The organism is Bradyrhizobium sp. A11, assembly GCF_042077125.1.
GTDB classification, from domain to species: Bacteria; Pseudomonadota; Alphaproteobacteria; order Rhizobiales; family Xanthobacteraceae; genus Bradyrhizobium; species Bradyrhizobium japonicum_B.
The window spans coordinates 3,360,497-3,475,839 of sequence record NZ_CP149509.1 but is presented as its reverse complement, the minus strand read 5'-3'; the positions used below and the strand labels follow the sequence as shown (position 1 = coordinate 3,475,839).

The 115,343-nt window shown below is 65.2% G+C and carries 95 protein-coding genes, 2 tRNA genes and 1 pseudogene (2 of these 98 running past the window's edge); 55 read left to right on the top strand and 43 right to left on the bottom strand.

Annotated elements, in window-relative coordinates:
- From WI560_RS16030 to WI560_RS16005, 6 genes are all read left to right on the top strand, one after another.
- Nucleotides 1-566 carry the 3' portion of an amino acid ABC transporter substrate-binding protein gene (locus WI560_RS16030; RefSeq protein ID WP_257179654.1) on the top strand. Its footprint begins 451 nt before the window's first position, so the window shows 566 of its 1,017 coding nt (coding positions 452-1,017); the start codon falls outside the window, past its left edge; it ends in the stop codon at nt 564-566.
- A gap of 25 nt (nt 567-591) precedes the next feature.
- Nucleotides 592-1,797, top strand: a complete 1,206-nt coding sequence (locus WI560_RS16025) for an amino acid ABC transporter permease (RefSeq protein ID WP_375303989.1) — start codon at nt 592-594, stop codon at nt 1,795-1,797.
- The gene (locus tag WI560_RS16020) at nt 1,794-3,314 is read left to right on the top strand and encodes an amino acid ABC transporter permease (RefSeq protein ID WP_375303988.1); all 1,521 of its coding nucleotides are present in this window, start codon (nt 1,794-1,796) and stop codon (nt 3,312-3,314) included. The genes WI560_RS16025 and WI560_RS16020 overlap by 4 nt, the downstream gene beginning before the upstream one ends.
- 11 nt (nt 3,315-3,325) lie before the next feature.
- Nucleotides 3,326-4,063 carry an amino acid ABC transporter ATP-binding protein gene (locus WI560_RS16015; RefSeq protein WP_028136531.1) on the top strand — a complete coding sequence of 246 codons (738 nt, stop codon included), beginning with the start codon at nt 3,326-3,328 and terminating at the stop codon, nt 4,061-4,063.
- Between the two features lie 99 nt (nt 4,064-4,162).
- A complete protein-coding gene (locus WI560_RS16010) occupies nt 4,163-6,436 on the top strand; it encodes a tetratricopeptide repeat protein (protein ID WP_375303987.1) in 2,274 nt (757 codons plus the stop codon).
- A 72-nt stretch (nt 6,437-6,508) separates the two neighbouring features.
- The gene (locus WI560_RS16005) at nt 6,509-8,746 is read left to right on the top strand and encodes a tetratricopeptide repeat protein (protein ID WP_375303986.1); all 2,238 of its coding nucleotides are present in this window, start codon (nt 6,509-6,511) and stop codon (nt 8,744-8,746) included.
- A 62-nt stretch (nt 8,747-8,808) separates the two neighbouring features.
- Here WI560_RS16005 and WI560_RS16000 read toward each other — a convergent pair whose 3' ends face one another.
- The gene (locus tag WI560_RS16000; RefSeq protein WP_375303985.1) at nt 8,809-9,843 is read right to left on the bottom strand and encodes a cysteine synthase A; all 1,035 of its coding nucleotides are present in this window, start codon (nt 9,841-9,843) and stop codon (nt 8,809-8,811) included.
- Between the two features lie 695 nt (nt 9,844-10,538).
- Between WI560_RS16000 and WI560_RS15995 the strand changes: the two genes are divergently transcribed.
- The 7 genes from WI560_RS15995 to WI560_RS15965 all read left to right on the top strand — a co-directional run bounded on the left by WI560_RS15995 (nt 10,539) and on the right by WI560_RS15965 (nt 21,010).
- A complete protein-coding gene (locus WI560_RS15995; protein ID WP_257179660.1) occupies nt 10,539-11,990 on the top strand; it encodes an efflux transporter outer membrane subunit in 1,452 nt (483 codons plus the stop codon).
- Complete coding sequence (locus WI560_RS15990) at nt 11,980-13,374, top strand: efflux RND transporter periplasmic adaptor subunit (protein ID WP_375303984.1); 1,395 nt, start codon at nt 11,980-11,982, stop codon at nt 13,372-13,374. Before WI560_RS15995 ends, WI560_RS15990 begins: the two co-directional genes overlap by 11 nt.
- Nucleotides 13,375-13,411: 37 nt before the next feature.
- Entirely contained in the window at nt 13,412-16,561 is a 3,150-nt protein-coding gene (locus tag WI560_RS15985; protein ID WP_375303983.1) for an efflux RND transporter permease subunit, read from the top strand.
- Nucleotides 16,561-19,665 carry an efflux RND transporter permease subunit gene (locus WI560_RS15980; RefSeq protein WP_375303982.1) on the top strand — a complete coding sequence of 1,035 codons (3,105 nt, stop codon included), beginning with the start codon at nt 16,561-16,563 and terminating at the stop codon, nt 19,663-19,665. The genes WI560_RS15985 and WI560_RS15980 overlap by 1 nt, the downstream gene beginning before the upstream one ends.
- Before the next feature lie 37 nt (nt 19,666-19,702).
- Complete coding sequence (locus WI560_RS15975; RefSeq protein ID WP_375303981.1) at nt 19,703-20,434, top strand: tRNA-uridine aminocarboxypropyltransferase; 732 nt, start codon at nt 19,703-19,705, stop codon at nt 20,432-20,434.
- A 168-nt stretch (nt 20,435-20,602) separates the two neighbouring features.
- Nucleotides 20,603-20,676: transfer RNA gene (locus WI560_RS15970), tRNA-Cys, on the top strand.
- Nucleotides 20,677-20,863: 187 nt separating this feature from the next.
- Nucleotides 20,864-21,010 carry a hypothetical protein gene (locus tag WI560_RS15965; protein ID WP_257194620.1) on the top strand — a complete coding sequence of 49 codons (147 nt, stop codon included), beginning with the start codon at nt 20,864-20,866 and terminating at the stop codon, nt 21,008-21,010.
- An 85-nt stretch (nt 21,011-21,095) separates the two neighbouring features.
- On the opposite strand, the gene WI560_RS15960 is transcribed toward WI560_RS15965, so the two are convergent.
- Nucleotides 21,096-21,293 carry a hypothetical protein gene (locus tag WI560_RS15960; RefSeq protein ID WP_028136522.1) on the bottom strand — a complete coding sequence of 66 codons (198 nt, stop codon included), beginning with the start codon at nt 21,291-21,293 and terminating at the stop codon, nt 21,096-21,098.
- A 260-nt stretch (nt 21,294-21,553) separates the two neighbouring features.
- Here WI560_RS15960 and WI560_RS15955 point away from each other — a divergent pair, with 260 nt between their 5' ends.
- From WI560_RS15955 to WI560_RS15880, 16 genes are all read left to right on the top strand, one after another.
- Nucleotides 21,554-21,814 carry a hypothetical protein gene (locus WI560_RS15955; RefSeq protein ID WP_375303980.1) on the top strand — a complete coding sequence of 87 codons (261 nt, stop codon included), beginning with the start codon at nt 21,554-21,556 and terminating at the stop codon, nt 21,812-21,814.
- 347 nt (nt 21,815-22,161) lie between these two features.
- A complete protein-coding gene (locus tag WI560_RS15950) occupies nt 22,162-23,082 on the top strand; it encodes an ABC transporter substrate-binding protein (RefSeq protein WP_375303979.1) in 921 nt (306 codons plus the stop codon).
- Complete coding sequence (locus tag WI560_RS15945) at nt 23,082-24,704, top strand: amino acid ABC transporter permease/ATP-binding protein (RefSeq protein ID WP_375308749.1); 1,623 nt, start codon at nt 23,082-23,084, stop codon at nt 24,702-24,704. The genes WI560_RS15950 and WI560_RS15945 overlap by 1 nt, the downstream gene beginning before the upstream one ends.
- Nucleotides 24,705-24,751: 47 nt before the next feature.
- Nucleotides 24,752-25,993: an acetamidase/formamidase family protein gene (locus WI560_RS15940; protein WP_375308748.1), complete on the top strand. Its 1,242-nt coding sequence runs from the start codon at nt 24,752-24,754 to the stop codon at nt 25,991-25,993.
- 134 nt (nt 25,994-26,127) lie between these two features.
- Nucleotides 26,128-28,458: an acetamidase/formamidase family protein gene (locus tag WI560_RS15935; RefSeq protein ID WP_375308852.1), complete on the top strand. Its 2,331-nt coding sequence runs from the start codon at nt 26,128-26,130 to the stop codon at nt 28,456-28,458.
- 14 nt (nt 28,459-28,472) lie between these two features.
- A complete protein-coding gene (locus WI560_RS15930; protein WP_375308747.1) occupies nt 28,473-28,856 on the top strand; it encodes a RidA family protein in 384 nt (127 codons plus the stop codon).
- 200 nt (nt 28,857-29,056) lie between these two features.
- Nucleotides 29,057-30,220 carry a PspA/IM30 family protein gene (locus WI560_RS15925; RefSeq protein ID WP_375308746.1) on the top strand — a complete coding sequence of 388 codons (1,164 nt, stop codon included), beginning with the start codon at nt 29,057-29,059 and terminating at the stop codon, nt 30,218-30,220.
- A gap of 10 nt (nt 30,221-30,230) precedes the next feature.
- Nucleotides 30,231-30,893, top strand: coding sequence for an OB-fold-containig protein (locus tag WI560_RS15920; RefSeq protein WP_375308745.1), 663 nt, complete (start codon nt 30,231-30,233; stop codon nt 30,891-30,893).
- Between the two features lie 19 nt (nt 30,894-30,912).
- The gene (locus WI560_RS15915) at nt 30,913-32,613 is read left to right on the top strand and encodes a flotillin family protein (protein WP_257179673.1); all 1,701 of its coding nucleotides are present in this window, start codon (nt 30,913-30,915) and stop codon (nt 32,611-32,613) included.
- A gap of 206 nt (nt 32,614-32,819) precedes the next feature.
- Entirely contained in the window at nt 32,820-33,188 is a 369-nt protein-coding gene (locus WI560_RS15910) for a hypothetical protein (RefSeq protein WP_375308744.1), read from the top strand.
- 136 nt (nt 33,189-33,324) lie between these two features.
- Nucleotides 33,325-33,399: transfer RNA gene (locus WI560_RS15905), tRNA-Asn, on the top strand.
- 216 nt (nt 33,400-33,615) lie between these two features.
- Nucleotides 33,616-33,795 (top strand): hypothetical protein, encoded by a 180-nt coding sequence (locus tag WI560_RS15900; protein ID WP_375308743.1) that lies wholly within the window; start codon nt 33,616-33,618, stop codon nt 33,793-33,795.
- Between the two features lie 138 nt (nt 33,796-33,933).
- Complete coding sequence (locus tag WI560_RS15895; protein ID WP_375308742.1) at nt 33,934-34,596, top strand: protein-L-isoaspartate O-methyltransferase; 663 nt, start codon at nt 33,934-33,936, stop codon at nt 34,594-34,596.
- 207 nt (nt 34,597-34,803) lie between these two features.
- Entirely contained in the window at nt 34,804-36,189 is a 1,386-nt protein-coding gene (locus WI560_RS15890) for a TolC family outer membrane protein (RefSeq protein ID WP_375308851.1), read from the top strand.
- Nucleotides 36,190-36,493: 304 nt separating this feature from the next.
- Nucleotides 36,494-37,264 carry a PopZ family protein gene (locus WI560_RS15885; RefSeq protein WP_375308741.1) on the top strand — a complete coding sequence of 257 codons (771 nt, stop codon included), beginning with the start codon at nt 36,494-36,496 and terminating at the stop codon, nt 37,262-37,264.
- A gap of 129 nt (nt 37,265-37,393) precedes the next feature.
- Nucleotides 37,394-40,270: a valine--tRNA ligase gene (locus tag WI560_RS15880; RefSeq protein WP_375308740.1), complete on the top strand. Its 2,877-nt coding sequence runs from the start codon at nt 37,394-37,396 to the stop codon at nt 40,268-40,270.
- Between the two features lie 132 nt (nt 40,271-40,402).
- Here the strand turns inward: WI560_RS15880 and WI560_RS15875 are convergent, their stop codons facing one another.
- The gene (locus WI560_RS15875; protein ID WP_375308739.1) at nt 40,403-41,005 is read right to left on the bottom strand and encodes a DNA-3-methyladenine glycosylase; all 603 of its coding nucleotides are present in this window, start codon (nt 41,003-41,005) and stop codon (nt 40,403-40,405) included.
- A gap of 130 nt (nt 41,006-41,135) precedes the next feature.
- On the opposite strand from WI560_RS15875, the gene lipA reads away from it, so the two are divergent.
- From lipA to WI560_RS15860, 3 genes are all read left to right on the top strand, one after another.
- Complete coding sequence (gene lipA, locus WI560_RS15870; protein ID WP_375160297.1) at nt 41,136-42,092, top strand: lipoyl synthase; 957 nt, start codon at nt 41,136-41,138, stop codon at nt 42,090-42,092.
- Nucleotides 42,093-42,098: 6 nt separating this feature from the next.
- Entirely contained in the window at nt 42,099-42,569 is a 471-nt protein-coding gene (locus tag WI560_RS15865) for a type II toxin-antitoxin system RatA family toxin (protein WP_028136504.1), read from the top strand.
- Between the two features lie 937 nt (nt 42,570-43,506).
- Nucleotides 43,507-44,286: a mechanosensitive ion channel family protein gene (locus WI560_RS15860; RefSeq protein WP_375308738.1), complete on the top strand. Its 780-nt coding sequence runs from the start codon at nt 43,507-43,509 to the stop codon at nt 44,284-44,286.
- Between the two features lie 6 nt (nt 44,287-44,292).
- Here WI560_RS15860 and WI560_RS15855 read toward each other — a convergent pair whose 3' ends face one another.
- Genes WI560_RS15855 through WI560_RS15845 form a run of 3 tightly spaced genes read right to left on the bottom strand, consistent with a single transcriptional unit; the run spans nt 44,293 to nt 46,398 of the window.
- A complete protein-coding gene (locus WI560_RS15855) occupies nt 44,293-44,904 on the bottom strand; it encodes a CinA family protein (RefSeq protein WP_375308737.1) in 612 nt (203 codons plus the stop codon).
- Between the two features lie 3 nt (nt 44,905-44,907).
- Nucleotides 44,908-46,089 carry a bifunctional 2-C-methyl-D-erythritol 4-phosphate cytidylyltransferase/2-C-methyl-D-erythritol 2,4-cyclodiphosphate synthase gene (locus WI560_RS15850; protein ID WP_375308736.1) on the bottom strand — a complete coding sequence of 394 codons (1,182 nt, stop codon included), beginning with the start codon at nt 46,087-46,089 and terminating at the stop codon, nt 44,908-44,910.
- 60 nt (nt 46,090-46,149) lie between these two features.
- The gene (locus WI560_RS15845; RefSeq protein ID WP_375308982.1) at nt 46,150-46,398 is read right to left on the bottom strand and encodes a hypothetical protein; all 249 of its coding nucleotides are present in this window, start codon (nt 46,396-46,398) and stop codon (nt 46,150-46,152) included.
- On the opposite strand from WI560_RS15845, the gene dusB reads away from it, so the two are divergent.
- From dusB to ntrC, 3 genes are read left to right on the top strand one after another with little or no spacing between them, the layout of a single operon-like run.
- Complete coding sequence (gene dusB, locus WI560_RS15840) at nt 46,370-47,371, top strand: tRNA dihydrouridine synthase DusB (RefSeq protein WP_375308850.1); 1,002 nt, start codon at nt 46,370-46,372, stop codon at nt 47,369-47,371. The genes WI560_RS15845 and dusB overlap by 29 nt on opposite strands.
- Complete coding sequence (locus WI560_RS15835) at nt 47,368-48,537, top strand: nitrogen regulation protein NR(II) (RefSeq protein WP_375308735.1); 1,170 nt, start codon at nt 47,368-47,370, stop codon at nt 48,535-48,537. The genes dusB and WI560_RS15835 overlap by 4 nt, the downstream gene beginning before the upstream one ends.
- Before the next feature lie 9 nt (nt 48,538-48,546).
- Nucleotides 48,547-49,989 carry a nitrogen regulation protein NR(I) gene (gene ntrC, locus WI560_RS15830; RefSeq protein WP_128921811.1) on the top strand — a complete coding sequence of 481 codons (1,443 nt, stop codon included), beginning with the start codon at nt 48,547-48,549 and terminating at the stop codon, nt 49,987-49,989.
- A 167-nt stretch (nt 49,990-50,156) separates the two neighbouring features.
- On the opposite strand, the gene WI560_RS15825 is transcribed toward ntrC, so the two are convergent.
- The gene (locus WI560_RS15825) at nt 50,157-50,303 is read right to left on the bottom strand and encodes a hypothetical protein (protein WP_257194643.1); all 147 of its coding nucleotides are present in this window, start codon (nt 50,301-50,303) and stop codon (nt 50,157-50,159) included.
- 179 nt (nt 50,304-50,482) lie between these two features.
- On the opposite strand from WI560_RS15825, the gene WI560_RS15820 reads away from it, so the two are divergent.
- The 4 genes from WI560_RS15820 to hflX all read left to right on the top strand — a co-directional run bounded on the left by WI560_RS15820 (nt 50,483) and on the right by hflX (nt 56,218).
- The gene (locus WI560_RS15820; RefSeq protein WP_375308734.1) at nt 50,483-52,873 is read left to right on the top strand and encodes an ATP-binding protein; all 2,391 of its coding nucleotides are present in this window, start codon (nt 50,483-50,485) and stop codon (nt 52,871-52,873) included.
- A 17-nt stretch (nt 52,874-52,890) separates the two neighbouring features.
- On the top strand, nt 52,891-54,261 hold the full coding sequence (locus tag WI560_RS15815) for a sigma-54-dependent transcriptional regulator (RefSeq protein ID WP_375160302.1): 1,371 nt from the start codon (nt 52,891-52,893) through the stop codon (nt 54,259-54,261).
- 314 nt (nt 54,262-54,575) lie between these two features.
- Nucleotides 54,576-54,824, top strand: coding sequence for an RNA chaperone Hfq (hfq, locus tag WI560_RS15810; protein ID WP_007591126.1), 249 nt, complete (start codon nt 54,576-54,578; stop codon nt 54,822-54,824).
- Nucleotides 54,825-54,835: 11 nt separating this feature from the next.
- Nucleotides 54,836-56,218 (top strand): GTPase HflX, encoded by a 1,383-nt coding sequence (gene hflX / locus WI560_RS15805; RefSeq protein ID WP_375308733.1) that lies wholly within the window; start codon nt 54,836-54,838, stop codon nt 56,216-56,218.
- A 171-nt stretch (nt 56,219-56,389) separates the two neighbouring features.
- On the opposite strand, the gene mazG is transcribed toward hflX, so the two are convergent.
- Both mazG and WI560_RS15795 read right to left on the bottom strand, forming a co-directional pair.
- Nucleotides 56,390-57,244 carry a nucleoside triphosphate pyrophosphohydrolase gene (gene mazG / locus WI560_RS15800; protein ID WP_375308732.1) on the bottom strand — a complete coding sequence of 285 codons (855 nt, stop codon included), beginning with the start codon at nt 57,242-57,244 and terminating at the stop codon, nt 56,390-56,392.
- Between the two features lie 104 nt (nt 57,245-57,348).
- Nucleotides 57,349-57,864 (bottom strand): hypothetical protein, encoded by a 516-nt coding sequence (locus WI560_RS15795; RefSeq protein WP_375308731.1) that lies wholly within the window; start codon nt 57,862-57,864, stop codon nt 57,349-57,351.
- A gap of 146 nt (nt 57,865-58,010) precedes the next feature.
- Here WI560_RS15795 and queC point away from each other — a divergent pair, with 146 nt between their 5' ends.
- Entirely contained in the window at nt 58,011-58,724 is a 714-nt protein-coding gene (gene queC / locus WI560_RS15790; RefSeq protein ID WP_375308730.1) for a 7-cyano-7-deazaguanine synthase QueC, read from the top strand.
- A gap of 99 nt (nt 58,725-58,823) precedes the next feature.
- Here queC and WI560_RS15785 read toward each other — a convergent pair whose 3' ends face one another.
- Nucleotides 58,824-61,157 carry a TonB-dependent receptor gene (locus WI560_RS15785; protein WP_375308729.1) on the bottom strand — a complete coding sequence of 778 codons (2,334 nt, stop codon included), beginning with the start codon at nt 61,155-61,157 and terminating at the stop codon, nt 58,824-58,826.
- A gap of 387 nt (nt 61,158-61,544) precedes the next feature.
- Between WI560_RS15785 and WI560_RS15780 the strand changes: the two genes are divergently transcribed.
- From WI560_RS15780 to WI560_RS15770, 3 genes are all read left to right on the top strand, one after another.
- Nucleotides 61,545-62,612 carry an ABC transporter substrate-binding protein gene (locus WI560_RS15780; protein WP_375308728.1) on the top strand — a complete coding sequence of 356 codons (1,068 nt, stop codon included), beginning with the start codon at nt 61,545-61,547 and terminating at the stop codon, nt 62,610-62,612.
- Nucleotides 62,613-62,704: 92 nt separating this feature from the next.
- Nucleotides 62,705-63,661 carry a FecCD family ABC transporter permease gene (locus tag WI560_RS15775; RefSeq protein ID WP_375308727.1) on the top strand — a complete coding sequence of 319 codons (957 nt, stop codon included), beginning with the start codon at nt 62,705-62,707 and terminating at the stop codon, nt 63,659-63,661.
- Nucleotides 63,658-64,434 carry an ABC transporter ATP-binding protein gene (locus tag WI560_RS15770; protein WP_375308726.1) on the top strand — a complete coding sequence of 259 codons (777 nt, stop codon included), beginning with the start codon at nt 63,658-63,660 and terminating at the stop codon, nt 64,432-64,434. The genes WI560_RS15775 and WI560_RS15770 overlap by 4 nt, the downstream gene beginning before the upstream one ends.
- Nucleotides 64,435-64,436: 2 nt before the next feature.
- On the opposite strand, the gene WI560_RS15765 is transcribed toward WI560_RS15770, so the two are convergent.
- The 6 genes from WI560_RS15765 to nthA form a co-directional block, all read right to left on the bottom strand.
- Nucleotides 64,437-65,087 (bottom strand): hypothetical protein, encoded by a 651-nt coding sequence (locus WI560_RS15765; RefSeq protein WP_375308725.1) that lies wholly within the window; start codon nt 65,085-65,087, stop codon nt 64,437-64,439.
- Nucleotides 65,084-65,686, bottom strand: a complete 603-nt coding sequence (locus WI560_RS15760; RefSeq protein ID WP_375308724.1) for a hypothetical protein — start codon at nt 65,684-65,686, stop codon at nt 65,084-65,086. Before WI560_RS15760 ends, WI560_RS15765 begins: the two co-directional genes overlap by 4 nt.
- A gap of 3 nt (nt 65,687-65,689) precedes the next feature.
- A complete protein-coding gene (locus WI560_RS15755) occupies nt 65,690-66,181 on the bottom strand; it encodes a hypothetical protein (protein ID WP_375308723.1) in 492 nt (163 codons plus the stop codon).
- Nucleotides 66,182-66,405: 224 nt separating this feature from the next.
- Nucleotides 66,406-66,783 (bottom strand): nitrile hydratase accessory protein, encoded by a 378-nt coding sequence (locus tag WI560_RS15750; protein WP_375308722.1) that lies wholly within the window; start codon nt 66,781-66,783, stop codon nt 66,406-66,408.
- Nucleotides 66,783-67,442 carry a nitrile hydratase subunit beta gene (gene nthB, locus WI560_RS15745; RefSeq protein ID WP_375308721.1) on the bottom strand — a complete coding sequence of 220 codons (660 nt, stop codon included), beginning with the start codon at nt 67,440-67,442 and terminating at the stop codon, nt 66,783-66,785. Before nthB ends, WI560_RS15750 begins: the two co-directional genes overlap by 1 nt.
- Nucleotides 67,439-68,068 (bottom strand): nitrile hydratase subunit alpha, encoded by a 630-nt coding sequence (nthA, locus tag WI560_RS15740; protein WP_375308720.1) that lies wholly within the window; start codon nt 68,066-68,068, stop codon nt 67,439-67,441. Before nthA ends, nthB begins: the two co-directional genes overlap by 4 nt.
- Before the next feature lie 121 nt (nt 68,069-68,189).
- Here nthA and WI560_RS15735 point away from each other — a divergent pair, with 121 nt between their 5' ends.
- From WI560_RS15735 to WI560_RS15725, 3 genes are all read left to right on the top strand, one after another.
- Nucleotides 68,190-68,996 carry an enoyl-CoA hydratase/isomerase family protein gene (locus WI560_RS15735; RefSeq protein ID WP_028136488.1) on the top strand — a complete coding sequence of 269 codons (807 nt, stop codon included), beginning with the start codon at nt 68,190-68,192 and terminating at the stop codon, nt 68,994-68,996.
- A gap of 201 nt (nt 68,997-69,197) precedes the next feature.
- On the top strand, nt 69,198-70,262 hold the full coding sequence (locus WI560_RS15730; protein ID WP_375308719.1) for a hypothetical protein: 1,065 nt from the start codon (nt 69,198-69,200) through the stop codon (nt 70,260-70,262).
- 382 nt (nt 70,263-70,644) lie between these two features.
- Nucleotides 70,645-72,939: a TonB-dependent siderophore receptor gene (locus WI560_RS15725; protein ID WP_375308718.1), complete on the top strand. Its 2,295-nt coding sequence runs from the start codon at nt 70,645-70,647 to the stop codon at nt 72,937-72,939.
- Nucleotides 72,940-73,042: 103 nt separating this feature from the next.
- Here the strand turns inward: WI560_RS15725 and WI560_RS15720 are convergent, their stop codons facing one another.
- From WI560_RS15720 to WI560_RS15700, 5 genes are all read right to left on the bottom strand, one after another.
- Nucleotides 73,043-74,494, bottom strand: coding sequence for an aldehyde dehydrogenase (locus WI560_RS15720; RefSeq protein WP_375308717.1), 1,452 nt, complete (start codon nt 74,492-74,494; stop codon nt 73,043-73,045).
- A gap of 37 nt (nt 74,495-74,531) precedes the next feature.
- Nucleotides 74,532-75,263 (bottom strand): ABC transporter ATP-binding protein, encoded by a 732-nt coding sequence (locus WI560_RS15715; protein ID WP_375308716.1) that lies wholly within the window; start codon nt 75,261-75,263, stop codon nt 74,532-74,534.
- Entirely contained in the window at nt 75,256-76,935 is a 1,680-nt protein-coding gene (locus WI560_RS15710; RefSeq protein WP_375308715.1) for an ATP-binding cassette domain-containing protein, read from the bottom strand. Before WI560_RS15710 ends, WI560_RS15715 begins: the two co-directional genes overlap by 8 nt.
- On the bottom strand, nt 76,932-77,807 hold the full coding sequence (locus tag WI560_RS15705; RefSeq protein ID WP_375308714.1) for a branched-chain amino acid ABC transporter permease: 876 nt from the start codon (nt 77,805-77,807) through the stop codon (nt 76,932-76,934). The genes WI560_RS15710 and WI560_RS15705 overlap by 4 nt, the downstream gene beginning before the upstream one ends.
- 63 nt (nt 77,808-77,870) lie before the next feature.
- Nucleotides 77,871-79,091, bottom strand: a complete 1,221-nt coding sequence (locus tag WI560_RS15700) for an amino acid ABC transporter substrate-binding protein (protein ID WP_375308713.1) — start codon at nt 79,089-79,091, stop codon at nt 77,871-77,873.
- A 311-nt stretch (nt 79,092-79,402) separates the two neighbouring features.
- Between WI560_RS15700 and WI560_RS15695 the strand changes: the two genes are divergently transcribed.
- The 3 genes from WI560_RS15695 to WI560_RS15685 all read left to right on the top strand — a co-directional run bounded on the left by WI560_RS15695 (nt 79,403) and on the right by WI560_RS15685 (nt 82,645).
- A complete protein-coding gene (locus WI560_RS15695; RefSeq protein WP_375308712.1) occupies nt 79,403-80,221 on the top strand; it encodes a helix-turn-helix domain-containing protein in 819 nt (272 codons plus the stop codon).
- A 218-nt stretch (nt 80,222-80,439) separates the two neighbouring features.
- Nucleotides 80,440-81,729, top strand: a complete 1,290-nt coding sequence (gene fsrB, locus WI560_RS15690) for a siderophore utilization protein FsrB (protein WP_257179715.1) — start codon at nt 80,440-80,442, stop codon at nt 81,727-81,729.
- An 88-nt stretch (nt 81,730-81,817) separates the two neighbouring features.
- Entirely contained in the window at nt 81,818-82,645 is an 828-nt protein-coding gene (locus tag WI560_RS15685; RefSeq protein ID WP_375308711.1) for a hypothetical protein, read from the top strand.
- A 34-nt stretch (nt 82,646-82,679) separates the two neighbouring features.
- On the opposite strand, the gene WI560_RS15680 is transcribed toward WI560_RS15685, so the two are convergent.
- Genes WI560_RS15680 through WI560_RS15650 form a run of 7 tightly spaced genes read right to left on the bottom strand, consistent with a single transcriptional unit; the run spans nt 82,680 to nt 91,628 of the window.
- Nucleotides 82,680-83,675 carry an FAD:protein FMN transferase gene (locus WI560_RS15680; protein WP_375308710.1) on the bottom strand — a complete coding sequence of 332 codons (996 nt, stop codon included), beginning with the start codon at nt 83,673-83,675 and terminating at the stop codon, nt 82,680-82,682.
- Entirely contained in the window at nt 83,672-84,244 is a 573-nt protein-coding gene (locus WI560_RS15675) for a nitrous oxide reductase accessory protein NosL (protein ID WP_375308709.1), read from the bottom strand. Before WI560_RS15675 ends, WI560_RS15680 begins: the two co-directional genes overlap by 4 nt.
- Nucleotides 84,241-85,068, bottom strand: a complete 828-nt coding sequence (locus WI560_RS15670) for an ABC transporter permease (RefSeq protein ID WP_257194662.1) — start codon at nt 85,066-85,068, stop codon at nt 84,241-84,243. The genes WI560_RS15675 and WI560_RS15670 overlap by 4 nt, the downstream gene beginning before the upstream one ends.
- Nucleotides 85,065-85,985, bottom strand: coding sequence for an ABC transporter ATP-binding protein (locus tag WI560_RS15665; RefSeq protein WP_375308708.1), 921 nt, complete (start codon nt 85,983-85,985; stop codon nt 85,065-85,067). Before WI560_RS15665 ends, WI560_RS15670 begins: the two co-directional genes overlap by 4 nt.
- Nucleotides 85,982-87,322, bottom strand: a complete 1,341-nt coding sequence (locus tag WI560_RS15660) for a nitrous oxide reductase family maturation protein NosD (protein ID WP_375308849.1) — start codon at nt 87,320-87,322, stop codon at nt 85,982-85,984. The genes WI560_RS15665 and WI560_RS15660 overlap by 4 nt, the downstream gene beginning before the upstream one ends.
- A 42-nt stretch (nt 87,323-87,364) precedes the next feature.
- Nucleotides 87,365-89,311 carry a TAT-dependent nitrous-oxide reductase gene (gene nosZ / locus WI560_RS15655; protein ID WP_375308707.1) on the bottom strand — a complete coding sequence of 649 codons (1,947 nt, stop codon included), beginning with the start codon at nt 89,309-89,311 and terminating at the stop codon, nt 87,365-87,367.
- 22 nt (nt 89,312-89,333) lie between these two features.
- A complete protein-coding gene (locus tag WI560_RS15650; RefSeq protein ID WP_375308706.1) occupies nt 89,334-91,628 on the bottom strand; it encodes a 4Fe-4S binding protein in 2,295 nt (764 codons plus the stop codon).
- Between the two features lie 177 nt (nt 91,629-91,805).
- On the opposite strand from WI560_RS15650, the gene WI560_RS15645 reads away from it, so the two are divergent.
- The 5 genes from WI560_RS15645 to WI560_RS15625 all read left to right on the top strand — a co-directional run bounded on the left by WI560_RS15645 (nt 91,806) and on the right by WI560_RS15625 (nt 98,888).
- The gene (locus WI560_RS15645; RefSeq protein ID WP_375308705.1) at nt 91,806-92,672 is read left to right on the top strand and encodes a ferritin family protein; all 867 of its coding nucleotides are present in this window, start codon (nt 91,806-91,808) and stop codon (nt 92,670-92,672) included.
- A 53-nt stretch (nt 92,673-92,725) separates the two neighbouring features.
- A complete protein-coding gene (locus WI560_RS15640; RefSeq protein WP_375308704.1) occupies nt 92,726-93,421 on the top strand; it encodes a VIT family protein in 696 nt (231 codons plus the stop codon).
- Nucleotides 93,422-94,296: 875 nt separating this feature from the next.
- Nucleotides 94,297-95,316 carry a TRAP transporter substrate-binding protein gene (locus WI560_RS15635; protein ID WP_028136417.1) on the top strand — a complete coding sequence of 340 codons (1,020 nt, stop codon included), beginning with the start codon at nt 94,297-94,299 and terminating at the stop codon, nt 95,314-95,316.
- Between the two features lie 15 nt (nt 95,317-95,331).
- Nucleotides 95,332-97,215: a TRAP transporter large permease subunit gene (locus tag WI560_RS15630; RefSeq protein WP_375308703.1), complete on the top strand. Its 1,884-nt coding sequence runs from the start codon at nt 95,332-95,334 to the stop codon at nt 97,213-97,215.
- A 23-nt stretch (nt 97,216-97,238) separates the two neighbouring features.
- Nucleotides 97,239-98,888 carry an acyl-CoA synthetase gene (locus WI560_RS15625; RefSeq protein WP_375308702.1) on the top strand — a complete coding sequence of 550 codons (1,650 nt, stop codon included), beginning with the start codon at nt 97,239-97,241 and terminating at the stop codon, nt 98,886-98,888.
- 60 nt (nt 98,889-98,948) lie between these two features.
- Here the strand turns inward: WI560_RS15625 and WI560_RS15620 are convergent, their stop codons facing one another.
- The 9 genes and pseudogenes from WI560_RS15620 to WI560_RS15580 form a co-directional block, all read right to left on the bottom strand.
- Nucleotides 98,949-99,926 carry a TRAP transporter substrate-binding protein gene (locus WI560_RS15620; RefSeq protein WP_375308701.1) on the bottom strand — a complete coding sequence of 326 codons (978 nt, stop codon included), beginning with the start codon at nt 99,924-99,926 and terminating at the stop codon, nt 98,949-98,951.
- A gap of 39 nt (nt 99,927-99,965) precedes the next feature.
- Entirely contained in the window at nt 99,966-101,279 is a 1,314-nt protein-coding gene (locus WI560_RS15615; RefSeq protein ID WP_375308700.1) for a TRAP transporter large permease, read from the bottom strand.
- A 2-nt stretch (nt 101,280-101,281) separates the two neighbouring features.
- Nucleotides 101,282-101,872 (bottom strand): TRAP transporter small permease, encoded by a 591-nt coding sequence (locus WI560_RS15610; RefSeq protein WP_257179781.1) that lies wholly within the window; start codon nt 101,870-101,872, stop codon nt 101,282-101,284.
- Nucleotides 101,873-102,041: 169 nt separating this feature from the next.
- Nucleotides 102,042-102,835 (bottom strand): annotated as a pseudogene (locus tag WI560_RS15605) (MBL fold metallo-hydrolase).
- Nucleotides 102,836-102,848: 13 nt separating this feature from the next.
- On the bottom strand, nt 102,849-103,625 hold the full coding sequence (locus tag WI560_RS15600; RefSeq protein WP_375308699.1) for a TatD family hydrolase: 777 nt from the start codon (nt 103,623-103,625) through the stop codon (nt 102,849-102,851).
- 12 nt (nt 103,626-103,637) lie between these two features.
- Complete coding sequence (gene metG / locus WI560_RS15595; protein ID WP_375308698.1) at nt 103,638-105,617, bottom strand: methionine--tRNA ligase; 1,980 nt, start codon at nt 105,615-105,617, stop codon at nt 103,638-103,640.
- 109 nt (nt 105,618-105,726) lie between these two features.
- A complete protein-coding gene (locus WI560_RS15590; RefSeq protein ID WP_375308697.1) occupies nt 105,727-106,773 on the bottom strand; it encodes a DNA polymerase III subunit delta' in 1,047 nt (348 codons plus the stop codon).
- Entirely contained in the window at nt 106,770-107,456 is a 687-nt protein-coding gene (tmk, locus tag WI560_RS15585) for a dTMP kinase (protein ID WP_257179786.1), read from the bottom strand. The genes WI560_RS15590 and tmk overlap by 4 nt, the downstream gene beginning before the upstream one ends.
- A 2-nt stretch (nt 107,457-107,458) precedes the next feature.
- The gene (locus WI560_RS15580; protein WP_375308696.1) at nt 107,459-108,721 is read right to left on the bottom strand and encodes a D-alanyl-D-alanine carboxypeptidase family protein; all 1,263 of its coding nucleotides are present in this window, start codon (nt 108,719-108,721) and stop codon (nt 107,459-107,461) included.
- A gap of 152 nt (nt 108,722-108,873) precedes the next feature.
- On the opposite strand from WI560_RS15580, the gene WI560_RS15575 reads away from it, so the two are divergent.
- Nucleotides 108,874-109,827, top strand: a complete 954-nt coding sequence (locus tag WI560_RS15575; RefSeq protein WP_375308695.1) for an alpha/beta fold hydrolase — start codon at nt 108,874-108,876, stop codon at nt 109,825-109,827.
- Here the strand turns inward: WI560_RS15575 and WI560_RS15570 are convergent.
- The 6 genes from WI560_RS15570 to WI560_RS15545 all read right to left on the bottom strand — a co-directional run.
- Entirely contained in the window at nt 109,824-110,741 is a 918-nt protein-coding gene (locus tag WI560_RS15570; RefSeq protein ID WP_375308694.1) for a septal ring lytic transglycosylase RlpA family protein, read from the bottom strand. The genes WI560_RS15575 and WI560_RS15570 overlap by 4 nt on opposite strands.
- Nucleotides 110,742-111,418: 677 nt before the next feature.
- On the bottom strand, nt 111,419-111,709 hold the full coding sequence (locus WI560_RS15565) for a hypothetical protein (RefSeq protein ID WP_375308693.1): 291 nt from the start codon (nt 111,707-111,709) through the stop codon (nt 111,419-111,421).
- Between the two features lie 101 nt (nt 111,710-111,810).
- Nucleotides 111,811-112,131 carry a DUF1476 domain-containing protein gene (locus WI560_RS15560; RefSeq protein WP_375308692.1) on the bottom strand — a complete coding sequence of 107 codons (321 nt, stop codon included), beginning with the start codon at nt 112,129-112,131 and terminating at the stop codon, nt 111,811-111,813.
- A gap of 230 nt (nt 112,132-112,361) precedes the next feature.
- Nucleotides 112,362-112,553 (bottom strand): hypothetical protein, encoded by a 192-nt coding sequence (locus WI560_RS15555; RefSeq protein WP_375160337.1) that lies wholly within the window; start codon nt 112,551-112,553, stop codon nt 112,362-112,364.
- A gap of 133 nt (nt 112,554-112,686) precedes the next feature.
- A complete protein-coding gene (locus WI560_RS15550; RefSeq protein WP_375160338.1) occupies nt 112,687-113,352 on the bottom strand; it encodes an endonuclease/exonuclease/phosphatase family protein in 666 nt (221 codons plus the stop codon).
- Nucleotides 113,352-115,343, bottom strand: partial view of a VTT domain-containing protein gene (locus WI560_RS15545; RefSeq protein ID WP_375308691.1) — the 3' portion only. 42 nt of this gene lie beyond the right edge of the window; 1,992 of the gene's 2,034 nt are visible here — the last part of the coding sequence; its start codon lies off the right edge, out of view; the stop codon is at nt 113,352-113,354. The genes WI560_RS15550 and WI560_RS15545 overlap by 1 nt, the downstream gene beginning before the upstream one ends.

Here is a 115,343-nt window from a genome sequence, read left to right as displayed (position 1 = left end):
CCGGCACGACCACCGAGCAAAATCTCGCCGACTACTTCAAGGCGAACAACATGAAGTACGAGGTGATCGCGTTCGCCACCAACGACGAAACGGTCAAGGCCTATGAAGCCGGGCGCTGCGACGTCTTCACCACGGACCAGTCGGGCCTCTACGCCAACCGCCTCAAGCTCGCCAGTCCCAACGACCACATGGTGCTCCCCGAGATCATCTCCAAGGAGCCGCTCGGCCCGATGGTGCGCCACGGCGACGACCAGTGGTTCGACATCGTGAAGTGGACGTTGTTCGCGATGATCACCGCCGAGGAGCTCGGGGTGACCTCGAAGAACGTCGACGAGAAGGCGAAGCTGGATAATCCGGAGATGAAGCGGGTTGTCGGCAGCGACGGCAATTTCGGCGAACAGCTCGGCCTGACCAAGGATTGGGTGGTGCGGATCGTGAAGACGGTCGGCAATTACGGCGAGGTGTTCGATCGCAACGTCGGCGCGGGCTCGCCGCTGGCCATCAACCGCGGCCTCAACAATCTCTGGAACAAGGGCGGTCTTCAGTACGCGCCGCCGATCCGCTGACCGCTCCTGACCCGCTGACAGCGGCATGAGCACCGAGGCCCGAAAACCGCCGCCCCAGATCGCGCTGAAGATCAGGCGCCTTCTGGGCGGCAAGGCAGGCTGGAACGGCGTTGCCGTCCAGTTTGCCTTCGCGGCGGTCCTGGGCTGGATCGGCTACGAGATCGTCTCCAATGCTCGCGCCAACCTGGAGAACCAGCACATTGCCGCCGGCTTCGGCTTCCTGCGCAACAACGCCGGTTTCGACGTCAACCAGACCCTGATCTCCTATACCGGCTCGGATACGTTCCTGCGCGTGTTCGTGGTCGGTCTCCTGAACACGCTCGTGGTCTCGGTGGTGGGCATCGTCTTCGCCACCGTGTTCGGCTTCGTCGTCGCGCTGTGCCGGCTGTCGCCGAACTGGCTGCTGTCGCGCATCGGCGAGATCTATGTCGAGGTCATCCGCAACCTGCCACTCCTGTTCCAGATCCTGTTCTGGTATCTGGCGGTGCTGGCGGCCTTGCCCAATCCGCGGCAGAGCATCTCGCTGTTCGGCATCGCCTTCATCAGCAATCGCGGCCTCGTCATCCCCAGTCCGATCGGCCAGAGCGGTCTCGAGCCGTTCCTGGTGGTGCTGGCGCTCGGCATCGTCTCCTCGCTGGCCCTGCGCTTCTACGCAAGGCGAGCGCTGTTTCAGCGCGGCCACGTGATCCGCATCTGGCCTTACGTGCTGGCCCTGCTGTTCGGGTTTCCGCTGGCCACGACGCTGGCATTCGGTTTGCCCTTCTCGTTCGAGCTGCCGCAGCTGAGGGGATTCAATTTCGCAGGCGGCTCGCGCGTCATCCCGGAATTCGTGGCGCTGGTGGTGGCGCTGTCGACCTACACGGCCGCGTTCATCGCCGAGATCGTGCGCGCCGGTATCCTGTCCGTTCACAAGGGGCAGATGGAGGCGGGGTCCTCGCTGGGCCTCAGCCGCGGTGCCACGCTCCGCCTGATCGTCGTGCCGCAGGCCATGCGTGTCATCGTGCCGCCGCTGACCAACCAATATCTCAATCTTACCAAGAACTCGTCGCTGGCGGTCGCGATCGGCTATCCGGACCTCGTCTCGGTATTTGCCGGCACATCGCTGAGCCAGACCGGGCAGGCGATCGAGATCATCGCCATGACGATGGGCATCTACCTTCTGATCTCGCTCGTCACCAGCGCCATCATGAGCCTCTATGGTTGGCGGGTCAGCCGGAGTCTGGGCGCATGAGCGATATCGTCTCGCCCAGCTTTGTTCGCCGTGACCTGCTCGCCGAGCGACCCGCGCCAGTGAAGACCACCGGCTTCATCGGCCTGATGCGCACGCGCCTGTTCAACTCGCCGACCAACATCCTGCTGACGATCCTGGGCGCCTTGTTGCTCTGGTACACGATCGTTCCCTCCGTCAAGTTCCTGGTCGTCGATGCGGTCTGGAGCGGCAAGGACCGCACCGCCTGCCTCGCCGAGAACGCCGGTTTTGCCGTCGGCGCCTGCTGGCCCTACATCCAGGCGAAGCTTCCGCAGCTGATCTACGGATTCTATCCCGAGGCCGAACGCTGGCGGGTCGATCTCACATTCATCCTGGCCGCGGCCCTGTTGGTGCCGCTGCTCGTACCGCGGCTGCCGGCGAAGAGCCTGAACGCCGGCATGTTCTTCGTCGCGTTTCCGGTGGTCGCCTTCTTCCTGCTGCACGGAGGCGGCATCAAGGGCTTCGGCCTGAGCTGGACGGCTGGTCTCCTGGAGCTGTTCGACGAGAGCATCATTGGTGCCGGACAGGCGCTGCTCGGTCTCAGCAAGACCTCGGCGATCGGACCGCTGCTGTGGGGCGTCGGAAGCCTCATCGTGCTATTCGGTACAGCGGTCCATTGGCTGATCTTTCCGCTCACCTGGTTGCGCGACTATATCCAGGGGACAGGCCAGCCGGTCTGGGCCGATTTCGCGGCGACGGCCGCGATCGCGTGCCTGGTCGCCTTCGTTCTCGGCGGCGGCGTTCGCACCGGCGGGCGGGCTCTGGCATCGAGCATCGCCACCTTCATTGCCATCGCCATCGTCATCAGGCTCATGGATCTCGATCACGGCGGATTGCCGGTCGTCTCGACCAATCTTTGGGGCGGCCTGCTGGTGACGCTGGTGGTGTCCGTCACGGGCATCGTCACCTCGCTACCGATCGGCATCGCGCTCGCGCTGGGCCGCCGCTCGACCATTCCCTTGATCCGGATCTTCTCGATCGCCTTCATCGAGTTCTGGCGCGGCGTACCGCTGATCACCGTGCTGTTCTTCGCCACCTACATGCTGCCGTTGTTCCTGCCCGGCAATTTCACCGTCGACGGCCTCGTCCGCGCGCTGATCGGCATCGCGCTGTTCACCGGCGCCTATCAGGCCGAGAACGTCCGCGGCGGGCTCGCCGCGATCCCGCGCGGGCAAACCGAGGCGGCGGCCGCCCTCGGGCTCTCCTGGTGGAAGACGACCTCATTGATCGTGCTGCCGCAGGGGTTACGCCACGTCATCCCGAACCTCGTCAACAGCTTCATCTCGCTGTTCAAGGACACCTCGCTGGTCTCGATCGTCGCGCTGTTCGATCTGTTGGGCTCGCTGCGCGCCTCGTTCTCGGATCCGAAATGGTCGACGCCGTCGACCGCGTTCACCGGCTTCGCCTTCGCCGGCATCATCTACTTCATCTTCTGCTTTGGAATGTCGCGCTATTCGCTGTTCGTCGAGCATCGTCTCAACGCCCACCGCCGCAGCTGATCGAGGTCCCCATGTCAGACCCCATCGTCAAGATTTCCGGCCTCAACAAATGGTACGGCGACTTTCACGTGCTGCGCGACATCGACCTCGACGTCCGCAAGGGCGAGCGCATCGTGATCTGCGGGCCCTCCGGCTCCGGTAAGTCGACGTTGATCCGCTGCATCAACGCGCTCGAGGAATTCCAGGAGGGCGAGATCGTCGTCGACGGCATCGAGCTCGGGCCCAACCTCAAGCATGTCGATGCCGTGCGCCGCGAAGTCGGCATGGTGTTTCAGAGCTTCAATCTGTTCCCGCACCTCACGGTGCTCGACAATTGCACGCTGGCGCCGATCTGGGTCCGCAACATCCCGAAGAAGGACGCGGAGGCGACCGCGATGAAGTTCCTGGAGCGGGTCAAGATCCCGCATCAGGCCAACAAGTTTCCGGGCCAGATGTCCGGCGGCCAGCAGCAGCGCGTCGCCATCGCCCGGGCCTTGACCATGAACCCGAAAGTCATGCTGTTCGACGAGCCGACCTCGGCGCTCGACCCGGAGATGGTCAAGGAGGTGCTGGACACCATGGTGGACCTCGCCGGGGAGGGCATGACCATGATGGTCGTCACCCACGAGATGGGTTTTGCCCGCGAGGTCGCCAACCGCGTGGTGTTCATGGACGCCGGCCAGATCATCGAGGCCAACACCCCGAACGAGTTCTTCGCGGCGCCTCAGCACGCCCGCACGAAGCTGTTCCTGAGCCAGATCTTGCGCTGATCCCCGGGAAATCCCGGGGGCGATGCTGGTCCGGCGACCGGGCGGTCATCGCTCGCGAATCAGTTAGACTCGGCTTCGGGCATTCTCCGGAGAGACACCTTGCAGAACAGCGGCGGCGGCGCGCGCGCATTCCAGAACGCGCGATTGCAGAAGAAATTGATGAAGCAGGCCGACGCCGTCATTGCCGCTGCGGCGAACGCCTATGGCCAGGGCCGGTATGCCGAGACCGAGGCGCTGTGCCGCGAGATCCTGAAAGCCCTTCCGGATCATGTCGACGCCATGCATCTGCTCGGCATGTGCGCCCATGACGGCCGGCGCCTCGAGGAGGCGAAAGAGCTAATCGAGCGCGTGATTGCGCTCGATCCGCGCCTGCACGATGCCCACAACAACCTCGCGACCGTGCATTTCGACCTCGGCAATTACGAGGAGGCGCGGAAGTGCCAGGAGAGGGCGATCGCGCTGAAGCCGAATTTCGCGGTCGCGATCACCAATCTCGGCAACACGCTGATGCATATGGGACAGTACGAGCAGGCGCTCGAGATGCACGAGCGCGCCATCAAGCTGAAGCCGGATTACGCCGATGCGCTCTGCAACCGTGGCATGGTCCAGATCGTGCTCGGGCAGGTGATGCGCGCCAAGGAGAGTTTCGAGCGCGCCTTGCTGTTTCAGCCGCGTCACGCCGAAGCCATCGTCGGCAGCGGCATGGTGAGCATGGAGCTCCGGCACCACGACGAGGCGGCCGCCAAGTTTGCCGCGGCGCTGGCGATCAAGCCGGGCGCGCCGAGGATCCTGGCCCAGCGCGGGCGGCTCAGTTACGAACTGCAGCGCCTGGAGCCCGCGCTTGCGGATTTCGAGGCGGCGCTTGCGATTTCGCCCAAGCTCGAACTGGCGCTCCGGGGCAAGGCCCAGGCCTGCCTTGTCATGGGAAAGACCGCGCAGGCGATGGCGGCCGCGACGACCTTGATCGAGCGAAACCCGCGTTCCGAGATGGGAATGGCGCTGATGGGATTCGCTTATTCGAACCAGGGCGACATGGACACCGCGATCGAATATCTCGACCGCGCACTGGCGCTCCGACCGGACTATGGGGACGCGATCCGGGGAAAGATCTTCCTGCAGGATTACCGTGCCGAGGCCGATTTCGTGGTGCAGCAGGCGGTGCGGAAATCCTGGTGGGATGCGATCGGCTCCAGGATACCGCAAAGGACGCTGCCGAAGCGGCCGCTCGATCCGGACAAGCGGATCGTGGTCGGCTATGTCGCTGCCGAGTTCCGCCAGCATTCGGCGGGGCTCACCTTGCTGCCGGTGCTGCGCCATCATGATCACACCAGGTTCAAGATCATCTGCTACTATTCCTGGCCGGGGGCGGACGAGTACACCGCCAAGTTCAAATCATTGGCGGACGTCTGGGTCGATGCCTGGGGGCTTTCGGACGACGAACTCGCCGATCGCATTCAGGCCGACAATGTCGACATCCTGATCGACGTGTCGGGCCACACCACCGGAAACCGGCTGCAATGCTTCGCGCGGAAGCCGGCTCCGATCCAGGCGACCGGGTTCGGACACGCGACGGGCACGGGCATGCCGACCATGGACTATGTGCTCGCCGATCCCATCTTCATTCCGCCGTCGGTCCGGCACCTGTTTCCCGAGAAGATCCACGATCTGCCGTGCCTGATCACGATGGAGCCGGTCACCAATCTGCAGCCCTCCGAGCTGCCGATGCTCCGCAACGGCTACGTCACTTTCGGCGTGTTCAACCGCATCTACAAGATCTCGGACGATGCGATCCGCGTGTGGTCGCGCATCATGCGGGAGGTGCCGGGATCGAAGATCATCCTGAAGCATGGTCTGCTCGACGATGCACTGCTGCGCGACAGCCTGATCGCGCGCTTCGTCGCGCAGGGCATTGCGGAGGAGAACATCACGTGCCTCGGCACCACCTCGCGCGACGACCACCTGATGGCCTTCGACAAGGTCGACATCTCGCTCGACACGTTCCCGCAAAATGGCGGCATCAGCACCTGGGAATCGCTCTACAAGGGCGTTCCCGTCGTCGCCAAGCTCGGTATCGGCGCCTCCTCGCGTGCCGGCGCCTCCATCGTGGCCGCGGTCGGGCTCGGTGACTGGGTCGCCGAGGACGACGATGGCTATGTCGAGATCGCCCGCAAGTTTGCCGCGCAGCCCGAGCATCTGGCGAAGTTGCGCGCAGGGCTACCGGCTCAGATCGCAGCCTCGCCCGCCGGCAATGTCGAGATCTACACCCGCGAGCTCGAAGCGGGCTACCGCAAGTTCTGGCGCGACTATTGTGCCGCGGCTTCGGAACGCGGTGACACCGCGCAGGGCGAGGCGGGCACGCTGGGCGGTTCCTGAGCCACACAGGTCTCGCCGGCTGGCCGTGCGAATCAGTTAGACTCACCTCGGGCCCTTTTCCGGAGAAACACCTTGCAGAGCAGCGCCGGCGCGCGCGCATTCCAGAATGCGCGGTTGCAGAAGAAGTTGAAGAAGCAGGCCGATGCCATCATCTCTGCCGCGGCGAGCGCCTATGGCCAGAGCAGGTATGCCGAGAGCGAGGCACTCTGCCGCCAGATCGTGCAGGCCGTTCCGGATCATTTCGACGCCATGCATGTCCTCGGCCTGAGCGTGCAACAGCTCGGGCGTCTCGATGAGGCGCAACAATTGCTCGAGCGCGCGGTCGCGATCGAGCCGCGTTCGCACGAGGCGCAGAACAATCTCGGCTCCGTGTATCTCGCCCTCCAGAAATTTGAGGCCGCGCGCGCATGTCTGGAGAAGGCGATCGCGTTGAAGCCGAATTTTCCGCCGGCGCTGGCCGGCCTCGGCAACACCCTGCTTCAGATGAGCCTGCCCGAGCGGGCCATCGAAGTGTACGAGCGCGCGATCAAGCTGAAGCCCGACTATGCCGACGCGCTCTGCAATCGTGGCGTCGCGGAGCTGGCGCTGTTTCGGTTTGACCGCGCCCGCGAGAGCTTTGATCGCGCGCTGTTGTTTCAGCCGCGCCACGTCGAGGCGCTGATCGGCAAAGGCATGGTCAGTATCGAGCTCAGGCGCTACGACGAGGCGGAAGTGGCGCTCGCAGCGGCGCTCGCCATCAAGCCGGATTCGGCGAAGATTCTGGCGCAACGCGGGCGACTTAACACGGCACTGTCGCGGCCGGAACAGGCCGCTGCGGATTTCGATGCGGCACTTGCACTTTCGCCGCGGTTTGAAGTGGCCTTGCGCGGAAAGGCAGAGGCCTCGCTCAGCATCGGAAACACCGCACAGGCGATCGCGGCCTGCACGACCTTGCTCGAGCAGAATCCGCACTCCACGATCGCATTGGCGTTGCTGAGCTCCTGTTTTGCAAACCAGGGAGAAATCGCATCCGCGATCGAACATCTCGACAGGGCGCTGGCGATCGCGCCGGACCCGGATTTGATGGCGCGGAAGATCTACTTCCTGGACTTTCTCCCGGACGCCGATTTCACGGTCCAGCAGGCGGCGCGCAAGTCCTGGGGGGAAGCAATCGGGGCCAGAGTGCCGCAAAGGAAGCTCGCGCCCCGGCAGCTCGACCCCGACAGGCGGATCGTGATTGGCTATGTCTCTTCCGAATTCTGGTACCACTCGGCGGCGTTCGGGCTATTGCCCGTGCTGCGCCATCACGACCATGCGAACTTCGAGATCGTCTGTTATTCGTGTTCGCCGACACGTGACGCGGTGACGGCCCAATTCAGGTCGGCGGCCGACGTCTGGGTCGACGCCTGGCAGATGTTCGACGATCAGCTGGCGGATCGCATTCAGGCCGACAAGGTCGACATCCTCATCGACGTGTCCGGACATTCGTCGGGCAACAGGCTCCAGGTGTTCGCCCGCAAGCCGGCTCCCATCCAGGTCACTGGCTTCGGACACGCGACCGGTACGGGCCTTCAGGCCATGGACTACGTGCTTGCGGACCCGGTCTTTATTCCGCAATCGGCCCGGCACCTGCTGACCGAAAAGGTCTTTGATCTGCCGTGCCTGATCACGATCGATCCGATCCTGGATGTGCCACCTTCCGAGCTTCCCATGCTCCGCAACGGCTACGTCACCTTCGGGGTGTTCAACCGCGTCAACAAGATCTCGGACGAGGCCATCCGCGTATGGTCGAAAGTGATGCGCGAGGTGGCCGGGTCGAAGATCATCATCAAGCACACGCTGCTTGACGATCGGCTGGTGCGCGACGGCCTCCTTGCGCGATTTGTGGCGCAGGGAATTGCGGAAGAAGCTATCACCTGCCTCGGCTCGTCCGATCGTGCCGAGCATCTGCGCGCCTTTGCGCAGGTCGATATCTCGCTCGATCCATTCCCGCAAAACGGTGGCGTTAGTACCTGGGAATCCCTCTATGCGGGCGTTCCGGTCGTGGCCAAGCTCGGCCACGGCGCGTCCTCGCGCGCCGGCGGTTCCATCGTTTCGGCTGTCGGCCTCGATGACTGGGTCGCGGAGGACGACGAGGGCTATGCCGCGATCGCTTGCAAGTTTGCCTCGCAGCCCGAGCATCTGGCGAAGCTGCGGGCGGACTTGCCGGCGAGGATCGCAGCCTCGGCCGCGGGCAATGTCGAGGTCTATACCCGCAGGGTCGAGGACGGATACCGCCAGTTCTGGCGCGATTATTGCGCCGCGGCCTCGGAACGCGGCGAGCCCGCGTAGCCGCCGATCACCCTGCGCAGAGCTTGTGACGCGCGCCCCGGCTCAAAGGGGGCGCGCAACGATCACACGAACGGCGGCTTGATGTTGCTGCGCTTCTCCAGCCACTCGGGCACGGGCAGGTTCTTGGCGCGCATGAAATCGGCGTTGAACAGTTTCGACTGATACCGGCTGCCGGAATCGCACAGCACGGTCACGACCGTCTTGCCGGGCCCGAGCTGCTTTGCGAGCCGCATCGCCCCGACGACGTTGATGCCGGTCGAGCCGCCAAGGCACAGGCCTTCGTGCTGAAGCAATTCGTAGATCGCCGTGACGGCTTCAGCGTCGGGAACGAGATAGGCATCATCCACCTTCGCGGTCTCGACGATCGCGGTCGCCCGGTTGAGGCCGATGCCTTCGGTGATCGAGCCGCCCGGCGTCGCCTTGGCCTCGCCGGTCCTGAAATATTCGTACATGCCGGCGCCGTGCGGATCGGCGCAGGCGATGCGGATGGTCTTGCTCTTCTCTTTCAGATAACGGCTGACGCCGGACAGCGTGCCGCCGCTGCCGACTGAGCAGACGAAGCCGTCGACTTTGCCGCCGGTCTGCTCCCAGATCTCGGGTCCGGTGGATTCATAATGCGCCTTGGCGTTGTCGAGGTTGTTCCACTGGTCTGCGAACAGCACGCCGTTCGGCTCGGTCTTGCGCAACTCGTCCGCGAGCCGCCGGCCGACGTGTTGATAATTGTTGGGGTTGGCATAGGGCAGGGCGGGCACCTCGATCAGCTCGGCGCCGCACAGCTTCAGGAAGTCCTTCTTCTCCTGGCTCTGCGTCTCCGGGATCACGATCAAGGTGCGATAGCCGCGCGCGCTGGCGACGACGGCAAGCCCGATGCCGGTATTGCCGGCGGTCGCTTCCACCACGAGACCACCGGGCTTGAGCTCGCCGCGCTTCTCGGCCTCCAGGATCATCCATTTGCCGGCGCGGTCCTTGACCGACTGGCCGGGATTCATGAATTCGGCCTTGCCCAGAATGGTGCAGCCGGTCAGTTCAGAGGCGCGCTTCAGCTTGATCAGCGGGGTGTTGCCGATGGCTTCGACAACGTCGTTTCGAATGCTCATGTCAGGAAAATCGCCACCAAGAGGGGTTGATCTGGTTGGCCAGAACCTAGTGCTTGGGGGGCCAAAGGGGAAGGCTTTTGCGTTGCGGCGAAACCCGTCGAAACGCCTGTCCCGACTACAATATTCTCGCGCGGCAATGTGCGCGGCCGCGAGGCGGGACATCAGGAGGAGGAAATGTCCGAACATCGCCGGAGGATGGAAGATGACCGTCGTCCGGGACCAATCCGCGAACGCTTCTTTCCAACGACCGGACGGTCCGGCATTGAGCGCCGTTGACGGCTTTGTGAGATGGCGCCGACGAGAGAGCGGCTTGATGCGAGCCGCAGAAGGCTCTTGCGGCTGGGTGGAGCGCTGCGAACGCAGGTGTGGCAGCAATATCACATGAAATCTTGGTAAGCTTGATCGCGCCTGCCGGTGTTTTCAGAATAAGAGAAATCGCTGCCAGACAGGCACCTTTGGCATTTTCATCGATTCGTTTCAGGCGCGTCGGCAGGACCGTCCCGTGACTGCGGCCCTGTCCCCGAGTTCAGCGGCCGGCTAGTATCGCCTCGAGGTTCCGCAGAAAGCATCGCCGCTGTGAACGAGTTGTCCAAGGCCCCGCGATCGTCCCGCCGCGAATCGGTTAATCCGGTTGCGCGGCGGCTTGATCTGCCCGGCGGGGGGTGGATGTGACACAGGGTGTTCCGGGGATCGCCATGCGGCGGTCCGAAGGCTCAGCGGCCCGGACGCTGCGCGCGGCGCGCTGGCTTGCGGTGGTGTGCCTCGCCGCCACCTCGGGCGCGTGCGTGCTGACCCAGGATCTTCCTGATCCCGCCCTCGACGTTCCCACGCAGTACAAATATGCCGGCAAGGGCGATGCGCCGCCGTCATTGGATTGGTGGCGCGGCTTCCGCTCTGCGGAGCTGACGCAGCTGATGGAAGAGGCGCAGACCGTCAATCTCGACATCGCCGCCGCCGTCTCCCGCATCGTCCAGGCCGACGCCCAGGCACGGCAGGCGGGCGCGGCGCTGCTGCCGAGCTTATCGACCGGCGGATCGGAAACCTATTCGCGCACCTCGGGCGCAAGCTCCTCAGGCCTGTCCATCGGCGGGCGCGAAGTCGTCAACTATTCGGCTTCGCTCAGCGCCAGCTATCAGCTCGACTTCTGGGGCCAGAACCGCGCTGCGCTGCAGACCGCGGAGGAAACCGCCAACGCCAACCGCTTCGATCGCGACACCGTCGCGCTGACGACGCTCGCTGCCGTCGCCAACGCCTATTTCCAGGTGCTGGCCTCGCAGGACCGCATCCGCACCTCCCAGCGCAACATCGCGAGCGCGCAGCGCATCCTCGATGCGGTCAGAGAGCGGCGCAGGGCCGGCACCGGCACGGATCTCGATGTCGCCCAGCAGGAGAGCGTGCTCGCCAACCAGAAGGCCCTGGTGCCGCCGCTGCGCCAGACGCTGGACCAGAACGTCAACGCGCTCGCCGTGCTGGTTTCGCGCCCGCCCGAGAGCGTGCGCGTGCATGGCGGCTCGCTCGACCGGATCGCGATCCCGCGCGTGACGCCCGGCCTGCCGTCGGAGCTTCTGACACAGCGGCCTGACATCCGCCGCCAGGAGGCGCAGCTTGCCTCCGCGACCGCCAACATCGGCAATGCCCGCGCCCAGTTCTTTCCGACCATCCAGCTCACCGGCAATGGCGGTTATCAGAGCGCGGCGTTGGTCTCGCTGTTCCAGCCGCATGCGGCGTTCTTCCAGCTCGTCGGCAGCGCCACGCAGCCGATCTTCGACGGCGGCAGAATTCTCGGCAATTTCGAACTCGCCAAGGCGCGGCAGGACGAGCTGCTCCAGACCTACCGCAAGACCATCGTGCAGGCCTTTGCCGACGTCGACAACGCGCTGTTCTCGATCAAGCAGACCACGATCCGGCTGCAATTGCAGCGCGATGTCGTTGCCGCCTCGCGCCGTGCCTTCGATCTGTCGGAGCAGCAATTGCGCGCCGGTACCGCCGACATCGTGACCGTGCTCAACACCCAACTGACCCTGTTCCAGGCGGAAGACGCGCTGTGGCAGGCCCAACTCGCGCGGCTCCTCGCCATCGTCAGCCTGTACCAGGCGCTCGGCGGCGGCTGGGAGCCGAGGATGGAGAAACCGGTCAATGCTCTTTAAGCCGGACGGCAAGCCAGGCGTAGAGGAGGGGACGGCGAGGAGATCGCGCGGCCGCGGCTTCGTCGTGACCCTGATCACGCTGGCGATCCTCGGAGGGCTCGGTTATCTCGGCTGGATCGCCATGCATCAGCAGCAGGCCAACAACCGCAACAACCAGCGGCCGGATCTGCCGGTGCCCGTGCTGGCGGCAACCCCGAGGGTGCAGGACGTTCCGGTCTATCTCGACGGCGTCGGCGCGATCCGCGCGCTCAACACCGTGACGGTGCGCTCGCAGGTCGACGGCAAGCTGATCGCGGTGAACTTCACCGAAGGCCAGGACGTCAAGAAGGGCGACGTGCTCGGCGAGATCGATCCGGCGATCTACCAGGCGCAGTACGACCAGGCCGTCGCCAAGAAGGCGCAGGATGAGGCCCAGCTCGCCAACCAGCGCATCGACCTGACCCGATACGAGCAGCTCGCCGCCTCCAATGCCGGCTCCAAGCAGCAGGCCGACACCCAGCGCGCGCTGGTCGCGCAGACCGAGGCGCTGGTCAAGGCCGACCAGGCCGCGATCGACAATGCGGCGGCAACGCTCAGCTACACCAAGATCGTGGCCCCGATCTCCGGCCGTGCCGGCCTGCGCCAGGTCGACCAGGGCAACATCATCCATGCCTCCGACACCACGGGTCTCGTGGTGATCGCGCAATTGCAGCCGATCGCGGTGTGGTTCAGCCTGCCGCAGCAACAGATCATGCGCGTCAATGCGGCCGCCGCGAAAGGCACGCTCACGGTCGACGTGTTCGGCAATGACGGCACCACCGTGATCGACACCGGCAAGCTGACCGGCATCGACAATCAGGTCGACCAGACCACCGGCACGCTCAAGCTCAAGGCGGAGTTTCCCAACGCCAATTACCAGCTCTGGCCGGGCCAGTTCGTCAATGTCCGCCTCAAGGTCGAGACCTTGACGCAGGCACTGGTGGTGCCGACATCGGCCGTGCAGCGCGGCCCGATCGGGACGTTCGGCTATGTCATCGGCGAGGACAATGTGGCCTCGGCCAAGCCCGTGACGGTGACGCAGCAGAACGAGCACGATGCCGTTATCGCCAGCGGCCTGTCGCCGAACGATCGCGTCGTGACCACCGGCTTTGCCAACCTGTCCGACGGCTCCAAGGTGATCGTCGGCCGCGACGACCAGACCCCGTCGGCCGATCTCGCCCCGCGCAAGCGCTCGCGCGGGCCTGACGGTCAGAAGAAGGATGGTGCCAAGGACGGTCAGAAGGACGTGCAAGGCAAGGACGGCGAGTTCCGGGCCAAGCGCAAGAGCAGCGAAGGCGACCAGAAGGGACAGACCGGGCCGGCTCCGGGCCCGGGGGCAGCGGGAAGTGGAGCCAAGCAGCCATGATCCCGACAACAGCCGCCTGACGCGGCAGGCAGATCCCATGGGTGTCTCCGAACCTTTCATCCGCCGGCCGATCGCGACGTCGCTGCTCGGCATCGCGCTCATGATCGGAGGACTGCTGGGCTATTTCGCGCTGCCGGTCTCGGCGCTGCCGCAGGTCGATTTCCCGACCGTGCAGGTGACGACGCAGCTGCCGGGCGCGAGCCCGGACGTGATCGCCTCGCTGATCACGGCGCCGCTGGAGCGGCAGCTCGGCCAGATCCCGTCGCTGTCGGCGATGAATTCGACGAGCTCGTTCGGCGTCAGCCAGATCTCGCTGCAGTTCGATCTCAACCGCGACATCGATGGCGCGACCCAGGACGTGCAGGCGGCAATCAACGCCGCGGCGGGCGTGCTGCCGAAGACGCTGCCTTATCCGCCGACCTACGCCAAGGTGAACCCGGCGGACGCGCCCGTCATGACGCTGGCGCTGCGCTCGGACACGATCTCGCTGCGGGCGATGAGCGACATCGCCGACACCATTCTGGCTCAGCGGCTGAGCCAGATTTCCGGCGTCGGACGAGTCTCGGTGCTCGGCGGGCTGAAACCGGCCGTGCGCATCCAGGCCGATCTGGCGCGGCTCGCCGCCTACGGCATCGCCATGGAGGATCTGCGCACCGCGATCGCCAGTGCCAATGTCTCGGGGCCGAAAGGCTCGCTCGACGGCGCGCAGCAATCCTACATCATCGCGGCCAACGACCAGATCGCCGCGGCTGACGCCTACAAGCCAGTGATCATCGCCTATCGCAACGGCTCGCCGGTCACCATCGCCGACGTCGCGCAGATCGTCGACGGCCTCGAGAACGACCGCACCGGCGGCTGGTACCAGGGCACGCCGGCCGTCATCATCGACATCCAGCGCCAGCCCGGCGCCAACGTGATCGACGTCGTCAGCCAGATCCGCGCCGAAATCCCCAAGGTGCAGCGCGCGATTCCGGCCGGGGTGAACCTCACTATCGTGTCCGATCGCACCGTCACCATCCGCGCCTCGGTACGCGACGTGCAGTTCACCCTGGTCCTTGCCGTCGTGCTGGTGACCCTGGTGGTGCTGCTGTTCCTGCGTTCGCTGCGGGCAACGTTGATCGCAGGCGTCGCGCTGCCGCTGTCGCTGATCACGAGCTTCGGCATCATGTATTTCGCCGGGTTCAGCCTCGACAATCTGTCGCTGATGGCGCTTACGATCGGCACCGGCTTCGTCGTCGACGACGCCATCGTCATGATCGAGAACATCGTGCGCCACATGGAGAACGGCGACGGCGCGATGGAGGCGTCGCTGAAAGGCGCCAGCGAGATCGGCTTCACCGTGATCTCGCTGACGGTATCGCTGATCGCGGTGTTCATCCCGCTGCTGTTCATGTCGGGCCTCGTCGGACGCATGTTCCGCGAATTCGCGCTGACCCTGACGATCGCGGTGGTGACCTCGGCCGTGGTCTCGTTGACGCTGACGCCGATGATGTGCTCGCGCCTGCTCAAGCACACCCATGAGGAGCTGGCGGTGCCGGGATTGGCCGCGATCAGCCGCTTCATCGATCGCACCGTCGAATTCTACCATTGGACGCTGCTTTGGGTGCTGGAACGCCAGCGCGCCACCCTGATCGTGACCTTCGCCACGCTGATCGCGACCCTGGTGCTCTATGTCGTCGCGCCGAAGGGCTTCCTGCCGCTGCAGGATACCGCCGCGATCACGGCGGTGACAGAGGCCGGACCCGACGTGTCGTTCGCGGAGATGCAGAAGCGGCAGGCCGAGGCGGCCGACGCCATCAGGGCGGATCCCGACGTGGTCGGCGTGGTCTCGGTGATCGGGGCGGGCTCGGTCAACCCGACCACAAATGTCGGCCGGCTCGTCATGAGCCTGAGGCCGCGTGGCGAGCGGCGTGACGACGTCGCGGCCGTCATCACCCGGCTGAAGCAGCGGGTTTCTGGTATCCCCGGCATGACTGTGTACTTCCAGCCGGTGCAGGACGTGCAGATCTCGACCCAGTCGAGCCGCTCGCAATACCAGTACACGCTGACCGGCACCGATGCGGCGCTGGTGTCGGAATGGGCGCGCAAGCTGGTGACGGAGATGCGGCGCGATCCCTTGTTTCGCGATGTTTCTTCCGAGGCGCAGGAGGGCGGCCTGCGGGCGCAGCTCGACGTCGATCGTACCCGCGCCGGCCAGCTCGGCGTCAGCCTCCAGGCCATCACGGATACGCTGAATGATGCGTTCGCGCAGCGGCAGATCTCGACCATCTACGGCCAGGCCAACCAGTACCGCGTGGTGCTGGAGGCGCTGCCGATGTACCAGCGCGATCCCTCGATCCTGTCGAAGCTCTATCTGCCGGGCGCCGCGAGCGCCACCGCCGGCGCGCCGAACGCGCAGGTGCCGCTGTCGGCCGTGGCGACGCTGAAGCGCACCACCGCGCCGCTCGCGATCTCGCACCAGGCCCAGTTCCCGTCGGTGTCGCTCAGCTTCAACCTCGCGCCGGGCGCAGCGCTCGGCGACGCGGTCGACGCCGTGAAGACGATCGAGACGCGGATCGGCATGCCCAACAGCATCGTCGGCGTCTATGCCGGCGATGCCGCCGAATTCGCCAAGGCGCTCGCCGGCCAGCCCTGGCTGCTGCTCGCCGCCGTGATCACGATCTACATCGTGCTGGGAGTGCTCTACGAGAGCTACATCCACCCGATCACGATCCTGTCGACGCTGCCCTCGGCCGGCGTCGGCGCGATCCTGGCGCTGGTGCTGTGCGGGCAGGACCTGTCGGTGATCGGCCTGATCGGCATCATTCTCCTGATGGGCATCGTCAAGAAAAACGCGATCATGATGATCGACTTCGCGCTCGATGCCGAGCGCGTGCAGGGCATGTCGCCGAACGAGGCGATCGTGCAGGCCTGCCTGTTGCGTTTCCGCCCGATCATGATGACAACGCTGGCGGCGCTGTTCGGCGCGCTGCCGCTGGCGATCGAGAGCGGCACCGGCGCCGAGCTGCGTTTCCCGCTCGGCATCTCCATCATCGGCGGCCTGCTGCTGAGCCAGCTGCTGACGCTTTACACGACGCCTGTGATCTACCTCGCGCTCGACCGCATCAACCGCCGCCTCGAGCAGGCGCTGCCGCCGGCCGAATCCGGCGGCCCGCCGGTCGCGGGGGCGACCGAGGGGATGCAGTGATGGCATCGATCTCGGAGCCCTTCATCCGCCGCCCGGTCGGGACCACGCTGCTGTCGATCGGGCTGTTCCTGCTGGGTGTGGTCGCCTACCATTTCCTTCCCGTCGCCTCGGTTCCGAACGTCGACTTCCCCGCCATCTTCGTCTCGGCCAGCCGGCCGGGAGCCGACCCCTCCGTGATGGCGGCGACGGTTGCTTCTCCGTTGGAGCGGCGGCTGGGTGAGATCGCCGGCATCAACCAGATCACCTCGACCTCGACGCTCGGCACCACCACCATCCAGCTCCAGTTCGACATCGGCCGCAGCATCGACAAGGCCGCCCGCGACGTGCAGGCGGCGATCAACGCCTCGATGGTCGACCTGCCCAGCGACCTGCCGACGCTGCCGCGCTTCCGCAAGGCCAACACGGCCGGCGCGCCCGTCTTCGTGCTGGCGCTGACCTCGAAGACGCTGTCGCCCAGCGCAATTTACGATGTCGCCGACACGGTCCTGGCGCAGCGCATCTCTCAGGTCCCGGGCGTCGGCGATGTCAGCGTGTCCGGCGCCGACCAGCCGGCGGTGCGGGTCCAGCTCAACCCGGTCGCGCTGTCGAACGCCGGCATCGCCACCGACGACGTGCGGACCGCGATCGTCAACGCCAACCCGCTCGGTCCCGTCGGCATCTTCAACGGCGAACGCCAGAGCGAGACGCTGGCGCTCAACCGGCAGATGCGAACCGCCAAGGAATCCCGCGACATCGTCATCAAGAGCGCCAACGGCAACTTCGTGCGGCTCTCCGATGTCGCCGACATCGAGGATTCCGTCCGCAATGCCCGCTCCATCGCCTGGTTCAACAAGCAGCCGGCGGTGCTGATCCAGATCACCAAGCAAGCCGATGCCAACGTCATCGACACCGTCGACCGGGTGAAGGCGCTGGTCCCACAGCTGAAGCAATGGATTCCGGCCGGTGTCGAGATTTCGACCCTGGTCGATCGCACCGGCACCATCCGCGCCAGCGTGCTCGACATGCAATGGACATTGCTGGCCACCGCGATCCTGGTGATGGTCGTGGTGTTCGTGTTCCTGCGGCGGCTGACGCCGACGATCGCCGCCGGCATCTCGGTGCCGCTGGCGCTGGCCGGCACATGCGCCGGCATGTGGATCGCGGGCTTCTCGATCGACAATCTGTCGCTGATGGCGCTCGCGATCTCCGTCGGCTTCGTGGTCGATGACGCCATCGTCATGATCGAGAACATGTATCGCAATCTCGAACACGGCATGACCCCGTTTCGGGCGGCGCAGGAGGGTGCGAGGCAGATCGGCTTCACGGTGGTCTCGATCAGCCTGTCGCTGATCGCAGCGTTCACGCCGCTGATCTTCATGGACGGCATCGTCGGCCGCCTCTTGCGCGAATTCTCGCTGACGCTGACCTTCGCCATCCTGGTCTCGACGCTGGTCTCGCTCACGGTGACGCCGATGATCTGCGCCCATTACATCCGGCAGCCCCCGTCGGGCACCGCGACCCTGTTCGACCGCATTATCGAGGGCTCGCTGTCGCGCATCGTCGCCTTCTATGCCCGGACCCTGCGCACCGTGCTGGACTACCCGCTGGCGACGCTGCTGGTGTTCTTCGCCACCATCGGCCTCACCGTGACGCTCTACATCAAGGTCCCCAAGGGCTATTTCCCGACCGACGATTCCGGTTTCGTCATCGGGGCGACGCGCGCCTCCGCCGACATCTCGTTTCAGTCGATGCTCGGTCTCCAGCAGCGGCTCGCCGACATCGTGATGAAGGATCCGGCCGTGGCCGGCGTCGGCTCGACGGTCGGTGCGGGAGGCGGGCCCGGGGGAGCGACCTCGAACCGTGGCATCATGTACATCAGCCTGAAGCCGCCCGAGGAGCGCGGCCACATCTCGACGGAGGCCGTGATCGACCGGCTGAGACGCGCGCTGTACCCGGTGCCCGGCATCCGCCTCTTCATGTTCGCCGCCCAGGATGTCCGTGCCGGCGGGCGGCGGAGCGATTCCGACTACCAGTACACGCTGACCAGCACCGACCTCGGTCTTTTGCAGAAGTGGGCGCCGATCGTGGCCAAGCGCATGGAGAGCGTCGAGGGCATCACCGACATCTCCAGCGACCGCGACCCCGGCGGCCTTCAGCTCACGCTCTCGATCGATCGCCAGAAGGCCTCGGCGCTCGGCGTCAGGGTTCAGGACATCGACAACGCGCTGAACAACGCCTTCTCGCAGCGGCAGATCTCGATCATCTACACCCAGCGCAACCAGTACATGACCGTGCTGGAGATCGATCCGAAATTCCAGGTCGATCCCTCCAACCTCGATCGCATCTACGTCGCCGGCGCGGGCGACGCGCAGGTGCCGCTGTCGGCCGTGGTGCACGCCACGCGCAGCCTCGCCGCGCTCGCGGTCTATCACTCGCAGTCGTTCCCCTCGACCACGGTGTCGTTCAACCTGCTGCCGGACGTGCAGCTCCAGACGGCGACACAGAGCATCCAGCGAGCGGTGGAAGAGCTGCACATGCCCGAAGGCATCCGCGGCAGCTTCGACGGCAATGCCGGCGACTTCGCCAAGACCAGCGGCCGCCAGCCGCTTCTGATCCTCGGCGCGCTGGTGGCGATGTACATCGTGCTCGGGGTGCTCTACGAGAGCCTCGCCCATCCGCTCACGATCATCTCGACGCTGCCCTCGGCCGGGCTCGGCGCGCTGCTCGCCTTGCAGCTCACCAACACGCCGCTCACGGTGATCGCCTTCGTCGGCATCATCCTCCTGATCGGCATCGTCAAGAAGAACGGCATCATGATGGTGGATTTCGCGCTCGACGCCGAACGCCAGCGCGGCCTGTCCTCAGCTGAGGCGATCTTCGAGGCCTGCCAGGCGCGCTTCCGCCCGATCGTGATGACGACCATGGCGGCGCTGTTTGCCGGCATCCCGCTCGTGGTGGCGACCGGCCCCGGCACGGAGCTGCGTCGTCCGCTCGGCATCACCATTATCGGCGGCCTGTTCGTCTCGCAGATCCTGACGCTCTACACCACGCCCGTGATCTACCTGCTGATCGACCGCCTGCGGCGACGATCCGCGCCGCGCCCGCTGCCTGCGCCCGCGGAATAGGTTGTTGAAGCCCCGCATGGAGCGTATAGCGGCGCCCATGTCGAACCCACCAGATACGGCCATCGCCGAGCCGATCCCCGAATGCCCGCATTGCCAGAAGCCGATGCCGCTGTGCATCTGCGACAGCGTCACGCCGGTTGAAAATCGACTGGCGCTGCTGATCCTGCAACATCCGCAGGAGCAGGACAGGGCGCTCGGCACCGCGCGTCTGCTTGCGCGGCATTTCGCCGACGCGACGTTGCGGGTCGGCCTGTCCTGGCCGAGCCTGTCCAAGGCGCTGGGTCGGCCGGTCGAGAACGCCGCGCGCTGGGGCGTGCTTTATCTCGGCTCGGCACGCGCCGCTGATCTCGAGGCGGAAGGCGAGATCGTCGCGCTCGACCGCAAGGGGGGGATCGCGGAGAACCAGCGCGCGATCCTCGGCAAGCTCGAGGGAATCGTGTTGCTCGACGGCACCTGGAGCCAGGCCAAGGCGCTGTGGTGGCGCAATCCCTGGATGCTCAAATGCCAGCGCGTGATCCTCAACCCGGCGCATCCCTCGCGCTATGGACGTCTGCGCAAGGAGCCGCGCCGCGACGGGCTGTCGACCATCGAGGCCGCGGCAACGATTTTGGCCGGCCTCGAGCGGCGTCCTGATATCGCCGAGACGCTGCATGCGAGCTTCGAACGATTGTTGACCCGCTACCGCGAGGTCCAGGCCGAGATGCCGGAATTGGCACCCAAGCCCGCGCCGAAGGGGCGGCGCGACTTCCGGCGGCGTAAACGCGGCTGACTTCGGCCCGCATCATCTCAACGGTTTGATTGCAGCGCCAAGCGTGCGCGTCGAGGTTGGCCTCGGCATCCGCGCCGGCGACCCGCCATCAAGCTCCTGTACGTGAGGGAAACTGGGACGAAGCGGTTGCCTAATCCCTTCATCCCCTATATTGCTCCGCCCTTACGGGGCCACGTGGCGGAGTGGTTACGCAACGGTCTGCAAAACCGTGTACACCAGTTCAATTCTGGTCGTGGCCTCCATCACAACTCCCTGATTTATCTGGTATAATTAGAAGCCAGGCGCGGGTTCCGCCGCGCGCGTCGGCTGGAGGCGGCCGTGATCACCGGGTTTGCCCGGGGCCCGCCAGAAACTCTCGATTCAGGCCGCTGGCATAGAGTTCGCATCTGCGAAGTGATTCATCTCGCTACCCGAGCACTGGAGCCCACAATGGGCGACATCGTCCGATTTGTCCCGAAATCCGAGCTGGAGCGGGCCCGCCTCATCCGCGAGGCCCGCGCAATCTATGACAGCATCTTTCCGTCGGCCACGCCTGACCGGGCGCCGCAGGATGGCGAGGATCGCATCAAGACCTGATCGTTGCCCGGGTCGGATTTCCTGCGCCAACGCCATAGCAAAGCGCCCGCGAGGCGGGCGGTTCGGTTCACGCTGAACGCGGCTCTCAGCAGGCCGCGTACCAGTCCTCGGGGAACGGCAGGAGCGGCCAGGCGCCCTCATTGTCATTGGCGGCTTTGGGTGTCGCGTCGAAGCTCCACGAGCGCGGCACGAATTCCTCCTCCGGCGCGAGAGCGAAATCTTCAATGACCATGGCGTCCCGGACAGCATCCAGCAGCAAGTTGAATTCGGCTTCGCTTCTCATCGCACCCTCGCAGAACGCGGATGGCGCAATGTCGCAAAGCCGGTTTGTCACCCCATTGAGCCGATCGTTCGCATTTTAACGATCCGGCGATTGAGGTTTGATTGGTTAGCGATTTCTTAAAGTCCCGGCGGAAATCTACGTTCCGCTCCAACGCGCGCAGTGTGAAGGAAATCACATCCTGCGCGATTTTTTTCTCCTACCCCTTCGCAGAATACCGGCCAGGAAAGGCCGGGAGGCGGCAGGGCGACAGGAGACTGGTCATGAAGGCGAGGTTCTTGCGGTTTGCGGGTGTGAAGAGCCGGGCGTGCGGCGCGTCCACGGTCGGGCTGTTCCTGACGCTGTTCGCCTCCGCTGCCCACGCGCAAGGGACGGCGGAGCAGCGCCGGGCCTGCACCCCCGATGTCTACCGGCTCTGCGCCGGCGAAATTCCCAATGTCCGCGCCATCACGGCCTGCCTGCGCCGTAACCGCTCCAGCCTGAGCGAGGCTTGCCGCAGCGTGTTCGACCAGGCCGGCGGGTGAGCCCGCCTGTGGATTGTTGCGCAGCAAGTGGCTACGCGGACGCCCCAATTCCCAGCACGCGCCCTGTGGATATGCTGCGGATAGGTTGTTGAAGGGCGGTGAGTTGCGGCATCGCCGCTGCACCGAGCAAGACCTATCGCCGCTTGCGAATTTGGAAGCTCGAGCCGGGCGCCCTGGCATGCGACCAGTTTTTGTGCAGCGCCTTGCCCAAACCGCGGGCCTCCTCGATCCAATTTTTTGTACGCCCGCGGACAAGCTTTTCGAGCGGGATCCCACCTAGCTTCGCCGTCGACCTGGAAGTCGACCTGGAACATGGCAGGCGCCATGACAACGCGAAGGAGCTGGAGATGGAGAGACGGGTTTTGCCGCAGGCGCGGCGGGGATTGGCGCGCGCATCATTGCCACCGCGCAAGCTCATGCTCGGCGCCGCCGCAGCTTTTGGACTCTTCGTTGCAGCACCGCTGAGCGCGCAGGCGGCAGCGCCCGCCGCCTGCGCCGCGCTCCAGGAAAAATACCCGGACTGGAAGGGCAAGACGCTGGTCAACGCCATCAATCCGCATACGCCGGGCTATGAGACCATCGATCCCAAGGATCCCAGCAAGTATATCGGCTTCGACATCGATCTCGGCGAAGCCATCGGCGAATGCCTCGGTTTCAAGCTGACCTACAAGGCGGTGACGTTCGCGGCGCTCCTGACCACGCTCGCCGCGGGACAAGCCGACATCGTGATCTCCGACATCTACGCCACCAAGGAGCGCGCCAAGGCCGCCGACTTCATCACCTACTCGAAGGTGTTCGACGGCGTCCTCGTCGCCAAGGGCAATCCGAAGGGCATCAATGGCATCAACTTGTCGCTGTGCGGCGCTGCTGCGGCCGAAAACACCGGCTATGTCGAGGTGCCCTTGATCCAGGCGCTGATCCCGGAATGCAAGAAGGCCGGCAAGCCCGAGCCGACCATCCAGCTCTACGACAACAACGCCAACTGCATCCAGGCGATCCTCGCCGGCCGCGCCGACACCTACATCAACGACGTCAACACCGTCGACAGCGCCGTCAAGGCCTATCCGGACAAGCTGGAGAAGGCGATCGCGGTGACGATCCCGTATTCCGTCGGCATCGCCGTGCCCAAGAACAAGCCGAAATTCCGCGACGCCGTGCTCGCCGCGTTGATCGAGGTGCAGAAGGCCGGAACCCACATGGAGCTTCTGAAGAAGCACGGGCTCGATGTGAACAACTTCATGGAGCCGGAAATTCTCACGGCCGACTGATGTCGCTGTTCCTCCACTACCTGAGCATGCCATATCTGCTCGCGGGCATCGAGGTCACCCTCGAGGTGACTGCCCTCGGGCTCGGCGGTGGATTGATCCTCGGATTGATCCTCGCCGGCATGCAGCTCTCCCGCTTCTGGCTCCTGGCGGCGATCGCCAGGGCCTACACCGTGATCTTCCGCGGCACCCCGCTGATCCTGCAGATGGTGTTCGCCTACGACGCGCTGCCGCATATCGGCATCAAGCTGCCGGCGGTGCTGGCGGCCGGACTCGCACTGGCCTGCAACGAAGCGCCGTTCATCGCGGAGATGCTGCGTGCCGGCGTGCTCGGTGTCGACCGCGGGCAGCTGACGGCGGGGCAGGCGCTGGGCATGACGCCGTCGGTGCTGATGCGCAGGATCATCGCGCCGCAGGCGATCCGCACCATGATCCCGGCCTTCGGCAACGAAGCGGTGAGCGCGCTGAAGAATTCCTCGCTCGCCTCGGTGATCGCGGTGCAGGAGCTGACCTTGCGCTCGACCCAGCTTGCGTCCTCGACCTTCGATTTCTTCTCGATCTTCTTTGCCTCGGGCCTGCTCTATCTCGTGCTGACCGCCAGCATCAGCGCGATCCAGCTCTTCGTCGAATGGCTGCTGGACCTCGACCGCACCACCCGCCGCGAGCGCAGGCTCGCCGATTATCTGCCCTGGCGTCGCGTCGATCTGGCTGCCAAGCTGGAACTGGCCGATGCGACCGCCGCCGATCCCGAGTCCGCGCCGGCAGAGCTCGCCGTCACGCCGCCGCTGGCCCTGACCCGCGAGGAGCGGGCCCGCCGCGCCGCGACGATCGCGCGGAATAATATCGCGGTGGAAGTGAAGGGCCTGACCAAGAGCTACGGGCCACAGACGGTGCTCGGGGGTCTCGACCTCACGGTGCGCATCGGCGAAGTGGTCGCGCTGCTCGGCCCGAGCGGCTCCGGCAAGAGCACGCTGCTTCGCTGCATCAACCACCTCGAAAACTGGGATGCCGGCACCGTGCGCGTCGGCGGCCGGCGCCTCGGCTTCGGCGAGAACGGCAAGCCGTTGTCGCCTCGGGCGATCGCCAATGAGCGCGCCAGTGTCGGCGTCGGCATGGTGTTCCAGCAGTTCAATCTGTTCGCGCATCTTTCGGCCAAGGAGAACATCGCCGGCCCCTTGCGCTGGGTTCACGGCATGACCCGCATCGATGCCGATCGCCGCGCCGCCGAGCTGCTCGATCGTGTCGGGCTTTCGCATCGCGCCCATGCGCTGCCGCGGCATCTCTCCGGCGGCCAGCAGCAACGCGTTGCCATCGCCCGTGCGCTGGCGCCGAACCCGAGCGTGCTGCTGCTGGACGAGCCGACTTCGGCACTCGATCCGGAGCTGGTCAACGAGGTGCTGGAGGTGATCCGGCGCCTGGCCATCGACGACGGCCTCACCATGATCATCTCGACGCACCAGATCCGCTTCGCTGACGAGGTCGCTGATCGCGTCGCCTTCCTGAGCGGCGGCGCGATCATCGAGGAGGGGCCTGCGCACGATGTGCTCTCCAATCCCCGCAATCCGCTGACGGCACGATTCCTCAGCGTGATGGAAGCCGACAAGACCCCGGAGACGGTGCGATGACCATCGTCACGACACTCCAAGACCGCGTTCCCTGAAGAGGCCACCTCATGAAGCATGTCACGTTGCCGGTTTCGCCGAAGACCGTCCACTGGGGCTATTTTTCCAAGACAGTGGCACCGGCCCTGACGTTGCGCTCCGGAGACCGCGCCACGATCGAGACGCTGACCCACCACGCCAATGACGATTACGAGCGAATGATCCAGGGTGATCCGGGCGCCGAAAGCGTGTTCCAGTGGACGCGCGAGTACAAGGCCGTCGCGCGCCGCGGCTCAGGTCCGACGGAAGGCCCGTTCATCCGCGGTGCAGGCGAGGGCATCGGCGTGCATCTGCTCACCGGTCCGGTCGCGATCGAAGGTGCCGAGCCCGGCGACATTCTGGAGGTACGCATCCTCGATGTTCGGCCGCGGCCGAGCTGCAGCGCCTGCCATGCCGGCCGCTGCTTCGGCTCCAACGTCGCTGCGAACTGGGGCTTTCACTATCACGACCTGATCGAGGAGCCGAAGCCGCGCGAGGTCATCACCATCTTCGAACTCGATACCGCCGGCGAGCCCTACGCGAAGGCGCTCTACAATTACGTCTGGACGCCGCAGACCGATCCCGACGGCATCGTGCATCCGACCATCGACTATCCCGGCGTCCGCGTCGATCACGCCACCATCAGGAAGCGCGAGAACATTCTGTCCAGCGTCAAGGTGCCGGCGCGGCTGCATTTCGGCACGATGGGCCTTGCGCCGTCGGAAGCCGATTTCGTCAGCTCGATTCCGCCCGGCTATACCGGCGGCAACATCGACGACTGGCGCATCGGCAAGGGCGCGCGGATGTTCTATCCAGTCGCCGTCCCCGGCGCCTATTTCTCGGTCGGCGATCCTCACGCCGCGCAAGGTGACAGCGAGCTCGGCGGCACCGCGATCGAGACCTCGCTGACCGGCGATTTCGAATTTATCCTGCACAAGAAGGCCGACCTTGCCGGCACCAGCCTCGAAGGCCTCGACCACCCCATGCTCGAGACCGACCAGGCCTGGTCGTTCTACGGTTTCACCTATCCGAACTATCTCGCCACGCTCGGCTCCGATGCACAAACCGAGATTGCCAATCACTCGAGTCTCGACCGTGCGATGCGCGACGCGTTCCGAAAACTTCGCCGTTTCCTGATGACGGTGCATCGTCTTAGCGAGGACGAGGCGATTTCGCTGCTGTCGGTCGCGGCGGATTTCGGCGTGACCCAGGTCGTCGATGCCAATTGGGGCGTCCATGGCACGATTCGCAAGAACGTCTTCCGATGCGACTAATACATTGAGACCAAGTCTGTTTTTGGGATGAGCACGTGACAGGCAGAGACCATTTGCGGCCTGTTGCGGCGACGGACGACCGCGTGCGTCTGGCACAGAGGTTGCTTCGATCGACGGCAACCTGGGTCGATCCGATGAGCTTCCGTCCGTTCACGAGCGAATCCTACGCGCAAGACGACCGTCCGGAAGCCTGGCGGGACGTGCTGGCTGCTGTCGGCCTTCAGCCTTCGGCTGGTCACAGCAGCTTCGACGGACACGCAAGTGCGTCGCACCGGCACGCTGCAGGCGTCGCGCTGACACGCGTGGCCGCGGGCACGCAAAGCGTCGGGCCGCTGCCGCGCGCAAACGAGGACCTTCCCATCGCACTCATGCCGGTGGAGGACGGCATGGTGCTGGAATGCGCCGGCGGCCACCGCATCGTCCCCGTCGGGCACCTTGTACTGCTGCCGCGAAGCGGCGACTGGCGGATTGTGTTCCAGCGCGACATGCGGGCGATCGTGCTCTCGGTGACGTCGGAGGCTTTGCATGGGCGCCTCTCGGGCAGGCCCCGGTTCGGCGAGCCCCGGGTCGTTCCGCCGAGCGGCTTCGCCGACTTGTTCTCGCGCATGCTTGATTCCACCGCGCGCACGCTCGACACGCTGAGCGACATTGAATGGAATCTGGTCGCGCGTTCGTTGGTGGACCTGCTGCTGACGCTCGCGCATCAGCAGGCATCCTCGGCCGCGGATGCGGGATCGAGCGCGACGCAATCCGCGCTTCTGCACAGGATCTGCCAGACGATCGAGCATCGCCTCGACGATCCCGATCTCGGGCCCGCGCGTGTCGCCGAGGCCGAGGGAATATCCGAGCGTTACTTGCAGAAGCTTTTCGAGACGGTCGGGGACAATTTCACCCACTATGTTCGCGAGCGCCGGCTTCAGCGCGCTTGGGCCGACCTGTCCAATCCGGCCGAGGCGCACCGCTCGATTTCGGAGATCGCCTACGCCTATGGCTTCGGCGATTCCGCGCATTTCAGCCGAGCCTTCCGCCATCGCTTCGGCCTGCCGCCGCGCGAGTTTCGCCAGCAGGAGGCGGAGCGCGCGACTGCCCAGCACGGCGTCGCCGGCCAGCGCGGCTGGCCGCAGGAGGCACTGGCGCAGCTTCGCGCGCATCAGAGCGTTGAGGCGCGCAGCAGCGTCGCCTGCGCCGGTGCCGAGGCGCGCACGACCGCCGAACGCCGTCATCACCATCTCCCGGTCGAGGCCAGCCGCGTCCATTGGGGTTATTTCAGCCGTTCGCTGCCGCCGCAGATCGAGATCGCCTCGGGCGATACCATCACCATCGAGACGCTGACGCAGCACGCCTCCGACGATCCCGAGTTGATGATCGCGGGCGATGCCGCCGCCGAAAGTGTGTTCGGCTGGACGCGGGACAGGAAGAACGTCGACCGCCGCGGCGCAGGGCCGATGGATGCCAGCGTGTTCGGCCGCGGCGCCGGCGAGGGGTTCGGCGTGCACATCTGCACCGGACCCGTCGCTGTGAAGGACGCCCAGCCAGGTGATGTGCTGGAGGTGCGCATCCTCGACATCGTGCCGCGGGCGAGCCGTCATCCCGATCATGCGGGGCGCGTGTTCGGTTCCTCGGTCGCGGCGTGGTGGGGCTATCATTACAACGAGTTTCTCGGCGGTCTTAAGCCACGCGAAGCCGTCACCATCTACGAGATATTCGACAACGCCGACGAGGCCCACGCCCGCGCCCTTTATTCCTATCGCTGGGAGCCGCAGACCGATCCTTTCGGCGTGGTTCACACGACCTACGACTATCCCGGCGTTCCCGTCGCATCCGCCACGATCAAGCGTCGCCATGCCGTGCTCGATGGCATCAAGATTCCCCTGCGTCCCCATTTCGGCGTGATCGCTGTGGCGCCGCGCGAGATCGATTTCGTCGATTCCGTGCCGCCGTCCTATTTCGGCGGCAACCTGGACAATTGGCGGCTGGGGAAGGGGACAGCCGTTTATCTGCCGGTTTCCGTGCCCGGCGCGCTTCTGTCGGTCGGCGATCCCCACGCCGCCCAGGGCGATGGCGAGCTCAGCGGCACGGCGATCGAATGCTCGATGACCGGCACCTTCGAGGTGATCCTGCACAAGAAGGCGGATCTTGCCGGCCGGCCTTTCGCCGATCTCTCTTATCCCCTGATCGAGACCGCCACCGATTGGGTGCTGACCGGATTCAGCCACCCGAACTATCTCGCGGAGTTCGGCGCCCAAGGGCAGAGCGAGGTGTACGCCAAGTCCTCGCTCGACCTCGCCATGAAGGATGCGTTCCGCAAGATGCGGCGCTTCCTGATGAACGTCAAAGGCCTCAGCGAGGACGAGGCCATCGCGCTGATGTCGGCCGCCGTCGATTTCGGCGTCACCCAGGTCGTCGACGGCAATTGGGGCGTGCACGCCATCCTCAGCAAGCGCCTGTTCAAGGACATACACTAGCAAGGACACTCGAGTTGAAATTCCACATGATCAGCGACGGGCCGAAGCCGGTCGCGCCCTTCAGCCATGCGGTGGAAACCGATGGCTTCGTCTTCGTCACGGGCCAGATGCCGGACACGCCGCAGGCGCCGGGCGTGCTGCCCGAGGGCATCGTCGCGCAGACCCGCGCGGTGATGGCGAATTTGAAGATCGTCTTGGCCGGTCTCGATCTCGGCCTCGAGCATGTCGTGATGACGCGCGTTTATCTCACGCGCTTCAGGGAGGACTACACGGCCATGAACGAGACCTACCGCACGTTCTTTCCGCCGGACCGGCTCCCCGCGCGCACCTGTGTCGGGGTCACCGGGCTCGCCTATGACGCGTTGATCGAGATCGATCTGGTGTGCCGTCGGCCGTGACGGTCGGGAGGGTGGGCCGAGAGCGTGCTCATTTGTCTCAAATTGCAATCTGTGCGGGTAGAAGATCTTGATCGGTTGTGAGTAGAGGTATCGGGGGCTTGAACGTGGGCGGCGACCGGCGCGACTAACCGGCAGAGTGCCGAGGGATCAGAGGAATGTGAACAGGCCGCCTCTTCCTAAAGTACTAAAATGGTGCTTTAGTGCTTTTCATGAGCCAGTCCTCTCGAAACGCTCCATCCGCGCTGCGTTACAGGCTCGCCCCTGACCCGGCTGCCAAGGCCGCACTGGAGGCGACGTTCCAGGCCTATGACCGCATGATGGAGATCCTCGACGAGGTGGCGCGGACGCATAATGTCGGCTCCAACGTCGTGCTGCTGCATGCCCACGCCTATGATCCGATCCGCAAGGCAACCGCATTGCCGTCGCGTCTCGTGACGCTCGGCCTGCGCGACCGCAGCGACTATCGCGCGGCGCAGGGCCGCCGCCTGCCGCTCGACGACAAGCTCGCCAAGATCAAAGGCCCGGCCACCATCTCGATTGCGACCGTGCACGGCCGCTTCAGCGTGCCGTTCGACTATGCCGGCTATGCCGAGGGCTGGGGGCAAAGCGTGCCCGCGTGCCTGGTTCGCACCGAGGACGGTTTCGAAGTCCACTACGGCGTCACGCCGAACATTCTGCCAGAGGAGGAGAACGCTATGGATAACATCGCTGCCGCTCCCGACAATTTCCTGTCCCGGGTCGGGCGCCTGATCGCCGGGATCGCTTACGACGCGATCGAGCAGGCGGAAGGCAAGAACAAGGTTGGAGTGGTCGGACAGGCCATCCGCGAGATCGAGCGCGCCGAGACCGAAGCGCGCGACGCGCTCGCTGCCGCGCGTGCCGAGGAATACCGCCTCAACGCGCGCCGGACCGAAATCGAGCGCGAGATGGCCAATCTCGCCCCCAAGATCGAAACCGCGATCGCCGATGGCCGCGACGACCTCGCGCGCGCCGGCATCGCGCGGCAGATGGATCTGGAGGCCCAGTTCGACGTGCTCTCCCGCGCCATCGACGAGAACAACGAGAAGATCGAGCAATCTGTCACCTCGCTGCGTGCGGTGCTGTCGGCCCTCCAGGACGCCGAGCAGCGCCGCGCCGAGCTCGAAAAGAGCGAGGCGGCCGCAACCCAGCAGGGCTCGACGTCGTCCCGCAAGCAGGGTGGCACTTCCGCCGCAGCCAAGGCCTTGCGTGCGGGCAGGGCGGTGGCCCGCGCCACCGGCGTGCCCCAGGCCATCCCGTATTCGAGCGACATCGACGAACTCAGCACGCTCCATCGCGACAAGGAAATTGCGGCGAGGCTGGCGCGTCTGAAGTCACGCACCTGAGTGCCGTGTCATGAGCGCTCTGCTCGAACACGTCATGTCGCCGGAGGTGAGGCCGTTCGCGATTGCGGCGGCCATGATTGTCATCGTCGGCTCGATCGAGGTGGTCTCGATGCTGGTCGGGGCCTCCCTGAGCGAGATGCTTGGCGCCCACTTCGATTTCGGTCATCCCAGCGACAACGGCGTGATCAACGCCATCTCCTGGATCAACGTCGGCGGCGTGCCGCTCCTCATCTTCCTGCTGCTCCTGCTCGGCGCCTTCTCCATCACCGGCTTCCTGATCCAGGACGTCGCGCGGATGGTGGCCGGCCCCTTGCCGGCGACGGTCGCCTCGGTCGGGGCGGTCGTGGTCTCGGTTCCACTGGTCCGCGCCGCCAGCCGTGCCATCGCGCGGGTCATTCCCAAGGATGAAAGCTACGCCGTCGGCCTCGGCGACCTCGTCGGACGCATCGGTGAGGTCGTCATCGGCCCGCTGGACCAGGGACCGCCCGGCCGCGTCAGCGTCACCGATGTCCATGGCAACCGCCATTTCGTCTCGGCGGTCGCGGCGCCGTCATCGGCACCTTTGCCGCAGGGAACCGCGGTCCTGCTCGTCGATCGGGCCGGCACGCGCTTCGTGGCGGTCAAGGCCGACGATGAACTCAAACCTTCCAAGCCCAGTCTAAGCAGCAGCTAGGTCATTATCGGAGAAAGTCATGTTCGACATCGCAGTCCCGGCCTTGATCGGCGTCGCGCTGATCGTCGTCCTGGGTATCGTCTTCACCATCCTCTACAAGCGTGCCACCCGCGACGAAGCCTTCGTGCGCACCGGCCTTGGCGGTAAGAAGGTCGTGCTCGACGGCGGCGCCATGATCCTGCCGATCTTCCACTCCTATGCCAGCGTCAACCTGAAGACGCTGCGGCTTACCGTGGAACGCAAGGAGCGGGAATCCCTGATCACCAAGGACCGCTTGCGTGTCGACATCGTCGCAGAGTTCTACGTCCGCGTCCGCCCGGACGAAGAGAGTATCGCGCTGGCAAGCCAGACGCTGGGCGCGCTGACCAACGACGCCGAGGCGCTGCGCAACCAGGTCGAGGCGAAATTCGTCGACGGCCTGCGCTCGGTGGCCGCGACCATGACCATCCTGGAGCTTCAGGAGAAGCGCTCAGATTTCGTCAAGCACGTGCAGTCCACGGTCGAATCCGACGTGAAATCGAACGGGCTCGAGCTTGAATCGGTATCGCTGACCAAGCTGGACCAGACCGACGTCAAGTTCTTCAATCCCGAGAACTTCTTCGACGCCGAAGGCCTCACCCAGCTCAAGACCGTCACCGAAACCCGCCGCCGCGACCGCAACGCCATCGTGCGGGACAACGAGGTGGCGATCGCGCAAAAGGACCTCGAGGCGCGGCAGCAGACCCTCGGCATCGAGCGGACCAAGAAGGAAGCCGAGCTTTCGCAGGAGCGCGACATCGCCAACAAGACCGCGAGCACCCGCGCCGAGGTCGCAACCGCAACCCAGACCGCGCGCCTGACCGAGGAGAACGCCCGGATCGATACCGACAGGGCGGTCGCCGAGAAGGAGGCCGGTGCCAAGCAGGTCAAGGAAACCGCGGTGATTGAATCGGATCTGGCGATCAACAAGCGCAAGACCGACGCCCAGCGCGAGATCCAGATCGCCACACAGGAGAACGAGATCCAGATCGCCGCCAAGAGCAAGGAGACTTCGGAAGCCGTCGCCGAAGCCAAGACCGCCGAAGCGCTCGCCGTCTCCGCGGAGGAGAAGGTCGTGACGGCGCGTGCGGTCGAGGTGGCCGATCGCGCCCGTCTCACCCAGGTGCTGGCCGCGCGAACCGAGGCCGAACGCAAGTCGACCGAGCTGATCGTCGCGGCCGAGGCGGAGAAGAAGGCCTCGCTCGATCGCGCCGAGGCCGTGAAGACGCTGGCCACCGCCGAAGCCGAGTCCAACAAGATCAAGGCCGTCGGCGTCCGCGACATCGGTGAGGCCGAGGCCGCCGTCATCACCATGAAGAACGAGGCGCAGAACAAGCTCGGCAGCAACATCATCGACTTCGAGATCGCCAAGAGGCGGATCGAGACGATGCCGTCGGCGCTGGCCGAGATGGTCAAGCCGATCGCCAACCTCAAGGACGTCCGCATCCTGCACACCGGCGGCGCGTTCGGCGGCAACGGCGCCGGCGGAGGCAATGTCGGCTTCGGCGAAGGTCTCGCAGGCGAGCTGCTCAAGGTGCACGCGCTGCGTCCGATGATCGACGAGATCCTGCGCCAGGGCGGCTTTGCGCCCGGCGACGATCCCGTGCAGGCGCTGGTCGGCGCCGTGACCGGGAAGAGCAACGGAGCAGCCGTGCCGGTCGCTGCGCCGGCACCGGCGAAGACAAACTCCGCCGATCTATGAATGCCCGTTCATTGCTGCTGAGAATTCGAAACGATAGAAACAGTCCCGCGCGTCTCGCGTCGCGCAACGGTCCGGAGCGCAGCTCGACGGCGCATTGAACCCTTCGATCGCGCTCCGGACGTCTCGTCAGGCAACGCTTTTTGTTGCCGCGGCGCCTGTGCCGAGCGACGCCAGGTGCCGAGACCTGTTTCGATCGGAGGATTTTCATGAAGTACTTTCTGTCTGGATTGATCGCGATCGGTCTGTCGATCGCGGCCATGCCGTCGCTGGCGGCCGACGCCCGCAACGTCACCGTCGTCAACGAGACCGGCTACGCCATCAAATTCCTGGGCTTCAACGCGCCCGACGATGGCCTGGACGAGTGGGACAACGAGCTCGAGAAGGTGTTGCAGAACCAGGCCAGCACCTATGTCGAGTTCGACGAGGACGACGATGGCTGCATCTGGAACATCCGCGTCGACTGGCAGAGCTACGACGAGGCAGTGCTGTGGAAGAACGTCAACCTCTGCAAGATGACCGCGCTTCGGCTGCGCTACGATTCCGGCACCAGGACCACCTCGTTTCTCGCGGAATAGCGGCCGCCGCTGACGTCCGGAGGAGGGGCCGTTCCGACCCTTCCTCAAGGACGTTTCGGACGACGACGAATTCGTCCTTTGCAAGCGCAAGCGGCTTTGTTATACGCAGCCGCGCGCGAGCCACTGGTTCGCCTTTTCCTCGGTAGCTCAGCGGTAGAGCATCCGACTGTTAATCGGATGGTCGCTGGTTCGAATCCAGCCCGGGGAGCCAAATTTTTCCGCAAGTTCAATGAGTTGCCGTCGCGTCCTCGCGCGTTGCGCGATTTCGTTGCATTGATCTCTGAACCCTGGGCCCCCACGATTCCTGCCTGGAATTCGCGTTCAAGCAGATGTGTGGACGGGCGTCGTCGCGCCATGCGGACGGCGCCAAATCGACTCAATTGAAATCGAGCTTCGACAGTGCCGGATTTTGACGGAGCTGATTCCCATGCAAGACATCCAGGTCGACCGTTCCCGAATGGCTCCCTCGATCCTGCCGGCCGAGATCCCGGCGCTCAGCGACGACGAATGCCTCGCCTGCCTGGCGCGTGCGGTCGAGACGCCCGATTCGGCGCGGCTGGATGAGGTCGCAGCTCTGATCGGCCGCCTCGCGGTGGCGATCGAATAATCCGTTCCGGCGGCCGATGCGGTAGGATGCGGAAGCCTTGGTCCCGCGGGCGAACGGCCGTGTTGCGTTTTGGCCGTGCATGCTCCAAAGATGCCGCGAATTTCGTCCGCGGCATCGTCCGCATTGCAGGGTCCGCAAATGTCCGGTTTCTCGACCGCGCGCCTTAAAATGGTCGATGGCCAGGTGCGCACCAATGACGTCACCGACCGTCGTGTTCTCGATGCCATGCTCACGGTTCCGCGCGAGGCCTTCGTGCCGGCCGCCCGGCAGGCCCTGGCCTATCTCGATCTCGACCTCGACGTCAGCGAGGGCACAGCCAAGCGCTTCCTCATCAAGCCGCAGCTGACCGGCAAGCTGCTTCAGGCCGCCGAGATCGGCGAGGGCGACAGCGTGCTGGTGGTCGGCTGCGCCACCGGATACCTCGCGGCGCTGGCTGCCAAGCTGGCCCGCCAGGTCACCGCAACGGAATGCGATTCGGCGCTCTCCGCGAAGGCCAAGGATGCCTTTACGTCGCTGGGGCTTGCCAATGTCACCTGCAAGGCCGCAGCCTGCACCGAAGGCGATCCGTCCGCCGCGCCCTATGACGTGATCATCCTCAATGGCGCTGCCGAGGTCATGCCGGAGGCGTTGCTCGGGCAGCTGAAGGAGGGCGGGCGCCTGGTAGGGGTGTCCGCCGAATCCAGGCCGCCGCGGGCCATGATCATGACCCGGACTCACGGTGAATTCGGCCATCGAACCCTGTTTGACGCCACCGCGCCGGTCCTCCCCGGACTCGAACGGGCGGCCGCTTTCGTCTTCTGACGACCCAAAGCCCGTTAAAATCCCGTTCTGAATCAGAAGTGTGGCCGGGATGCTGCACGTGAAGAGTTTCCACCAAGAACTACCTTGAGGTGGTTCCGTCACGCCAATCCGCGTCCTATGTTGCGGCGGGGCAACGACTCCACTCGGTAGACGGTAACCCAGCTCGCGGGCACGAGCCGGGCGTTTAGAATGAACGGAATTTCAGGGATGCATGGGGTGAAGCTCTTCACCGGAGCTGCGGTTTCGGTCCTGCTGCTGGCGCTTGCCGGGCCGGTGCCTGCCTTGGCGGACACGATCGAGGCGGCACTGGTGCGCGCCTATCAGAACAATCCGCAGCTCAACGCACAGCGTGCCCAGGTGCGCTCGACTGACGAAAACGTGCCGCAGGCCTTGTCCGGCTATCGCCCCAGGGTCTCGCTGACGGCGAGCGGCGGCTATCAGTACTCGGACTTCCAAAGCCAGCGCGGCGGTGCGCCAACCAGCGGGCCCGGCATTCCGCGAAGCGTCGGACTGACTGCTTCCCAGACCTTGTACAACGGCAACCAGACCGCCAACCGGACGCGCGCCGCGGAGAGCCAGGTGTCCGGCTCCCGCGAAGCGCTGCGCAGTCTCGATCAGACCGTGCTGCTCCAGGCTGCCACGACCTACATGGACTATCTGCGCGATGCCGCGACGCTCGAAGTCCAGCGCAGCAACGTGCGGGTGCTCGAGCAGACGCTGAAGCAGACCCGTGACCGCTTCAATGTCGGCGAGGTGACCCGCACCGACGTTGCGCAATCGGAAGCACAGCTGGCGGCCGGCAGAACGCAGGCTCTGACCGCCGAATCGAATCTCAACACGACCCGTGCGAACTTCCGCCGCATCATCGGCAACGAGCCGACGAACCTGGCGCCCGGCTCGCCGGTCGACCGTTTCCTGCCCGCAACGCTCGCTGCCGCAGTCGAGCTCGGCCTCGTCGAGCATCCGAATGTCACGGCCGCGATGTTCGGCATCGACGTCAATTTCCTGCAGGTCAAAGTTGCCGAGGGCGCTCTGCTGCCGACGGTCACCTTGCAGACCAGCGTGACCCAGGCCTACGAACAATCCCTGATCCAGTACCGCGCGTTCAACGCGTCCGCGCTCGCGCAGATCTCGGTGCCGATCTATCAGGGCGGCAGCGAGTATTCGCTGATCCGTCAATCCAAGGAAAATCTGGCGCAGCAGCGTCTCAACCTCGAGAACACGCGGGACCAGACCCGCGCGACCATCGTGCAATGGTGGGGGTCGTTGCAGGCCGGCAAGGCGCAGGTGCAGTCGGCGCAGGCGCAGGTGACGGCGTCCGAGATCGCACTAAACGGCGTGCGCGAGGAAGCCAAGGCCGGTCAGCGCACCACCCTCGACGTGCTCAACGCGCAGCAGGCGCTGGTCAATGCGCGCGTCGCACTCGTGACCGCGCAGCACGACCGGGTCGTCGCATCCTACAACGTCCTCGCCGCCGTCGGCCGTCTGGCGCCGCAGGTGCTTGGCCTTGCGACCAATGTCTACGATCCCAGCGTTCACTACCATCAGGTCCGCGACAGCTGGGCCGGCGTGCGCACGCCTGACGGGCGCTGATCCCCGTAATCGTCCGGTCGGCCTCGCGAACAGCCGAGGCCGACCGGCACTTTGCTTGCAATCATCAAAATCCCTGACATAGCCTTGCCGAGACAATGCGGGTCGATTCGCCTCGTATTGATGCCGTATGCGTAAAGCTTGAGTGCCGGGGGCAGGGGCGCACCGCCGCACGTTGAGCCGTGATCTGGGGACAAGTCGGGCTGCCGCGACGAAAATGGCAGGCCGCACGCCCGGAACCGGGCCAATCCTGCCTTGCTTGGTGTAAAACAACGCATGCGAGGGCGTTGATGATGTGGAGTCGGAGATGACGCAGCCTGCAAAGGTCACAGAACCCTCGATGGAGGAGATTCTGGCCTCGATCCGGCGCATCATTGCCGACGACGAGGCCAAGCCGCCGACGGCCGAGGCCGCCAAGCCTGAGAAAGCCGCGGCCCCCGCAGCGCCGCCGAAGCCGCAGGCGATGAACGACATTCCGCCCTCCAAGGTCGCACCGGCCAAACCGGCCGCCGAGAAGCCCGCTCCACCTCCGGCCCCAGCCCCGGCTCCCGCGCCTGCCGCCGATGCATCGCCAAACAGCCAGGATGATATCGACGCGCTGCTGGCGGGGCTCGACGCGGCCACGCCGGCGCCCGAGGTTCGCGCGCCCGAACCGGAGCCTGAGCCCGAGCCTGAACCCGACGTGCTCGAATTGACCGACGAGATGGCGATGGATCCGACGCCGGCTCCGCCGCCGCCGAGCTTCCGCAAGGTCGAGCCACGGGACGATCTCGAATTCGCCGAATCGCCGCCGCCGCGCCCGACGCCGCCGCCGCCGTCCTACGCGCCGGTGGACTTCGATGCCCCGCCGCTGCCGCCGCAGCAGCCCATGCTGGCGCAATCGACGGTCTCGGCGGTGGAATCCGCCTTCAACTCCCTGGCCCATACGGTGCTCAGCAGCAATGCACGGACGCTGGAGGATCTGGTCAAGGAGATGCTGCGGCCGATGCTGAAATCCTGGCTCGACGACAATTTGCCGGGCCTCGTCGAACGCATCGTGAAGGCCGAAATCGAGCGGGTCTCGCGCGGCGGCCGCTGAGAGGGGCGCTGCGGCCCCGATAAAGCCCTGCTCCCAGGGCATGTTCGGCCTGCGGACTGGGCTGGAAGGCCCTTTTGCCGCTGAGCTTTCCGTTGACTTGACCCGCGCACGCGGCTTTCTAGCAGCCCCATGATCGAGAAAAATTACCAGCCCGCCGATATCGAAGCCCGCATGTCCGTGGTGTGGGAGGACAGCCTTGCCTTCAAGGCGGGTCGTCCCGACCGTCGCGACGCCGTGCCCTTTACCATCGTGATCCCGCCGCCGAACGTGACGGGCTCGCTGCACATGGGCCACGCCCTCAACAACACGCTCCAGGACATCCTGTGCCGGTTCGAGCGCATGCGCGGCCGTGACGTGCTGTGGCAGCCCGGCACCGACCATGCCGGCATCGCCACCCAGATGGTGGTCGAGCGCCAGCTGATGGAGCGTCAGCAGCCCGGCCGCCGCGAGATGGGCCGCGCGAAATTTCTCGAGCGGGTCTGGCAGTGGAAGGCCGAGAGCGGCGACACCATCATCAACCAGCTCAAGCGCCTCGGCGCGTCCTGCGACTGGTCGCGCGAACGCTTCACCATGGACGAGGGCCTGTCGAAGGCTGTCGTCAAGGTGTTCGTCGAGTTGCATCGCGAAGGGCTGATCTACAAGGACAAGCGGCTGGTGAACTGGGACACCAAGCTGCTCACCGCGATCTCGGATCTCGAGGTGCAGCAGACCGAGGTCAAGGGTCACCTCTGGTATCTGCGCTATCCGATCGAGGGCAGGACGTTCAGCCCCGAGGATCCCTCGAGCTTCATCGTCGTCGCCACCACGCGCCCCGAGACCATGCTCGGCGATACCGGCGTCGCCGTGCATCCCGAGGATGAGCGCTATCAGAAGCTGGTCGGCCACAACGTGATCCTGCCGCTGGTCGGCCGCAAGATCAAAATCGTCGCCGACGATTATTCCGATCCGGAGAAGGGCTCGGGCGCGGTCAAGATCACGCCGGCGCACGACTTCAACGATTTCGAGGTCGGCAATCGCCACGGCCTCGCCCGCATCAGCGTGATCGACAGGGAAGGTTGTCTCGATCTCGTCGACAACGAGGACTATCTGCGCGACCTGCCTGAAGGCGCCGGGCAGTTCGCCGAGGAATTCCACAAGGTCGACCGCTTCGCCGCGCGCAAGCGCATCGTCGAGCGGCTGGAGAGCTTCGGCTTCGTCGAGCGGATCGAGCCGCACACCCACATGGTGCCGCATGGCGACCGGTCCGGCACCGTGATCGAGCCGTACCTGACCGACCAGTGGTATGTCGACGCCAAGACGCTGGCGAGGCCTGCGATCGCGGCGGTGCGTTCGGGCGAGACGACGTTCGTGCCGAAAAACTGGGAGAAAACCTATTTCGACTGGATGGAGAACATCCAGCCCTGGTGCATCTCGCGCCAGCTCTGGTGGGGCCACCAGATCCCGGCCTGGTACGGGCCTGACGGCAAGGTGTTCGTCGCCGAGACCGAGGAGGAGGCGATCAGCCACGCCCTCGGCTACTACGTCGAGCAGGAGGTCATCACGGCCGAGCAGGGCCGCGAGATGGCGCTCGACCGCAACAAGCGCGAGGGCTTCATCACGCGCGACGAGGACGTGCTCGACACCTGGTTCTCCTCGGCGCTGTGGCCGTTCTCGACGCTGGGTTGGCCGGATGACACGCCGGAGGTGCAGCGCTACTACCCGACCAATGCGCTGGTGACCGGCTTCGACATCATCTTCTTCTGGGTCGCCCGCATGATGATGATGGGCCTGCACTTCATGAAGGAAGTGCCGTTCTCGACCATCTACATCCACGCCCTCGTCCGCGACGAGAAGGGCGCCAAGATGTCGAAGTCGAAGGGCAACGTCATCGATCCGCTCAACCTGATCGACGAATACGGCGCGGACGCGCTGCGCTTCACGCTGGCGGCGATGGCGGCGCAGGGGCGCGACATCAAGCTCGCCACCAGCCGCGTCGAAGGCTACCGCAATTTCGCGACCAAGCTCTGGAACGCCTGCCGCTTCGCCGAAATGAACCAGTGCGCCGTGCCTGAAGGCTTCCAGCCGGCGAAGGCGAAGGAGACGCTGAACCGCTGGATCGCGCATGAGAGCGCGCACACCACGCGCGAGGTGACCGAGGCGATCGAAGCCTATCGCTTCAACGATGCGGCCGGCAGCATCTACCGCTTCGTCTGGAACGTCTATTGCGACTGGTATGTCGAGCTCGCCAAGCCCGTGCTGCTCGGGCCTGACAGCCCCGCCAAGGACGAGACCCGCGCCATGGTCGCCTGGGCGCGCGACGAGATCCTGAAGCTGCTGCATCCCTTCATGCCCTTCATCACCGAGGAGCTGTGGGAGGTGACGGCCAAGCGCGACGGCCTGCTCGCGCTGGCGCCATGGCCGCTGCAGCGGACCGAGCCGACGCCCGAGCAGATCGCGATGCTCGCTGCGACGACGGCGACGATTGATCCGCTGGTCTCGCCGGCCTGGGTGCTGCCGATCTTCGATCATGCCGACTTCACCGACCCTGCGGCCGAGGCCGAGATCGGCTGGGTGATCGACCTCATCACGCAGATCCGTTCGGTGCGCGCCGAGATGAACATTCCGCCGGCGACGCTGACGGCTTTGGTGCTGGCGGGCGCCTCGGCCGAGACGAGGGAGCGCGCGCCGCGCTGGACCGACGTCATCAAGCGCATGGCGCGGCTGTCGGACATCTCCTTCGCCGACCGCGCGCCCGACGGCGCCGTCCAGCTGCTCGTGCGCGGCGAGGTGGCTGCGCTGCCGCTGAAGGGCGTGATCGACGTCGCTGCCGAGCGCGCGCGTCTCGACAAGGAGATGGCCAAGGCCGACGCCGACATCAAGCGGGCCGAGTCGAAGCTGGCGAACGAGAAATTCGTCGCCAACGCGGCCGAGGAGGTCGTCGAGGAGGAGCGCGAAAAGCGCGAGGCCGCGCTGGCCCGCAAGGCCAAGCTGCTCGAGGCGCTGGAGCGGCTGAAGCAGGCGTCGTAGCCGCGTCGTCATTCCGGGGCGGCTTGAAGAGCCGAACTCAGGTGCGCAATTGCGCACCTGAGAATCTCGAGATTCCCCGGTGCGCAATTGCGCACCTGAGGTCTGGTCCTTCGGACCATCCCGGAACGACGATCACTTCGGAAACGGCTTGCTCAAGAATTTCGAGCCCCTGATGCCATAGCGCCAGGGCAGTTCGACCGCCTTGGTGATGCCGATCCGGATGCCGGTTGCGACCTCGACATCCTCGGTCCGCGCATGCAGTGCGATCGGCGGCCGGTCCAGCGGCAGGGCATTGTGCGCGATGGTGATCCCGAGCGCCTCGGTCAGCTTGCCCGGACCCGAGCACAGCGCATGCAGCTCCTGAAGATGACGGCGGCGGCGCATGGTGGCGATACCATGCGTCGGCTCGATCGCACGGATCAGCACGGCGCTGGCCGAGCCTTCTTCCTCGCAGACGAAGTTCACGCACCAGTGGATGCCGTAGGAGCGATAGACGTAGGCATAACCGGGCGGGCCGAACATCACCTGGTTCCGCGGCGTCGGCCCGTTGTAGGAGTGCGCCGCCGGGTCGGTATGATGATAGGCCTCGACCTCGACGATGATGCCCCCAATTCCGTCGACCAGCATCGTCGTGCCGATCAGGTCCGGCGCGACCTCGTGGACGCTGCGGCCGAAAAAGGCACGCTTCAGCGGCTTGCCGAGCCGCGGGGATGAGGCGTTCGATCTTGGAGCCATTCGAAATGAGAATCGCCAGAGGACAGAGCAGGATATTGCCCATATCTGCCATGTTCCCTGAAGCGGGGCGAGCCGGGTTGCGATGCCCCGCCAGACCGACTAGGTAGGACCTGAACAGACCGGACACCCCATGGTCGTAATCGTCGATACCATCTCGAACCCGCTGCGCCCGCGCCACCCCGAAAAGGTGAACCGGCCCGATTCCGCTTCGCCGCCGAAGCCGGACTGGATCCGCGTGCGCGCGCCCAATACCCGCGGCTATGCCGACACCCGCAACATCGTGCGGTCGAACGGCCTGCACACGGTGTGCGAGGAGGCGGGCTGCCCGAACATCGGCGAGTGCTGGGACAAGAAGCACGCGACCTTCATGATCATGGGCGACACCTGCACCCGCGCCTGCGCCTTCTGCAACGTCAAGACCGGCCTGCCGAATGCGCTGGATGCGGCCGAGCCCGAGAATGTCGCCGAGGCGGTCGCCAAGCTGGGCCTTGCCCACGTCGTCATCACCTCGGTCGACCGCGATGACCTCACTGATGGCGGCGCCGAGCATTTTGCCCAGACCATCCGCGCCATCCGCGCCGCGTGTCCCTCGACCACGATCGAGATCCTGACGCCGGACTTCCTGCGCAAGGAGGGGGCGCTCGAAATCGTCGTCGCCGCCAAGCCCGACGTCTTCAACCACAATCTCGAGACCGTGCCCTCGCGCTACCTCACGGTGCGGCCGGGCGCGCGCTATTTCCACTCGATCCGGCTGCTGCAGCGGGTCAAGGAGCTCGATCCCACCATCTTCACCAAGTCCGGCATCATGGTCGGCCTCGGCGAGGAGCGCCACGAGGTGCAGCAGGTGATGGACGATCTGCGCTCCGCCGACGTCGATTTCCTGACCATCGGCCAGTACCTGCAGCCGACCCGCAAGCACCATGCGGTGATGCGCTACGTGCCGCCGGACGAGTTCGCCTCCTACGAGAAGGTGGCCTACACCAAGGGCTTCCTGATGGTGTCCGCGAGCCCGCTCACCCGCTCGTCGCATCATGCCGGCGAGGATTTTGCGAGACTGAAGGCCGCGCGGGCAGCTCACGCCCGCTGAATCGCCATGCCCAAGTTTTCGAGCAAGCGCCGTGTCAATCACAGCGCATCCGAGATGTTCGACCTGGTCGCCGACGTCGAGCGCTACCCGGAATTCGTGCCGCTCTGCAGCGCGCTGAAGGTGCGCCAGCGGATGGCGAAGCCCGACGGCACCGAGGTGCTGGTCGCCGACATGACGGTGTCGTTCAAGCTGGTCAGGGAATCCTTCACCAGCCGCGTGACGCTCGACCGCGCCAATCTGAAGATTCTCGTCGAATATCTGCAAGGCCCCTTCAGCAATCTGGAGAACCGCTGGACGTTCGAGCCCAAAGGTGAGGGCGTCTGCGACGTCGGCTTCTTCCTGTCCTACGAATTCAGGAGCCGCATGCTGGCGTTGCTGATGGGCTCGATGTTCGATGCCGCCTTCGCGCGCTTCTCCACCGCGTTCGAGAAGCGGGCGGACGCGATCTATGGCCGGCCGAAGCTGGCGTCGACGTAGGGTGCTTGTAGGTCTCGTATCCCGGACGCGGTGCAGCGCGTAGCGCTGCTCCGCTGCGTCCGGGGCACGAGCATCCTGGTTCGATTCGTCGCCTCACGACCTCCGGCGACTGCGCGGCATACTACGCTGCGACGCTGGCCGCGCGCTCGGATGACCCTGAACGTGGACATGATACGACGGCCTCGCGACAATTCCTGCCCGAGCTTTGCTTCATCTCGTCGCCCTCTGTCAGAGGGCGCAGGGAAGGCCGGATGCCGGCTGGGCACCCGCGGTCCACTGTGCGAAACCTGCGTGTCAGGAAACTGCACAGCGGCATACAGGTGAAGCCGAACAGCCGGCCTTCCCTGCGCAGTGGTTTGACGGCTTATGCCGAGTTCTCCCCGGGGAGCGTTGCACTATTGCCCCCGTCGCCTTGCAGATCGCTGATGCGCGCACCCGGTTGGGCCGCCGCATCACCGCAAGACTTGACGCACAGACCCCGGGCGTCAGGACCACACGGTTTTGCCGTACGTATGTCACACCGGTCGTGTGCGCGCCGGCTGTCGCTCACGGTCGCCCGCCCTGCGATGCCTCTCGCGCCGATGTGACTTGCGTCCACCGCAGCTCACCCCACGTTTCGTGACGATCGCGATACGCCCCTTTGACCGGGATGAGGTGGCGGGACGATGCGATAAATCCGAATTTCTGTAAAGGCGAATATTTTCGCGGGCGCGGGTTGACCCGTCCATTGGGTGTTTTGCCCGTCGGGCAACGCAAGGTCTTGTAGGGTTGGCCGAAGGCATGACCCACGGCTTCCGCCCGACGGCAAGAGTAGAGCTGGATAACGCTGCGCTCATCCACCCTCCGCGTGTTTCGTGCCGTGTTCCAGCCTCGGCCAAAGCCGGGATCATTTCCCATCGCAGCGCGTTCTCAACCGATTGTCCGGGTCGGAGCCGCCATGACCATCAATTTCGACACGCTGAAAGCCTCGCTTGTCCTCTATGGCCTCAACGCGATCTACGCGATCCTGCTGCTCGCTATCGGCTGGTATCTGTCCGGCGCGATGCAGCGCTTCGTCACGCGCCTGCTGAGCGTCACGCACCGGGTCGACCCGCTGGTCACGCTGTTCGTCGGCAGTGTGGCGCGCTATGGCGTGCTCGCCGTGGTCGGCATCGCCGTGCTTCAGCTGTTCGGCATCCAGACCGCGAGCCTCGTTGCCGTGCTGGGCGCCACATCGCTCGCCATCGGTCTCGCGCTCCAGGGCACGCTGTCCAATCTCGCCGCCGGCGTGATGCTGCTGCTGTTCCGGCCCTTTCACATCGGCGACGACGTCGAGGTGGCCGGCAAGGCCGGGAAGGTGCAGTCGCTGTCGCTGTTCATGACCGAGCTGGTCGCGTCCGACAATACGCAGATCCTGCTGCCGAACGGACAGGTGTGGGGCGCGGCCATCATCAACCACAGCGCCTATCCCGGCACCGGCGAGATCAAGGTGGTGTTTCCGGTTCCGGCGGGCGCGGCCAATACGCTGGCCGATCGCATCCTCGAGGAATTGCGCAACGACTCGCGCATCGACAATCATTCGCAACCTGCCGTTTCCGTCACGAAGGTGCTGGATGTCGCCAATCCCGCGGCACCGATCCTGGAATTGACGGTCAGCGCAAAGGCAAAACCGTCGCAGGCTGACGCGGTCAAGCAGTGCGTGCTCGATCGGGCGAGCGCATTGCTCGCGGCGGCATGAGCTGCCTCACCCCCGCGGCGAGCGCGGCGGCCTGCGCTTCACCGCATGCCGGCGCGGCGAGCGGGTCACGCGCGGGCGCAGGCGGGTTGCCGCGGCGGCACGCCGCGGCTTGGCCTGGGCCTGTGGTCCGCGTGCCAGCTCCATCAGCATGCGCAACGCCTCGACCACGGAGCGGGCGCGCACCGTGCTGCGACCGATCGCGCCGAAGCGGTGCTCGCGGTGGATGATGCGGCCATCGCGCGCGGCGGCGGCGAAGTGCACGAGACCGACCGGCTTGCCGGGCGTGGCGCCGCCCGGGCCGGCGATACCGGTGATGGCGACTGCAAGGTCGACATCGGCGCGCTCCAGCGCGCCGATCGCCATGGCGGTTGCGGTCTCTTTGCTGACCGCGCCGAAAGTGGCGAGCGTGCCGGCTTCGACGCCGAGCATGGCGCGCTTGGCCTCGTTGGAATAGGTGACGAAGCCGCGATCGATCACGTCGGACGAGCCGGGGATGTCGGTCAGCGCGGCGGCGACGAGGCCGCCGGTGCAGGATTCGGCGGTCGCGACCGTCAGCTTGCGCATCCGGCACAGATCGAGCAGCGAGCGGGAGAGGGCGCGTGCGTCGCTGCCGCCCATGGCCTACACGCTCCAGGGTAGACGAATGGTGGCGCTCGCGGTGGCGGCGATGCCTTCCTCGCGGCCGGTGAAGCCGAGCCGCTCGCTGGTCGTCGCCTTCACCGCGACGCGCGAGATGTCGACGCCGGAGATCTCGGCGATGCTCGCGCGCATGGTGTCGCGCAAGGGGCCGATCTTCGGCCGCTCGCAGATCATGGTGACCTCGAGATTGGCGATGCGCCCGCCGCGCGCCGTGACGCGCTCGATGGCGTATTTCAGGAACTGGTCGGAGGAGGCGCCCTTCCACTTCGCATCGCTCGGCGGGAAGTGCGAGCCGATGTCGCCATCGGCGAGCGCGCCGAGGATGGCATCGACCAGCGCATGGAGGCCGACATCGCCGTCGGAATGAGCGAGAAAACCCTTGGTGTGCGGCACGCGCACGCCGCAGAGCATGACGTGGTCGCCTTCGCCGAAGGCGTGCACGTCGTAGCCGGTGCCGGTCCTGATATCGCCGAGCTGGGCCGCCAGGCGGGCTTCCTCGCGCACGAAATCCTCGGGTGTGGTGAGCTTCATGTTGGCAACATCGCCTTCAAAGGTTGCAACCGTCAATCCCGCCCATTCGGCAATCGCGGCATCGTCGGTGAAATCGCTGCGGCCGTCCTTCGCCGCGCGACGATGCGCTTCGAGGATGACGTCGAAACGAAAGGATTGCGGCGTCTGCGCGATCCGCAAGGAGGCGCGGTCCGGCGTGCCCTCGACATTGCCGCTCGCGCCGGTGACCTTGATCGTATCGGTGACGGGGACGACGGGAATCGCGGCGCCGGTCCGGCCCGCTGCCTCGATCGCGCGCGAGATCAGTCCTTCCGAGACGAAGGGCCGCGCGGCGTCGTGAATCAGCACGATGTCGGGCTTGTGCTGTGCGAGCGCTTCGAGGCCTGCAAGCACCGAGGCCTGCCGCGTCGCGCCGCCCTTGGTCGGCGGCTCGTGCTCGAGCCCCGCGACCGCAGCCGTGAACATGGCGCTGTCGTCGGGGTTGACCACCGGCTGCACCGCAAACACGTCGGCGTGGCGGCTGAAGGCTTCCATGGCGCGATAGATCACGGGCACGCCGCCGATCTCGCGATATTGCTTCGGCCCGCCGGCGCCCGCACGCAGTCCACGCCCGGCTGCGACGAGGACGACCGCGGTGCGCTGTGATTTCGCCATAGGACTCAAATACTCAGTTGATGATGGGGAGTGGGGGAGTGGGGTGATTGCCGCATGCCTCTAGCACGGCAGGCCCGCAAAAAAAGGGGGTTTCCCCGGATTGTTCGCAACGGCATTTTGCTGCACTGCACTTGAAAGATCTGCAGAATTGTCTAAACTGTAGGCATGGCGCTTGACTGCACAAGAATTGTGCGCAAGATAGATCATGGCAGGCGCGATGAGGCCCTGCCCAGTCCATGAGACCTCTGTGACCGGTTCGGCAATATCCGGCTCTAAGCCGTTGAAAATAGGCGATATTGATGTCGCCATTCCGGTCTTCCTGGCGCCGATGTCGGGGGTGACCGACTCGCCCGTCCGCCGGCTGGCCGCGGAGCTTGGGGCCGGTCTCGTCGTGTCCGAAATGACCGCCAGCGACGAACTCGCCAACGGCCATTGGATGTCCCGGTTGCGTTGCGAAGCCGCCGGAATCGGCCCGCACGTGGTCCAGCTCGCCGGCTGCGAGACCCGTTGGATGGCCGAGGGCGCCCGGATCGCCGAGGCCGAAGGCGCCAACATCATCGACATCAACATGGGCTGTCCGGCCCGCCACGTCACCGGCGGCCAGTCCGGCTCGGCCCTGATGCGCGACCTCGACCATGCCGTCAGCCTGATCGATGCCACCATCGCAGCGGTGAAGGTGCCAGTGACGCTGAAGATGCGGCTCGGCTGGGACGACCGCAGCCGCAACGCGCCGGAGCTGGCGCGGCGCGCGGAGGCCGCCGGGGTCAAGCTCGTCACGGTCCACGGCCGCACTCGCAGCCAGTTCTACAAGGGCGAGGCCGATTGGGATGCAATCCGCGCCGTGCGCGAGGCCATCGCCATTCCGCTCGTCGTCAACGGCGACATCACCTCCTATGAGCGGGCGCGCGCGGCGCTCGAGGCCTCCGGCGCCGACGCCGTGATGATCGGCCGCGGCGCGCAGGGCCAGCCCTGGCTGCCCGGCCAGATCGGCCGCCGCCTGAAGGGCGGGGCCGAGGAAGCTGTGCCCTCGCTCGAAACCCAGCTGCATTACGTCCGCACGCTCTATGAGGGCGTTTGCACGCTCTATGGTCTCCGCGTCGGACTGAGACATGCCCGCAAGCATCTGGGCTGGGCACTCGACGTGGCGGCCGCGGCGAGCGGCGCGTCCGTCGAGAAGCTGAAGTCGTGGCGCCAGACGATCCTCACCTCGGAGGATCCGCGCCTCGTCCACCAGTCGCTGCAGGATGCGTTCGACGACTTCGCATGGAGCGCTGCTGCATGAGCTCAGCCGCTGACCATCGCCAACCCGCCGACAGTGACGCGATCCTGGATGCGCTTCCCAATCCCGTGCTGATGATCGGGCCCGACGGCAAGATCGTCGCCGCCAACATCGCCACCGAAGCCTTCTTCGAGATCTCGACGCAGTTCCTGAAGCGGCAGTCGCTCAAGGAGCTGGTGCCGTTCGGCAGCCCCTTGCTGGCACTGATCGACCAGGTGCGCGCGTCGAACTCGCCGGTGAACGAATACAAGGTCGATCTCGGCACGCCGCGCATGGGCGGCGATCGCCAGGTCGACCTGCACGTCGCCCCGCTCACCGAGCGGCCCGGCCATATCGTGGTGATGCTGCAGGAGCGCTCCATCGCCGACAAGATGGACCGCCAGCTCACCCATCGCAGCGCGGCGCGCTCGGTGATCGCGCTGGCTGCGATGCTGGCGCACGAGATCAAGAACCCGCTGTCCGGCATCCGCGGCGCGGCGCAGCTCCTGGAGCAGCAGGCCTCGTCCGAGGACCGCATGTTGACGCGCCTGATCTGCGACGAGGCCGACCGCATCGTGACGCTGGTCGACCGCATGGAGGTGTTCGGCGACGAGCGTCCCGTGGTGCGCGGTCCCGTCAACATCCATTCGGTGCTCGACCACGTGAAGCGGCTGGCGCAGTCGGGCTTTGCCCGCAACATCCGCTTCATCGAGGACTACGACCCCTCGCTACCGCCGGTGCTGGCGAACCAGGACCAATTGATCCAGGTGTTCCTCAATCTCGTGAAGAACGCCGCCGAGGCGCTGATCGACGTGCCCGACGCCGAGATCCAGCTCACCACTGCGTTCCGTCCCGGCGTGCGCCTGTCAGTCCCCGGTCAAAAATCCCGGGTATCGTTGCCGCTCGAATTCTGCGTGAAAGACAACGGACCGGGCGTGCCGGACGATCTTCTGCCCAACCTGTTCGACCCCTTCGTGACCACCAAGCAGACCGGCTCGGGCCTGGGTCTTGCATTGGTCGCCAAGATCGTCGGCGATCACGGGGGCATCATCGAATGCGAATCTCAGCCGCGCAGGACCACCTTCCGCGTGCTGATGCCGATGTATTCCACATCGGCGAAACATGCCGATCAAAGCAGTCGCGCCGACTCTGCCGGGAAGTCGTCGCCTGTGTCACAGGGGGCGAAATGAGGATTAACGATGCCCGCAGGTAGCATTCTCGTAGCCGATGACGATACCGCCATCCGCACCGTTCTCAACCAGGCGCTGTCCCGGGCCGGCTATGAGGTCAGGCTCACCGGCAATGCCGCAACGCTGTGGCGCTGGGTCAGCCAGGGCGAGGGCGATCTCGTCATCACCGACGTGGTGATGCCGGACGAAAACGCCTTCGACCTGCTGCCGCGGATCAAGAAGATGCGGCCGAATCTGCCCGTCATCGTCATGAGCGCGCAGAACACCTTCATGACGGCGATCCGCGCCTCCGAGCGCGGAGCCTACGAATATCTGCCGAAACCCTTCGACCTCAAGGAGCTGATCGCGATCGTCGGCCGCGCGCTGGCCGAGCCGAAGGAGCGCGTCTCGACGCCGGACGAGGACGCCGAGATGGAGGCGATCCCGCTGGTCGGTCGCTCGCCGGCGATGCAGGAAATCTACCGCGTGCTGGCGCGCCTGATGCAGACCGACCTCACCGTGATGATCACGGGCGAATCCGGCACCGGCAAGGAGCTGGTGGCGCGCGCGCTGCACGATTACGGTAAGCGCCGCAACGGCCCGTTCGTCGCCGTCAACATGGCCGCGATCCCGCGCGACCTCATCGAATCCGAGCTGTTCGGCCATGAGCGCGGCGCCTTCACCGGCGCCAACACCCGTGCCTCCGGCCGGTTCGAGCAGGCAGAAGGCGGCACGCTGTTCCTGGACGAGATCGGCGACATGCCGATGGAGGCGCAGACGCGATTGCTGCGCGTCTTGCAGCAGGGCGAATACACCACCGTCGGCGGCCGCACCCCGATCAAGACCGACGTGCGCATCGTTGCGGCCTCCAACAAGGATCTGCGCGTCCTGATCCAGCAGGGCCTGTTCCGGGAAGATCTGTTCTTCCGCCTCAACGTCGTGCCGCTGCGGCTGCCGCCGCTGCGCGAGCGCATCGAGGACCTGCCGGATCTGGTGCGGCACTTCTTTGCGCTGGCCGAGAAGGACGGCCTGCCTCCGAAGAAGCTCGACGCGCTGGCGCTGGAGCGGCTGAAGCAGCACCGCTGGCCCGGCAACGTGCGCGAGCTGGAGAATCTCGCCCGGCGTCTTGCCGCGCTTTATCCGCAGGACGTCATCACGGCGTCCGTCATCGACGGCGAGCTCGCGCCGCCCTCGGTCAGCCCGGGCGCCGCGGTCCAGCAGGGCGTCGACAATCTCGGCGGCGCCGTGGAGGCCTATCTGTCCTCGCACTTCCAGGGCTTTCCGAACGGCGTGCCGCCGCCCGGCCTCTATCACCGCATCCTCAAGGAGATCGAGGTCCCGCTGCTCACGGCAGCCCTGGCGGCCACCCGGGGCAACCAGATCCGCGCCGCCGACCTGCTCGGCCTCAACCGCAACACGCTGCGGAAGAAGATCCGGGATCTGGATATCCAGGTCTATCGGAGCGGGGGCTAGTCATCGCGGAACCGACGGTGGCTCAGCTCCCCCTACCAAGGCAGAGCTGAGCCTGTCCGGATCGCGCTGGCCGTTGTGGCTGACGCGGTGAGCAGAAGTCGGGACGGGCCGAAATGTTCCGCCGGTCCGATTCCAATTGGTCGTCCGGCCGGTGACGCAGCGTCGCACTATCTGACGAGTCGGGCCGACGCCGGCGTGACGCTGGCGACATTCAGCAGCGGCTGCTGGACGCCCAGGCCGTTGACCAAGAGGTCGGCGGCCACGATCAGCAGCAGAACGGCCGACACCATCGTTGCGAGAAAATACCTATCCATGCCGGGTCAAGCCGGGATGGCGGGAATCCGTTCCCCTCAAGGCGTCATGTGGTTGTGGATGGCGGGGGTGGGTCGCTGAGCAAGCGCCGCGGAATTGTCGCAATTCGGCAACAATGTGGTACGAATACATCAGTATCCGCGCGCCCGCGGACCCCTTTTTCAGCATCGCCATTGCCGGAATGACCAGCGCAGAGACCTCGGCCGCACACTTTGACACGGCCCCAGCGGAAGAGCCCCGGCGTTGGTCGGCGCGACGCTGGCTGGCTCCGTTTGCCGTGGCGCTGGCGCTGCTGTCGGCCTTCCTGACCTTCCTGGTCCTGACCGGCCTCACCAGGATCGAGCCGACGCCCGAGGTAGTCCGCTCGATCTACCTGATCAACGCGGCCACGATCCTGCTGCTGGTCGGCATCATCGTCCGCGAGCTCTGGCAGCTGATCCTGGCGCGGCGGCGGGGCCGGGCGGCGGCGCGCCTCCATGTCCAGATCGTCAGCCTGTTCTCGATCGTGGCGGTGCTGCCGGCGGTGCTGGTCGCCATCGTCGCCAACGTCACCATCGAGCGTGGCCTCGACCGGCTGTTCTCCGGGCCGACCAAGCAGGTGATCCAGAACTCGCTGACGATCGCGCGGGCCTACATGCAGGACCATGCCCAGCTGATCCGCGGCGACATTCTCGGCATGGCCAACGACATCGCGCATGCCCGGCCGCTCTACGACCAGGATCGCCGCTCGTTCCGCGAGATGCTGACCGCCAGCGCCGGCTCGCGCAATCTGCCGGGCGCGATGATCATCGACAAGAACACCAACATCCTGGAATCCGCCGACACCGGCATGCGGCTGGCTTATTCGCCGCCGGCGCCCGACTTCCTCAGCAACGTCAACGAGAACGAGCCCGAGATCGCGGTGCTCCCCGATGCGAGCTTCGTCGCCGCGGTGATCCGGTTGCGCGCGTTCAACGACACCTTCCTCTATGTCGCTCGCCCGCTTGATCCCAACGTCGTCAATCAGCTCAAGCAGACCGAGGTCAGCGTCGCCGAATATGCCCAGATCGAATCGCGCCGGCTCGGTATCCAGGTCGCCTTCGCGCTGATGTTCGCCGTGATCGCGCTCACCATCCTGATGGCTTCGGTGCTGATCGGCCTCAACTTCGCCAACTCGCTGGTCTCGCCGATCCGGCGGCTGATGAACGCGGCCCACACGGTCTCGACCGGCGATCTCCATGTCCAGGTGCCGGTGCACCAGTCCGAAGGCGATCTGGCCCAGCTTGGCGAGACCTTCAACAAGATGACGCAGGAATTGCGCAGCCAGCGCGACGAGCTCGTCAACGCCAGCGACCTCATCGACAGCCGCCGCCGCTTCATCGAGGCGGTGCTGTCCTCGGCGAGCGCCGGCATCATCGGGGTCGACGCCTCCGGCAGCGTCGGCATTCTGAACCGCTCGGCCGAGAAGCTGATCGGGCACGCCGAATCCGAGACGCTCGGCCATCCGCTCTCCGACGTGCTGCCCGAGCTCGACGAGATGATGAAGGCGGCGCGGGAAGGGACCCAGCGCCTGGTGCAGGGCCAGATCACGATCACGCGCGACGGGCAGGAACGCAATCTGTCGGTCCGGGTCAGCGCCGAGAAGAATCAGCCGCACGACAGCTACATCATCACGCTCGACGACATCACCGAGCTGGTCTCGGCGCAGCGCACCTCGGCCTGGGGCGACGTGGCGCGCCGCATCGCCCACGAGATCAAGAACCCGCTGACGCCGATCCAGCTCTCGGCCGAACGCATCCGCCGCAAGTTCGGCAAGGACATCACTGAGGCCAAGGACAAGCAGATCTTTGACCAGTGCACCGACACCATCGTGCGCCAGGTCGACGACATCCGCCGCATGGTCGACGAGTTCTCGCGCTTTGCCCGGATGCCGAAGCCGGTGATGGAGGGCGAGGACGTCGCCGACGCCGTGCGGCAGGCCGTGTTCCTGATGAAGGTCGCCCATCCCGAGATCGACATCGAGGCCGAGTTCAAGCAGGATCCGCTCCGGGCCCAGTTCGATCGCCGGCTGATCTCCCAGGCGGTCACCAACATCGTCAAGAACGCCACCGAGGCGATCGAGCAGGTCCCGCCGGAAGAGCTCGGCAAAGGCCGGATCGACGTCGTCGTCTCCCGCGAGGGCGATGACGTGTTGATCGACGTGATCGACAACGGCATCGGCCTGCCCAAGGTCGCGCGCTCGCGGCTGCTCGAACCCTACGTCACGACCCGGGCCAAGGGCACTGGCCTTGGCCTTGCGATCGTCGGCCGCGTGCTGGAAGACCATGGCGGCCGCATCGAGCTGAAAGATGCCTCCGACTTCCGCGAGGGCCAGCGCGGTGCCTGGATGCGGATGCGCTTTGCCATCTCCGGGCAACCCGCCAAGGCCGAGGGAGCCGAGCAGGCGTCGGCGGCCAAGGACATCACCAAGGACACCGTGACGGGGCCGGCCAAAGAGGCGGCGCCGGAAACAAAAGAGCCGGCGGCCGAAACCAAAGGGCCCGCTGAAAAGACCAATGAATCAACGAAAATCGAAGCCTCAACAGGCAGCTGACATGACAGGCGCGATCCATGGCAAGTGAAATTCTGATTGTCGATGATGAGGCCGATATTCGCGATCTCGTTGCGGGCATTCTCGAGGACGAGGGCTTCGTGACCCGAACCGCACGCGACAGCGATACGGCGCTCGCCGAGATCGCCAACCGCAGGCCGCACCTGGTGTTCCTCGACATTTGGCTGCAAGGCTCCAAGCTCGACGGCTTGCAGCTGCTGGAGCAGGTCAAGAAAGACAACGCCGACCTGCCGGTCGTGATGATCTCCGGCCACGGCAACATCGAGACCGCTGTCGCCGCGATCAAGCGCGGCGCCTACGACTTCATCGAGAAGCCGTTCAAGGCCGACCGCTTGATCCTGGTCGCGACCCGGGCGCTGGAGAACTCGCGGCTGAAGCGCGAGGTCAAGGAGCTGAAGCAGCTTGCGCCGAGCGCGAGCCAGCTCGTCGGCCGGTCGCCCAGCATGAACCAGCTGCGCCAGACCATCGAGCGCGCCGCCAAGGCCAACAGCCGCATCCTGATCGTCGGCCCCGCCGGCGCCGGCAAGGAATTGACCGCACGCACGCTGCACACGGCCTCGGGCCGTGCCGACGGTCCCTTCGTCGTCATCAACGCGGCCGCGATCACCCCCGATCGCATGGAGCACGAGCTGTTCGGCATCGAGCAGTCCAACGGCGAGCAGCCGCGCAAGCCAGGCGCGCTCGAGGAAGCCCATGGCGGCACGCTGTTCATCGACGAGATCGCGGACATGCCGCGCGAGACCCAGAACAAGATCCTGCGCGTGCTGGTGGAGCAGTCGTTCCAGCGCGTCGGCGGCACCGCCAAGGTGCAGGTCGACGTGCGCATCATCTCCTCGACCGCGCGCAACCTCGAAGAGGAGATCGCGGCCGGCCGTTTCCGCGAGGACCTCTACCACCGGCTCTCGGTGGTGCCGATCCGCGTGCCCGCGCTCTCGGAACGGCGCGAGGACATCCCGGAGCTGATCGACTATTTTATGGAGCAGATCTCGGCCGGCAGCGGCCTGCCCAAGCGGCAGATCGGGCAGGACGCGATGGCCGTGCTGCAATCGCATGTCTGGCCAGGCAATGTCCGCCAGCTCCGCAACAACGTCGAGAGGGTGATGATTCTCGCGGCAGGCGGGCCGGAGGTCATCATCACGGCGGACATGTTGCCACAGGACGTCGGCTCTATGGTGCCGGCGATGCCGACCAGCAACAATGGCGAGCACATCATGGGCCTGCCGCTGCGTGAGGCGCGCGAAGTGTTCGAGCGCGACTATTTGATTGCACAGATCAGCCGTTTCTCAGGAAATATTTCTCGTACGGCCGAGTTCGTTGGTATGGAACGGTCGGCGCTGCATCGAAAGTTGAAGGCGCTCGGTGTCGGCTAGCGCCTCTTCGCGCGAAGCGGCCGCCGGCTCGCATGCGGAAAGAGACGTGAAAACAAGAATCTAGCGCGGCGACATGGCCGCGGCAGCTCAGGGATAAAGCAGGAAAATCATCGATTTCCGTATTTTTTCGGGACAATCAGCCGGGGGCTGCCACGTGAAGCGGCTTGCCTAATAGGCCCACCTGTCCTCTAATCGCACAGCTGTTCCGTCCGAGGGGGATCTCATGATGGAACGGCAACCGGGAGAGGCCCCGAACCTCACAAAGAGGGCCGCGACCGGCGCAATAAAAAGAAACTCAAAGCGAGAAAAAAACAATGGCGGCAGACCGCGCACAAAACCTACAGGACACCTTCCTCAATCACGTTCGCAAAACCAAGACGCCACTGACGATCTTTCTGGTCAACGGAGTGAAGCTCCAGGGCATCGTGACCTGGTTCGACAATTTCTGTTTGCTGCTTCGGCGCGACGGTCATTCGCAGCTGGTCTACAAGCATGCGATCTCGACCATCATGCCTGGCGCTCCGATCCAGCTGTTCGAAGGCGGCGAGGATCAGCCGGCTTGAGAGTGATCTGATTGGAACCCCGGAATTTCGACGGGGATGCCGACCGTCCGCGGTCGGCAGGGGCTAAGCAAACGGGGCGGGTGCTTGTCGTCGGCCCCTATTTGCGAGTGCGCGCAGGCAGTGCCGACGCGCAATCGGAAGCTCATGTCCTGCGTGACGTCGAGGCCCGGCTCGACGAAGCCGCCGGCCTTGCACGCGCGATCGATCTCATCGTCGCCGACGCCATCGTCGCGCCGATCAGCCAGATCCGCCCGGCCACCTATATCGGCAAGGGCAAGGTCGAGGAGATCGCCGGCCTGATCAAGACCCTCGACGTCGAGCTCGTGGTGATGGATTGCGCGCTGGCGCCGATCCAGCAGCGCAATCTCGAGAAAGAGCTGCACGCCAAGGTGCTGGACCGCACCGGCCTCATTCTGGAAATCTTCGGCCGCCGCGCCAAGACGCGGGAAGGTTCGCTCCAGGTCGAGCTCGCGCATCTCAACTACCAGCGCTCGCGCCTGGTGCGCTCATGGACCCATCTGGAGCGCCAGCGCGGCGGCTTCGGCTTCATGGGTGGTCCCGGCGAGACCCAGATCGAAGCGGACCGCCGCCTCATCCAGGAGCGCATCTCCAAGCTCGAGGGCGAGCTGAAGAAAGTGCAGGCGACGCGGCGGCTGCATCGTGCGGGACGCCAGCGCGTGCCGTATCGCGTCGTCGCGCTGGTCGGCTACACCAATGCCGGCAAGTCGACGCTGTTCAACCGCCTGACCCGCGCCGACGTGCAGGCCGCCGACATGCTGTTTGCGACGCTCGATCCGACCTTGCGCGCACTCAACCTGCCGCATGGCGGCAAGGCCATGCTGTCGGACACGGTCGGCTTCATCTCCAACCTGCCGACCCAGCTGGTCGCCGCCTTTCGCGCCACGCTGGAAGAGGTGCTCGAGGCCGACGTCATTCTCCATGTGCGCGACATCTCGCATGAGGATGCCGAGGCCCAGCAGAGCGACGTCGACGCAGTGCTGCGCCAGCTCGGCATCAACCCCGATGATTCAGGCCGCATCATCGAGGTCTGGAACAAGATCGACCGTTATGATTCCGAGCAGCGCGAGGAGCTTCTGAACATCGCGGCGCGCCGGCCTGCGGACCATCCGGCCATGCTGGTCTCCGCCGTCACGGGCGAGGGCGTCGATGCATTGCTCGCCGCGATCGAGGAACGCCTTGCCGCCAAGCGCACCACGCTCGACCTCTCCATCGACGCCGCCGACGGCGCCGGCATCAGCTGGCTGCACCGCAATGCCGAGGTGCTGTCCAAGGAGCTGCACAACGGCCGCTTCGACATGACGGTGCGGGTGGACGAGACCAAGCGGGACATCGTGGTGTCGAGGTTCGATGCGGTGCCGCATCTTGCGACATAGGCGGTGTCGTCCCGGACAAGCGTAGCGGAGCGCAGATCCGGGATTCATAGCCACAGGAAGACGTAACTGCGAGGACTCGGAGTTACTGCCTCGTCTCACAGCCGGAGCCGATGGCTATGGATCCCGGATCCGCGCGCGCTTGAGGCGCGCTTGTCCGGGACGACGGCGGAGTTAGCGGCTGGCTTCCTTGCGTTCTTCCGACGTTGGCTTCGTCTCGCCCTTCGCCTCGTTCCACAGCGCGTCCATCTCCGCGAGCGAAGCCTGCTCCAGCGTGCGGCCCTGCGCCTCCAGCGCCCGTTCGATATAGGCAAAGCGGCGCTCGAATTTTGCGTTGGTCGCACGCAATGCGGCTTCCGGATCGGCATCGACGTGGCGGGCGAGGTTGACGAGGGCGAACATCAGGTCGCCGGTCTCCTCCGCCAGCTCCTGCTTGTCGCCACGGTCGAGCGCGGCCTCGATCTCGTCGGCCTCCTCGCGGATCTTTGCCAGCACGGCGCGCGGGTCGTTCCAGTCGAAACCGACGGTCGAGGCCTTGCGCTGCAGCTCCATGGCGCGGGTCAGCGCGGGCTGGCCGGCCTTCACGCCTGACAGCAGCGATTTGTGCGCCGGCATCTCCTCGGGCGGCCGGCGCGCGGCGCGCTCGGCTTTTTCCTCGGCCTTGATGCGGTCCCAGACTTCCTTGACGTGGGAGGAGGCGAGGTTGCCGTCCTTGTCGGCGAAGACGTGGGGATGGCGCCGGATCATCTTTCTCGTGATGGCTTCGACGACGTCGCCGAACGCGAAAGCGTTCTGCTCCGAGGCCATCTGGGCGTGGAACACGACCTGCAACAGCAGGTCGCCGAGCTCCTCGCGCAAATCGTCGAGATCGCCGCGCGTGATGGCGTCCACCACCTCATAGGCTTCCTCGATCGTGTAGGGCGCGATGGTCGCAAAATTCTGCTCGAGGTCCCAGGGGCAGCCGGTCACCGGAGTGCGCAGCGCGGCCATGATCTCGATCAGGCGGGAAATGTCGCGGGAAGGGGTCATTGGGCACCGGAGTTGCGCGTTTTCCGCTTTATGCCAAAAGCCCGGCATTGATCCCAGCGGAACAAGCAGAAATCAGTTCGATTTCCACGACCCGCGAGGCGAGATCAGACCGCCTCCCGCCGGAGCACCAGCATGCGGATAAACAGCGTCGCGCAAAATCCAAAAAACAGGATGACCGCCAGCGCGATCACTCGGCCGTGCGGCTCGGCAACGAGCATCAGAAGCCCGGCGGCGACGAACACCAGAGATATGATTGTGAGCAGCCGGAGCACGACCGGGCCATGCGCGCGTGCCTGAGACGTCATGCTCTCCTTGAAAGATAGCCTTTCATCAGCGGGCGCGAGGCGGGGAAGCAGAACCCACATCCAGGCCAAATAGAATGTCAGGGAGATCGCGGCCGACGCAAAGCTGATGATGTAACCGTGATAGATGATTGGTGCGAGGATGACGGGCAGAAGTGAAACCACCATGTAGGCTTTCACCTGTTTTCGAAGACGTCCATAGCGCTCCTCCGAGTCTATCGCGTAACCGCGCCCGAGCGGTCCCCATGGAAAGAACAGCCGGCGGCCGTCCTCGGTGGTCTTGAAACTGCTACCGGTCAGCCCTTCAAAATAACCCATATCGACGTTCGTCCATTGGATCGTGCGGCAGTGCCGTCATGCTACCAGAGCGAGCATGTGGCGGCAAATGAATGATGCTTGGCGGTACGGACGCCGTTGCGTGATCGTGCATTGATGGCGTCAACGAACTGGACTACCTGAGGCCCATGAGTGACGCATTCTCATCAGAGACCGCCTTGGTGCTGTTTTCCGGCGGCCAGGATTCCACCACCTGCCTTGCCTGGGCGCTCAGCCGCTTCTCGCGTGTCGAGACGCTGGGCTTCGACTACGGCCAGCGCCACGCCATCGAGCTCGCCTGCCGCGAGCGGCTGTTCGACGGCGTGAAGGCGTTGCGCACGGATTGGGCCGCAAAGCTCGGCGACAGCCATACTCTGTCGATCCCGACACTGGCAGCGGTGTCGGAGACCGCGCTGACGCGCGACGTCGAGATCGCAATGGGCGCCGACGGCCTGCCGAACACCTTCGTGCCCGGGCGCAACCTGGTGTTCCTGACGTTCGCGGCGGCGCTGGCCTACCGGCGCGGCATCACCCACATCGTCGGCGGCATGTGCGAGACGGACTATTCCGGCTATCCCGATTGCCGCGACGAAACCATCCGCGCCATGCAGAGGGCGCTCTCGCTCGGCATGGCCAGGACGTTCGAGCTCCATACGCCCTTGATGTGGATCGACAAGGCCGCGACCTGGCAGCTGGCGCAGGATCTCGGCGGCGAGGGGCTGGTCGATCTGATCCGCGAGCACTCGCACACCTGCTATCTCGGGATGCGCGGCGCGCAGCACGACTGGGGCTATGGCTGCGGCGAGTGTCCGGCGTGCAGCCTGCGGGCAAAGGGGTGGCGGGAGTTCGTGGCGGGCAGATGATGCCGCTCAAGCGCGACGAGATCGAGTCCCATCGCGCTTCTGGTTGTGGTCGGCGCATGACCTTTCCGGAAAACCCTGCGCACCTTCCCAGATCTCGCCTTAGAAGGTGTGCTGCAGTTTCACCGAGACGTTCCGGCCGGTCTCCACCAGGGGATTTGTGAAGCTCCGGGGATAGGAGCGATTCACGAACGTCGATGCGTCGACATAGGCCGTGTTGAAGATGTTCTCCAAGCCGAGGATCAGCTTGGTGTCGCCCAGTTGCGGCGATACCAGCTTGCCGAGTTGAAGCGTCGCATAGAGCTTGGGGATGGCGTAGCCCGAGGTCGTATATTCCTGCGCCGGATCGATCCGGGTCTTGCTGGCGGCCCAATCGATCACGCCGAGGATCGAATAGGCGCCGCTCGCGTCCGCATATTGTATCCCCACCCGCCCGCGATACGGCGCGAGAAAAGGCAGCGGCTTGTCGGTCACCGTATTGGTCCCGCGCAGCTGGGCGAAACTCGTGAACAGGTTGACGGCCGGCGTGATCTGCCAGCGCGCCTCCAGCTCGACGCCGGTCACCTCGGCCTTGCCGACGTTCTGTGACTGGGTGTATCCGCCGACACCGTTGAGCGTCACCGCGGTCGTTTGCAGGAAATTCTCGTAATGCGTATCGAATGCCGTGACCTTGAGCTCCGCATTGGTCGTATGAAAGCGTGCGCCTCCTTCGTAGGTCACCCCGCTCTCGGGCTTCAGGTTCGGATTCGGAAGCTGAGTGGCCGTCACCGCGAACAGCTCGGAGTTCGTCGGCTGGCGGAATGAGGTCGCCACGTTGCCGAGCAGGTCGACGTTGGGCAGGACGGCGTAGACAAAGCCAAGGCTGCCGGTCGGAGCCGTCTGATCGACGTCGGTGTTGCGTGCATAGACGGCCCGGACATTTGCCGGAATGGTCGATGCGAGCGGCGAAGTGTCAGTGGTCGTGTTGAACCAGTCGAAGCGGCCGCCCGCCGAAAGGGTCAGCGGTTGAATCGGCTTCCATTCGTGCAGGACGAAGGCACCGATATTGGATTGTGTCGTGTCCGGACCTTGATTGGTGTACGGCGAGAAGACATCGCTGATCACGGCCCCGGTCGTTCCGTTGCGGGTGATTGTCTCGGAGGTCGACTCGCTGCCCGGCCGCGCTTCCCGGAAGCCGTCAAGGCCGAGCGTCGTCTTGGTTGCTCCCCAGGGACCGAGCCAGGGAATTTCGGCCAGCGAGCGTCCCCCGATCACCAAGGGGCCGATGACGTGGCTGGTGGATTTGACGGTTCTGGTGGCAATGCCCGCGGCGTTAATCGTATTGTTGATGGTCGAAAGCTTCGTGTCGAAATAGTTGACGTAGAAGGAGGTCTCGACGTGCTTCACGAGGCCGTCGAGCTCGCCGGTATAGGCGATGCGCGCCGAATGTACCTGGTTGGGATCCTGTCGCACCTGCAGATAAGGCGCGCCCGGCGCTCCTCCGACGCCGCCGGCGCGGCCGTCGACCTCGCTGTAGGAGCGCAGGGAAAGCTCCAGTCTTTGTCCGATGTCGGGCGAGTAGCCGAGCTTGATGTTGCCGCCGACGCTCTGATAGTCGCTGTTCGGCACCCTCCCGAGCGGGGATTGATAGTCGCCGCCCCAGCGTCCGGCAAAGCCGCCGATGAAATCGAAGCCCTGTCCGGCGCCCTTGATCCAGTCGTAGGTGTTGAACGAATTGGCCGCGCTGCCGTAGCCGGTTGACCAGCCGCCGCCCGTGAATCGGAACGGCCCCGACGTATCGCCGGTATAGGATCTGGTGACGACGTTGACCAATCCGGTCAGCGCCTCGCTTCCATAGACGACGGAGCCCGGACCGCGGATCACTTCCACGCGCTCGATTTCGTCGGGCGCAAGATAATTGAGCTGCAGCGTATTGCGGCCACGAAAGCGATCGCCGTCGATGAACATCGGCGAACGGAAGCTGTTCGACGAGAACCCGCGCAAATAGATTTGGCCGCCGATGCCGCCGGAGCGCGCGATCGAGACTCCCGGGACGGAGGCAAGAACATCGAGAAGACCGGTTGGCGAAGTCGCCTCGATCTGCGCGCGATCAACGACCGTGATGCTCTGCTCCGCCAGATGGGGAATTCCCGGCTGCGGCAGCCTGCCGCCCATTGGCTTGAGGGAATCGCTGTTGGTGCCTTCAGGGGCCGTTGCGCCGGCTTGCCGGCCTTGCGCTGGCTGCACGGCCGTGGATTGAGCCTGTCGCGTCGCGCGAGCCGTGCTCTGACGTACAGCGCGACGCGGCTTCGCCGGTTTTCCTGCCTCCACGGTCACCGCCGGCAGCACGGATTGCTGTGATGAACCATTCGCGGTCTGGGCTTCGGCAATCACGCTCGAAGCCGTGGTCACCGCACAAGCGAGCCCGACGCTCAGTTTGAAGGTCGATACGAACATCGAACTCCCTTTGGAGACAAGCACGGTTCTCAGCAACATCGACGACACCCCTCAGCATTCACTCAGCCGCGCGGTCATTATCGTGTCGCAATCGCCTGAGCCATGGTCCGCAGGCGAGTTTCGAGCGATTCAAATTGTGCCGCTTGCGGGCGCTATCGCGCGGTCGATACACGCGATCTGATCATGCATCGTCGCGATCGATCGTAACGATGCGCTTCTTTTGAACGATTCCAGGTCCAGGGCGCCGCACTTGCAATCCTCGACGCATATTTTGCTTTGGCGTTTTCTTCCGCGGCACTATGTAGCCATGTCGGCGGCGCCACTCACATCATCATTGGCGCCCGAGGTCTTTGATTGATGTTGTTGTCGTTGCGCCGGGGGAGACCATTGCAGGGCTTAGGGGCCATCCCCGCAATTGCGCTCGCCTTGCTCGGCGCGGCGCATGCGATGGATGTGACGGACCAGCGCAACCGCAAGCTTTCGTTCGACCGGCTGCCGGAGCGCCTGGTCGTCATCCCGATCCCCGCGCCCTCGACCTTCATGACGATCGATGGCAGCGACCGGAAGATCGTCGGCATGAACGAATACGCCGCACGTGCCATGCACGAGGGCATTGCCGCGAAGCTGTTTCCTGGCTTCAAGCAGATTCAGACCGGCGTGACGACCGGGGGAGACGCATCGAACTTCGCGCCGAACGTCGAGGCGATCCTCGCATTGCGCCCGGATGCAATTTTCCAATGGGCCAACAACAACGACGTCATCGGACCATTGGACCGGACCGGGATCCCCGTGGTCGGAATGCGTGTGGGCTCGTTCGAGAACTACGTCGAGTACGTGAAGTTGATGGGGAAGATCGCGGGCAGGGAAGACCGCGCCGGCCAATTGCTCGCCAAACAGGAAGAGGTCCGGCAGTCGCTGGCGTCGCGGTTCGCCAATCTGTCGTCGACGCAGCGGCCGCGCGTGGCCTATTTCAACCGCGCCATGAACGTGCTGCGCATCAGTGGTCAGGGAACGGCGCAGGATCTGACCATTCAGCTGGCCGGCGGCCAGAACGCGGTCGGCAGCGCGGCCTCGATCAGCACAGTGACGATCGAACAGATCCTGGCGTGGAATCCGCAGGTCGTCCTGCTCGGAAACTTCGATGCGGCGATGCCGTCCGATCTCTACCGCGATCCGCGCTGGCAGGGCATCGATGCGGTTCGGACGCGCCGCGTCTATCGCGTTCCGCTCGGCGGCTATCGCTGGGATCCGCCAAGTCACGAATCTGCGCTTGGCTGGCTCTGGCTGGCGGGCCTGCTGCATCCCGAACTTGCACAGGTGAACATTCGTACCTCGGTGAGGGACTGGTTCGGCTTCCTCTATGACTACAAGCCGACGGACGAGGAAATCGACCGCATCCTGTTTCTGCGGGAAAATGCCGGCTCGGCCGGCTACGACGCGTATCGGGCTCATTGATGGGAAGCGCCATCTCACGCCCGGCTCCACGGACAGGTGAACGATCCTATGCCCTGTATTACGTTGCGCTTGCCGCGGGCTTGATACTCGTCTTGCTGTGGTCGGTCGCATCGGGACGATATCAGGTCCCCTTCGGCACGGTGCTGTCGATCATCCTGTCCCATCTCGTCGCCGTCAAAGCGACGTGGACGGCCACCGAAGCCGTGGTCGTCGAAACGGTGAGGCTGCCGCGCGTGCTCACCGCCGCCGTCGCCGGCGCCGGTCTGTCGCTCTGCGGCGCGGTGCTCCAGGCGATCTTCCGCAACCCGCTGGTCGGACCGCAGACCATCGGCGCATCCTCCGGCGCTGCCCTTGGCGGCGTCACCGTCATCTACCTCGTCGGGTTCGGACCGCTGGTTCAGATCGGCGCATTCGGAGGCGCTGCCCTTGCGCTCGTGGCGGTGCTTGCGTTCCATCGTAGCGACAATCTCTCGCCGATCCTCACGCTCGTTCTTGCGGGCGTGGTCGTCAGCGCGTTCTGCAGCGCTCTGGTCGGACACGTGACCTATCTGGCCGATCCCGAGACGACGTTGCAGGTGATCGTGTTCTGGCTGCTGGGCAGCTTTGCGTCCTCGACCTGGCCGCAATTAGGCCTGGTCGCGATCTGCACCACGTTTGCGGCCGTCGTTCTCGTCGGCATGCGGTGGCGCGTGAACGTGCTTTCGCTTGGTGATGACGAGGCCCGAACGCTCGGCGTCAATCCGGCGCGCGACCGGTTGATCCTTCTTGCGGCCGCGTGCCTTGCGATCTCGTCCCAGGTTGCGGTGAGTGGGACCATCGGCTGGGTCGGTCTCATCATCCCCAACCTGGCGCGCATGATGGTCGGGGCAGACAACCGCCGGATCCTACCGGTGTCGACGTTCCTCGGCGCCATCTTCCTGGTTGCGGCGGACACGCTCGCGCGATCGCTGACACCGGCGGAAATTCCGGTCGGAATCATCACGGCGCTGGTCGGCACGCCGATCTTCGCGTTGCTGCTTCGGCGCACGACGAAGAGCGGGGCAGCATGATCCGCATCGAGAATGCAGGCCACAGCTACGGATTCCGACATTGGCTCTTTCGTGGCCTGTCGGCGACCTTTCCCGCGGGCAGGATCGCCGCCATCCTCGGGCCCAATGGCTGCGGCAAGACGACCCTGCTGCGGGCGATCGGCGGGACGCTGACGCTCAAGGAAGGAATTGTCGAGATCGACGGTCACGTCGGTTTCGTTCCGCAGGCGCTGACGGCGGATCAGTCCTACAACGCCGTCGACATGGTGCTACTGGGCCGGAGCCGCTATCTCGGCAGGTTCAGCTCGCCGGGCCGCGCGGACCGGGACCGCGCCTATGCGTGCCTCGAGGAAGTCGGCCTCGCGGCGCTCGCGCAGCAGCGTTATGACCGGCTCAGCGGCGGGCAGCGGCAGCTCGTGCTGCTGGCCCGCGCGCTGGCCAGCGACTGCAAGGTCCTGGTGCTGGACGAGCCGGCCTCGGCGCTCGACATCGCCAATCAGGGCGTCGTTCTTCGTCTGCTCGTGCGCCTCGCGAGCTCCCTTGGCTTGACGGTGCTATTCACGACGCATCATCCCGACCACGCGATCGGCATCGCCGACACGACGCTGTTGATGCAGCGGGATGCCACTCACATCGCAGGCCGCACCGAGATGGTCCTGACCGAAAGCAATCTCGCCCGGATGTACGGCGTGCCGGTTCGCCGCGTGGATGTCCATGCGGGCGGCGAGACGGCATCGGCGATCGTACCGTTGCACGGCCTGCCGGGCAAAGCGCCGGATCTGGCGGCGCGTTGAGATCAGACGTCGTCGGGATCGGCCCGGGTTGCGGCCTTTTCCCTGGCCCAGGGCAGAAAGCCGTCGAGCAGCTTCGTGGCTGCGGGCATGAAGTTGCTGCCATGATGGTAGAACGGATCGAGCGTCGAGACGAGCATGCGGCCGGGCAGGGTGACGCGATCCTCGTAGAGCAGCGCTCCGCCGCTGTCGCGGCCCTCGGGATCGGCGGGAACGTCGATCAGGGCGCGAGCGCCGGCGGGCGGGGTCAGCACGCCGTGGAAGTGCCATATCGTGTTTTCGAACGGCACCGCCCGAAACAGCTCGTGATCGGGTGCGAGCAGGCGGTTCGGCGGCCGGGCGTCCTTGTCCAGCCACCACCAGAAGTTCGTCGGTCGTGCCGCCCACGTCACGCCGGGCAACCACGTGTCAGCACGATTTTCGCCGAACACGACCAGCGTGCGCCCGGCTTTCGCAAAATCGATCAGGACGTCGCGCTTGGCGCAGAGAACGTTCGGGTTGATGCGATCCGGGACGATCAGGAATGTGACACCGGCCAAGGCATCGGTCGTGAGCTCCGGGGCATAGATGGCCTTGTCGAACAGCTCTCGATAGCGCTGGCCGTAAATTGCCGCGTGATGGTAGAACGTGCCGCCGTCGAGGATCGCCAGGCTCATTGAACGTCTCGCCCCGCGGCGACCCATTGCATGATCCGGGGCGCCAGCTGCTTGTCTTCGCCGCCGAAGCTCCAGAGGTCGTTTCCCCCGTGGAAAAGCACGTGGCCGCGGCCGACAGGATAGATGAAGTCGAGCGGCAGGTTCGGCTTGCCGAGCGCGTGGATGACTTGCGCGTCCGGCGGCGCCTCGTGCCAGACCCTCCCATAGAACCCGGACACGCCGCGACGGAAGGTCAGATCATGCGGATCAATGCCGTGCCAGATCGGATGCTCGGCGAGGCGCAGCACCGTGATGTCGCCCAGCTTGTAATTGTCGATGGTGTGAAAGCCCGCCATGCGCGGAAGGTAGGAATAGGCGTAGTGACCGTTGGCGACGACGACGCCGCCGCGAACGAGGTATTCCTCGATCTGGGAAGCGCGGGTCGCCAGGAAACGCTGATCGCTGTGCATGCTCACGAACAGGACGCTGAAATCATTCAGGTCGATCTCGGGCAGCGAATAGATGTCGCGCAGCAGAATTTGGGGCTCGGTCGTGGCGCCGGCCAGGGCGCGCAGCGATCCGTCGTCATAGCCGAAGCTGAGAGCAAGTCCCGGCTTCATGGGTCAATTCGCACGCATCGTGAAGAGAGTGTCCGGCTCCTTGGCCAGGACGTCCTCGGCAACGGAGCGCTTCAATGCGCTCAGCTCACGCTCTTGTGCCGCGGTTCTGTCCTTGGCGAACACCAGCTCGAAAAAGCGCTCGGGCAAAACGCCCGGCCGCAACGCCAGCTCGGCGGTGCGCTGACCCAGCGTAATTCGAAAGCTGTAGGAAATGTCGTGGCCCGGTGCAAATCGCGCTCCGGGCAGCGACCGGTCGACCACATAGGCGCCGCGGGTCACGGCACGGGTTACGGCCTCGAACGCGTCCCGCACACCGGGGCCCGGGTGTCCGCTCACGATGCTGATGTCGCGTCGTGCCGGCATCGCCGCGGGCGACAGCAGGGCGAACGCCGCCCGCTGCGCCTGGAACACGATCGCAGCCATGGCGAGCGCGGATTGGCCATGATAGGCGGCCACCATCGGAAAGCCGATCTCGATCGGCTCCTCCTCGGCCATGATGGTGATGGTAGATCCTTCTCGGATTGACGCGCTCACAGATCCCCGCACCACAAATGGCTGTCAGCCGCACCGGTTATCGCGCGCGTCTGCCCGGGGTCAACAGGCCTAGGTTAGATTCAGTCAAAGCGCGGGCAGGCGAAGCAGCATTGGTGAGCCGCGCGATTGTGCTGCCCGCAGGCGGGAGCGGGGGCGGCAATCGGCTCAAGCAAGATCATTCCACGCTAGCCGAAATCCTCAGGCTGCAGCAGGATCGGCTTGCCATGCGGGGTGCGGTCGGCGGCGCGGTCCCAGGCATCGCGATAGCGGTGCAGCGTGTCCGTCGAGGCGACGCCCTTGCTGGCCACCAGGCCTTCCAGCGTGGCGAGCCAGTGCAGGTAATAGGTCTCGCCCGTATCAGGATCGCCCGCGGCCTGCGCCCGCTTGATCTCCGAGGCCAGGGCCGCTGCCCATTCCGGCCAGGTGAACACGCCGCGCTGGTGCAGCGTCAGGGCCATCGCGAACGCATGCGCCTCCCAGGGCGCGCGGAACACCGGCCCGTCATCGTCGCGCGGAATGCTCGGAATGGCCGCCGTCGCGGCAGCGGCAAGTGCGCTGCTCATCACGCCGGATCCAGATAGGACTCGAAGGCGTCGATCGAGACCTTCAGGGTCGGATCGCCGTCCTCGCCCCAGAGATCGCGGCCTTCGAACACGACCGTGTAGAGCCATTGCGGATGCTCGCCGAGCTCCATCGCCGCCGTATCCGGAAACACGTGGCAGCCGTGGTTGAGCTCGACGATTCCGACATGGCCGCGGACATAGCGCGGCAGCCGCGTGTGCGTCTTGGGGTGGATGTTCTTGGCACGCACGCGATCACCGATCTTGAACCTAGCAGGCGCGGGCGCCGGGCGGTCGAACTTGCCGCGCACCATGATGCGCTCGACCTGGCCAAGATCGAACTTGCCGTGCTTGAGCGCCTTTGCGGGCTGCATCGCGTGGCCGGCTTCGACCTCCTCCCTGGTGAGGTAGCCCTTCTCGATCAGCATCTCCTCGAGACCGAGGAACCATTTCTTGTAATAGGAGCTCGCGAGGTAGACATGCGGCGGCAGCGTCTCGCGATAGTAACGCGAGGTGTCGATGTTGAAGGCGCCGGCCGCGCCCATCGCGCGCACCATCGCGAGCACACGGGATTCCCATTCCTCGTGGAACATCGGCTCGTTCGGTTCGGGCTCGACCTTGCCGAACCCGTCCATCCCGCCCATGTCGTGCACGCCGTTCATGACGGCGCTCCCGGCGTCCTGGGAAAGCCTGTGCCGATCATGGAGTCGCGGGTGACGAGCTCGGCGAGTTGCTCCTCGCTCCACCCCTCCGTGCCCGCCGGGCGCATCGGCAGCACCAGGAAGCGGGTCTCGGCGGTGGAATCCCACACCCGGATTTCAATGTCCTTCGGCAGGGTGACGCCGAAATCGGCGAGCACGCCGCGCGGGTCCTTCACCGCGCGCGAGCGGTAGGGCGCGGCCTTGTACCAGACCGGCGGCAGACCCAGCATTTCCCAGGGGTAGCAGGAGCATAGCGTGCAGACGACCATGTTGTGGCGCTCGGGCGTGTTCTCGACAACGACGAGATGGTCGCCGACGCGGCTGACATGGCCGAGCGTGCCGATCGCCTTGGAGCCGTCCTCCAGCAGGGCCTTCTTGAAGGCCGGATCGGTCCAGGCCTTGGCGACGACGCGTGCGCCGTTATGCGGGCCGATCTTGGTCTCGTAGGCCTGGATGATGGCGTCGAGCGCGGCAGGCTCGACATAGCCCTTTTCCGTCAGGATGGTCTCGAGCGCGCGCACGCGCAGCTCGGTCTCCGACAGCTCGGAATGGTCGTGATCGTGATGATGGTCGTGATCGTGGCTCATGGCGCCAAAGATAGGCGCAATGGCCCGGGCCTGTCGAGTATGCCGGACAGCGCGACTGGGTCCCATGTTCGTGAGGCCGGATGTAGGCTAGGGTCGCCGCAAAGCTGATTGGGAGATGCTGGTGACCGACTATGTGAAGATCGAAAAGGGCCTCGGGCCGGAGGGACGGATCGCAGTGGTGCGTTTCGACCGGGGCGACGGCATCAACGCACTCTCCCCGGAGGCGCTGCGCCAGCTCACGGCGGCGGCGCGCAGCTTCGAAGACGATGCGGCGACTTCGGTCGTGGTTCTGACCGGCAGCACCAGCGCCTTCAGCGCCGGCTTCGACTTGAAGGACGACGAGGGCCGCTCGCGCAAGGAGATGGATCTCGGCACGCTGCGCCGGCACCTCAAGCTCGGGCCGCGCCTGACGCACGCCTGGCAGGAGATGGAGCAGATCACGATCGCGGCGATCGAGGGCTTTTGCGTCGGCGGCGGCGTCGCGCTGGCTGTGGCGCTCGATTTCCGCGTGATGGGACACGACGCGCATCTGCGCGTGCCCGAGATCGGGCTCGGCATGAACATGAGCTGGCAGAGCATCCCGCGCATGCTGCATCTGATCGGACCCGCCCGCACCAAGCAGGCGGTGATCCTGGCCGACCAGCGCATCTCGGCGGACGAGGCCTATGAATGGGGCCTGGTGGAACAGGTGACCGATCCCGGCCATGCCTTCGATGCCGCCATGGAACTCGCCCGCAAGGTCGCCGCGCAGCCACCGCTCTCGGTTGCGATGACGAAGCTCACCGTCAACCGGCTCGCGCATGCGCTGGACGATCTCGCCAGCCACATGGATGTCGACCAGTTCGCGCTCGCCAGCTTCAGCGAGGATCACAAGGAGGGCGTCGAGGCGTTCCTGGGCCGTCGCAAGCCGCGCTTCAAGGGGCGATAGCTCAGCTCGTCCAGAGCGCCGGCGACTATCTGGCGCGCCGCGGCAGTATGGTCGACGCCGGTGGAGGTAAAATCCGCCGGATCGAACGACGCTGTTCGTTCTCGCGCCGGGCATTGATCGAAATCAACGAAAAATTGTGTGCGTCTCGCGATGCTCGTCTATCCGAGGCGCGCGTAGCGCGCCTCTTTTGGGGAGGCGCAGATGGCACGAACGACGGCCTACTTCACGACCACCGATGAAGATCGCGACGTTTATCACAATCAGGATGATTGCCCGACCGGCTCGAAGATTCTCGCGAAGAACAGGAGCAGCGGTGACATCGGCAGCCGGTCGCTCTGTGCGCAGTGCGCCAAGCACGGTTACGGCCACTATGACAATTGGCTGTCCGAACAAGAGGCGCAGGGCGAAGCGGCGTGCAAGAAGGAGGCCGAAGCGCTGCAGAAGCTCACCGCCAAGCGCGATGCTGCCCGCGCGCGGGAGGACGCCTATGGACACTTGGAGACGCAGTTTGACGAGATCGCAAACGAGCGCAAGGCTCTGGAGAGCAACAAGAACCGCACCGCAGAGGAGAATGAAAAGCTCGCATCACTCAAAGTTCAATACAACGATCTCTATCAGAAGCTCCAGTCGATGGCTGCGCAGCACAAGACCGACAGCGACGACCTCGTGCGTCTCGAGGGTGGCAAGACGGACGAAAGCGGCAAGCTGGATGAAGGCCAGATCAAGAGGCGCAAGGCGGCGTTGGAGAAACTCGAGAGCAACAAGGCGCGCTACGGGGAGGCTGCGGCCCGACTCGCGGCGGCCCACGCGGCCGCCGTTGCGGGACGGAGTGACCCCGAGAAGGTGGAGCTGATTGCCGACGTCGTCATGAACGAAGCCAGGGGAGAGGACCCCTACATCAAGAAGTGCCTCGCTTACGCCTACCTCAATTTGACAAAAGGTGACCTGCGGCCTCCACGAGGAGCCGAGATCAGCGATTTCACCCGGAGCGAGAAGCGCTTCGATGATCCCAAAGAAAGCGATCAGGTCAAGTACATCAGGAGCGTGGCCGAGAGTCTGGAGGCCGTTCGCGCGCGTCTGGATGAACCGAAGAGCGATCCGACCCACGGTGCCAACCACTGGGCCAGCCCGAAGAACCTGAGCAAGAAGAGGCGCGCTGAGTACGAGAGCAAGACCGGCGAATATGAGTGGCTCAATCGCGCCGTCAAGATTCCGATGAAAGACATTCCGGAAGAGACTTTCACGTTCTGGAAGACCGACGATTGAGAGAACGCCGCCGGTTCCTGAGCGTGCCGCCAACCAGAGCTTGGCGTATTGAAGCTGGAGCCGGGGTCGTTGCCACGAGGCTGGCGGAGCAGGGCGTCGAAGCGCCAGACGGCGGTGCGCCGGGTCATGATAAAGGATTCGTTCTCCGCGTCCGCCTTCGATGTTCCTGGTGCTCGCGCCTCGTCGGTCGAGCACCGTCGTCTAGAAAGATTCCAAATTTGCGCGCCTCTCGCCGCGGCTGAGCGCATTCACCGCAGGTGCTGCGCACAGGTCTGGAGAAATTCTAACCGCGTTCCTATCGCACTCCGAAACCGCCTGAGCTAGGGCGGAATATCAAGAACGATACCGGCAAAGCCGGCAGTGCGTGGGGGCTTCGAACGACGTGACCGACTTCCAATCTTCTTCGCGTGGCAACACGCGTTCTCGCCAGATCCAGATTCTCTGCCTCGGAGCGGTCAGCACGCTCTGTCTCGCCATTCCCGTCGGGTCCGCGGAGGCCCAGACCCAGATTCCGGCCGTCACCGTCGATGCGCCGGCTCAGCGGGCCCGTCCCGCGGCGATCGCTTCGTCGCGAAGGGCGGCGACGCGGACCTCGCGCGCCAATCGCCGGTCTCCCGCGCAGCAGGCCGCACCAACCCAGTCGGCAGCAGCGAACGGTGCAACGGGCGAGCGCGCCAATGGTCCGGTACGCGGTTTCGTTGCGACGCGCAGCGGCACCGCCACCAAGACGGATATTCCGCTGATCGAAACGCCGCAGTCGGTCTCCGTGATCACCACCGACCAGGTCAGGAATCAGGGCGCGGTCTCGATCGGCGAGGCGCTGCGCTACACGGCGGGCGTCAGCGGCGACGTCAATGGCGGTTCCGACACCCGCTTCGGCGCGCTCCAGATTCGCGGCTTCGACACCACCATGTCCGGCCTTTACATCGACGGCCTGCGGATTCCCTCGAGCAATTACGTGCACTTCAACGGCCTCGATCCCTACGGCGCCGAGCGCCTGGAAGTGCTGAAGGGGCCGTCCTCGGCGATGTATGGCGGCAGCGGCACCGGCGGCATCCTCAATTACGTGACGAAACTGCCGACCGCACAGCAGTTCGGCGAGGCCTCGATCTCCGGCGGCAGCTTCAACCGCTACCAGGGCCAGTTCGACATGGGCGGCCCCGCCAACAAGGAGGGCACCGTGCTGTGGCGCCTGACCGGCGTCATCCGCGACGGCGAGACTCAGGTCGACTTCACCAAGGACAACCGCGTCTTCATCGCGCCCGCGGTCACGTTCAAGCCGAACGAGGACACGACGATCACCCTGCTCGCCAATTTTCAGCGCGACCGGGCAGGGTGGGGCCTTCAGTTCCTGCCGGCCTCGGGCACGGTCTGGCCGAACAACGGCCGCACCATCCCGGTCTCGTTCTTTGCGGGCGTGCCGAGCTTCGATGCGTTCAACACCGAGATCGCGACCGCAGGCTATCAGCTGTCGCACAATTTCACCGACAACATCACGTTCCGGCAGAACCTGCGCTACGCCTATCAGCACAACGAGGAGAAGGTCTTCTACGGCACCGGATACACCAACGAAGCGGCGGGACAGCTCGGGCGATTCGGCAGCTACAGCAACTCGTACATCAACTCCTTCGCGGTGGACAATCAGCTCCAGGGCAAGTTCCTCACCGGCATCTTCAGCCACAATACCCTGGTCGGGCTCGACTATCGCAACACCACGTTCCGCGACACCGCCTTTGCCGTCACGACCTCGTCGCCGGAGATCAACGTCTTCAACCCGGTCTACAGCTACGACTGGACCATGGGCGGGATGTACGACAACAAGGGCGTCAAGCAGTCGCAGCTCGGCCTCTATGCGCAGGATCAGATCAAGCTCGGCCGGCTCTCGTTCCTGCTCGCAGGTCGCGAGGACTTCGTGACGACCCAGGTCGATACCGATGTATTCACCCCGTCGTCGGTCACGAAGGATGCCTCGGCCTTCACCGGCCGTGCCGCCGTCATGTACAATTTCGACAGCGGCATCGCGCCCTATTTCAGCTATTCGGAATCGTTCCTGCCGGTGCTGGCGACCAATGCCGCGGGACAGATGCTCAATCCCGAGACCGGCGTGCAGTACGAGGTCGGCGTCAAGTACCAGCCGCTCGGCTGGAACGCGCTGTTCACCTTCGCCGCCTTCGACCTGATGCGCGACAACGTCGGCGTCTACGTGCCTACAACCACGTATTACGAACAGATCGGGCAGGTGAAATCGCGTGGCATCGAGCTCGAAGGCTCGATGTCGCTCGCCGACGGCTGGAACTTGCGGGCCGCCTATGCCTATGTCGATGCCGTCGTCACGCAGGATCCGGTCAATGTCGGCAAGGCGCCGATCCCCGTGCCGCTCAACCGCGCTTCGTTGTGGAGCGACTACACGCTCCAGAACGGGCTGCTGGCGGGCTTGCAGTTCGGCGGCGGCATCCGCTACGTCGGCGCCACCTGGGGCGATGAGGCCAACACGTTCAAGGTGGGATCGGCCACGGTGCTGGACGCGCTGCTTGCCTATACCAGGGACAATTGGCGTCTGTCGGTGAACGTCACCAACCTTGCGGATACGCGTTATGTCGCCGCCTGCTACGGCCTGTCGGGCTGCATGTACGCCGAAGGACGGAAAGCCATCGGCAAGCTGACCTACCGCTGGTGAGTTCAGATGCGGATGGTCCGGCGTACGAGCCGGACCATCCGGTGCCGCCCATGCGGCGGAAGGGGCCGGCGGCCCGTGCCGCCACGGAGGCGGCTGTCGGCGATCAGAACGGATAGTGCCGCGGCCCGGTCTGCACCGTGATCCAGCGCAGCTCCGTGAATTCGTCGATTGCCGCCTTGCCGCCGAAGCGGCCATAACCAGATGCCTTGGTGCCGCCGAACGGCATCTGCGGTTCGTCATGCACGGTCGGGGCGTTGATATGGCAGATGCCCGCCTCGATCCGCTTGGCAACGCCGAGGGCACGGGCGATGTCACGGCCGAACACGGCCGAGGAGAGGCCGTATTCGGTGTCATTGGCGACGCGCACCGCCTCGTCTATTCCGCTGACACGGACCACGGTCACCACCGGACCAAAACTCTCCTCACCATAGATGCGCATTGCCGGCGTGACGTGATCGACGATCGTGGCTGGCATGATGGTGCCGCTGCCGTGCCCGCCGGCCGCGACCACGGCGCCCTTGGCGAGCGCATCGTCAATCAAGCCCCGGACGCGGTCACAGGCCGCACCGCTGACGAGCGATCCGAGCACGACATTGCCCTTGCGGGGATCGCCGTGGGGAAGGCTCTTCGCCTTGGCGGCGAACCTGGCGACGAAGGTGTCCGCCACCTTGTCGTCGACGACAATCCGCTCGGTCGACATGCAGATCTGGCCCTGGTTCATGAAGGCGCCGAACGCTGCCGCGCTCACGGCGGCGTCGAGATCGGCATCGTCGAGGATCACGAGCGGGGCCTTGCCGCCAAGCTCCAGCAGCGCGCGCTTCAGGTGCTTTGCGCAGGCCAGCGCGATGAGGCGGCCGACGCGGGTCGAGCCGGTAAAGTTGACGCGGCGGATCGCGGGGTGGGCGATCAGCGCCTCGACCACCGCCTGCGCATCTTCGGGTGCGTTGGTCACGACATTGACGACGCCGTCGCCGAGGCCGGCCTCCGCCAGGCAGCTTCCGATCAGCCGATGCACGCCCGGGCTCATCTCGGACGCCTTCAGCACCACGGTATTGCCGCAGGCGAGCGGCATCGCGACGGAACGCACGCCGAGAATCACCGGCGCGTTCCACGGCGCGATGCCGAGCACGACGCCGACCGGCTGGCGAAACGCCATGGCGAGGTTGTCGGGCTTGTCGGTCGGAATGACTTCGCCTGATATCTGCGTCGTCATGGCCGCGGCTTCGCGCAGCATGCCCTCGGCCAGATGGACGTTGAAGCCGGCCCAGCCCGCGGTGGCGCCGGTCTCGGCCACCATCAGCGCGGTGAACTCCGCCGCCCGGCGCGCCAGGATGTCGGCGGCCGCATTGAGCCGCTTGCGGCGCTCGGACGGAGCAAGTTGCGACCAGGCAGGAAACGCGGCCGCCGCAGCGTCCGCGGCGCGCATCGCGTCGTCGATGGAGGCCGCCGCGACGATGGTCGCGATCTCGCCCGAGATCGGGTTGTGGCGCTGAAAGGTGCGCTGGTTGCTGGCCGCCTGGTCCTTGCCGGCGATCAGAAGGTCGATGGCGTTCATGGAGCTCTCCAAGAATTGCGGAAGGGGTTGCTGGGGTTCATTGTGGGGACGATGCGGCGCGCGCCTTGCCGAGATAGGCGCGCTGGATCTCGGGATCGTTCCTCATCGCAGCCGCAGCTCCACTGCCGGTGTTGCGACCGGACTCGATCAGGTAGACCCGATCGGCGATGTCTAGGCTGGCGCGCGCGTTCTGCTCGACCAGCAAGACGCCAACGCCACCGGCGCGGATCTGCGTCAGTGCGCGAAAGACCTCGCGGCTGAGCAGGGGGGACAGGCCGAGCGAGGGCTCGTCGAGCAGGAGCAGCAGCGGGTTCGACATCAGCGCGCGGCCGATCGCCACCATCTGCTGCTCGCCGCCGCTCATGGTGCGGACGGACTGCCTCATGCGCTCGGCGAGGCGCGGGAACAGTTGCAGGACTTGCGCGAGCCGGTCCGCTTCGCCGTCACGGGCGCGGGCAGGATAGGCGCCAAGCTGCAGGTTCTCCGCGACGGTGAGGTCGCCGAAGACGCCGCGGCCCTCCGGCACGAGCGCTATGCCGCGCTCCACGATCAGATGGGCCGGCAGCTCGGCGATGCTCTGTCCGTCGAACGCGATTCTCGCGCCGGGCGCTGGTCTGATCAGGCCGGCAATGCTCTTGAGCAGGGTCGACTTGCCCGCGCCGTTGGCACCGAGGATGGCGACGATCTCGCCTTGACTGATGCCCAGCGAGACGTCGGCCAGGGCCTGGTGCTTGCCATAGAAATGGGAGAGTGCGGCGACCTCAAGCATCGTCGTCCCCCAGATAGGCGGCGATGACTTTTGGATCGGACAGCACTGCGTCCGGTGTCCCGCGCGCGATCACCTTGCCGGCGTTCATCACGACGCAATGGCCGCACAGGGCGCGGATGGCATCCATGACATGCTCGACCATGATGACAGTGAGGCCGCGCTCGCGCAGCTTGGCGATCAGCGCGATGCCCGTTTCGAGCTCGCTCGGATTGAGGCCGGCCAGCCATTCGTCCAGCAGCACGAGGCGCGGCTGCAGCGCCAGCGCACGGGCAAGCTCCAGACGCTTCTGGTCGATATAGGTCAGCTCGCCCGCGGGTGCCTCGCGCATCGCACCGAGCCCGACCAGGTCGAGCAGCTCGTCTTCCGCCTCCAAACCGGTCGCAAGACCGGGCGCTGCGGAGAACAGCCGCGCGGCTGCAACGTTCTCGGCGACGGTCAGGTCCGGCATCACGCGCACCAATTGGAAGGTGCGGGCGAGGCCGAGGCGCGCGATCTGGTGGGCCCGCAGGCCGTTGAGCAAGGTGCCGCCGAGCCGGATCGTGCCTGACGAGGGCTTCAGGGCACCGGACAGCGTATTCAGCAGCGTCGTCTTGCCGGAGCCGTTCGGGCCGATAATGCCGACGATCTCGCCGGGCGCGACCGCAAAGCTGACCCCGTCCACGGCGCGCAATCCGCCGAACGACTTGCTGACGCCGTCGACCGCGAGGAGCGGTGTATCCTTGGTGCTTGCCGACGCAGTGACAAGCCTGTCGGCCGGGACGCGCCGGCGTCCAACCCCGAGCAGTCCGATCACCCCGTTCGGCAGCACCATGACGATGAGGACGAAGATGATGCCGAGTACGATGCTGAAATGGTTGGGCAGCGTCGCGGTCAGCACCTCGAACAGCAGGACCAGCGGGATGACGCCCAGCACCGGCCCGAAAAGCGAGCCGGCGCCGCCCAGCAAGGCCATGATCACGACCTGGAACGAGATCGCCGGATTGAACGCAATGGCGGGATCGATATAGGTCCATCGCGGCGCCATCACCGCGCCGGTCACCGTCATGAAGGTCGCGCTCAGCATGAACACGCCGAGCTTGACCCGCGTGGCGTCGATGCCGGAATGGCTGGCCGCGGTCTCGTCGGCACCGATGGCGCGCAGCGCCAGCCCGTAGCGTGATCGTCCGAGCAGCCAGCCGACCAGGAAGACAAGCGCGGCGAGGCCAAGAAGCTGCCAGTAGAGAATGTCCTGCGTCACCGCGCTGAACAGATAGCGGCCGACCGATTTGTGGATGTTGACCTCGTACCAGATCACGAGCTGGCGGATCAGCTCGGCAAGGCCGAAGGAAAAGATCACGAAATATATGCCGGAGAGGCGCAGTGTCGACAGTCCGGTGATCGCGGCCGTGAGTGCGCCGATGCCGGCCGCGGCCAGCAGCACGATCGGCCAGGACATGGTCTCGCCGAGCACCGCGGCGGTGTACGCGCCCAAGCCGAAGAACGCGACCGTCGCGAGGGAGATGTAACGGGTAGGGCCGGAGAACATCGCCCACGCGGTCGCCAGGATCGTGAAATAGAGGACGCTGATGCCGAGCGCGAGATAATAGCCGTTGGCATAGAGCGGGTAGGTGATGAGACAAGCGGCGAGGGCAAGGCCGCCGCACCACAGCAGGATCCGGACGGGCAAGGTCATGACGCAGTCCGCCCGAACAGGCCGGTCGGCCTGATCACGAGCACGCCGAGAAACAGCGTGTAGGTGGCCGCCAGCGTCAGGCCGGGATCGATCAGCCGCGCCACTGCGGTTTCAACCACTCCCAGCAGCAGGCCTGCGACCAGCGCGCCCATGACGTTGCCGACGCCTCCCATGATGACGACGACCAGCGCCTTCATGGTGAAGACCACCCCCATGGCGGCATTGAAGGTGAGGAACATGCTGACGAGCACGCCGCCGATGGCGACGAGGCCGCCGCCGAACGCAAAGGCCAGCGCCGAGAGAGCGGCCACGTCGATCCCGACGAGGCGCGCGGCGTTCGGATCGACTGCGATGGCACGGACTGCGGTGCCGATCCGGGTGCGGGTGAGTGCAAGATAGACGGCCCCGCCGACCAGGGCTGCGAACAGCAGCGCGACCAGGCGATTGACCGCAAGCGTCGATCCGAGGATCGTCAGCGGAATCGAAAGGTAACTATAGCTGTAATACTGCCCTCCGAAGACGACCAGCATCGCCCCCTGGATGACGAACAACACGCCGAAGGTGACGAGGATGCTGTCGATTTCCTGCGCGCCCCGGTCCTTGCCCCGCCGCATCAAGCGTTCCAGCAGGAAACGATAGAGCAGCCAGTTCAGCACCATCGCGACCGGAACGGCCAGCAGCAGCGCCGCGAGCGGGCTCAGCCCAAGTCCGCTGTAGAGCGAAAACGCGCCGAAAGCAGCCGCAACCAGCGACTCGCCGTAGGAAAGATTCATGATCCGCGCCACGCCATATTGCAGCGTCAGCCCGAGCGCGATCAGCGCGTACATGCCGCCAAGCACGAGGCCGGGCAGGACGATATCGACGAGCAGCATGAAGCGGCATCCCCCGGAGCGGACGGCAGGCAGGCCTTGCGATCGAAGGCCTGCCGGCCGGTCTTATTGCCACTGCGGCTTGGGCACGACCGCGGCGCGCGCGCCCGGCTGCGAGGTCGGCGCGAGGGCGTAGAACTCGCCGTTCTGCCACTGGCCGACGCTCCAGACCTCCTGGAGCAGTCCGTCCTTGAGCTTGACCTTGCCGATGATGGTCTCAAACGTGCCCGCGCGGATTTCCGCCGCGACCGCGGCGCGATCGAGCTTGCCGACCTTTTCGATCGCCTGCTGCAGCACCTGGAGGCTGGCATAGGTGATCGAGCTGGCCCAGCGATCCGGCTCCTTGCCGGTCGCCGCCTTGTGGCGCGCGAGATAGTCCTTCAGCTGCGGCGAGTCCGCGTTCCAGCCGCCGATCCCCATCACGCCGTCGCTGTTGGCGGCGAACTTGCCCTTGTAGAGCGGGAAGGCGGTACCGACGCCGACATAGAAGATCTTCGGGTTGAACTTCAGCAGCTGCGCCTGCTCGGTAATCGCGATCGTATCCGGCGGATAGCTGAAGGCGATGAACGTATCCGGGTTGGATGCGACGGCGTCCTTCAGCAGCGGCTGGAGATCCTGCGTCCCCATCGGATAGGTCTTGTCATAGCCGAGCGTAAAGCCCTGCTTCTTGAAAGCCTCGCGGGCGGCGGCGGACAGCTCGATCCCGAACTGATCGGCGATGCTGACCATCGCGATGGTCCCGCCGATCTTGCCTTCGCCCTTCAGCTTGCCCAGCAGACCGGCGAGCGCCTCGGAGATCTGCGCGGAGGTGCCGAGCCAGAACGTCGCGTTGGACCAGCGCTTGGCGAGCTCCGGCGCCTTGTCCGTCACCGACGTGACCGCGAGGTGAGGGTAGCCGAGACGGTTCAGCGTCGGGCCGACCGCGAGGTTGAGGCCGGTGCCCCAGGGGGCCAGGATGAAATCGACCTTGTCCTGGTTGGCGAGCCGTTCGATCGCCTTCACGGCTTCTTCGGAACTGCTGCGGTCGTCGTACTCGACGATCTCGATCGGCAGCTTCTTGTCACCGAGCTTGATGCCGCCGGCGGCATTCACGTCCTTCACCCACAATTCGTAATTGGGCAGGGTAGTGATGCCGGCGCCGCCGGCATAGGGACCGGTCTTGGAGATGGCATAGCCGATCCGGATCTTCTCCTGCGCATCGGCCGTGGGCGGAAAGATCCCCAGCGCCGCGGTCAGAGCGGCAAGGCCGGTGGCGCGAAGTAACGTTCGACGGTTGGTCGAAAACATGTCGTGTCTCCCTCCTGTGGCACTCAAGCGATTGTCGGCATCGATGTGAGTGGTCGTTTCCTCTGGCCCTGATTTCTTTCGGAATGGCGTCATCGCGCCGACCGCGACCAGGACTTGACCTAGCAAGCATCCCGGGCTTTGTTCGCACAATGGACAAATCCGGGGAAAGATTGGACGTTTCTGGTCACGATGGCCAGCTGCGTCGAGGCGTCGCGGCCACCCGACCGCCCGCGGCAGCGGCCGCGAGCGGGGCTGTCCCCGTCGGTGCCGAGCTGATCAGATCGCATTATGCGGCGCGGCGCTGGATGCTGATGTCGAACGCGGCCCGGCCGTTCATTCATCTGCTCTGCCTTCACGGCGGCGGGACCGTGGAGATCGCTCGGGCCGGCAAGACGATTCCGTTGGCGGGGCCCGCAATGGCCTGGCTGCCGGCGGGATCGGCCGACTATCTGGAGGTGGCGGCGGGAACGACCGCGGAGCTGCTGCAATTGCGGGCCGGCACATGGCATCGCTATCTCCCGCCCTCGGCGGAGGCGCCCTATCTCGCGCTCGAAGGCGCCGGCGGAATCATGGCGCTGCCGGTCGAGCCCGACCTTGCCGCCACGATGGCACGTTCCATCGCCGCGATCGCCGCCGAGATCGCCTCGCCCGCCCGCAGTGGTGCAGCCTCGATCATGTCGGCCGAGCTGACGCTGTGCGTGCTGCGCTTCTGGCGCCTGTTCGCCGGCGACGGCAATCGGAACGAGGAGGGCAGCAGCGCGGAGATCCTGAGCCGCTTCCGCCGGCTGCTCGAGGAGCGCTACCAGCAGCACCTCCGCGTCAGCGATTACGCCAGGCTGCTCGGCATGACGCCCGATCGCCTGCACGCGCTGTGCAGCCGCGAGCTGAAGCGCTCGCCGAGCGAGCTGATCCAGCAGCGTCTCGTCAAGGAAGCGGCGGCGCGGCTCGAGGCGGGAACCATTGCCGTCAAGCAGATCGCGTTCGCGCTCGGTTTCACGGACACCGCGTATTTCAGCCGCTTCTTCCGCAAGCATACCGGCGAGGCACCGGGCGTATGGCGTCGGCGCGTCGTGGCACGGGCGCGAGCCGGGCGATCGAGGCCGACGCTGAATTTCGCCGACTGGCCGTGAGCGATTTGAGAAGCGAGCCGCCGATCGCGCCGAGCGCTTGTCGCAGGGCTCCTTTCCAGTCTCGATAGATTCTAATGTTGCCGCACTCGCACAGAAGCGATCCGTACGTTAGGCGATGGACACAAGGCCATCAGCAGGCAGACCGGCTGCCGATGGTTCGAGCGAAGACGGTTCCGGGAATTGAGGGCCCGGATCCCGGTTGGAATGAGATCTGAGCGATGAGAGCGATATTCGGCAAACTGCATCGCTGGGCGGGACTGCTGACGGCCGCCTTCCTGTTCTTCTCCGGCATCACCGGCGCGATCATCTCCTGGGATCACGAACTCGACGACATCCTGAACAGCCATCTGTTCGACGTCACCAGCAAGGGCCCGGCGATACCCTCGATCGAGCTCGCCAAGACCATCGAGCAGCGCGATCCCCGCGCGCGCGTCGTCTACCTCTTCATGACGCCGGAGGAGGGCCACTCGCTGTGGTTCTTCGTCATGCCGCGGATCGATCCTGCGACCGGCAAGCGCTACACGCTCGACTACAATCAGGTCTTTCTCGATCCCAATACCGGCGCGGAGCTTGGCCGGCGCTATTGGGGCGCGGTGTGGCCGGTGACGCGGGAGAATTTCGTCTCCTTTCTCTACAAGCTGCACTACACGATGCACATCCCGGAGTTCTGGGGCAGCGACCGCTGGGGCATGCGCGTGCTCGGCGTGATCGCCATCATCTGGACCATCGATTGCTTCGTCGGCTTCTATCTGACGCTGCCTTCGCGCAGGCGCGCCAAGGCGGCGCGGGCACCTAGCGTCACGCGCCAGCTCGAGCGTGGCTTCTGGGCGCGCTGGGCACCGGCCTGGACGATCAAGACCTCAGGCAGCGCCTACCGGATCAATTTCGACATCCACCGCGCCTTCAGCCTGTGGACCTGGGGCGTGCTCTTCATCATCGCCTTCACCGCGTTTTCGCTGAACCTCTATTTCGAGGTGTTCTCGCCGCTGATGAAGATGGTGTCGAACTATACGCCGACGCCCTATGAGCAGCGGCCCTATCGCGATCTCGATAATCCGATCGAGCCCAAGATGACATTCGCCGAGATCGCCGCGCGCGCCGCCGCCGACGGCAAGGCGCGGGGCTGGACCATCCCGGTCGGCTCGATCAATTACGGCCCGGCCCACGGCGTCTATGCCGCCGCGTTCTTCCACCCCGGCGACGATCACGGCGCCGGCGGCGTCGGCCCGGCGCAGCTCTATTACGACAGCGAGGACGGCCGCCCGATCGGCGAGCGGCTGCCCTGGGTCGGCACCGCCGCCGATATCTTCGTGCAGGCGCAATTCCCGCTGCATTCGGGCCGCATCGTCGGCTTGTTCGGCCGCATCCTGATCTCGATCATGGGCCTCGTCGTGGCGGCGCTCTCGGTCACCGGCGTCGTGATCTGGTGGCGCAAGCGCCGCGCCCGGGTCCGTGTCCGCGAGACCGCGGCGGTGCGCTTGACCCGGCAGCTGACGCCGGCGGAGTAGGGCGCAAGAGCGCGGTTCGTTGCGGATGAACCTTCGCCCCTCGCAGCCGCACAAAGATGGCAGATCGCCTCCAATCCGCGGACCTTGAATGAGATTGCCTGCCTTGCTCTGCCTGCTCGTCCTCGCGATGCCCGTTCATGCGGCCCCGCCCGAGCGGCACTATCTCGACCTGCGCGATCGCTACATCGCAAAGTTCTCGAAGGCCAGGGAGAGCGAGGTGATCTACAAGCAGCACGATGCCGCCCTGAAGGAGCTGGCAGGCGTGCTGCGCGGCCTGGTCGGACCGGTCGCCATCAAGGGACTTTCCGCGGACGGCAGGTCGAACGTCGACACGCTGTTCCGGAGCGATGTCGGCTTCGGTCATCTCGACGGGCTCAGTTTCGCCTCGGACGGCGACAAAACGCAAGCCGTGGTGACCACGACCGCGCTGCTCACGCACTGGCTGCGCGAGCATCGCGCGGACGGCATGCCGCAGGAGAGCAGCGCCGCGTTCCAGTCCGACCGCTTCTACTATCACGCGATCCAGGATGCTGCCTTCGCCAAATATGCCGAGCTGCCGGTCACCAAGCCCGCATCCGCGAGCGCCGCGTTCGCCGTGCTCGGCCTGCGCGGCAATGGCGAACTCAAGGGTGCCCCGGATGAAATCGATGTGGTCGCGATAAGTGGCGACAGAGTGTACTTCATCGCCGCAAGGGACGCCGTGAAGACGGCGGATATCCCGGCCTGCGAGCGCGTGTGGACGCAGATGATGGCGAAGCCCGTCAACAAGAAGGATCCGCGCGGCGACATGGCCCGGGAGGACCGGGCGATGGACGCCTACACAAAATGCTTCGCCAATGAGGCGCCGAGCCAGAGCTGGTACGCGGCCGCGGTCAGGAAGGCGCAGAGCCAACTGGACCTGCTGCCGTTGCGCTAAGGCGTGACGATCATACGCAAACAACAGGCGCAGCTTACGCCGACAATTCGATCGCCTTGCCGGCGGCATCGACCAGGTGCACGCGGTCGATATCGACGCGCGGCAGCAACGATTGGATCCCGTCTTGCGGCATCAGGCTGAACGCCGTCGACAAGGCGTCCGCGGCGGTCGCGCTGCGGGAAACCGTCGTCACGCTGCGATAGCGGCGCGCACAGCCACCCGATTTGGGATCGAACAAATGGTTGAAGCGCGCCCCGGAATCGAACTGGCAGCCGTAGCCGCCCGAGGTGGAGACGGCGCGATCGACGATCGGCAGCACGGCTTTCGTCTGGCCCACAACGTCCGGATCGGCGATGCCGACCTCCCAGGGGCGTCCGTCCGGACGCGAGCCGATTGCGCGCGCTTCGCCCATGTCGACAAGGCTGTGGGAGACGCCATGTGCCCGGAGCAGGTCCACGACCTTGTCCGTGACGTAACCTTGCGCGATCCCGTTCAGGGTCACGGCCATGCCTCGGGGCATCACGATCCGGTCGCGGCTGACCGACAGCCGGTGGCTGCCGACGCGCGCCAGTGCGGCCTCGATCGCGGCCGGCGCAGGCCCCGCCGGATCGGCGTCATCTCGCGCGAAATGACCGGCATAGAGCTCCCACAGCGGCTGCACGGTGACGTCGAACAGGCCGCCCGTCAGCGTGGCATAACGCTGCGCGGCTGACAGCAGATCGACCATCTCGGCGGCGGGATCGATCAGGACACCGGTCCGGTTCAGCGCGACCAGGGCGGCATCCTCGAGGTAAAGACTGAACAGCCGCTCGAGCCGCCGCGCCTCGGCGCAGGCGAGCGCGATCAGTCGCTCCGCCCGGCTGCGATCTTCGTCGTGGATCTCCATCGTCGCGACCGCGCCCAGCATCGTGCCGCGCCAGGTCACCGGCGCGACCGCTGCACGAACGGGATGGCCGGCGGCCAGCGCGCCGAGGCCCGCTGCCGCCGCGCTGATCCGGATGAAGCGTCGGCGCGTCAGGTTGCGCGTCATGGCGTCCTCCTCGGTGGGCCGCTTGGCGAGCCCTCGGCGGTTTGGTCTGTCGCGGCGGCGCCGGTGGCATTCGCCGACGCCAGGACGTAGTCCCGCGGCACCTCGTCGAAGCCGACGATCCTGCCGCCGTTCTCACCGGCGAACTTCTCCGCCGCCGCCCGCTCCGAAAATGGAACGGCCTCGTCGCCGCCCATGCCGCTCTTGACCCGGCTCTCGATCACGAACAGCGCCTTGCGCGCCTCGATCCAATTGTCGGCGCCGGGCTTGTCCCAGTCGGCCGCCTTGCCCATGTCGGACACGTAGATCGCCTGGATGTCCTTGGGCTCGTCCGGCAGCATGGTGAAGGCGATGGTGTCGCGCACCGACGAGAACCAGACGGGCTGGATCAGGCTCGCGACGAAGATATGGCCCTTCGGTCCGGGATGCTCGAGCACGTTCATGCCGCAGTAATGACCGATGTCTTCCGCGGTCATCCGATGCGGCAGAGGGGCCTTCGCGGCCTGCTTGTCGTTGCAGCCGGCGAGCGCCAGCGGTACGAGCAGGGCGAGAAGCAATGTCCGGCGCTTCATAGCTCCCTCCGCGAGAAGGCGAGCGCGGCCAGGCCCAGCGGCAGCAGCGTCCAGCCGAGCAGGGCGGTCAGCAGCACCGGAATCGTCAGGGACGTGGTCTGGGCAAGACCGGCCATGCCGGCGAAGGTGCTGACATTGGCAAACCCCGTCAGGTTGATCAGCCGGTAGGCGTCGGTCGGGTTCGCCAGCAGCATGGCGTTGAGCACCGCTGCCGAGATGCTGCGGCCCTGATCGAGCGCAAGCACACCGAGCAGCGCCATGTCGTAGATCAGCACCAGCAGCAGCCACAACCCGATGCAGATCCCGGCGGCCGTGCCGCGGTCGCGCACGAGAGCGCTGACCAGATATCCGATCGCGACGAAAGCGGCGCCGAGCAGCACGGAGGACCCCACCATGGCCGCGAAGGCCAGGAAACTGTCGCGATCGATCTGGCTGCCGGTCGCCGCCAGCGCTCCGACCGCCGCGCCGTAACCGAGGCAGGTCGCAAAGGCGAGCACGGCGAGGTGGCCCAGGAATTTGCCGAGCAGCACTTGCCATCGCGCCACCGGATAGCTCAACAGCAACAGCATAGTCCCCCGTTCCATCTCGCCGACGATGGCATCGTGGGAGATCAGAAGCGCGATCAGCGGAACGAGAAAGATCGTCAGGCTCGACAGGCTGACGACGACCACGTCCAGCGTGCGAACGCCCACGTTGCCGGTCGGCGCGCTGCCGAGAAAGGTCAGCGACAGCGCAAGCCCGGCGAGCAGCAGCGTTGCGGCAAGCACCCAGCGATTGCGGATGGCCTGGTGGATTTCCTTGGCGGCGATGATCAGGACGTTCATGGCGCCTGCTCCGATTGCCGAAGAAAGTGAGCGTAGAGCTCGTCGAGGGTAGGCGGCACCACGTCGACATCCTCGACGGCATTGCCGGCGGCCGTCGCGCGGTGCAGCAGCTCGATCTTGCGCTCCGGCGCGGCGTCGATCTCGACGATGTGGCCGTTGAGACGGCGGCAGGTCGCATCCTGCGGAGCCCAGCCCGGCATCTCGCTCGGGGCGAGGCCTGCCACCTTGAGACGGATCCTGGTGGGCAGCCGGGCGAGACGACGCAGCTCGTCGATTGATCCGTCCGCGACCTTGATGCCGCGATTCATGATGATGACCCGGCCGGCGCGCTCCTCGAGCTCGGTGAGCGCGTGCGACGACAGCAGCACCGTTGCGCCCCCGGCCGCGAGCCGTGCGATGATGTCGTAGAAGGTCTGCCGCAGTTCCGGATCGAGGCCGGTGGTCGGCTCGTCCAGCAGCAGCACGCGCGGGGTGCCAAGCAGCGCCTGCGCGAGCCCCAGCCGTTGGCGCATCCCCTTCGAATAGGTGCTCACCCGGCGCCGGCTGGCGGCGCCCAAGCCGACGGCATCGAGCAGCTCCAGCGCCTTGGCCACCGCCTCGCGTTTCAGCCGGGCGTAGAAGGCCTGCGTCTCGCGGCCGGTGAGGGCAGGGTCGAAGGAGACGTTCTCGGGCAGATAGCCGAGCTGGCGCCGGCCGGCGAATTCGCCGGCGGCCGGATTGTCTCCGAGAACCTCGATGGAGCCGCTGGTTGGCCGGATCAGCCCGAGCATGAGCTTCATGAGCGTGGTCTTGCCGGCGCCGTTGTGGCCGATCAAGGCGACCAGCTCGCCCTGCCCAAGCGAGAACGAGGCATCGCGCACGGCCTCGACCCGGCCATACCTCTTGGTGACGTCGCTGACGCGTACCGTGCTGGTCATCGCGTCTCCTTCGCCGCCGCGCTGCGTGGCGGCGACACCAGTGGACGGCTGTCGACCACGCCGCCCGGCAGCAACGCCGGAAACTGCGCCTGCGCCCAGCGGATGACCTGGACGGCAGGGCTGTTGATCAGGACTTTTGCAGCGGGCGCCGTCCACAGCACGCGGTCGATGAGGTCGTTCGGACGGTAGGCCGTGTCGGCGATGCCGTCCCCGTTGAGGTCGAAGGCCGGATTGTCGCTCCAGTAATTGCCGCGCCCGCCGCTCGACCAGTCGAGGTGCCGGGTGCCGACATATTTCACCTGGTTGGCATTGCTGACGAAGGCATTGCCGGCGATTTCGTTGCCTTCGGACCCGGCCGTGAAGTGCACGCCGATGGCGCAGCGCTCGAACCAGTTGTCGCGGAACTTGTTGTGATTGGTGTTGTAGATGAACACGCATTTCTCCGGGCCACTCTTCAGAGCGCTCTCCCGCTTTTGCTGCGGGAGCATGCCGCGCTCGTCGTCGGGGCTGTCTTGCATGCTCTGCATCGGCGCGTTCAGCGGGCCGCCCGTCACCCGGTTGTTCTCGATCTGGGCATAGTTCGCGTAGTTGAAGAGCATCCCATAGTCGCGATCGTGATCGGAGATGTTGTCGCGGATCACCAGCCGGTTCGAATACATGATGGCGTAACCGACATGGTTGCCGATCGAGACGTTGCCGCTCACTTCGCTGTCGTTGGTGTACATGTAATGGATCGCGAAGCGCACCTGCTCGAAGCGGTTTCCGACGAAGCGGTCCTTTCGGCTTGAAATGGTGAAGATGCCGTCGCGGCCGTAGCGGAAATTGTTGTTGGCGATGGTGACGTCGGGCGCATTCCACAGCGAGACGCCGTTGCCGGCCTCGCTGAGCCGCCCGCCACGCAGTCCCTCGATCTCGTTGCCGGCGACCCGCGAGCCCTGGGCGCCGTGCACATAGATGCCGAACAGGTTGTCCACCAACCGGTTGTTCTCGATGGTCGCGCGTTCGGCCGTCTTCTGCAGGAAGATCCCCGAATTCATCGCCTGCAGATCGCGGCCCGATGCGCGGATGGTCAGACCGCGGATGGTGACGTCAGGCGCGCTGACCGTGATGACGTTGCCGGCACCGTCGCCGTCGAGCACCGCCTCGCGGCTCCCGACGAGCTGCAGGGGACGCTCGATGCGGATCGAGCCGCGATAGTGCCCCGGAGCGAGTTCGACGACGTCGCCGGCGCGTGCGCCGTCCAGCACAGCTTGCAGTGACTGGCCGGGCGCAGCCGTCAACGTCTCCGCACTGGCGAAGCCCGACAATCCGGCGGCGACCAGCGCCGCCGGAAACATGCGTAACAATGGACCCACGAGGTCGCTCCGATCAGGCCGACTTCAAACAGATTTGGGCTCGACGAACATGCGGCCCTTCATCTCCATGTGCATGGCGTGGCAGAACCAGGAGCAATAGTACCAGTAGACGCCTGGCTTGTCGGCCGTGAAGGTCACCGACGAGGTGGCCATCGGCCCGATCTCCATGTTGATGCCGTAGTTGACGATGCAGAAGCCGTGCGTGAGGTCCTCGACCGCATCGATATTGGTGACGAAGACGGTCACCTCGTCGCCCTGCCTGACCTGGAACTGATCGAGACCATAGGCGGGGGCAGTGGACGTCATGTAGACGCGCACCTTGTTACCGTCGCGAATGACCTTCGAATCCGCCTCGAGGTTGATGCCGTCGGCCTTGGCCTGCTTGACCGCATCCGCAAACATCGGATCCGCGCGGTCGTAGATCGAGATCGGATTGATCTTGGAGCGGTGGACGATGGTGGCGTCATGCGGCTCGGCGAAGCTCGGGCCGTCATGCACCAGCTTCATCTGATCGCCTGAGATATCGATCAGCTGATCGTTCTCCGGCTTGAGCGGGCCGACGTTCAGGAAGCGGTCCTTCGAGAACTTGTTCAGCGAGATGAGCCACTTTCCATCCGCCTCCTTGGTCTGCCCCATCGAGGTATGGTTGTGGCCGGGCTGATAGTGCACGTCGAGCTTCTGGAGGATGGGATTGACCTTCTCACCCTTGAAGGCGCGCTTGGCGGCTTCGATGTTCCACTTGCAGACCTGGCTGTCGAGGAACAGCGTGGTGTAGGCGTTGCCCTTGCCGTCATAGGCGGTGTGCAGCGGACCGAGGCCGAGTTCGGGCTCGGCGACGACGACGTCGCGCGGCTTGATCTTGTCGTCGAACAGATCATCGAACTTGCGCACGTCCATCACGGTCACGGTCGGCGAGAGCTTTCCGGCCGCCACGATGTGGATGCCGTCGGGAGCGGTGTTCATGCCGTGCGGATTGTTCGAGACCGGAACGTAGCGGGTGTAGGCCGAGCCCTTGCGGCCGTCGATCACGGGCACGCCGTTCATTTCCTTGAAGTCGCCCTTCTTCACGGCCTCTTCGATCCGTTTGATGTTGAAGATGACGACCCAGTCCTGTTCGCTGGCGGTCATTTCCGCGAGCGTGACGCCTTCCTCGCTGTTGTAGCAAGTCGCGAAGCAGTATTTGCCCTGGTAGTCGGCGTCGACGTTGTCGAGGTTGCCGCTGACGATCACCTGCCAGGCCACCTTCATCGTGTCGCCGTCGATCGCACTGAAGATGGAGCGATATTGCTTGGGATCGTCGAGAACCTTGCCGTCGTTGGGCAGCGGCACGCCATCCTCGCCGTTGGCGAAGACATAGCCCGTGCGCGGATATTTCTGCAGGCGCAGGCCGTGGACGGTGTGCTGGTTCGGCAGCTCGATGATCTTGTCGCATTTCATGATGTCGAGCCGCACGCGCGCGACGCGGCTGTTGGCCTTGTCGTTCATGTAGGCATAGCGGCCGTCATAGGTGCCGTCCGTGAACGAAATGTGCGGGTGATGGAGGTCGCCGTTCAGGTAGGTGCCGCCGCGGTTCTTGAGGAATTCGCGGGTCGCGGGCTGCATCCCTTCGGTCAGGACCTTGATGCTTTCGTTGGTCTGGCCCCAGCCGGTGGCGCTGCAGCGGTTGAACACCGGGACGCGCATCAATTCGCGCATCGAGGGAAGGCCGATGATGCGCATCTCGCCGGACTGGCCGCTGGAGAAGAACACGTAATATTCGTCGAGCTCTCCCGGTGCGACCTCGGTCTTGTGCACGGCTGGCCTCGCCGCCGGCGCTTTCGGCGCAGCAGTCTTGGTCTGCGCGTCCGCAGGCGTGACGAAGCCGCCATCTTTCAGAGTCACTCCGCCGGCGAGACCCACGCCCGCCGCGGCGGCCGTCGTTCCCAGCACTGTACGTCGGCTGACGCCCTTTGGCTTGTCGTTGTCGCTCATGATTGCCTCCTCGGCTTTCGGTTCAGTTTGGTGGTGGAGAGATGACTGCCGACGCGCCGACAGGTTTGCCGCCGGCGGTGATGACGGTTGCGGGACCTTTGCCGCTCGAGCGCATCGAGGGCGAGGACATGGCCGCGAACTTCTCGCGTTTCAGCCGCACCTGGATCATGTGCGGGCAGCGGTGGTCGTCGTAATAGAGTTCCTGGCAGTGCATGCAGTAGATGCACTCATTGACGTTGATGTGACCCTCGGGATGGATCGACTGCACCGGGCATTCCTTGGCGCAACGTTGGCAGGGAGATCCGCATTCTTCCCAGCGACGCAGCCATTCGAACGTCCGCATGCGGCCGGGAATGGCAAGCGCCGCGCCGAGCGGACAGAGGTAGCGACAGAAGAAGCGCTCGATGAAGAGGCCGATGACGAGCAGGGCGACCGCGTAGGCCACGAACGGCCAGCTGCGCGAAAACTTCAGGATGATGGCGGTCTTGAACGGCTCGACCTCGGCAAATCGCTCGGCCATCTCGACGGAGTAAAGCGACAGGCCGAACAGACCGAGGAAGATGATGTACTTGATTGGCCACAGCCGCTCGTGCAGTCCCCACGGCACCGTTATTTGCGGCACCTTGAGCCATTTCGCGGCCGTGTTGGTGAGCTCCTGGAGTGCGCCAAAGGGACACAGCCAGCCGCAGAAGGGCCCGCGGCCCCAGAACAGGAGCCCGCCCGCGGTGGCGGCCCACAGAATGAAGATCAACGGTGCGGCCAGGAAGAACTCCCAGCGGAAGCCGGTCACCAGCGCATTGGTGAAGGTGACGACGTTGACGACCGAGAGCTGCGCGTTGGCGTACCAGCCGAGCCACACCAGAACGAAGGCGAGATAGCCCCGCCGCACCCAGGTGTAGAGCACCGGGCGGGCCACCAGCAGGTTCTGGAAGAAGAAGATGCCGGTGAGGGCGGCCAGCATGAAGGCGGTGATGCCGATCGAGACCGTGCTCGAGCGCCAGATCCGCATCCAGAGCGGCTCGTCTGCCTCCGCGGCCGGTGCGGCCACAGCACTTGCCTGCGAGGCCGGAGGCGCCGTGCTTTCCGGCACCGTCAACGTGCGCTGCTCGCGGCGTATGTAGCTGTCCGGCAGGGCGTAGCCGAGGTCGAAGGTCAGGAATGCCTTGTCGCGGCCGCCGAGGCTTCGCTGCACCAGCAGCTGAAGCTGCCAGGGCTGCGTCGGATCGAGGGTGAACTCGGGAGGGGTGACGAACAGACCGACCTCCCTGAACTCCGGCGCGCCGACCGCGTCCAGTGCGCCCAGGCGGGTATGGTTACGGTCGCGGAAGCGGGTGCTGTTGCCTTCCTGCAGGATCTCGATGCGATCGAAGATGCCGCCGCGGACATAGGCCGAACCCTTGAAAGAGTAGGGACCGTTGCCGGCGACGACGATCGCCTGCTGCCCGGGCTTCAGGCCGTCCTTCAGCCGTCGATAGCCGTCATCGCCGAGCAGGCTGCGGCCGATCGTTGGCGCGCTGACGAGCGCGACATAGAGGTCGATGAAGGTGTCGTCGGCCTCGCCTGGCTCGGGGTATTGGATCGCCGCCGCGCTGCCGGATTTCGCAAAGGCATCATTGATGTCGCCGATGCTGAGATGAAGCCGGCGTATCGATCCGTCGCCGACGAGGCTCTCCCAGTCACGGACTTCACTGCGTTCGAGATCGAGCGTCTTGATGACGGGGGGCAGGGCAGCCGAAACCGCCGCGCCGTCGCCGCCGCCGATGCGACCGCTCCGGATGAGCTTGGACGCGGCGCGGACGATGCTGTCGCCCATCACCAGCACGGTGACGGTTGCGCCGCTCACGATGTCGACCTGCGGCGGCCTCTCGGCGCCGCTTGCGACAGGTTTCATGTCCTTGCCGATCAGACCGTTCACGGCCGCGACGATGCGGGCTTCCGCAATGCCGACCAGCACGATCGGCTCCTTGTGATCGACCAGCTTGATGCCGGTGATGACCCCCTTCGGGTCGATCCCGGCCAGCAGGTGGATCGGTTTGCCGGAATAGCCGACAGAGTTCGCGAAATCGGAGTTGAGGAAGACAAATCCCTGCAGCTGGTCGCCGCGGTAGACTGGCACCAGCGGCGGATCGCCTTGCGGGGGGCCGAAGCGATCCGCGCCCGGGAAGAAGTCCGCAGGCGCAAGCTTCGGCAGGTAGGTCGGCAAATCACCAGCGGCGTACGCAGGCGAAATATATGTCAGACATATCAGCAGCAAGCCGGCAAGCGCTAACGCTGCACGACTCCCCAGGGCGATCTCGCTATCCGGTCGCTTCGACATCTCGATTCAAATGCCACCTGCGCGACCAACCGGGCCGCGCATGCCTTGTGATTCTTCTTCGATGATTTGTCGCCGCTGACGTGCCACACTCATCGCGCACGTCTACCTGTGTCAAGCCGAACCAAAATATTTGTATCCTCGCGGAACCCAATCATCCGTTGTGTCGGGACCCTTGCTATGCCCCTGTTGCGCACCTCATTGCTCAGTGCTGAGCCCGTCGGTGTATTGGAGTCTCTCGACGAGCTCTTTGCGCTAGGTCATGCTATGGAGCAGGAAGCGGCCAAAAAATACGACTCTCTTGCTGAAGAGATGCGCGGGCAGGGCAAGGATGATCTGGCGGAGGTGTTCACCCGGCTCGCCGCCGCCGAACGCGAGCACGTGGACAGTGTGACGCAGTGGTCGCAATCGCGCCGCGGCAAACGCCCGGATCCCGCTATGGTGCGCTGGGAAGCGCCGGAAGCACTCGCCCCAGAAGCTGCCGCCGAGGTGAAGACATCACGATTGATGACGCCGTACCGCGCGCTCGCCATCGCGGTCCGCAACGAGGAGCGCGCCTTCGCCTTCTGGTCCTACCTGGCGGCCTACTCGCATGATCCCGAGGTCAAGAAGGCGTCCGAGGCGATGGCCAAGGAGGAACTCGGCCATGTCGCCACGCTGCGGAAGGAGCGGCGTCGCGCCTACCATCACGAGCACGACCGCAACAATGCCGAGACGGCATTGCCTCGCATCGACGCGGCACGGCTCGAGCGTCGCCTGGCTGCGCAGCTCGGCGACATGGAACAACGCTTGAGCGGGCCGGCGGCGCTCCGCATCCGAGACATTCGCCAACAGACGGTCGAGATGGCCGACGCCACCGCGGGTGTCGGGAGCTTTCCGGCGTCCATGGAACGCAAAGGCCCATTGGAGATCGCCGAAGCGCTTGTCGACGGTTACCTCGAGGGCGCCGAGCGATCGAGCGAGGCGGCCCATCTCGAACGCCTGCAGCAATTTGCCGAGCGCGCGATCTCTAGACTGGCCTGGCTGCGATCGCTGGCGACGGACTGACGCGCCTGCGGCAACCGTCCAGCTTGCAATCTTATCCATTGGGAAAGCCGGCTATGCATCCGATTCATCGTGAAACGCATCTCATCGAGCGTATCGGCTGGCTGCGTGCTGCCGTGCTGGGTGCGAATGACGGCATCATTTCGACTGCTAGTCTGGTTGTAGGCGTCGCTGCGGCCGCTAATTCCTTCGGCGAAGTACTGGTGGCAGGGGTCGCAGGGCTTGTCGCCGGAGCGATGTCGATGGCCGCCGGCGAATATGTCTCGGTCAGTTCTCAGGCCGATACCGAACAGGCGGATCTGGCCCGAGAGCGCAAGGAACTCGCTGATACACCCGAATCCGAGCTAGACGAACTGAGCAAAATCTATGTTAATCGCGGTGTCGAGGTCGCCCTGGCCCGCCAAGTTGCTGAACAATTGACAGCGAAGGATGCATTCGCTGCGCATGCAAGAGATGAGTTGGGGCTGTCGGCCCATGTAGTCGCCCAACCGGTGCAGGCTGCATTGACCTCTGCTCTGACGTTTTCGGTCGGCGCAGCTTTGCCGATCGGCATCGTGCTGCTCGCCCCCTCAGGTTCAACATCCCTGATCGTGTCTGCCGGATCTCTATTTTGCCTGGCGTTGCTCGGTGCTCTCAGCGCTCGCATTGGGGGCGCAGGCATGATGAAGCCAACGTTACGAGTCACGTTTTGGGGGGCCATCGCGATGGCCGCCAGCGCTGGTATCGGCGCGCTCGTAGGGCACGCAGTCTAGTCGCTCCTAATTCTGTACTTGCGGCGCTGCAGTTCGCCGACGATGGCATCGCTGTCTCTTGCCCGAAGCCGACTTCATCGCGGATATGCCGGCCTAGCCCTCTACCCGAAAGCACCGCGGTATAGGTGTCGGGAGCAGGGCGGCAATTCTTCCCTTGAGAGCGGGCAGGCGGCGTGTCTTGAGCGACGCAAAGGGGCTGCCAAAAATTTCGCGCTTTGCCGGAACCTGCCTCGGGGAAGCGTCCCGGCAGTCAGCGTGCCTCAGCGTGTCAGTGCGTCTTCCTCATCGCGCGCAGTAATCGCGTAGTCTCCGCGATGAGGAACAGCTCAACGTCCGGGTGACCGCACGGACATGCATCGTCCAGATCCGCACCGGGAAGAGAGCTTGTCGAGGCCAACCCCAAGGCGTTCGACCCGATCACAGGCGAGGCGCGTCTCTTCACCTACGCTGCGCGAATACCGATCGGGATGCGCCGGCGGCCTTCGCCAACGTGGCGACCGACCAGTCCGGGGACGGATCCTGGTGTAAGGGGCTTCTAGGCATGCAGCAATACTTGATTCGCATAAGGTATATTATGGAATATCTTTATCTACAATTGGATCAGTTATTTAGACGGCATTCCTGCCATAGCGCCTTCGCTTCAGCTGGTTTTCGGTCCGGGCCTCGAAGCCCGCCCCCGGTTTCTCGGCCGCTACGGTGCATGGGGTTGTTTTGCAGATTTCGAAGGCGCTCGCTGTCTCCGAAAGCCGATATTGCCGTGACCTTGGCCGGCTGCAATAAGCAAGACCTCGCGAGATCGCAGATGACCTTCTGACCTTCCGTCCGTATAGGTTTGCATCTCAGAACAACAACAAACCTTCCGAGGAAGCAAACTCATGAGCTTTTCCCGACGCACGCTTCTCAAGGCCTCCGCCGCGACCGCGGTCCTGGGCGGCATCGGTGCGCCCCATGTGGCCCGCGCCCAGAGCGCCGAGTTCACCTACAAATACGCCAATAACCTGCCCGACACCCATCCGCTGAACGTCCGCGCCAAGGAGATGGCAGCGGCGATCAAGAGCGAGACCAACGGCAAGTTCGACCTCCAGATCTTCCCGAACAACCAGCTTGGCTCGGATACCGACATGCTGAGCCAGATCCGCTCCGGCGGCGTCGAGTTCTTCACGCTGTCGGGTCTGATTCTGTCGACCCTGGTGCCGGCCGCGTCCATCAACGGCATCGGCTTCGCGTTCCCGGACTACGACACGGTCTGGAAGGCCATGGACGGCGACCTCGGCGGCTTCGTCCGCGGCGAGATCAAGAAGGCCGGCCTCGAGGTCATGGACAAGATCTGGGACAACGGCTTCCGCCAGACCACGTCGTCGAGCAAGCCGATCACCGGTCCTGACGACCTCAAGGGCTTCAAGATCCGCGTGCCGGTCTCGCCGCTCTGGACCTCGATGTTCAAGGCGTTCGACGCCGCGCCCGCCTCGATCAATTTCAGCGAGGTCTATTCGGCGCTGCAGACCAAGATCGTCGAAGGCCAGGAGAACCCGCTGGCGATCATCTCGACCGCCAAGCTCTACGAGGTACAGAAGTACTGCTCGTTGACCAACCACATGTGGGACGGCTTCTGGTTCCTGGCCAACCGCAGGGCCTGGGAAAAGCTGCCGCAGGACGTCCGCACCATCGTCGCCAAGCACATCAACGCCGCCGCGGTCAACGAGCGCGCCGATACCGCCAAGCTCAATGCCAACCTGCAACAGGAGCTCGCGGCCAAGGGCCTGACCTTCAATCAGCCTGCGGTGGCGCCCTTCCGCGACAAGCTGCGCACCGCCGGCTTCTATGCCGAGTGGAAGGGCAAGTATGGCGATCAGGCCTGGGATCTGCTGGAAAAGGCCGTCGGCAAGCTGTCGTAACGCGTTGGGGCCGTCATGGCTCATGTCGAGATGATCGCAGTGGTGGGCGAGGCGGCGTTTCAGCCCCCTCGCCGACCATCGTTGCTGGCTTCGCTCGAGCGCCTGCTCGGTCTCGCCGTCGAAATCCCGGCGGCGATCCTGGTCGTCGCCGAGATCGTGATCCTGTTTGCCGGCGTGGTCGCGCGCTACGGCCTGCATCGGCCGCTGATCTGGTCGGACGAGCTCGCCTCGATCCTGTTCCTGTGGCTCGCCATGCTGGGTGCGGCGGTTGCGTTCCGCCGCTCCGAGCACATGCGCATGACCGCGGTCGTCGCCAGCGCGCGGCCGGCCATGCGGGCCTATCTCGATCTGGTCGCGACCGCGGCGGCCCTGGCATTCCTGATCCTGATCGTCTGGCCCGCCTGCGACTACGCCTATGAAGAAAGCTACATCACGACGCCGGCGCTCCAGATCTCCAATATGTGGCGCGCCGCCGCGCTGCCGGCCGGCATCGGCCTGATGGCGACCTTCGCCTTGCTGCGGCTGCTGCGCGCAGCCGACTACCGGATGGTCGCGGCCGCGATGCTGTCGGTTGCCGTCCTGGTCGGGCTGTTCTGGCTGGCGGAGCCGCTGCTGCGCTCGCTCGGCAATCTCAACCTCGTCATTTTCTTCGTCGGCGTCGCCGGCTTCTGCGTCTTTGCCGGCGTTCCCATTGCGTTCGGCTTTGGCCTGGCGATCTTCGGCTATCTGGCGCTGGCGACGCGGACCCCGGTGATGGTCCTGGTCGGTCGGATGGACGAGGGCATGAGCCACCTCATCCTGCTCTCGGTGCCACTGTTCGTGTTTCTGGGCGTCCTGATCGAGATGACCGGCATGGCGCGGGCCATGGTGGCGTTCCTGGCGAGCCTGCTCGGCCATATCAGGGGCGGCCTGCACTACGTGCTGGTCGGCGCCATGTACCTGGTCTCGGGCATCTCAGGCGCCAAGGCTGCCGACATGGCGGCCGTCGCGCCCGTGCTGTTTCCCGAGATGAAAGAGCGCGGCGCCAAGCCCGGCGACCTCGTCGCGCTGCTGGCGGCGACCGGCGCCCAGACCGAGACCATCCCGCCGAGCCTGGTGCTGATCACGATCGGCTCGGTCACCGGCGTCTCGATCGCGGCGCTGTTCACCGGCGGCCTCCTGCCCGGCGTCGTGCTCGCGATCACGCTCTGCATGCTGGTGTGGTGGCGCTACCGCCACGAGGACATGAGCCACGTCCGGCGCGCCACGGCGTCCGAGATCGGCAGGACCTTCGTCGTCGCCCTGCCCGCGCTCGCATTGCCCTTCGTGATCCGCTATGCCGTGGTCGAGGGCATCGCGACCGCGACCGAGGTTTCCACCATCGGCATCGTCTATGGCGCGCTGGTCGGCCTGCTCGTCTACCGCCGCTTCGACTGGCGGCGGCTGTTCCCGATGCTGGTCGAGACCGCGGCGCTGTCGGGCGCGATCCTGCTGATCATCGGCACGGCGACCGGCATGGCCTGGGGCCTGACGCAATCCGGCTTCTCGCGCTCGCTGGCGGCCGCCATGACCGGATTGCCCGGGGGCGCTGCGACCTTCATCGCCGTCTCGATCCTGGCCTTCGTCATCCTGGGCAGCGTGCTGGAAGGCATTCCGGCGATCGTGCTGTTCGGTCCCCTTCTGTTTCCGATCGCCCGCGCCGTCGGCGTGCACGAGGTGCACTATGCCATGGTGATCATTCTCGCCATGGGTATCGGGCTATTCGCCCCGCCCTTCGGCGTCGGCTATTATGCCGCCTGCGCCATCGGACGCGTCGATCCGGCCGAAGGTATCCGGCCGATCTGGGGCTATCTGCTGGCGCTGCTGGCGGGATTGATCATCGTCGCGATCTTCCCCTGGATCTCGATCGGATTCCTTTGAGGCGCAATTTAAGGAGGGTGTCGATGAGCGAGCGGCAGAACCAGTACAATGTCGGTCTCGACAAGACGCCCGCCAATTACGTGCCGCTGAGCCCGCTGAGCTTTCTCGCGCGCAGCGCCGCCGTCTATCCCGATCATGTCAGCACGGTCTATGAGGGCCGCAGCTTCACGTGGGCTGAGACCCATGAGCGCTGCCGGCGCTTTGCGTCCTGGCTCGCGCGCAAGGGGGTCGGCGTCGGCGACACCGTCGCTGCGATGCTGCCGAACATCCCGGCGATGAACGAGGCTCATTTCGCCGTGCCCATGACCGGCGCCGTGCTCAACGCGTTGAACATCCGTCTCGACGCGCCCTCGATCGCGTTTCAGCTCGACCATGGCGGCGCTAAGATCATCCTGGTCGACCCCGAATTCTCGGGCGTCATCACCGACGCGCTGGCGCAGATGACGGGCCCCAAGCCGCTCGTGGTCGACGTCGACGACGCATCGTTCAAAGGCGGCAGCCGCATCGGCGAGATCGAGTATGAGGCGGCGGTCGCCGAGGGCGATCCGAACTTCGCGGCGATCACGCCAAACGACGAATGGGACGCCATCGCGCTGAGCTACACCTCGGGCACGACGGGCAATCCCAAGGGCGTCGTCACCCATCATCGCGGTGCCTATCTGAACGCGGTCAGCAACATCCTCGCCGGTGGTCTCGGCCAGCATCCGGTCTATCTCTGGACGCTGCCGATGTTCCACTGCAACGGCTGGTGCTTCCCGTGGACCATCGCGGCGGCCGCCGGCATCAATGTCTGCCTGCGCAAGGTCGAGCCGACCAGGATCTTCGAGCTGATCAAGGCGCACGGCGTCACGCATATGTGCGGCGCGCCGATCGTCTACAACACGCTGATCAACGCCCCCGACGCGCCCAAGGGCAATGCGGCCCGCCGCGTCGTCGGCCTGATCGCCGGCGCCGCGCCGCCGGTCGCGGTGCTCGAAGGCGCCGAAAGCATCGGCATCAAGCTGACGCATGTCTACGGTCTGACAGAGGTCTACGGCCCCGCCTCCGTCTGCGCCGAGCAGCCCGGCTGGGACGAGCTTCCCGCGCCCGAGCGCGCGCGCATGAAGCGCCGGCAGGGCGTGCCCTACCCGCTCGAGGAACGCGTCACCGTCATCAATCCGCAGACCATGCAGGAGGTGCCGCGCGACGGCGAGACCATCGGCGAGGTCATGTTCCGCGGCAACATCGTGATGAAGGGCTATCTCAAGAACGAGAAAGCGACCAGGGAGGCGTTCGAGGGCGGCTGGTTTCACACCGGCGATCTCGGCGTGCTCGACGAGCACGGCTACGTCATCATCAAGGATCGCTCCAAGGACATCATCATCTCCGGCGGCGAGAACATCTCCTCCGTCGAGGTCGAGGACATCCTCTACAAGCACCCGGCCGTGCTGTTCGCCGCCGTGGTCGCAAAGCCCGATCCCAAATGGGGCGAAGTGCCCTGCGCTTTCGTCGAGCTGAAGGACGGCGCCAGCGCCAGCGAAGCCGACATCATCGCCTTCTGCCGCTCGCACATGAGCGGCTTCAAGACGCCAAAGGCCGTCGTGTTCGGGCCCATCCCGAAGACGTCCACCGGCAAGATCCAGAAATTCCTGCTGCGCAACGAGGTCGGATCGGCGAAGGCGATCTCGGCCTGAGCTGATTGCGGAATACCTTCCGCCCGCGCATTGGAAGGCGGCGGGCGGAAGGCCTCAACCTCACATCTTCTTGTAGGCGTCGACGATCGCCTGACCATCGGCGCCGGCCTTCTTGAGCCAGTCGGCCGTCAGTTGCTCGCCGATCTTCTGGAAGCCGGATTTGAGCGCCGGGCTCGGCGGCTCGACATTCATGCCTTTTGCCTTGAGCTGGTCGAGGTACCAGCTGCTCTTGTCCTGCCAGGCTTTCCAGCCGCGGGTTTCCGCCGTTGCCGCCGCCTTGAGGATGGCCTCCTGGGTCGGCTTGTCGAGCGCGTCGAACGCGGCCTTGTTGACGAAGGTGTAGTCCTTCGGAATCCAGGCTTGAACGTCGTAGAAGTATTTGAGCGACTCCCAGGCCTTCGCGTCGTAGCCCGTGCCGCCCGACGACATGAAGGAATTGACCACCCCGGTCGCCAGCGCCTGCGGCAGCTCCGCCGCCTGAATCGTGACAGACTGCGCGCCGACCAGCTCGCCGATGCGCGCGGTCCCGACGTTATAGGCGCGCCATTTCAGGCCTTTCATGTCCTCGATGGTCGCGAGCGGCTTGTTGACATAGACGCCTTGCGGCGCCCACGGCACGACAAACAGCAGCTTGAGGCCCTGCGCATCGAGCTTCTTGACGATCGCAGCCTTGGAGGCCTGATACAGCTTCATCGCGTCCGGGAAGCTGGTCGCGAGGAACGGCACCACGTCGACGCCGAACACGGGATCCTCGTTCTCGTGGATCGAGAGCAGCACCTCGCCCATCTGCGCCTGACCGGTCACCACCGCGCGCTTGATGTCGGGTGCCTTGAACAGCGAGGCGCCGGGATGGACGGTGATCTGCAGCTTGCCTGATGTTGCGGCCTCGACGTCCTTGGCGAAGGCGACGAGATTCTCGGAGTGCGGATTGTCGGCGGGATAGGCCGCCGGCAGATTCCATTTGGTCTGGGCCAAGGCGGGCGTTGCCGCCAGAATTGCGCAAGCCATCAGGCCTGCACCGATAAAACGAGACTTCATTGAACTTCTCCTCCCGGTCAAATTGAACGCGTGGCTTGGTCAGTCTGGAAAGGCGAGCTTGGGCAGGAACATCACGATCTGTGGATACTCCGTGATGATGAACACGGAGGCGAGCAGCAGCACGAAAAATGGAAACGCCGCCCGCGCGACGGTGAACGTGTCGCGCCCGCTCATGTTCTGGAGCACGAACAGATTGAAGCCGACCGGCGGCGTGATCTGCGCCATTTCGACATGGATGATGAGGTAGACGCCGAACCAGACCAGATCGAGGCCGGCCTGCCTGACCATGGGCAGCACGATGACGGCGGTCAGAACGATCATCGAGATGCCGTCGATCAGGCATCCCAGGATGATGTACATGATGCTGAGATAAAGCGCGAGCATTCCCGGCGTGAGCTGTTGCCCCTGCACCCAGGTGGCGAGCGCCGCCGGAATGCCCGTATAGGCCATCGCAGCCGTGGTGTAGGCAGCGCCCGCCAGGATCAGCATGATCATGCAGGTCAGGCGCGTGGCGCTCATGATGCTCTCGAGGAAGTTTTTCCGCGTGAGCGTGCCGCTCCACCAGGCCAGCAGCAATGCCCCGGTGACGCCCCAGGCGGCGCATTCGGTCGCGGTCGCAAAACCAAGCACCAGCGAAAGGAAGACCGCGAGGATCAGCAGCAGGCAGGGTGCGAGCTTCGCCGACTCGCGCAGCTTCTGCCGGAATGGCATCGGCGGATCGCGCGGCGGAACCTTCTTGGGATTGAGCAGCGACCAGATGACGATGTAGCCGGAATAGAGCACCATCACCAGCACGCCCGGCAGGAAGCCGCCGAGGAACACCTGCAGCACGGAGACATTGGCCGTGACCGCGTAGACCACCATCGGGATCGAGGGCGGGATCAGGAGACCGAGCGTGCCCGAGCCTGCGAGCGATCCGAGGCTCAAGCCTTTATCGTAGCCGCGCTTGTCGAGCTCGGGCAGCGCGATCTTGCCGATCGTCGCGCAGGTCGCTGCCGAAGAGCCCGAGACCGCCGCGAAGATGCCGCAGCCGATCACGTTGACATGGGTTAGGCGCCCGGGCAGCCATTGCACCCAGGGCGACAATCCCCGGAACATCTCTTCCGACAATTTGGTGCGGAAGAGAATCTCCCCCATCCAGATGAACAGCGGCAGCGCGGCCAGGGTCCAGGATGAGCTGGCGCTCCAGGTGGTGGTCGCAAGCACCGCGCCGAGCGGCAGGCTCGTGGTCAACGACATCGCCACGAAGCCGACGAGCCCGAGCGAGACCGCGATCCAGACGCCGCTTCCCAGCAGCAGGATCATGACGCCGAGCAGGATGAAAGAGAGCTCGATCATGCCGAGATTGGCCATGGTCAACCTCCGCCGCCCTGCGAGATGCGTTCGACGAACTCTTCAGGCGTCTCGTCCGGCGAGCCCTTCTCGTAGCTTGGGCGGCCGCCGCCGACGACATTGACCATTTCGTCGATGAGCGCGATCGACAGGATCGCAAGACCGCCGGCGAAACCGAGCTGGGGGATCCAGAGCGGAAGCGCGACCACGCCCTGCGCCACGTCGTTGAAGCGCCAGGAATCGTAGGTCATCTGCACGGCATAGCGGGTGAAATAGAGAATGAAGACAGTGGCGATACCGAGCGCCACGATCTCCGCGACCTGCTTGGTCCGCCCGTGCAGGCGCTCCAGCAGCAGGCCGACGCGGATCATCTCTCCCCGCTTGAAGGTATGCGCAAGGCCGAGGAAAGCCATCGCGGCCATGCACCACGACGCGAAGTCATCGCCGGCGGGAATGTTGATCGCAAACTGGCGGCCGACCGACATGAGCATCATGATGGCAAAGATCGCAACCAGGAAGACGCCGGCGGCGTAGCCTGCCCCGAGATAAAGAAGATCCAGCGCGCGGCGCACCGGTCCACCAGCCGTTTCGTCGTCCCCAGCCACCAATCCCATCCTCACACGGAGGCGTTTCGGCGGGCTCGGCGATCGCATATCGCGCGCCGCCGAACCTGCCTCAATATCGCCCTTGGCCAACGCCCAGTCTTTCAGACGTTAGATCAACATGATGGAGCCAACTCAAGCAAGGACTATGCCTGCCGGCAGGCGAATTTCTACCGCAGGTTCAATGCGTCTCCAGCCGCAGCCCGTCAAAGGCGGGCACGACGCCCGCGGGCAGCGATTGCCGGATCACTTCGTAATCGACATCGGCGGTCATGTTGGTGATGACGGCGCGCTTTGGCTTGAACCGCTCGATCCAGGACAGCGCGTCATTGATGCTGAAATGGCTGACATGGTGTAGCGCAGGCCGTCGACGATCCAGAGGTCGAGATCTTCCAGCGCATCCCAGCTCTCGCGCGGGATGTCGTTGAGGTCGGGTGTGTAGGCTGCATTCCCGATGCGATAGCCCAGCGCGGGAATGTTGCCATGCTGGACCAGAAAGGCCGTCATCGTCACGGCGCCCCCCTTCCCCAGGATGGTCTGGCTTTCGCCGGCTTCGATCGAATGCCGCGTCAGGATCGGCGGATAGTCGCTGCCCTCCGGCGAGATGAAGCAATAGGAGAAGCGCGACAGGATGTCCTTGGCGGTCGACTGATTGAAATAGGTCGGGATGCGGCGGCGCATGTGCATCACGACCGATCGCAGATCGTCCATGCCGTGGGTCTGGTCGGCGTGCTCATGCGTCAGGAACACCGCATCGATGTGATCGACGTTGGTCGAGAGCAATTGCTCGCGCAAATCCGGCGACGTGTCGATCAGGATGCGCGTGGTGCCGTGCTCTGATTTCCGTTCGACCAGCAGCGAGCAGCGGCGGCGGCGGTTCTTGGGATTGTTGGGATCGCAGGCGCCCCAGCCGAGCGCCGGGCGCGGCACGCCGGCGGAGGAGCCGCAGCCCAGGATCGTCAGTGTCAGCGTCATGCGGCTCCCGGTTTCAAGGCTTCACCTTCGAGAACAGGCGGAAGAAATTCTCACTGGTCTGGCGCGCGATCTCGTCGAACGACACCCCGCGCGTCTCAGCCAGCACTTTTGCCACCTCCACCACATAGGCAGGTTCGTTGCGTTTGCCGCGGAACTTGCCCGGCGCAAGATAGGGCGAGTCGGTTTCGACCAGGATACGATCGGAGGGCAGTTCGGTCGCGAGCGCGCGCAGGGCTTCCGACTTCTTGAAAGTCAGGATGCCCGTGAAGCCGATATAGAGCCCGAGCGACACCGCCTTAAGTGCCAGCTCGCGCCCGCCCGTGTAGCAATGCAGCACGGCGCGAAACGATCCCTTGGCCGCCTCGTCTTCCAGGATGCGGGCGCAGTCCTCGTCGGCTTCGCGGGTGTGGATCACCAGCGGCAGGCCGGTGGCGCGGGCGGCGGCGATGTGGGCGCGAAAGCCCCGCGCCTGCGCCTCCGGCGAGCCGTTGTCGTAGAAATAGTCGAGCCCGGCCTCGCCGAGCGCGACGACCTTGGGATGCTCCGTCAACGCAACCAGCTCGTCCGCTGCAATGCCGTCCTCCTCATCCGCGTTGTGCGGATGGGTGCCGACCGAGCAATAGACGTCGTCGTAGCGTTCGGCGATGGCAAGAAGCTGATTGAGTTTCCGAACCCGAGTCGAGATCGTGACCATGCGCCCGATCCCGGCCGCGCGTGCCCGCGACACGATACCGTCGAGATCTTCCGCAAAGTCCGGAAAATCCAGATGGCAGTGGCTGTCGACCAGCATCGGCGAATGCCTCTAGGCCGCCGGCTCGACGTAGCGCGGGAACGCCGGCGTCGGAGCCGGCAGCGTCGAGCCCGGCGCAATCCGCTTGGCACCGCCGAGCATGGCGAAGCTGCGCTCTCCCTCCGGAATACCGAGGCTGTCGAGCAGCTTGCCGGATGCGGCCGGCATCGCAGGCTGAGCCAGGATCGCGATCTGGCGCACGACCTCGGCGGTGACGTAGAGCACCGTCTTCTGCCTGCTAGGATCGGTCTTGGCGAGCGCCCACGGCGCCTCGCCGGCGAAATAGCGGTTGGCCTCCGCGACCACGGCCCAGACGGCGTTGAGCCATTGGTGGATCTGCTGCGTCGCCATGGCTTCACGGGACGCGGCCACCATGCCGTCGGCCATCGCCAGGATCGCCTTGTCGTTGTCGCTGAACTCGCCGGGCTCGGGCAGCACGCCGCCGAGCTGCTTGGCGATCATCGACAGCGAGCGCTGCGCCAAATTGCCGAGATCGTTGGCAAGGTCGGCGTTGATGCGCGCGACGATGGCCTCGTGATTGTAGTTGCCGTCCTGTCCGAACGGCACCTCGCGCAGGAAGAAATAGCGCATCTGGTCGACGCCGTACTGGTCGGCGAGGTTGAAGGGATCGACGACGTTGCCCACCGACTTCGACATCTTCTCGCCCCTGTTGAACAGGAAGCCGTGGGCATAGACCCGCTTCGGCAGCGGGATTCCCGCCGACAGCAGGAACGCCGGCCAATACACGGCGTGGAAACGGATGATGTCCTTGCCGATGATGTGCACGTCGGCCGGCCAGTAGCGCCAGTTCTTGTCGTTCTCGTCGGGAAAGCCGACGCCGGTGATGTAGTTGGTCAGCGCGTCGACCCAGACATACATCACGTGCTCTTCGTCGCCGGGCACCTTTACGCCCCAGTCGAACGTGGTGCGCGAGATCGAGAGATCGCGCAGGCCGCCCTTGACGAAGCTGACCACCTCGTTCTTGCGGGAATCCGGCCCGATGAAATCGGGATGATCCGCATACAGCTTGAGCAGCTTGTCCTGGTAGGCCGACAGGCGGAAGAAATAGCTCTTCTCCTCGACCCATTCGACCGGCGTGCCCTGCGGGCCGAGCCGCACGCCGTCGTCGTTGAGACGCGTCTCGTCCTCGGCATAATAGGCCTCGTCGCGCACCGAGTACCAGCCGGCATAGGTGTCGGCATAGATGTCGCCATTCGCCTCCATGCGCCGCCAGATCTCCTGGCTGGAGCGATGATGCTGCTCCTCGGTGGTGCGGATGAAGCGGTCGAACGACACGTTCAGACGCTCGTCCATCTCCTTGAAGCGGCCCGCGTTGCGGGTTGCGAGTGCTGCTGCGGACATGCCCTCGCCGGCCGCCGTCTGGACCATTTTTTGGCCGTGCTCGTCGGTCCCGGTCAGGAAGAACACGTCCTTGCCGTCGAGCCGCGCAAAACGCGCCAGCACGTCGGTCGCGATCGCCTCATAGGCGTGACCGATATGGGGGCTGCCATTGGGATAGGCGATGGCGGTCGTGATGTAGAAGACGTTATCGCGCGCGGGAGAGGCAACGGGCGCTGCAGCCTTTGGGACAGCTGCCGGCGCTGCGGCTTGCGGAGCTGCGGCGGGCTTCGGCGCGCGCGGCGCCTTCGGCTTGGCAGCTTTCGGCGGCGCCACCACGGGAGCCGGTGCCGTGATCGCAGCCGGCGGAGCTACCCTGACCTTCTTGGCCACCCTCTTCGCCGAAGTCGTGGTTGGTTTCTTGGCTGGTTTCTTGGCTGGCTTCTTGGTCGCCTTCACCGCCTTCTTGCCGACCTTCTTTGCCGTCTTCGCTGCGCTCTTCTTCACGCCCTTTTTGGCGGCAGCCTTCTTGCTCTTCTTGGCAGCTTTGCGCGCGCGCGCCTTCGTCGCCTTCTTCGCGGCTGTCTTGACGGACTTCTTCGCAGCCTTCTTGCCGCTCTTGCGCTTCACGGTTTTCTTAGCTCGCGTTGCCACGACGAATTCCTTTACCGGCTTCTCGAATTTGGAAACGGTTCTGCGCTTCCGTTATGGTCTTGAGCATGATCTTCTCGGAAAGCCGCCCTGCACTTTTCCCGATCATTCTCTAGCGCGTTGCGTCCGCCAGCCAGCCGAACACCGAGAAAACCAAGGGCTTGCGCTCCAGATTGTAGGTTTCGGTGTCGCGCGCGGCGCGGACGATCTTTTCCCATACCTCAGCTAGCCGCGCAAGGCGCGGCAAATTCTGGTTGGCATTGGCCTCGTCCGCATGCAGGCGTTCGGCGATCCAGCGATCGATGCCGTCGATGAAGGCGGCGAGCGCGACGCGGTCGCTGGTGCCGAGGGAATCGCCGAGCGTGTGTAATTCGCGCGGGTCGACCTGCGGCAGACGCGCCAGCAGCGCGGCGGTGCGCTGCTGAAGCTTCAGCGCATCGCCGCCGAGCAGCGTCAGGGCCCGCGCAACGCTGCCCTCGGAGGCCTCCGCCGCCTCGCGCAGCGCAGGATCGCTCGGATCGAGCTCGGCGGCCGCAGCCGCAGCCCCGACCACGTCGTCCGTTGCGAGCGGCCGCAGGCGCAGCTTGCGGCAGCGCGACTGGATGGTGGCGAGCACGCGCGCCGGCGCGTGGCTCACCAGAAGGAACAGCGATTGCTGCGGCGGCTCTTCGAGAATCTTCAACAGCGCGTTGGCCGCGTTCGGGTTGAGCTCGTCGACGGTGTCGACGATGCAGACCCGCCAGCCTTCGGCCGCCGCGGTCGAGCCGAAGAAGCCGATCGTCTCACGCGTCTCGTCCACGGTGATCACGGTGCGCATCACGCCGCGATCGTTGGCGGTGCGCTCCAGCGTCAAGAGCCCGCCATGCGAGCCGGCCGCCACCTGCCGCGCCACCGCGTCATCGGGGTCGACCGCAAGGTCCTGGGCGTGCTGCACGGCGGGCGCCAGCGGCTGGCCATGAGCGAGCACGAAGCGCGCCATGCGATAGGCCAGCGTCGCCTTGCCGATGCCCTGCGGCCCGCCGATCAGCCAGGCATGCGGAATCCGCCCGCTGCGATAGGCTGATAGCAGCGCCGCCTCGGCCTCGCGATGGCCGAACAGACGGCTGGTCTCGCGCGGATGCGGAATGGCGGTTTCACGCTCGGACTGGCGCGGGCTCATGCTGAAATCACCGAAGCCGGTGTGGGTAGGAGACGATCGCGCAGCGCCGCCCAGATTCGGGCTGCGACCGTGTCAGGGTCGGAATTGGCGTCGATCAGCACACAGCGCGCCGGATCGTCCGCCGCGATCTTGCGATAGGCCTCGCGCAGGCCCTGGTGAAAGCTGAGCTTCTCGCTTTCGAACCTGTCGGGCGTGCCGTTGCCGCGGCGCGCGGCGGCGCGCTGCAGGCCGATCTCGACCGGCAAATCGAGGATGATGGTGAGATCCGGCTTGAGATCGCCGATCGTGACCCGCTGCATCGCGTTGATCAGGCCTTCAGGCACGCGCCCGAGGCTGCCCTGATAGGCCCGCGTCGAATCGGCGAAGCGGTCGCAGAGCACCCAGACGCCCTGGTTGAGCGCAGGCAGGATCACGGTGCGGACATGATCGTCGCGCGCGGCGGCAAACAGCAGCGTCTCCGCCTCCGGACCGAGCAGCCTGCCCATCCCCGACAGCACCAGATGACGCATGATCTCGGCGCCCGGCGAGCCGCCCGGCTCACGGGTGACGCGGATGCGGAGCTTGGCCGCCTTGAGGCGGTCGGCCAGCTTCTTGATCTGGGTCGACTTGCCGGTGCCCTCGCCGCCTTCAAAGGTGATGAAGCGTCCGCGTCCGGACGGCCGCTGTCCTGGGCTCTCACTCATGATCAGAGCTTCTCGGCGCCTGCGCGGAACATGCCGATCACGAGCTCGCTGGCGCCGTCGATCGCGCGCCGCACGGTCGAGCCGGTGCCGATCGCTTCAGCCGCATAGACCGGCGTCTCCACCGCGATGTTGCCGCTGCGCCAGACCCTGACCACGCCGACCTTCTGGCCGGCCTCGACCGGCGCCCGCACCGGGCCGCTATAGACGACGCGCGCAATCAGCTTGTCGCTGCCGTTCTTGTGCACCATCACCTTCACCGGGGTCTTGGCGACGAGCTTGACCGAGCGGCTCTCGCCGCCGAACACCTTGGCATAGCCGACGGGCTGGTCGGCCGCGATCAGCGTGCGGGTCTCGAAATTGCGAAAACCCCATTCCAGCATCTTCTTGGCTTCGCTGGCGCGATCGTCGGGGTCGTCCAGTCCGTTGACGACGACGATCAGCCGCGTGCCGTTCTGAACGGCCGAGCCGACCATGCCGTAGCCGCCTTCCTTGGTGTAGCCGGTCTTGAGACCGTCGGCGCCTTCCAGCGAATTGAGCAACGGATTGCGGTTGGGCTGGCGGATCTTATTCCAGGTGAATTCCTTCTCGCCGAACAGTTTGTAGAATTCGGGGAAGTCCAGGATGATGTGGCGGGCGAGCATGCTGAGTTCGCGCACCGTCATCTTGTTGGCGGGGTCGGGCAGCCCGCTGGAATTGCCGAAGGTCGATCTGGTCATGCCGAGCTCGCGGGCGCGCTTGGTCATGAAGTCGGCCGCGAAGATCTTCTCGTTGCCGGCCATGGCTTCGGCGAGCGCGATGCAAGCGTCGTTGCCGCTCTGGATGATGGCGCCGTGCAGGAGATCGTTGACGGAGACCTTGCTGTTGATGGCGGCGAACATGGTCGAGCCGCCCGACGGCGCACCGCCCCGCCGCCAGGCGTTCTCGCTGATCCGGTACTCGTCGGTCAGCTTGATGTCGCCCTTCTTGACCGCATTGAAGACGACCTCCGCCGTCATCAGCTTCATCATGCTGGAGGGCGCGCGCAGCTCGTCGGCGTTCTTCTCGAACAGCACGCTGCCGCTCGTGGCTTCGATCAGGATCGCGGTCGGAGCATCGCCGTCGAAGCCGGTATCATCCGCCTTCTTGGCGCCCTGGACGCTCTGGTTGGCGGCCAGAAGCGCCCCGCTCCAGCCGACGCTTGCCACCAGGATCGTCGCCATCAGGCCGCGCGCCAGCGCTCCGGCGGTGAACCGGGTGCGACGGTGCGAAAGAAGACGACATGTCATGGCCAAGCCCTGAGAGCAGCGTTCTAACAGCTGGAATCGGCGCGAACAACGCGACGTTGGACGCCTGCCCAGAGATTGCACGATTCTCGCCGTGCCCCTATCGTGGCACCTCACCTTTCCCGACCAAATCCCTGAAACAAGGCGGAAAAGCGATGTCCTCCACGCGCATGATCAAAGCCAACGGCATCGATCTCTTCATCCGCGAAGCCGGCCAGGGTCCGCTGGTGGTGCTGTGCCACGGCTGGCCCGAGCTGTCCTATTCTTGGCGCCACCAGATCCCGGCGCTCGCGGCTGCCGGGTTTCACGTCGTCGCCCCGGACATGCGCGGCTACGGCCAGAGCGCCGCGCCGCCCGAGGTTGCGGCCTACTCGATCTTCGACACGGTCGGCGACGTGGTCGGCCTGGTGCAGGCGCTCGGCGAGGCCAGGGCGATGGTGGTCGGCCACGATTGGGGCGCGCCGGTCGCCTGGCATGCGGCGCTGTTCCGGCCCGACATCTTCACGGCGGTGGCGGGCCTGAGCGTGCCGCCGCCGTTCCGCGGCCGCGGCAAGCCGCTCGACCTGCTGCGCCAGGGCGGCGTCACCAATTTCTACTGGCAGTATTTCCAGGCGCCGGGTGTCGCCGAGGCCGAGCTGGAGCGCGACGTCGCCCGCACCATGCGCGTCGTGCTCGGGGGACGCGGCCTGGCCGACCCCGCCGCCGCGATGTTCGTGCAGGAGGGCAAGGGCTTTCTCGGCCACGCCACTGCCGAGGAACCGCTGCCCGGCTGGCTCAGCGAGGCTGACCTCGCCTATTTCACCGAAAGCTTCCGCAAGTCCGGCTTTCGCGGCGGGCTGAACTGGTACCGCAACATCGACCGCAATTGGGAGCTGACGGCGCCCTGGCAGGACGCGCAGATCCGTCAGCCCTCGCTGTTCATCGCCGGCTCCAAGGACGCCGTCATCACCGGCCTGATCGGCGCCAAACGCGTCAACGAGCTCGAGCGCGTGCTGCCGAATCTGAAGCAAAAGCTGATCATCGAGGGCGCCGGCCATTGGGTGCAGCAGGAACGGCCCGACGAGGTGAACGCAGCGCTGGTGCAATTCCTGAAGGCCAGCTTGGCCTAATAGAGCCCACGGCCACTCAGGATGTTGCGCGCCTCGGCGGCGCCGTCGGACGTGGTCTCCGTCGCGTAGCGGCCGTCAGCGTCATAGGACACGGCGCGGGCGTTCTGGAGCGCCCGGCCCCGGCTGCGGCTCGAGGCCGACATTTCCGAGGTCGCATTGAGCGAGGCCATGTCGGCGGAGGTGCTGCCGAGATTGTAGGGCCGGCCCTCCGGCATCGGCACGTCGCCGCGAATGGCACCGCGGGCCGATGATGGCAGCTCCGGCACGAACGGCTTGGCCGAGGCGACCCGGACCATCGAGGGCGACGGCGCCGGAACGCCGGTGCGCAGGGTCGCCAGGAGCTGGCGGTCGTCGGAGCCTTCCAGCGGTGCCAGACCGACATATTCGACGCGGACCTTGGCGACACCATTTCCTTTGAATTCAAGGAGTTCGGCGGCCTTGTTCGAGACGTCGATGAGGCGGTTGCCGTGATAGGGGCCGCGGTCATTGACGCGGACGATCAGCGACTTGCCGTTCGAGATGTTAGTCACCCGGGCGTAGGACGGCATCGGCAGGGTCGGATGCGCCGCCGTCAACGAGGTCATGTCGAACACTTCGCCATTGGCGGTCAGGCGGCCGTGGAAATCGTCGCCGTACCAGGACGCCACGCCCTCGGCGCGATAATTGACGTCCTCCTCCGGCACGTAGGTCCGGCCCGCCACGACATAGGGCTTGCCGATGCGGTAGGTGCCGCCGCCCTTCGGAACGGGGTCCCCGAAAGCCACGACCCGGGGGCTGGACGACACGCCGTATTTCGGATCGACGCGGCTGGCGAATTTGTTCGAGGAGGCGCAATTGCCCAGCGCAACGCAGGCTGCGACCGCCGCGACACCACGCGCGGCCCGCAAAATCGAATCTGACCGTCGGATCCCCATTCGCCCCAAATACCACTTTGCCGGAGGCGTACCCAACCCGCTTTGGCTACGGGGATCGCTGTCCGGTCATCTGATCCGAAGCGGCCCACCACCGTCTCGGAAGCGGTAACGATAACGCAACCCGAACACGGCGGAAATGGGGAGCGCGCAGCGATCCCGCCGGCATGGTAAACGGGACGTTCGCATTTTTCCGTTGTTCTACGGAACGAGGCCGCCTGCGCTGTGCCACGGCTGGACATTCTGTTGCGCCGAATCCTCACTCCACCCCCATTGTCGCACCGCTCTCTGGAATTCTTTTGACTGTGCAAGGCCGCCCGCGTTCTCTCGGATGCAAGGGCGGGATTTGGAATTTAACGATGATCGAGACGGTTTCGGCACTGATGGGTCTGGTAAGCGCGGGGATCTTCCTGGCCCATGCGTTTGAAGGTTACCGCACGAGGGCCTGACGGCACTCGCGCAGACGGCAAGCATCACCTCTTTCAAGACCGCACGTTCGGACAATTCTTGATCGATCCGAGCGGGCATCGAAGACGAGAGCGGCAGGTGTCCCATGCGCAACCATGACCTGGTATCTGACGGCTTCCTGGCATTGACTGCCGGCGGCTTGGTCCTGCTCTGCTCGAGCCTCGTGGCGCTGGCCTTCGCCTGAGCGCCACCCTCTCCTTCCCACGTGCCGCTCAGCGCAGGCCCAGCAGCGAGCGGCGATAGAGGCCGCCGCGGGCCTCGCTCTGACAGACGAAGCTGCCGTCTAAGCCCTCGCCGTACCGCTTCTGACCCTTGCGGTAATAGACGCCCTTCTTGAAATCGAGCCACACCACCTTGTCGTGCGGACAATGACGCTGCGCCTGCGCCTCGTATCGGAATGGCGTCAGCGGGCTCGCCGAGACCTGCGCGGAGCCGGCGCCAATCAAGATCGCGCCGGCGAGCGCGATCTTACCGGTCCATCTGCCGAAGCCGCTTCGCGTCACTCCCCGCCTCCCGATCCGCGCCGCCACGCGACGGCGCGCGGCAACGGTAGCACGAAATGTCGCGCGGAAGGCGCCAGTCGCTGGACGCAGCGGATCGCCGTCTATTGCTTGTCGGCCTCGAGCTGCGCGAGCGCCTGATGCAGGCACTCCTGGAGCTTTTGCGCGACCTGCTCACGCGCGACGCCGCTGGCGGCAAGATCGGCCGACACCTCGTCCACCACTTCGTTCATCGTCCTGTCTTGCAGATGGTCCGTGACCAGCGTCGTTGCGTAATTGGCAGCGGCATCGCCGGTCAAACCGAGCCGGCTTGCGGCCCACAGACCGAGCAGCTTGTTGGACCGGGCCGTGGCCTTGAACATGAGTTCTTCGTCGTGGACGAATTTGGCCTCGAAGCCCTGCTCGCGCTTGTCGAACGTGGTCATGGTCAGCTCCATTGCGCTTTCGCTGATGGGATCGGACTGGCTGGGGTCGAACGTCTCCGCGGTTCACGTCGATCGGATCTGACGGAAGCTTCCTCCCGGACCGCGAAGGCCGTCAAGCCAGCCGTTGCACGGTACAACGCGAAAACGCCCACCGGCAGCAAGGCCGGTGGGCGCGTCTCGGATCAGTTCAACGATCTGGTTGGATCAGCCGCGTTCGCTCAGCGCTTCGCTCAATCCTTGGCCGCGGCGGCCTCGCGCGCAAGGCGCTCGGCTCTGAGCCGTTCCTTGTTGGCGTAAAACGCCTTTTGCGCCGCTTCATGGTCGCGCATGGCCTTTTCGGCCTCGACACGGCGTGTCGCATCGCGCGCCTGGCGCTGCTCGGGGGTCAGGGGTTTGCGTCGGAACGAAAGATCTTCAGTCATGGCGACATAACGCGGGCGTGAGGAAAGAGTTCCTCGCCTGCCGGTGCGCGGCCTCACAAATATCGAAAAACAAGCCCATGCACAGTAGCTATGTGATTGTAAAGTAGAGAGTTTTTATGGGCCTCGAAGGCCTCTACAGCTCGATCTCGGCGATGACGGGCAGATGGTCCGAGAAGGCTCGCGCCGCTTCGTCGGTCCACACTTTCGCGATCCGGCTGTCGGAGGTGGCATAGATCCGGTCAAGCCGCATCAGAGGGAGACGCGACGGGAAAGTTCGCAGCCGCGTCCGGTTCGGGCAGACCTGCGCGAGCACGCGCCGCACCGACCTGACCCAAAACCAATCGTTGAAGTCGCCGAGAACGACGGTCCTCGCCGGCCGGACCAGGCTCACCAGGGCCTGCGCCTGCGCATAGCGCTCGTGAATGCTCAAGCCGAGATGCGTGGCAACCACGCGCACGTCCCCGGACGGAGTGAGCAGGCTTGTCGCGATGGCTCTGCGCGGCTCGCGCTCCCGATACGACACGTCGACGATCTCCGGAACAGCGGAGAACGGAAAACGGCTCAGGAGCATCTGACCGTATTCGCCATCCTCGGTGACGATCGACTTGGCGTGCACGCGGTGATCGCCGACGACACTCGCGAGTTTCGCGAACGGATCGTCCGACCTCGACCGCGAATCCACCTCCTGAAGCGCGACGACGTCAGGGGCCCATTTGCGAAGGATGGAGCAGACACCCTCCAGATCGAACTTCGGATTGAGGTTGAACGTGCCATGCACGTTCCATGTCATAAAGCGCATCAGCGCCTCCCGGCGAGCCAGGTCGCCAGGAATTGCGCGCCGGCGCAGAGGCCGAGCCAGCCCAGGAACGCCAGCACGAGCAGCAACATGCTGCTCCAGGATGCACTGCGGGCGACGTCCGCGATCTGGGCCCCCAGAACCGCCATGGCAAGGATGCCTGGCGTCATGCCCAGCGCGGTTCCGACCAGGAAGTCACGCAGAGGCAGCGTGCTCGCGCCGGCCACGACATTCACGATCGAGAACGGTGCGATGGGGATCATCCGGATCACGACGACGGCCAGGATGCCCTTGCCGACAACCCGGTCCTGGATCCGCGCCGCACGCCGTCCGAGCAATTGCTGGAGCCGCCGTCGTCCAAGTGCCCGTCCGATCACGAAAAGAATGAAGGCACTGAGCAGCACGCCCGCGGTCGCCGTGACGAAACCCAGCCAGGGCCCGAGCGCGGCCGCCGTCGCCGCAATGAGCACCAGCACCGGAAACACCACCAGCCCGCCGAGGACAAAAGCCACGATCGCGAGCGGCGGTCCCCAGCCGGAGTGCGAATACCTGGACAGCAAGGTCGAGAGGCGCCCCGTGTCGGTGAAATCGCTCAAGGAGGTATATGACCAGGCCGTCGCCAGGCCCAGGAGCGCCACGGCGATCGCGACGATCCCGATGATGGTCTTGGTGCGCCACATGCGCGAAGCCGCACGCTCGAAGTGCAAGGGATGCTCGGGATCCGCGACCGGCTGAACCAGGGTCGCGAGCGTGCTGGTGATGACCGAGGGCTCCACGGCCCGCAGCGTCTTGGCCCCGCCGGCTTTCGACACCTCGTCCAAGAGAGCAAGGAGGTGATCGTCGTTCTGCGCAACGCGTCGTTCATCCAGGCCGCAGAAATGGGCGATCAGGCGCCGGCGGACCGACGCGATGAAGGTGCGATGCTCGTCGGATACGGCCTCGAAGATCAGGTCGCATTCGCTGTCGGCTCCCATCGACCGGTTGTTGAGATTGGCTGAACCGATCCGCAGGATCTGATCGTCGACGATCATGAGCTTGCTGTGCACCATCACGGCCGCTTCCTGGTCCCCGTCGCACGAGACCGGGTAGACGAAGCGGATGCGGTCGGCCACGCCCGCTTCGCTGAAGCAATCGATGAATGCCCCGCGGCCGTTTTGCATGGCTTGGGACTCCAGCCACGAGGAATGCAGTTTGGGAGCGACGACCAGAACGCGAAGCGACGGCACGCGCTTCATCTGCTCCGCCAGCACTTGTGCGATCCCAGTGGCGCTGGTGAACTGGTTCTCGATGTAGATGAAGCTGGTCGCCGACCGGATCGCCGCAATCAGCGAGCGTTCGACTTCCCGGATGGTCGAGCCCGTAGGGCAGACCACTTCGGTCCTGGCAATGCCCACCGGCATCTGCTCGGCCTCGACCGGCACATGCGAGGGCCAGCGCACGCTCTTCGGTGCGCGCCGATCAGGCGTCTGCTGGCCCGCGGCACGCCAGCGCTGCTCCACGAGTTCGAACAGCGAGGAGGCGGCGTCACCGTCGACCAGGCATTGCACGTCGTGAAACGGCTTGTATGGCTTGCCCTGGGGGTCGCAGCGCAACGGCTGGTTGGCGCAATGCTCGCTCGTGTCCCAACGCCTGATCGTCAGGTCGAGCCCGCCGACAAACGCCAGTGATCCGTCGACGCAGACGATCTTCTGGTGCTGGGCCGAACCGAACGGAAGCGTGGAATCCAGCACGAACTGGACGCGTCCGTCGGTGTCGGCGGTGAACTTCGCCGCCGAATTCCATTCCCTTTCCGAGGCGTAGAACGAGACGAAATCCCACACCAGAATGTTGACCCGCAGCCCCGGCCGGCGCTGCACGAGCGCGCGCAGGAAAGGGCCGAGCTGTTCGGGCAGGCCGTCATCGGCCCGTCCGGAAGCTCCAACCAGCCTGGTCTCGCTATGGATATCCCACCCGACGATGTAGACGAGATCTTGAGCCTCGAGCAGCGTCTCGCG

Coding starts and splice junctions, on each gene's coding strand:
- WI560_RS16025 (WP_375303989.1), top strand. CDS start 592: ATGAGCACCGAGGCCCGAAAACCGCCGCCCCAGATCGCGCTGAAGATC.
- WI560_RS16020 (WP_375303988.1), top strand. CDS start 1,794: ATGAGCGATATCGTCTCGCCCAGCTTTGTTCGCCGTGACCTGCTCGCC.
- WI560_RS16015 (WP_028136531.1), top strand. CDS start 3,326: ATGTCAGACCCCATCGTCAAGATTTCCGGCCTCAACAAATGGTACGGC.
- WI560_RS16000 (WP_375303985.1), bottom strand. CDS start 9,843: ATGAGCATTCGAAACGACGTTGTCGAAGCCATCGGCAACACCCCGCTG.
- WI560_RS15995 (WP_257179660.1), top strand. CDS start 10,539: ATGCGGCGGTCCGAAGGCTCAGCGGCCCGGACGCTGCGCGCGGCGCGC.
- WI560_RS15990 (WP_375303984.1), top strand. CDS start 11,980: ATGCTCTTTAAGCCGGACGGCAAGCCAGGCGTAGAGGAGGGGACGGCG.
- WI560_RS15985 (WP_375303983.1), top strand. CDS start 13,412: ATGGGTGTCTCCGAACCTTTCATCCGCCGGCCGATCGCGACGTCGCTG.
- WI560_RS15980 (WP_375303982.1), top strand. CDS start 16,561: ATGGCATCGATCTCGGAGCCCTTCATCCGCCGCCCGGTCGGGACCACG.
- WI560_RS15975 (WP_375303981.1), top strand. CDS start 19,703: ATGTCGAACCCACCAGATACGGCCATCGCCGAGCCGATCCCCGAATGC.
- WI560_RS15965 (WP_257194620.1), top strand. CDS start 20,864: ATGGGCGACATCGTCCGATTTGTCCCGAAATCCGAGCTGGAGCGGGCC.
- WI560_RS15960 (WP_028136522.1), bottom strand. CDS start 21,293: ATGAGAAGCGAAGCCGAATTCAACTTGCTGCTGGATGCTGTCCGGGAC.
- WI560_RS15955 (WP_375303980.1), top strand. CDS start 21,554: ATGAAGGCGAGGTTCTTGCGGTTTGCGGGTGTGAAGAGCCGGGCGTGC.
- WI560_RS15950 (WP_375303979.1), top strand. CDS start 22,162: ATGGAGAGACGGGTTTTGCCGCAGGCGCGGCGGGGATTGGCGCGCGCA.
- WI560_RS15945 (WP_375308749.1), top strand. CDS start 23,082: ATGTCGCTGTTCCTCCACTACCTGAGCATGCCATATCTGCTCGCGGGC.
- WI560_RS15940 (WP_375308748.1), top strand. CDS start 24,752: ATGAAGCATGTCACGTTGCCGGTTTCGCCGAAGACCGTCCACTGGGGC.
- WI560_RS15935 (WP_375308852.1), top strand. CDS start 26,128: ATGAGCTTCCGTCCGTTCACGAGCGAATCCTACGCGCAAGACGACCGT.
- WI560_RS15920 (WP_375308745.1), top strand. CDS start 30,231: ATGAGCGCTCTGCTCGAACACGTCATGTCGCCGGAGGTGAGGCCGTTC.
- WI560_RS15915 (WP_257179673.1), top strand. CDS start 30,913: ATGTTCGACATCGCAGTCCCGGCCTTGATCGGCGTCGCGCTGATCGTC.
- WI560_RS15910 (WP_375308744.1), top strand. CDS start 32,820: ATGAAGTACTTTCTGTCTGGATTGATCGCGATCGGTCTGTCGATCGCG.
- WI560_RS15900 (WP_375308743.1), top strand. CDS start 33,616: ATGCAAGACATCCAGGTCGACCGTTCCCGAATGGCTCCCTCGATCCTG.
- WI560_RS15895 (WP_375308742.1), top strand. CDS start 33,934: ATGTCCGGTTTCTCGACCGCGCGCCTTAAAATGGTCGATGGCCAGGTG.
- WI560_RS15890 (WP_375308851.1), top strand. CDS start 34,804: ATGCATGGGGTGAAGCTCTTCACCGGAGCTGCGGTTTCGGTCCTGCTG.
- WI560_RS15885 (WP_375308741.1), top strand. CDS start 36,494: ATGACGCAGCCTGCAAAGGTCACAGAACCCTCGATGGAGGAGATTCTG.
- WI560_RS15880 (WP_375308740.1), top strand. CDS start 37,394: ATGATCGAGAAAAATTACCAGCCCGCCGATATCGAAGCCCGCATGTCC.
- WI560_RS15875 (WP_375308739.1), bottom strand. CDS start 41,005: ATGGCTCCAAGATCGAACGCCTCATCCCCGCGGCTCGGCAAGCCGCTG.
- lipA (WP_375160297.1), top strand. CDS start 41,136: ATGGTCGTAATCGTCGATACCATCTCGAACCCGCTGCGCCCGCGCCAC.
- WI560_RS15865 (WP_028136504.1), top strand. CDS start 42,099: ATGCCCAAGTTTTCGAGCAAGCGCCGTGTCAATCACAGCGCATCCGAG.
- WI560_RS15860 (WP_375308738.1), top strand. CDS start 43,507: ATGACCATCAATTTCGACACGCTGAAAGCCTCGCTTGTCCTCTATGGC.
- WI560_RS15855 (WP_375308737.1), bottom strand. CDS start 44,904: ATGGGCGGCAGCGACGCACGCGCCCTCTCCCGCTCGCTGCTCGATCTG.
- WI560_RS15850 (WP_375308736.1), bottom strand. CDS start 46,089: ATGGCGAAATCACAGCGCACCGCGGTCGTCCTCGTCGCAGCCGGGCGT.
- WI560_RS15845 (WP_375308982.1), bottom strand. CDS start 46,398: ATGGCGACATCAATATCGCCTATTTTCAACGGCTTAGAGCCGGATATT.
- WI560_RS15835 (WP_375308735.1), top strand. CDS start 47,368: ATGAGCTCAGCCGCTGACCATCGCCAACCCGCCGACAGTGACGCGATC.
- ntrC (WP_128921811.1), top strand. CDS start 48,547: ATGCCCGCAGGTAGCATTCTCGTAGCCGATGACGATACCGCCATCCGC.
- WI560_RS15825 (WP_257194643.1), bottom strand. CDS start 50,303: ATGGATAGGTATTTTCTCGCAACGATGGTGTCGGCCGTTCTGCTGCTG.
- WI560_RS15820 (WP_375308734.1), top strand. CDS start 50,483: ATGACCAGCGCAGAGACCTCGGCCGCACACTTTGACACGGCCCCAGCG.
- WI560_RS15815 (WP_375160302.1), top strand. CDS start 52,891: ATGGCAAGTGAAATTCTGATTGTCGATGATGAGGCCGATATTCGCGAT.
- hfq (WP_007591126.1), top strand. CDS start 54,576: ATGGCGGCAGACCGCGCACAAAACCTACAGGACACCTTCCTCAATCAC.
- mazG (WP_375308732.1), bottom strand. CDS start 57,244: ATGACCCCTTCCCGCGACATTTCCCGCCTGATCGAGATCATGGCCGCG.
- WI560_RS15795 (WP_375308731.1), bottom strand. CDS start 57,864: ATGGGTTATTTTGAAGGGCTGACCGGTAGCAGTTTCAAGACCACCGAG.
- queC (WP_375308730.1), top strand. CDS start 58,011: ATGAGTGACGCATTCTCATCAGAGACCGCCTTGGTGCTGTTTTCCGGC.
- WI560_RS15785 (WP_375308729.1), bottom strand. CDS start 61,157: ATGTTCGTATCGACCTTCAAACTGAGCGTCGGGCTCGCTTGTGCGGTG.
- WI560_RS15770 (WP_375308726.1), top strand. CDS start 63,658: ATGATCCGCATCGAGAATGCAGGCCACAGCTACGGATTCCGACATTGG.
- WI560_RS15765 (WP_375308725.1), bottom strand. CDS start 65,087: ATGAGCCTGGCGATCCTCGACGGCGGCACGTTCTACCATCACGCGGCA.
- WI560_RS15760 (WP_375308724.1), bottom strand. CDS start 65,686: ATGAAGCCGGGACTTGCTCTCAGCTTCGGCTATGACGACGGATCGCTG.
- WI560_RS15755 (WP_375308723.1), bottom strand. CDS start 66,181: ATGGCCGAGGAGGAGCCGATCGAGATCGGCTTTCCGATGGTGGCCGCC.
- WI560_RS15750 (WP_375308722.1), bottom strand. CDS start 66,783: ATGAGCAGCGCACTTGCCGCTGCCGCGACGGCGGCCATTCCGAGCATT.
- nthB (WP_375308721.1), bottom strand. CDS start 67,442: ATGAACGGCGTGCACGACATGGGCGGGATGGACGGGTTCGGCAAGGTC.
- nthA (WP_375308720.1), bottom strand. CDS start 68,068: ATGAGCCACGATCACGACCATCATCACGATCACGACCATTCCGAGCTG.
- WI560_RS15730 (WP_375308719.1), top strand. CDS start 69,198: ATGGCACGAACGACGGCCTACTTCACGACCACCGATGAAGATCGCGAC.
- WI560_RS15720 (WP_375308717.1), bottom strand. CDS start 74,494: ATGAACGCCATCGACCTTCTGATCGCCGGCAAGGACCAGGCGGCCAGC.
- WI560_RS15715 (WP_375308716.1), bottom strand. CDS start 75,263: ATGCTTGAGGTCGCCGCACTCTCCCATTTCTATGGCAAGCACCAGGCC.
- WI560_RS15710 (WP_375308715.1), bottom strand. CDS start 76,935: ATGACCTTGCCCGTCCGGATCCTGCTGTGGTGCGGCGGCCTTGCCCTC.
- WI560_RS15705 (WP_375308714.1), bottom strand. CDS start 77,807: ATGCTGCTCGTCGATATCGTCCTGCCCGGCCTCGTGCTTGGCGGCATG.
- WI560_RS15700 (WP_375308713.1), bottom strand. CDS start 79,091: ATGTTTTCGACCAACCGTCGAACGTTACTTCGCGCCACCGGCCTTGCC.
- WI560_RS15695 (WP_375308712.1), top strand. CDS start 79,403: ATGTCGAACGCGGCCCGGCCGTTCATTCATCTGCTCTGCCTTCACGGC.
- fsrB (WP_257179715.1), top strand. CDS start 80,440: ATGAGAGCGATATTCGGCAAACTGCATCGCTGGGCGGGACTGCTGACG.
- WI560_RS15685 (WP_375308711.1), top strand. CDS start 81,818: ATGAGATTGCCTGCCTTGCTCTGCCTGCTCGTCCTCGCGATGCCCGTT.
- WI560_RS15680 (WP_375308710.1), bottom strand. CDS start 83,675: ATGACGCGCAACCTGACGCGCCGACGCTTCATCCGGATCAGCGCGGCG.
- WI560_RS15675 (WP_375308709.1), bottom strand. CDS start 84,244: ATGAAGCGCCGGACATTGCTTCTCGCCCTGCTCGTACCGCTGGCGCTC.
- WI560_RS15670 (WP_257194662.1), bottom strand. CDS start 85,068: ATGAACGTCCTGATCATCGCCGCCAAGGAAATCCACCAGGCCATCCGC.
- WI560_RS15665 (WP_375308708.1), bottom strand. CDS start 85,985: ATGACCAGCACGGTACGCGTCAGCGACGTCACCAAGAGGTATGGCCGG.
- WI560_RS15660 (WP_375308849.1), bottom strand. CDS start 87,322: ATGTTTCCGGCGGCGCTGGTCGCCGCCGGATTGTCGGGCTTCGCCAGT.
- nosZ (WP_375308707.1), bottom strand. CDS start 89,311: ATGAGCGACAACGACAAGCCAAAGGGCGTCAGCCGACGTACAGTGCTG.
- WI560_RS15650 (WP_375308706.1), bottom strand. CDS start 91,628: ATGTCGAAGCGACCGGATAGCGAGATCGCCCTGGGGAGTCGTGCAGCG.
- WI560_RS15645 (WP_375308705.1), top strand. CDS start 91,806: ATGCCCCTGTTGCGCACCTCATTGCTCAGTGCTGAGCCCGTCGGTGTA.
- WI560_RS15640 (WP_375308704.1), top strand. CDS start 92,726: ATGCATCCGATTCATCGTGAAACGCATCTCATCGAGCGTATCGGCTGG.
- WI560_RS15635 (WP_028136417.1), top strand. CDS start 94,297: ATGAGCTTTTCCCGACGCACGCTTCTCAAGGCCTCCGCCGCGACCGCG.
- WI560_RS15630 (WP_375308703.1), top strand. CDS start 95,332: ATGGCTCATGTCGAGATGATCGCAGTGGTGGGCGAGGCGGCGTTTCAG.
- WI560_RS15625 (WP_375308702.1), top strand. CDS start 97,239: ATGAGCGAGCGGCAGAACCAGTACAATGTCGGTCTCGACAAGACGCCC.
- WI560_RS15620 (WP_375308701.1), bottom strand. CDS start 99,926: ATGAAGTCTCGTTTTATCGGTGCAGGCCTGATGGCTTGCGCAATTCTG.
- WI560_RS15615 (WP_375308700.1), bottom strand. CDS start 101,279: ATGGCCAATCTCGGCATGATCGAGCTCTCTTTCATCCTGCTCGGCGTC.
- WI560_RS15610 (WP_257179781.1), bottom strand. CDS start 101,872: ATGGGATTGGTGGCTGGGGACGACGAAACGGCTGGTGGACCGGTGCGC.
- WI560_RS15600 (WP_375308699.1), bottom strand. CDS start 103,625: ATGCTGGTCGACAGCCACTGCCATCTGGATTTTCCGGACTTTGCGGAA.
- WI560_RS15590 (WP_375308697.1), bottom strand. CDS start 106,773: ATGAGCCCGCGCCAGTCCGAGCGTGAAACCGCCATTCCGCATCCGCGC.
- tmk (WP_257179786.1), bottom strand. CDS start 107,456: ATGAGTGAGAGCCCAGGACAGCGGCCGTCCGGACGCGGACGCTTCATC.
- WI560_RS15580 (WP_375308696.1), bottom strand. CDS start 108,721: ATGACATGTCGTCTTCTTTCGCACCGTCGCACCCGGTTCACCGCCGGA.
- WI560_RS15575 (WP_375308695.1), top strand. CDS start 108,874: ATGTCCTCCACGCGCATGATCAAAGCCAACGGCATCGATCTCTTCATC.
- WI560_RS15570 (WP_375308694.1), bottom strand. CDS start 110,741: ATGGGGATCCGACGGTCAGATTCGATTTTGCGGGCCGCGCGTGGTGTC.
- WI560_RS15560 (WP_375308692.1), bottom strand. CDS start 112,131: ATGACCACGTTCGACAAGCGCGAGCAGGGCTTCGAGGCCAAATTCGTC.
- WI560_RS15555 (WP_375160337.1), bottom strand. CDS start 112,553: ATGACTGAAGATCTTTCGTTCCGACGCAAACCCCTGACCCCCGAGCAG.
- WI560_RS15550 (WP_375160338.1), bottom strand. CDS start 113,352: ATGCGCTTTATGACATGGAACGTGCATGGCACGTTCAACCTCAATCCG.